The organism is Bradyrhizobium sp. Rc3b (genome assembly GCF_900114915.1).
Lineage (GTDB): Bacteria > Pseudomonadota > Alphaproteobacteria > Rhizobiales > Xanthobacteraceae > Bradyrhizobium.
Genome location: NZ_FOUS01000013.1, coordinates 56,186 through 171,528, shown reverse-complemented (window position 1 = coordinate 171,528; position 115,343 = coordinate 56,186). Strand labels below are relative to the sequence as shown.

Here is a 115,343-nt window from a genome sequence, read left to right as displayed (position 1 = left end):
ACGCGCAGCCCGCCGAACTGCTTTTCGAGATTTTGGGTTTCGAGCACGATGGTCATGCGTCGCTTTCCGGCACGGCGACGATGGCCTTGCGTCCCGCAATCTGCCTGATGACCAGATTGGGCAGGTACAGCACCCAGCGGTGCAGGCGCTGACGGCCGACCAGCACGATCACGACCAGCACCAGGCCGATCCAGAACTGCCAGTATTGCGGGGTGATGGTGGAGAACACTTCCTGGAGCATGCGGAAGATCACCGCGCCAACCAGTCCGCCATAGAGGTAACCGGTCCCACCGATGACGAGCACCAGCATCAGATCGGCGGAGCGTTCGAAGGCAAACACATCGAGCGAGGCGATCGCCGTTGTCTGGGTGAACAGCGCGCCCGCGACGCCGGCGTAGAACGCCGCGAGCGTATAGATCGCGATCAGGCGGCGGTTGACGGGAATGCCGATCGCGGCGGCGCGCAGCGGATTGTTCTTGATCGCGCGCAGCGACAGGCCGAACGGCGAATGCACGACGCGGCGGGCGAACAGGAAGAGGAGGAACAGGACAGCCAGCGAATAGAAGAAGCCGGCCTTGCCGAACATGTCGAACGGAATCGCGCCGAAGATCGGCTGCATCTCGATGCCCTGCAGGCCGTCGGTGCCGCCGGTGATGTTGGAGAAGCGTTCGGCGAGCGCTTCCAGCAGCAGCGCGATGCCGAGCGTCACCATCAAGCGCGTCAGGTCAACGCCGCGGATCACCAGGAAGCTGGTGGCAAAGCCGAGCACCATCGCGGCGAGGCCAGCGACGATCAGCGCCAGCACGGGCTCGCTCACGATACCATGGAGCGCGAGAAGCCCCGCGGCATAGGCGCCGACGCCGAAGAAGGCAGCATGCCCGAGCGAGACGATGCCGGCATAGCCGAGGATGAGATCGAGCGACATCGCAAACAGCGCCAGCCGCAGGATGTCGGTCATGATCAGATAGCGCGTGGGAAATGCAAAGCCGCAGGCCAGCACGATCAGCCAGAAGGCGACTTCGCCGTAGTGCCAGCGCGCCTGGCGCTGGGCGTGAAAACCGACGTCGGAGGAAGCGCTCATCGGCGAACTCAACGCGCGGCCGTGCGTCCGAACAGGCCGTTCGGACGCCAGATCAGGATTACGATCATCATGGTGTAGATCACGAACGGGCCCATCTTCGGCACGTAATATTTGCCGGCGACGTCGCCGATGCCGAGCAGGAGCGAGGCCAGGAACGGGCCGGTGATCGAGGACGAGCCGCCGACAGTGACCACGATCAGGAAGTAGATCATGAACTTCAGCGGGAAATACGGATCGAGGCCGAGGATCTCGGCACTCAGCGCGCCGCCGAGACCGGCGAGGCCGCAACCGAAGGCAAAGGTGAAGGCGAACACCTGCGGCACGTTGATGCCGAGGCCGCTCGCGGCGCGGGGGTCGTCGACGGCGGCGCGCAAGCGGCTGCCGAAGCGGGTCTTTGCCAGCACCATCTGGAGCGCGATGGTGAGCAGGCCGCAGATCACGATGATCATCAGCCGGTAGCGGCCGATGCCGACGCCGAACAGGTCGAACTGGCCCTGAAGCGCCGCCGGCAGGTTGATGAAGACGCGCGAGGACCCCTGGATGTAATCGACGGCGGCGACCGACATGAAGGTCAGGCCGATGGTGAACAGCACCTGATCGAGATGGCTGCGCGCATAGAGGTGGCGGTACAGCGTCCGTTCGAGCGCGATGCCGATCGCGGCAGAGGAGACGAAAGCGAGCGGGAGCGCTGCGAAGAACGGCCAGCCCATCCGGTTGACCAGCACCATGCAGATATAGCCGCCGGCCATGGCGAAGGCGCCATGGGCGAGATTGACGAAGTTCATCAATCCAAGCGTGACCGCGAGCCCGCACGCGAGCACGAACAGCAGCATGCCGTAGGCGACGCCATCGAACAGGTTGGTGAGGATAGAGGTCATCGTCTCAGCTTAGAGTTATCGTCATGGCCGGGCTTGTCCCCGGCCATCCACGTTCTTGTCCGGACTTTGTTTTCCTGGCTTCGCGTGGATGCCCGGAACAGCCCGGGCATGACGCGGAGCAAGGGGCATGAGATCCCGGGTTCGTGCTAATGCGCGCCCCGGGATGACGCACTTTCGCGCGTCACTTCTTGGTCTTGCCGAGATCCTTGACGGCTTCGAAGGTCGCGAACTCGACATTGTAGAGCTCGCCGTCGACCTTCTCGACCTTGCGGATGTAGATGTTCTGCACGATGTCGCGGGTCTCGGGGTCGATCGAGATCGGACCGCGCGGGCTCTCCCACTTCTGGCCCTTCATGGCCTCGACCAGCTTGGTGCCGTCGGTGTCGCCATTCGTCTTCTTGAGCGCCTCGTAAATCAGGTGGATGCCGTCATAGCCGCTCACCGCCATGAAGCCCGGACGATTGCCGAACGCCTTCTTGTAGGCTGCGACGAAATCCTTGTTCATCTGCGAGGGGTGCGCCGCGGAGTAGAGATGCGCGGTAACCGTGCCGAGCACCGCATCGCCCATGTTGTTGAGCAGGTCGTCGTCGGTGACGTCGCCCGGCCCGATCACCTTGATGCCGGCCTTGTCGAGGCCGCGCTCGGCATATTGCTTCATGAAGTTGCCGCCCTGGCCGGCCGGCACGAACACGAAGATCGCGTCCGGTTTGGCGTCCTTCATGCGCTGCAGGAACGGCGCGAAGTCGGGGTTTTGCAGCGGCGTCTTGACCTCTTCGACCACCTCGCCGCCGCCGGCTGTAAAGTTCTGCTTGAAGAAGTTCAGCGCGTCATTGCCCGGCGCGTAGTCCGAGGTCAGCGTCGCCACCTTCTTGATGCCGTTCTTCACCGCCCAGTCGCCGATGATGGTCGAGGACTGCGCCAGCGTGAAGCTGGTGCGCACGATATAGGGCGAGCGCTCGGTGATGATGGAGGTGCCGGCCGCCATCACGACTTCCGGGATCTTGGCCTGCGTAGCCAGCGGCGCGGCCGCGAGCGCAGCCGGCGTCACGCCGAAGCCGGCGATGAAATTGACCTTGTCGTTGACGATCAGCTCCTGCGCGGCAGTCTTGGTCTTATCCGGGATCGCCGCGTCGTCCTTGAGGATGATCTCGATCTTCTTGCCAGCGACGGCGTCGCCCTTCTGCTGCATATAGAGCTTGATCGCGTTCTCGATCTGCTTGCCGGTCGAGGCCTGGCCGCCGGTCATCGGCAGGATCAGGCCGACCTTGACGCTGTCCTCCGCCTTGGCAGGCGCAAGGCCTGCAACGCCCGCGATGGCGGCTGCTGCGACGGTGCGTGAAAAAATTCTGCGTTCGAACATCCGATGTCCCTCCCCTTCATTCCTGACCTGTTGTGCGCCAGACCGAGTACCCGGTCCTTGCCGCGCTCTAACCTACGGACAAGCCATGCCGCACGGCCACATGGCGTCCTCTGCAACCCCGTTGTCAATCGGACGTTGGGCGACCATTCGGCGCAAGCCGCGCGATCGGATCGACAGCGGGGGAGGCATTTGTACGATTGTACAAATAAAATGGCGATGTCAACAAGAAAGCCTTTCGCTGCGCTGGCTGGCCCTCCGGGCCGATGCTGCACTCTAAGAACGCCCGGCGGCGACGTGGTTGGAGAAATCCGCCTCTGCTTTGCAGAATTCGAACATTTGCCGGGCATCACCGGATCGAATTCCCAATCCCTCCCCTTAAACGTGAATACGGATTGTATACCGTATCACCTTGGCAAAGGCGATCAATGCCAAAAACAGCGTATTATCTTACCTTAATGTATACAAACAAATTCGCCGCCGAATAAGCCAATTTTACTTGTTGAGGACTAGAGTGCGCCGCTGGCGCCATCGGGCGTCCCGCCATCCGCGCCCGGTCCAGTTCGACCCAGAAGATGCTCATGCGTTTCCGTTTGCCTTCAATCGCTGCCGTCATTGCCTTGCTGGCTTCCAACCTTGCAGGCTGCGGCACCGTCAACGAAAGACTCTCCGCCGGCATGGGCGACTACGTCCCGCAATGGGCCGGCGGGCTGCCGGCCGACGCCCCGCCGCGAGCGGGCACGCCGCAATACGATGCCTACATGAAGGAGCGCGAACGCAAGCGGCTGTTGCCGGCGGCGGATCGCGAGAAGGAAGAGCAGGCGCAGAAGGGCGCGACGGGGACGACGTCGGGCAGCGCGGTGCGTTAAGGAAACAAATGGCGAATAGGGAGTAGCGAATAAGGCGCTCTCCCGCTTCCACTCGCTATTCGCCACTCCCTATTCGCTAATCCACGAACACCACGGTCTTGCGGCCGTTGAGGATGACGCGGTCGTCGAGATGGTAGCGGATCGCACGGGCCAGCACGCGGCGCTCGATATCGCGGCCCTTGCGGACCAGATCCTCCGGCGTGTCGCGATGGCTGATGCGCTCGACGTCCTGGTCGATGATCGGGCCCTCGTCGAGGTCGCGCGTGACGTAATGCGCGGTAGCCCCGATCAGCTTGACGCCGCGCTCATGGGCCTGGTGATAGGGCTTGGCGCCCTTGAAGCCCGGCAGGAACGAGTGGTGGATGTTGATGCAGCGCCCCGAAAGCTGCGCCGACAGATCATCCGACAGGATCTGCATGTACCGGGCGAGCACGACGAGATCGGTCTTGGTCTTGGCGACGAGGTCAAGGATCTGTGCCTCCTGCTCGCGCTTGGTCTCCTTGGTCACGGGCAGATGGTGGAACGGGATGCCGCCGAAATCGAGCCCACCATAGACCTCGCGCGGGTGGTTGGAGACGATGGCAGCAAGCGTCATCGGCAGTTCGCCGGTGCGCCAGCGATAGAGGATGTCGACCAGGCAGTGGTCCGACTTCGACACCAGCAGCATCACCTTGCGATGCGCAGCCCGGTCGCGCATCTGCCAGTCCATGCCGAAACGCTCGGCGATCGCGGCAAAGCCGGTCTGCAGCGCCGACAGTTCCACGGCGAGATCGGCCGCGGTGAACACCACGCGCATGAAGAACTTCTTGGTCTCGATGTCGTCGAACTGCTGAGCATCGAGAATGTTCTGTCCGTTGTGGGCGAGGAACGTCGACACGGCCGAGACGATGCCGGGACGATCCGGACAGGACAGGGTCAGGACATATTGATGATCGGGCATGTTGATGAACAGGCTTGGCTCTTGATGAAGGTTTGGGCAAATGATGCGGAACGACCCGCGATTTGCGCCCTGCTCTATCACCGACGTCCCCTTGCGCCAATCCCAAGACTTGCTTCGACCTGAAGCGCGGAGTCAGGATGAACGGACGATTGCTTTGAATAACCGGAGTACGCCCATGGCCGAGCGCTTGAACGGCTACCGCATCCTGATCCTGGAAACGCGCGAGGAGGCGCAGTTCTCGAAGCTTCTGGCCGAGCAAGGCGCCGAGGTCGTGCAATGCCCGATGTTTACCATCCAGGATGCACCGGACCCTGCTCCGGTCGAGGCCTGGATCCGCCGCGCCATCGACAGGCCCCTTGACGACCTTGTGCTGATGACCGGCGAAGGCCTTCGGCGGATCATGAAGCTCGCGCGGGCGCGTGGGCTCGACGGCGCGTTTGTCGCGGCGCTCGCCGGATCGCGAAAATTCACCCGCGGCCCGAAGCCCGGCAAGGCGCTGCGTGAGATCGGCCTCGAGGCTCAGCAGACCACGGAGAAACCGACCACCGAGGGCGTGATCGAGATGCTGGGCAAGCTCGACCTGAAGGGCCGGCGCCTTGGCCTTCAGCTCTATCCCGACAAGGACCATGGCGCGCTGATCGGTGCCCTTGCCGCGCAAGGCGCCGAGGTCGATGCCGTGCTGCCCTATGCCTACGATTCCAAGGCAGCGGATGCCAACATCGTCACCGCGATCGACGACATGGCCGCGGGGCGGATCGATGCCGTCGCGCTCACCAATCTCGGCCAGGTCCGCCGCCTGATCGAGGCCGCGAAGGCGCATGGCAGCGAGGCGAAGCTGCGCGCCGGCTTCGACCGGACGCTGATTGCGTCGGTGGGCCCGGCGGTTTCGGGCGAGCTTGCTGCGCATGGACTGCGGACGGACGTCTCGCCCGCGGAAGACGCCTATTTCATGCGACCGCTGATCTCGGCGATGGCAGTCGCGCTCGCGGAGAAGCTGCCCCGGCAAGGGACGTAAGGGTCCTACCCGGGCACGACACGATACACGCTGGCATTTCCTTCAACGCCGCGAAGAGGAGCTTCAAACACTGCGATTGCATGCCCGGAAAGGAGATCGCTCACTCCCGGCGCCGAATACAGCGCCTCCGAGATACAAATCTCGCCCGCGTCCGCCAGCGACTGGACACGCGCGGCAACGTTTACGGTCTGGCCGAAATAATCCAGATTGTCGTTCAGGGTCACGGCGATGGAGGGGCCGCAATGGGCTCCAATCTTCAGGATGATGCTCGGATCGCCATGGTCGGAATTGTAACGTTCGATTTCCCCCAGTATGTGGAGCGCCGCCGAAATCGCGTCCGTCGGGCGAGAGAAGACCGCCATGACCGCATCGCCGATCGTCTTGACGATGGCCCCGGAATGTTCCTGAACGGTCGCACCGAGCAAAGCAAAATGTTCGCGGACCAGCGCATAGGCATTGAGATCGCCGAGCCGTTCGTACATGGCGGTCGAACCTTTGAGATCCGTGAACAGCAGGGTCACCTGCCGAATACCCAGGCCCTCCTTTTCGTCCACGCGTTCTGACCGGAACAGGCGGCGAAACGTTTGTCTCGCAAGCAACATCCCGCCGGACATGTAGGGATCGAAATCAAGCGGCGGCTTGATCGCTTGAGCCAGAACCTCAGGCGGCCAGTTGATCAGGAGCAGGGAGCCTCGCGTAGATCCGCGGTTCTCCGCCTCGACAATGACGGGGCCGGGCGGCACGGCGGCCAGCGAGGGGGAAAAGCGCTGTCCGTCGTATCCAATTCGCAGGATTGTCGGCGAGGTTGTCGGCTCGCCGGCCACCGCGACGACGAACGCGGCCTGGCTTTGAATATTGACCCCCGCCAGCGCACCGAGACCGAGTTCGCAACGAATGGTCGTGGCGGAGCCTGGCGGCAAGAACGAAAGGCCGCGAACGAACGCATGCAAATAGTCGAGAAATCGGATTTGTTGGCCAGGTATCCGCGCGTCATTCAGAAATCGAAGCTTCCAATGGAAATCCTCGACCGAGAGGGAGGCAGGATCATGAAACGGAAGCCGCCGAAGCTGGGGCGATACCGTAAACGTGACCTCTATGAAGTCGTCGAGATCGGTTTCACCAGTGACGTCGCACAAACCACAAACATAGTGCGTCTTGAGCGTGCGCAAGGCGCCGAAGCTATCGAGCACCATGCCGGATTGGGGACAAACAACGTCCCAGCTCATCTCGAATAGCCCGCTTCTCGTCGCATAGAGAAACAGGTCAATACTTTCCGGCTCTGCAATGGCGCGGTCGCGCGCGAATGCCAGCGGATTGACGCGGTAGAGCGATAGATCGTCACCGCTCCTGATGAGCGTTTCGAACTTGGAGATCACGCGGGGGCTCCAGGATCGGGCCCGCTCGATCTCGGTCATCTTGCTTTCGAGGAGCCTTTCCTGAATGTCGGTCATTGTGCGCTCGGATTAAGTGCGCTCGGATTAATCGTTCGTCATGCGCAGGCGTGGTCGGGAAAATGGCGGCAGCACCTCGCGCGCACCGGCTCGTGCCTGCTGCGGTCAGGGGCACCACGCCAACCGCGCGACGATGCCTAGCCCGCCACCTGCGAGGCTGCCGACATCAACTCACCTGGGCTCGGCATCCCGAACATGCGCTGGCCGCCTTCCGGAACTTCTGTAAAGGCCCAGCGCACGACCCCTTCCCGATCGAGCAGGAACTGGCCGAATAGCTGACCCTGGCCGGTTGCCGCCATGCGCTGATCGGCCTCCATCATCTCGTAGCCATCCTTGTTGTTGAGCTGCTCGGCGGCCGCCAAACGATTCATCGGCCCGGGCAATTCTCCGGGAATGTCCACTTGCATGCTCATGACCACATCCATGCCCACCTTGCGCGGCCACTCGGTTTCCTTCTCGGTGAATTCCAGATTGGGCAGGCCGAACGCGCGGTGCGAGATCCGCTCGGGATCGGACGCGGCAAGCAGATTGGGCAACGGGTGATAACGGAAGTAGAGCCGAGCACGCTCGATCGGCGTATTGACGACCGTCAGACTTTCGACGCCCTTGTCGCGCAGTGCCGCGTCAAGCTGCGCCTGGGCCGCGATATGGCGGCGGCAGAACGGGCAGTGCAGGCCTCGAAACAGGCCGACCAATATCGGACTTTGCCCGCGAAAATCCTCGAGCGCGATCTTCCCTTCGCGGGTGATGGCGTCCAGCACGATGTTCGGTGCGCGATCACCCGGTTGCAGCGGTCCATCGACATGACGTTCTGACATGGTTGAACTCCTTCACATGACCTAGTCAAGAAATGGCAATACAATCAGTCCGGCGGGATCAAGCCCGTGCTTGGTGCAGACGTCATCGGCCAGCGCGAAATACCGCTCGGCCTCGGGCATGTCGCCGCGATCAAGGTTCAGCGTCGCAAGACCATCATAGCACGGAAAAAGCTGCTGCGGCTCGCCGGTTTCGCTCGCGACCTTGATGGCCTCATTGTAGCAGCGGGCGGCCTGATCGGGCCGGAAATGGCATTGATGGATTTGCCCGAGCACGATCAGGGGCACGGGGAGATGCTCGCGCTGATCGAGCGCACGGTCGATCTCGATTGCCTTTTCGGCAGCCGGCACACCTTCGTCGGTGCATTTGTCCGTGAAGGTGCAACAGGCAACGGCAAAATTGGCGAGAAGACGCGCCTGGAACCCGAGATCGCCAATACGATGCGCGACGTCCAGTCCGCGCCGGCAAACCTCCATGGCCTGCGCCGGGTCAACGATCGTGTAGAGCACGCTGAGATTGGTGTAGCCGCGGCAGGCCACATTGAGAAGGCCGGCGGCTTCGGCTGCCGCGACACTTTGCTCCACTTCGCGCACCGCATCCTGGTGTCGTCCAAGCCGTGCCAGCGCAACCGCCTTGGTATTGAGAGCCTCGGCAATGGCGCGCGCCGCCTCGAATCCGGCTTGCTCGTCCGCGTCCGCCGGGACGGATCGGGCGTAGCCAAGCGCCTCGTCCGCCCATGTCGCGGCGGCCACGTGATCGCCCATGCGAAACGCGAGACGACCGCGCTCCTGCAAGAGGTGCGCCCGTTCGATCGGCGCATCGGTCCCTCCAAGCAGGTCAGCCGCCTCGGCGTAATGCCTCTCTGCGTTGATGCGCTTGCCGGCGTCCCACAACAACCTGCCAAGCTTGCGAAGGATTCGCGCTTCGCCAATGCGGTCCTCTGCGGCGCGGTGCCCCTCCAGTGCGCTCTGGTAGTGCTCCTCGGCCGTGTTGCGGCGGCCCGCCGCGGCGCAGAGGTCCGCGATCCGCTCGTATAGAACCAGGCGCTCCGGCACGCATTCGCCGCCGGTCAACAACATGGCGAGGGCCTGCTGGTAGAGACGGATGGCATCGGCATTGGCATAGGTCGCGCGTGCACGATCGCCGGCCGCGCGCAGATAGCGCGCGCCTTTCGACTTGTGCGCGCTCAGGCTGAAATGATGGCCGAGCAGGATGAGGTCCTCGAGCCGTTCGGGCTCGCTGCCATAGAGCCGCTCCAGCGCGGCACCAATCCGTCCATGGAGCTCGATCCGCCGCTGCAACAGCAGGTTTTGATAGATCACGTCCTGCAGCATGGTCTGCGTGAAACGGTAGGATCGCAGCGAGATCGAGTTTGCGCCCGCAACCTCCTCGACAATCTCGGCGTCGCACAGAAGTTCGAGGCCCACTTCGACCTTCGCCGGCGCGGTTGCCGTCGCACCGAGCAGAGCCGCGTCGAAGCGCGGGCCGATCACCGCGGCCTCCTGGGCCAGCCGGCGCACCTCATGCGGCAGCCGGTCCAGCCGCGCCAGCAACAGCGCCTGAATGCTTGCCGGGATGTCGGCGGCGGCCTCATCCGACTTTATCCGCCACTGCGAGCCGTCACGCTCCAAGGCGCCGGCCTCGATGAGACCGCGGATGATTTCCTCGAGGAAAAGCGGATTGCCGCTCGCGCGCTCCAGGATTCGACTGAACAGATTTCCCGGCGGCTCGCGCCAACCGTGACTGAAATAAGCCGCCAGCAAGTTCTGTCCGTCGGCGTCACCGAGCGGAAGCAATCGAAGGGTCGTGTGGCTGATCCGACCCGAACCGAACTGATCCAGCTCCAGCATTGGCCGATGCGTAAACAACAGCATCAACCGCGTGCGCTCCAGCCGATCCATCAGGAACCGCAGCGCCTCAAGGGAGACGGCGTCGGCCCAATGCAGATCCTCGACGATGATCAGAAGCGGTGACAAGGCCAGGCGCCGTTCGAAAACGGTCCGGATCGCAAAAAAGATCTGCCGCCGAAGCTGTTCCGGCTCGATGTGCTGCAATGCGGCGTCGGGGCCGCCGAGGCCAAGAACATGCACATAGAGCGGCATCAGCCGCTCTGCCTCTCCGGCCGCAAGGCCAAGCTCCGACAGCGCCTCAGCCAGCCTGGCCTCAGCCGCCGCGGCGCTGGCCTTCTGCGCGATGCCATAGGCGCTGCGCAGGACCGCGGCGAGCGTGCCGTAGGATTGTTCGCCGAGTGGCGAGCAGGCGGCCTGCCGAATCGCCACACCTGCGAAGCGCTCCTCATCGCGGATGCGGGCGACGAATTCGTTCACTAGGCGCGTTTTGCCGATACCCGCTTCGCCGACCAGCCGCACCAGTTGCGCCGCACCGCCGCACGCGCGATCGAGGCTGCCGATCATGCGGGCAAGCTCGGCGTCGCGGCCGATCAGCGGCGCACTGAGGCCCAGCGTGTCGAGGCCTCGCGCCGCACGCGGCATGTCGAGCGGTCCCTTGAGACGATGGACCAGGACACTGCCCATCTTGCCCTTGAGCGAGACCTCTCCGAGCGATTCATACGAGAACGCATGCCGCGTCAGGCGGTGCGTCAACGGCCCGACCAGCACTTCGTCCGGCGGCGCCATCGACTGCAATCGCTGCGCGGTATTCACCGTGTCGCCGGTTACCGAATAGGACTTGGCAGCGCCGACACCCAGTCCGCCCGCAACCACGTGCCCGGTATTGATGCCGATGTGGAGCTGCAGCGGGGCGCCGGCATAGACCTTCGCACGCTCGCTGAGCTGCTCCGTCCGCTTGATCATGTCGAGTGCAGCGCGGACCGCCCGCTCCGGATCGTCCTCGTGCGCTGCTGGCGCGCCGAACAGCGCTAGCAGCGCATCGCCGATGAATTTGTCCACGAAGCCGCCAAAGCCTTGCACCGCTTCCGTCAGCTCCTCGAACAATTCGTTCTGAAGCATCTGCATGACCTCGGGGTCGAGGCGCTCGCTCATCGCGGTGAAGCCGCTGAGATCGGCAAACAGCACGGTAATGGTGCGGCGGTTGGCTTCGTTGTCCATCCTGCCCGGCTGCGGTCGAAAAGCCTGGTGAGCGTCGACCGCCGGCGCCAGCGGCGGTGACGACGCTCTGACCGGCGCTGTCGGCCGGCTCGGCTGCGCCTGTCCCCCGGCTTTGGGAGCCTCACTGACGAGGGCACCGCATTTCGGGCAATACGCGAAATCCGGTGCGCATGCATAGCCGCAGCCGGGGCACGCGTTCGGCTGCTTCGTGCCGCACTTCGGGCAGAAAGCAAAGCCGCTCTGAACTTCGGATCCGCAGCAAGAGCAGTTCATGGGTCAAGACCCCGCGGAAGCCGCGATGACGCGGTCTACTGGACCTGTCCGATGGGCCCAGCAACCTGGCAAGCATGGGCTCGTCGTACAGGAAGAGCAAGCGGTGGATGGTTAACGGCCGCGGGCGCGGCTTCGCTCATCCCGGTTCAGCACGCGCCGGCGCGCTGGTCGGCTACATGGCGCCGGCCCCCACCAGCACGAAGGGCGCCCAAGTTGCGGGCTGCGCGCTGTCGCCGCCCTTGGTGATCAGTGCCGAGAGCGAGCGACGCAGCGCCTCGGCGCGGCCAATATCGGGATGCGTCTTCATCGCGTCGATCGTACCGGTGGTGATGGCGACCGCGGCGTCCGAGTTCACCGCCCAGTGCGACACCAGCAGCGCGCGCGTGCCGGCATAGAAGAACGCCCGCGCAAGACCGGAGAAGGCCTCCGAATTGGCGGCCTGCCCTCCGGCGGTGTTGCAGGCCGACAGGATCACCCAATCGGCATCGAGCTTGAGGCCGGATATCTCCGACGACGAGAGATAGCCGTCATCGGTGGGCGTCGGCGCCGCTGGCGGGCTGAGGATGAGTCCTGGCTCGATCGATCCACGCACCTGCCCCGCAAGCGCGCCATGGGTCGCAAAATGCAGGATGCGGTATTTCGCGAGATCGCCGCTTTGGCCGAGCGCCTTCATCCTGGTCTCGGAGGCGTCGCCGGCTAGGATGACGTCGCCCTTGATGGGCGCGAAGGTGCTGGCCACCGCGCATAGTTCGAGCGCAGTTTCCGGCAGCGGCATCTGCCGCCTGAGCTGGACGATGTCCGCCGTGCCGCCCGACAGCGCGTCCACGGCGCGCAAGCTCCGTTGTGCGACCTGGGTCGTCTGTGTCGGAATAGCGGCGCAGGTCTGGATCTGGCGCGCCAGCTTGGCACGCGCCATCGCGACATCGCTGCGGCCATCGCCGTCGAGCACGGGATTGCCGACGCCGAGAAACGGTTTCGACGCGGCGCTCTTGCGTGCGACCTGCCGCAATGCCTTGAGGCTGGAGACGGAGGGCAGCACTGTGGTGGCAAATCGCTTGACCAGCCAGGGCGCCTTCGCGAGGTCCTGGCCGGCAGCCGGTTTCTCGGTCAGCAAGACCTGAAAGGGCAGCGTCGCAAGCGGGCCTGACGGCACCAGGATCAGCTCCTTGCCGTCGATGTCGCGCGCGACAGGCCCGAGCAGCGCCTGGTAGAGCGCAAAGGCTCGCTCCTGGTCGAACGGCAATGGCTCGTCCACCCCAAGCGGGGTCTTGCGGCCGAGCTTCTGCGGACATGTGGACGCCTTGTCCAGCCATGCATCCGTATCCAGACCGCAGCGCAAGGCGCCGACGGCCTCAGCGAGTTGCTTTTCGCCGAGATCTGCCGAATGCCAGCGCACGTCCGAGCGCGTCACGGTCCAGACGAAGGTGGCGCGCGATGTCGTCGTGAACAGCAACATCGCCTCGTTGGGACGAAGCTGCTTCTGGGCATCCTCGATTGCAATCGGCGCCTTGGTGACGAGCGCTGCATAGTCCGGAAACTGCGCAGCGATCGTGCGATCCAATTCCCGGATTTGACCTGCGATGGTTGAGGCTCGGGCACGAAGCGCCTGCTCCGCCGCCGGGTTGCGCGCAGCATCCGCCTGCGAGATCGCCGCCACGAGCATCTTGTCGGTCGCGACGGCTTGCGCGGCGAGATCCTGCCGCTCGCGGACGCGCGCGGCGAGATCCCCGCTGCCATCGGCGATGCGGGCCGACATGCCGGCGATTGCCCGCGCAGCCTGCTCGTCACCGATCCATTGCGCCGCCTCGAACGCCTGCGATCGCAATGCGCCGGCCTGCCCCGCATTGGCGCTCGCGAGATTATAGGCAGCAACGATCAGTCCGGGATAGGGATTGGTCTCTTCATGGACCTTCACATCGCCGCGGCTCTCCTGCTCGGCGGCGCGGCGGCCGTTCTGGATCGCGACCGCGCGCGCGAAGGCGTCGCGGGCCTGCTGCCAATCCTTCGAATCGATATGATGGGCGCCGAGATTGGCGAAGCTGTTGGCAACATCCGGATGCTGCTCGCCGAGAGCGCGCAGGCGGATATCCAGCGCGCGCTTCAGCAGCGGCTCGGCCTCCTGCGGCCGGCCGGTGCTGTCCAGAATGACGGCCAGATTGTTGAGACTGTTGGCGACCAGCGGGTGAGAATGCCCGACCGCAGCCTCGCGTATCGCAAGCGACCGGCGCGCGAACGGTTCGGCCTCGGCGTAACGATCGGCCTCGCTCATCAGCGTCACCAGATTGTCGAGCGCGATCGCGACATCCAGATGCGCCGGACCGAGCGCCTTCTCGCGGATCGCCAGCGACTTGCGGAACAGCTGCTCCGCCTCCTGCTTGCGATTGAGATGGGCCCAGGCCCCTGCAAGGTTGTTCAATGCCGTCGCCACGTTCGGATGCGCTATCCCGACGGTCTTCTCCTGAATCGCGAGCGCCCGGGTCAGCAGCCCCTCGGCCTCGGCGTCCCGGCCCTCGCGCGAGAACACCAGGGCCAGATTGTTGAGGCTCGCGGCGACATCGGGATGATCAGGTCCGAGCGCCTTCTCCCTGATGGCCAAAGTCCGCAGGGCCAATTGCTCGGCCTCCGGGAGCCGTCCCTGCGCCCGCCGGAGCTCGCCGAGATTGTTGAGCGTCGCAGTCAGATAGATGCTGTCCGGGCCATGCTGCTTCTCCTGAAGCACAAGCGCTTCGGCAAAACTCGCCTCGGCCTGCTGCAACCGCCCTTGCGCCCGATTGACCTCCGCGATGTTGTTCAAGGTCACCGGGATCATGATGTCAGCCTGTTCCGGAGATTTCCTGAACACCACGAGCGCACGGTTGAACAGATCGAGCGCCTCGGTCTCCTTCAACTGGCGGTGACGGAGATTGCCGAGCTGCATCCGCGCCAGCGCCGTGGTGAGATGGTCAGGGCCCAGCACGCTCTCGTCGATGGCGATCGCGCGCGACATGTCGCGTTCGGCATCGCCGAGCCGGTTCTGGCCGAGCTCGATCTGGCCCAGCGTAGCGAGCACGGCTGCGACATCGGGATGATTGGGACCAAGGCTCTTCTCGCGAATGACGAGGGCCCGCCTCAGCACGCTTTCGGCCTCAGCGGTCTCGCCTTTCGTCTGGAGCGCCTGACCCAGCACGACGAGCGTGGTCGCGGTCAGGGGCGATTGTCGCCCCGTGCTTTTCTCGGCCTCAACGACGAGCTTCCTGGCAAAGCCGACCGCCTCGCCATAGCGGCCCTCCTTCGCCAGCGCCGTAATGCGCTGCATCAGCGCCAACATGTCTTGCGACCCCGCCTGCCCCGGCGAGACCATGACGCTTACGAGAAGTACAAAACAAAAAGACTGCGCGGCAAACCTCGGCCACCCTATCCACATGCTGCGATCGCTCCGATCCCCCCGCGCCCGCGACCTGTTGGGCCACAGCAAGATGAAGACACTATGACCGCCTCCTGCGTCCATGGACGAACCGATCGCAGAAACCAGGGGACGACATTCGTACGGACGGTCACGCGCCCGCGGGCGGCCGTGCTGATGCAGCCATGCATGGCAGCATGCGGCGGGTCCGATTGACACGCGCGTCGCCAACGCTACGTTGCTGATCCGAAAGAAGAAACAACAAGGCAAGGGATTCGCCGTGACACGCGTCATCGCGTCTTGAGCGCAGCCACGCGGGCGTCGGCGCTCGCGCCATTCCGCATCCGCAACTATCGCTTCCAATGGCCGTCCGACCTGCTCACCTCCTGGGCTTTCGAGGTCGAGACGCTGGTGCTGGGCTGGTACATCCTGGTCGAGACCGGCTCGGTGCTGCTGCTGACCGTGCTTGCCTCGCTCCAGTTCGTCGGGACCTTGGTCGCGCCGGTGTTCGGCATGATCGGCGACCGCATGGGCCATCGCGATCTGCTGGTCGCGATGCGTCTTGCCTATACGGTGCTCTCGTCGACCATCATGGTTCTGGCGCTGACCGGTCATCTGTCGCCGCTGAGCGTCATGATCATCGTCGCGGTCATGGGCCTGATTCGTCCCTCGGATCTGGGCGTCCGCGGCGCGCTGCTCGCCGAGATCATGCCGGCCGAGCAGCTGGTGGGTGCCATCAGCGTTGCGCGCACGACCCAGGACAGCGCCCGCATCGCCGGAGCGTTGACGGGCGCCGGGCTGTTCGCCGTCCTCGGCATTGGCCTCGTTTACGTGGCGATTGCCTGTCTTTACTTCGTGGCAGCGCTTCTCATGCTGTGTCTGACCCGGCCCAAGAGGGCCGTCATCACGAGCGATCTTCCGGCGAATAGCCATGCCATCTCGCGGCTGCTCGGCGATCTGAAGGAAGGGATCGTCTACGCCTGGAGTGGCCCGGGAATGCGTGCGGCGCTGTGCGTCGCCTTCCTGGCCAATCTCACCGCATTCCCGTTCACCGGCGGATTGCTGCCCTACATCGCCCGGGAGATCTTTCATACCGACCAGACCGGCCTCGGCTACCTCTCGGCGAGCTTCGCGGTCGGCTCGCTGATCGGCTCCATCACGCTCAGCCTGGTCGGCGGACTGCGCATTGCCCGGCTTCTGATCGGCGCGACGCTGGCCTGGTACGCCATGCTGCTGGTATTCGTCGAGATCAGGACCATGCCGGTGGCGATGGCCTGCCTCGTGCTCGCCGGCATCGCCCAGAGCATGTCCATGATCTCGGCGGCCGTGATCCTTATGCGCACCGCAAGCGCACACCTTCGCGGCCGCGTGATGGGCGTGCGCATGATGGTGATCTACGGCCTGCCGATCGGATTGCTCGCGGCCGGCAGCCTGATCGACGTCATCGGTTATTCCGCGACGGGTTCGCTCTATGCCGCCGCCGGCTTCATCGCCATGCTGGCGATCGCGATCCGCTGGCGCGCCGACCTCTGGCCGGTGCACGCGCCTGCCAATGCGCGATGACCGCGCCTAATCGCCATACCCGCGCAGCCGCTCGATATCGAGGATGGTGACGCCGCCATATTCGAGCCGCAGCAGTCCCTCCTTCTCCAGCCGGTTCAGCGCGCGGTTGGCGTTCTGGCGGGACATGCCGGAGAGCGCACCGATCTCCTCCTGGGTGATCTCCAGATGAGCGGTCGATTCCGGATAGAGGATCGGATTGAACAGTGAGGCGATGCTGCGGGCGAGGCGTGCGGTGGCGTCCAGGGTGCGGTTGACCTCGAGCATGCCGATGAACTGGCCGAGCCGTTCGTTGAGCTGGCGCACCAGAAAGCGGTTGAAGCCGACGCTGTTCTCGAACAGCCACATGAAGGCGCTGCGTTCCATCAGCGCGACGCGGCTGTCGCGCAGCGCGACCACATCGTAGCGGCGCGGCTCGTTCTTGAGCACGCTGCCCTCGCCGAACCAGGCCCCTGCCGTCAGCCCGGCGAGGCTGGTCTCCTTGCCGTCCCTGGAGACCCCGCCCATGCGGGCCAGGCCGCCCACCATGCCGGCCCAGTAGCCAAAAATATCACCGCGCATGAACACGGTCTCGCCGGTGCCGTAGGACCGCTCCGTGATTCCGGCGCGCGCGACCTCGATCTCCGCTTGCGTGAGCTCGCGCGACCATGCGGCGACGCGCTTCAGTTGATCTTCTGAAATCATGATCTCGCGGCCAGCCGCACCGTTTCGTCACTCCATCTTCTGCTGCATTGCAGCATGATGCTTCCAACCGCCATCCGACGAAAGATGAAGGCCGCCGCCGCCCGGCAAACTTTGTCGCAGAATTGTCGGCCGCGAGACATTTCAAAATAGCGCTTTCCCCTATTGAGGACCACCTCGGACGATGCGGCTTTTGATCCCTGACGGGAACGAGAGTGGCGCGGATCCGGTCGAGACCATCTGCTGCATGGCCTCACCGGCACCACCGTACTAGGATCGCTGGGAAGGAACGGACGAAGAGCGCCGCTAAAAAGCGCCATCACCGGGAGGGTTTCGTTTGGTGGCTACCAGTCTTGAAGTGCGCGACGTGTCCTTGCGATTCGGCGGCGTCCGGGCGCTGACCGACGTCGGCTTTTCCATCAGGGAGGGCGAGCTGTTCTCGATCATCGGCCCTAACGGCGCCGGCAAGACCTCGATCGTGAACTGTATTTCCGGCCGCTACAAGCCGACCGAAGGCCAGCTGTTCTACCAGGGCCGCGACATCACCGCCCTGACGCCGAACGCCCGCGCCTCGCTCGGGATCGGCCGCACCTTCCAGAATCTCGCGCTGTTCCACCACCTGAGCGTGCTCGACAACATCATGGTCGGCCGCCACCACCTCCTGAAGAACAATTTCCTCACGGGCTCGCTGTACTGGCTCACCGGCGCGCGCAAGGAGGAGCTCGAGCACCGCCGCAAGGTCGAGGAGATCATCGACTTCCTCGACCTCCAATCGGTGCGGAAGGCCACCGCCGGCACCCTCTCCTACGGCCTGCGCAAGCGCGTGGAGCTCGCCCGCGCCATGGCGCTGGAGCCGCGTCTCATTCTCCTCGACGAGCCGATGGCCGGCATGAACTTCGAGGAGAAGGAGGACATGGCCCGCTACATCGTCGATCTCAACGAGGAATTCGGGATGACGGTGGTGATGATCGAGCACGACATGGGCGTGGTGATGGACATCTCCCACCGCGTCATGGTGCTGGATTTCGGCAAGAAGATCGCCGAAGGCGATCCGGCGACGGTGCTCGCCGATCCTCACGTCAGGCGCGCCTATCTTGGTGAAGAAGACGAGGTGCTGGTCGATCCGGATGACGCTGCACCCGCGCAGGAGAGCGCGGCATGATGGATTACGCAGGCCGCGTCGCACGGGCCGACACCTATCCGAAGATGCTCCGGCTCAACGCGAAGGAGCATGGCAACGAAATCGCGCTCCGCGAGAAGGATCTCGGGCTCTGGCGGCTGTTCACCTGGAGCGACTACCAGACCCGCGTGCGCGATTTTGCGCTCGGCCTTCTCGAATTGGGCCTTGGCCGCGGCGACGTCATCGGCATCATCGGCGATAACCGGCCGGATTGGGTGGCGGCGGAAGTGGCGACGCACGCCATCGGCGGCCTCAGCCTCGGACTTTATCGCGACGTGCTGGACGAGGAAGCCTCCTATCTGCTCAACTATGGCGAGGCGCAGCTCGTCTTCGCCGAGGACGAGGAGCAGGTCGACAAGCTGCTCACCCTCGCCGACCGCGCGCCGAAGCTGAAGCACATCATCTATTCCGATCCGCGCGGGATGCGGAAATATGACGACTCCAGGCTGATGTCGGCGGAGAGGTTTGCCGAGCTCGGCCGGGCACGTGCCGCGCGTGAGCCGGAGCTCTACGACAGACTGGTCGATGCCACCAAGGGCGAGGACGTCGCGATCCTCTGCACGACGTCGGGCACCACGTCCCATCCCAAGCTCGCGATGCTCGCCGCCGGCCGCGTGCTCGGCCACTGCGCGACCTATCTTGCCTTCGATCCCAAGGGCCCGGACGACGAATACGTCTCGGTGCTGCCGCTGCCCTGGATCATGGAGCAGGTCTACGTGCTCGGCAAAGGCCTGCTCTGCCGGATGAAGATCAACTTCGTCGAAGAGCCCGACACGATGATGAACGATCTGCGCGAGATCGCGCCGACATTCGTGCTCTTTGCCCCAAGGGTCTGGGAATCGATCGCCGCCGACGTCCGCGCCAAGGTGATGGACGCGACGCCTCTCAAGCGGCGCCTGTTCGACGTCGGCATGAAGAGCGGCCTCGCCGCGCTCGAACACGGCAAGCGCTCGAGCCTTGCCGACGCGATCCTGTTCCGGGCGCTGCGCGACCGCCTCGGTTTCACCCGGCTGCGTTCGGCCGCGACCGGCGGCGCGGCGCTCGGGCCCGAGACCTTCAAGTTCTTTCAGGCCATGGGCGTGCCGCTGCGCACGCTGTACGGCCAGACCGAGCTGCTGGGGGCCTATACGCTGCATCCCGAGGGCAAGGTCGATCCCGACACCACGGGCGTTCCTATGTCCGACCAGGTCGAGATCCGCATCGACAATGCCGACGTCCACGGCGTCGGCGAGATCGTGGTGCGGCATCCCAACATGTTCCTCGGCTACTACAAGAATCCCGAGGCAAGCGTCGCCGACATCAAGGACGGCTGGATGTTGTCGGGCGACGCCGGCTATTTCAACGCGAACCAGCAGCTCGTCGTCATCGACCGTATCAAGGATCTCGCCGAGACCTCGCGCGGCGAGCGCTTCTCGCCGCAGTTCATCGAGAACAAGCTGAAGTTTTCGCCCTATATCGCCGAAGCCGTGGTGCTCGGGGCCGGCCGCGATGCGCTCGCGGCGATGATCTGCATCCGCTACTCCATCATCTCGAAATGGGCGGAGAAGAATCGCCTCTCCTTCACGACCTACAGCGATCTCGCCTCGCGGCCGGAGGTCTATACGCTGCTTCAGAAGGAGGTCGAGACCGTCAACGCCACGCTGCCGCCGGCCCAGCGCATCTCGCGCTTCTTGCTGCTCTACAAGGAGCTCGACGCCGACGACGGCGAGCTCACCCGCACAAGAAAGGTGCGCCGCAGCGTCATCAACGAGAAATACGAAGGCATCATCGATGCCATCTACCGCGGCGATGCTGACATCCCCGTCGACACCGTGATCCGCTTCCAGGACGGCACCACCCAGCGCGTGCGGACGACACTGCGCGTGGTCGACCTCGGCGGGCACGGGCATATGGCGGAGGCTGCGGAGTGAAACAAATGGTCGTCATGCGCGGGCTTGACCCGCGCATCCATCCTCTTCCGAACAATCTTCCTTCCGCATCGATGGATTGCCGGGTCAAGCCCGGCAATGACGAGCTGGGTCAACCGACATGAACACCGCCTTCCTCATCCAGCTCCTGGTCAACGGTCTCGTGGTCGGCACGCTCTATGGCGTGGTCGCGATGTCGTTCGTGCTGATCTACAAGGCGACGCAGGTCGTCAACTTCGCGCAAGGTGAATTGCTGCTGGTCGGCGCCTGGGTGTGCTGGGCTCTGCTCGCCAAATATCAGGTGCCGTTCTGGATCGGCATGCCGATGACGCTTGTGTTCATGTTCGTGTTCGGCATCGCGGTCCAGGTGCTGATCCTGCGGCCGATGATCGGCGAGCCCATCATCTCCGTGATCATGGTGACGATCGGCCTCTCCACCGTGCTCCAGGCAACGCTGAAATGGATGTTCGGCGTCAATCCGCAGCCGTTCCCGCGCGTGTTCGAGAGCCAGTCGGTCAGCTTGCTGGGCTTACAGATCCAGACCGTCTATGTCATGAGCCTGGTGGTCTCCGTCGCCATGATGATCGGCATGGCCTGGTTCTTCCGCGCCTCCAAATACGGCCTTGCGATGCGCGCCACCGCGTTCAACCAGCAGGTCGCCCAATCGCTCGGCATTTCCGTGAAAAGCGTGTTCGCGATGGCCTGGGCGATCTCGGCGACGGTGTCGGCGGTCGCGGGCGTCGTCGTTGCGGTCGTGAACGGCGTGTCCTCGGGCCTTGCCGCCTATGGCATCAAGGTGTTTCCGGCGGCGATCCTCGGCGGGCTCGACTCCGTCGGCGGCGCCGTGCTCGGCGGCATTATCATCGGCCTGCTCGAAAATGTCGCGCAATATGTCGACAGCGAGTACCTGCACTGGGGCAATCTCTACGAGATCGCGCCGTTCTACGTCCTCATCATCGTGCTGATGATCAAGCCCTACGGGCTGTTCGGCACCCACGACATCGAGCGGATCTGACCCATGGCCGGCCCTGCCCTCATTCCTGCTGGTGATTTCCGCACCACTTATGCGGCCGACACCACGATCTTCCCGACCACGACCAGCCGCAACTTCGCCATCGCAGGCGTGCTGTTGCTATGCCTCGCGCCGCAATTCTTCAGCGGATACTGGCTCAGCGTCCTGATCCAGATCGGCATCTTCTCGATCGCGGCGCTCGGGCTCAACATCCTGGTCGGCTTCACCGGCCAGATCTCGATCGGGCATGCCGCCTTCTTCCTGCTCGGCGCTTTCACCTCGGCTTACATCTCCAACAACGCGCCGATCCCGGTGTTCTTCGCGATCCCGCTCGCCGGAATCGTCACCGCGCTGGTCGGCCTGATCTTCGGCATCCCGGCGGCGCGGCTGAAGGGGCTCTATCTCGTCATCGCGACGCTGGCCGCGCAGTATATCCTGCTCGACTTCTTCTCCCGCGCCGAATGGTTCACCGGCGGCTCGGTGCCGGCGAGCGCCAACCCGTTCTCGATCTTCGGTTACACGCTACGCGGCGACAAACAGTATTTCTACGTCGTTCTGGCCTATGTGCTGCTCAGCTACATCCTCGTCACCAACCTGATGCGCACCCGCGACGGCCGCGCGCTGGTGGCGATCCGCGACCATTATCTCTCGGCTGAGATCATGGGCATCAACCTCACCAAATACCGTACGCTGTCGTTCGGGCTCGCCGCCTTCTTCGCCGGCATCGCCGGCGCGCTCTATGCGCACTACCAGCTCGTGGTGTCGCAGGAAGGTTTCGGTATCGAGCGCTCGATCCTGTTCCTGGCCATGATCATCATCGGCGGTACCGGCTCGATCATGGGCACGCTGATGGGCACCGCCTTCGTGGTGCTGCTGCCCGAAGGGATGGAGTTCATCAGCCATTATTTGAAGGGCGGCGCGATCGACAAGGCGCTGTCGCTCAACACCAACATCACCTTCCTGCGCGAGATCGCGATCGGGGTGATCATCATCGCCTTCCTGATGTTCGAACCCGACGGGCTCGCGCATCGCTGGCGGCAGATCAAGGCGTATTGGAAACTCTACCCGTTCTCGCATTGAGCGCGGGCAACTTCACTTAAACAATAAACAGGAGGAACCGACCCATGACGATGAAATCCTTTTTGAGCACCGCATCGCTCGCCGTCGCGATCGCCGCATTCTCGGCCGGCGCACAGGCGCAGATCGCGATCGGGCACCTCGCCGACTATTCCGGCGGCACCTCCGACGTCGGCACGCCCTATGGCCAGGCCGTCGCCGACACCTTCGCCTGGGTCAACAAGAACGGCGGCGTCGGCGGCAAGCAGATCAACGTCGACACCAACGACTATGGCTACCAGGTGCCGCGCGCGATCGCGCTCTACAAGAAGTGGTCGGCGCCGGACAGCAAGGTCGCCGCGATCATGGGTTGGGGCACCGCCGACACCGAGGCGCTGACCGGCTTCCTCGCCCAGGACAAGATTCCCGACATGTCCGGCTCCTATGCCGCCGCCCTCACCGACCCCGAGGGCGTCAGCGGCAAGGCCAAGCCCGCGCCCTACAATTTCTTCTATGGCCCTAGCTATTCGGACTCGCTGCGCGCGATGCTGATGTGGGCGGCCGAGGACTGGAAGGCCAAGGGCAAGTCCGGCAAGCCGAAATTCGTGCACATGGGCGCCAACCATCCCTATCCGAACGCGCCGAAGGCCGCCGGTGAAGCGATGGCGCAGGAGCTCGGCTTCGAGGTGCTGCCGCCGCTGGTGTTCGCGCTCGCGCCGGGTGACTACAGCGCCCAGTGCCTGAGCCTGAAATCCTCGGGCGCCAACTACGCCTATCTCGGCAACACCGCCGCCTCCAACATCTCGGTGATGAAGGCCTGCAAGACTGCCGGCGTCGAGATCCAGTTCATGGGCAATGTCTGGGGCATGGACGAGAACGCCGCCAAGACGGCCGGAGACGCCGCCAACGGCGTGATCTTCCCCTTGCGCACCGCGGTGAGCTGGGGCGGCGACGCGCCCGGCATGAAGACGCTGATGGAGATCTCGAAGATGTCCGACGCCAGCGGCAAGGTCTACCGTCCCGTGCACTACGTGGCGGCGGTCTGCTCTGCGCTGTACATGAAGGAGGCGATCGACTGGGCTGCCAAGAACGGCGGCGCCACCGGAGACAACGTCGCCAAGGGCTTCTACCAGAAGAAGGATTGGGTGCCGGCCGGCATGGAAGGCGTCTGCAATCCCTCGACCTGGACCGACAAGGACCATCGCGGCACGCTGAAGGTCGATCTCTATCGCACCAAGGTCTCGGGCGCGACCGACGGCGACCTCAACGACCTCATGGCCAAGGGCACGATCAAGCTCGAGAAGGTCAAGACCGTCGAGCTGCCGCGCAAGCCGGAATTGCTGGGCTGGTGAGGCACGCTGTTTCCCTACACACAACTGTCATCCCCCGCGAAGGCGGGGGATCCAGTACGCCGCGGCCTCTCGGGGAACGTCAGGCGTCTCTGGAATACTGGGTCGCCCGGTCAAGCCGGGCGACAGCAGCGGAGTTTTGAAGCATGAGTCAGATCGCAGAAGCCACTCGCACCACTCCCACAGCAGTGCCCGCCGCCGCCCTCCTCGCCGTGCGCAACATCGAGGTCGTCTATGACGACGTCATCCTGGTGCTGCGCGGCCTCAGCCTCGACGTACCCAAGGGCGCGATCGTGGCGCTGCTGGGCGCCAACGGCGCCGGCAAATCGACGACGCTGAAGGCGATCTCGGGGCTGCTCAAGACCGAGGACGGCGAGGTCACACGCGGCGAAATCGTGTTCGAGAACGAGCGGATCAACGGCATCGACCCCGACAAGATCGTCCGCCGCGGCATCTTCCAGGTGATGGAGGGCCGGCGCATCGTCGCCGACATGACCTCGCTGGAGAACCTCAAGCTCGGCGCCTTCACCCGCAGGGACCGCGAGGTCGATGCCGATCTCGACATGGTGTTCAACTATTTCCCGCGCCTGAAGGAACGCACCGGCCTTGCCGGCTATCTCTCCGGCGGCGAGCAGCAGATGCTCGCGATCGGCCGCGCGCTGATGGCGCGCCCGAAGATGATCCTGATGGACGAGCCGTCGATGGGCCTGTCGCCGCTGCTGGTGAAAGAGGTGTTCTCCATCATCCAGAAGATCAACCGCGATCTCGGCGTCACCATCCTCCTGGTCGAGCAGAACGCACGCGCCGCGCTGTCGGTGGCGAGCCACGGCTACATCATGGAGCAGGGCAAGGTCGTGCTCGACGGCACCGCGGACGAATTGCGCGACAACGAGGACGTCAAGGAATTCTACCTCGGCGGGGCCGGCGACCAGCGCAAGAGCTTCAAGAACCTCAAGAGCTTCAAGCGGCGCAAGCGCTGGCTCTGAACTCTTAGGGTTCGAGCACCTGCTCCGCTTCCGTGACCGCGCAGAGAACATGATAGAACGACGACGCAGGAATGGTGTCGATCAGCGATTTGCCGTCGCGATCGAACTGGTCGTACCAGCCGCCCCTCACGGGATGGCTGAGATAATGCCGTTCGAGCCGCACCAGCGCCGCGCGCGCCTCGTCCGCCGCACCCGCCTCGCCGGATTCGGCCTGCGCGATCCACGCCTTCGCGATCTCGGTCTGCGGCCACAGCCGGCGCGTGCTGCGGCGGATATTGCCGATGTCGTCGCCTTCGTCGATCAAGCAGCCCGTGACCTCGTCGCGATAGCGCATCGAGGTCGCAAGCAACTCGGCACGGCGCTGACCGGTCGGGCATCCCGTGATGCGCTCGAACCCCTTCAGCAGCCATACCCATTCCGCCTGGTGGCCCGGCTCGACGCTGACCGGCTCGATCTTCGACCAGTCTTCCTCAAAATACTCGGTCAGGATGCGCTTCTGCTTGTCGTAGAGATTGGCCAGGAACAGCGCGAAAAACTCGCCGGCACGGTTCTGGAACGACAGGTCGTGGGTCGCCTCGAAACACGCGATCATAGCCTCGAACAGATGCATGTGCGGGTTCTGCCGGCGCGGCAGCGACACCGGAAGGCTTTCGTGCACGCCTCCATGCGGCGAGCGGAGATGGCCGTCGAGGAAAGCCAGCAGCGCGTCGATCTCGGCACGAACCTGCGCATCCTGGTCGAGCGCGTAGACGGTCGCGAGCGCAAACAGGATGAAAGCGTGGTCGTAGGCATCGCGCCGGCCGTCCAGCACCGCACCTTCCGGCGTCAACCGGTGCACATAGCCGGGCCGGCCATCGGGCGCTTTGGCCTTGCCGAGCAAATGCTCCAACCCCTTCAGCGCGATGGCGCGGCCCTCAGTGTACCAGCCCATCTGTGCGGCCTTGGCGTAGCAATAGATCTGGCGGGCCTGCACGAACACGCGCCGCGGCGCGGCCGCATCCGCCGTGCCGTCGCGGTGCAGCCGGTCGATGAAACCGCCTGCGGCAGGATCCCAGCCGACGGTCGACCACAGCGGCAGCGCCTTCTCGATCATGCGGCGCTTAAGGCGCGCGACGACGTCCGTCGCTTCCTCCGCCGCAATGATTCCTTCGTCCGCCATCGCGTCCTCTCCAGGCCTCGCCAATGGCCGTCTGATACCCACGCCAGCGGCGGCGCGCAACGGATGCCAACACGGAAAGAACAGCCATGACCGCCCACTACGATGCCCGCGAGACGCGCGAACAAGCCGCCCGCGAGGCCGATCTGTTCTCCCGCCTGCCAGAGGTGCTGCGAGCCGCGATGGCCGCTCCGGCCTATGCCGAGCGGCTGAGAGGCCTCGATCCCGCCGCAGTGACCTCCCGGGAGGCACTGGCGGGCCTGCCGGTACTGCACAAGTCGGAACTGCCCGCCCTGCACAAGGCCTCTGCGCCCTTCGGAGGCTTCGTGGCAGCGGCGCCGGGGTCATTCGCCCGCCTTTTCACCTCCCCAGGCCCTATTTTCGAACCGGAGGGGCGGCAGGCCGATCCCTGGCGCGGCGCAAGGGCGTTGTTCGCGGCCGGGTTCCGACCCGATGACATCGTCCTCAACACCTTCAGCTACCATCTCACCCCCGGTGGCTTCATCTTCGATGCCTCGGCGCGTGCGCTCGGCTGCGCCGTAATCCCGGCAGGGCCCGGCAACACCGAACAGCAATTCGAGCTGATCGAGGCCTACCGCCCGGTCGGCTACAGCGGCACGCCGGACTTCCTGAAGATGTTGCTCGATGCCGCAGCGAGTTCGGGACGGGACGTCTCCTCGATCAAGCGCGCACTGGTTTCTGGCGCGGCGTTCCCGCCCTCGCTGCAGGCTGAGATCAAGGCGCGCGGCATCGATGCCTACCAAGCCTTCGGCACCGCCGACCTCGGCCTGATCGCGTTCGAGACCGAGGCGCGCGAGGGCATGGTCGTGAACGAGGATCTGATCATGGAGATCGTCAAGCCCGGCACCGGCGATCCCGTTGCGCCGGGCGACGTCGGCGAGATCGTGGTGACGTCGCTCGATCAACACCATCCCTGGATCCGGCTCGCCCTCGGCGACCTCACCGCAGCGCTGCCGGGGCCAAGCAAGTGCGGCCGCACCAACATGCGCATCAAGGGCTGGATGGGCCGCGCCGACCAGACCACCAAGGTCAAGGGCATGTTCATCCGTCCCGAACAGATCGCCGAGATCGGCAAGCGTCATTCTGCGCTCGGAAGACTACGCCTCGTCGTCACACGGCAGGGCGAGACCGACACAATGACGCTGAAAGCGGAAACGGCGGCGGCGAGCGAGGCGTTGCGCGAGGAGATCGCGACAAGCTTGCGCGCCGTGACGAAACTTGGCGGAAGCGTCGAGTTCGTCAGTCCTGGCGCGCTACCGAACGACGGCAAGGTGATCGCGGACGAACGATAACGCTGAATTTCGTTCCTTAGCAGCGAATATTTCGCAAGCTGAGCTCTATTCAGGCGTGGATCCGCGCAAAAACCACGGAATATCCTGACTGCGCGTCTCTGGCGAGCATGGGTGGAAAATAACAGGGAATTCCAAACCTGATATTCGAAAACTTCTTGGTCCGAAACTGTGATTGCCTGGGAGCTCAACCAGAAGGACTCGTCTCGAGCACAGAAGAGCGCCATGGACCGCGCTGCGGTTGGTATTGTGCTCAGAGAGCTATATCGGAAACCTGATCTTCAGCCGGAAGTCCGGAAGCTACGGCAGAACACCGTGAAAAACCCTCCTGAGCAATGAGTCGAAAGCGAGAGCTGCATCGAACCCATCATCGATCGCGAGGTCGTTTTCAGCGTCGGGAGGATTATCGAGGACCGGCGCCCCGATCTTTCCGAGGCAGAGATGCTCGTTCGGCTGCGGAAGACTCTCCTCAAAAAGGGGTTTGACGCCAACATGGATCGGACTGCGGGACTTCCCAGCTCCTGTGACGTGTCAAACGCATTTCGGCAATTTTCGAAAATCTCTATCGATTGCTCGGTTACACACCGAAGCGGAGTTACGAATTTCTCGACGCTCGTCCTGTCTGGTCCGAGTTGAGGTCAAAGCTTGTCGAACAGACCGCCGCCGCGATTAAGGCGGCAGGCGGGCGCATCAGTTCGGGCGGCTGGAGCGATTGCCTGCGGGTGAACGGGATGGCCTGTCTCTCCGTTAGGGCGGCCCGCTGGACCCCTGGTCGAAAGCCAAGCCATGCCCCCACTGGAGCATCCAGCGCGAGGCGTGCCTCCCTGACGGCTGGATTGCCGCTATCCGGCTAGCCGAGCACAACAAAACCGTACTCGATTACGTATTGTTGCCGACCAACGGCAAAGTAAGACGCACGATCCGCTTTTCCTAATCAGCGCGAGCGCGGCGGGGAATTGCGCGCTTCAAGACGATCAATGGCCTCGTCCAAGCCATCGCCCGACGACTAACAAAACCGGATTTTACGTCCCACGCCCAGAAGCCGAGGAGCGGGCGGCCGAAAGCGCCGCAACTCAAAGCCAGCAACATCCACCGACGACGTCGACGTCAGGCAGACCGCATTTGAGAACTTGTGCCGACGCTCAGGGTCAGCTTTGATGCTCGCATTTAGGATATGCCTCTATGAGTGCCAAGTATGAGTGTTAGGTCAATTGTCGCGAAAATCCTAAGGGACGAACTCACCTCTTTGGGTATCCGGTCGCTGACTGTCCAGGAGTCGGAGAGGATCGCTGCTCGCATCTTCGAGCGGATCACCGAGCTCGAATTGGAGCTTGCCGCTCGTGATTTCGCCGCCCTAGGCCCAGGTCGCGACTAGCCTCCTCTCGAGGTGCTGCTTCGACGACCGGCCAAGCAAGTATTGGGGCGCCACCGAGCCGGCCCGACCTCCGTCGGCAAGTTGCAGAGCGCGGATCGCGTCAGGCTCGAAAGGGCGGGTGGTACCGACCGGGCTGCTGCCGGGTCAGCAATCTCAGCTTCGGCTGCTGTAAACCACAACGCCGTCGTCGCCGGCCGCAGACCGTGCATGGATGAGCAAAAAACGGGCAAGCCCCCCGTTTAACACTGGCAAGCCGCCGTGCTATGGACAGCAGGCGACCACTAACGCGGTCGCATTCTCAGTTAACTCCCGCCGGCTCCCAAGTCGGCGGGTTTTTCCATGAACCTTAAGAACGATGAGGCGCCGGTCCGGACTGGCGGGATATTAACTTGGCTTTAACACCTGTTGTGCAGCGGCGCCGGCTCATATAGATAAGGCCTTCAGCGTCAGTTGCGTTTGAGAGTCATGATTACGTACAAGCAGTACCACATCGAGCGAGTTGAGCACGGTCCGCGGGGCTGGGTTGCCCGCATCACGCGGGCGGATGGCCAAAACATCCGCACCATCCTGCCGGCTTCTGAACATCCCTACCTTGACACGAAGCCCACTGCTTCCGCAGAGGAAGCCGAGAAGCTCGCCAAGGAAGGCATCGACTTCGGCGGGGTGGTTTAACGGGCCCCTCGTCAGCATGTCTGCACCTTGCAGCGATCTCGCCGCAGCGCTTGGAGAAATCGCTCGCCTGGTCATGAGGTGCGTCGCCCTTTGATTGAGAGAGCGCGGGCGTAAATCATGCACCGCCGACGGCCAATTGTGTTCCAGCCGATCACCGGCTCATAGCGAGACCCCCCGCTTCCCCAGCCACGCCAGCGCGGCGGAGCAAACGGCTGAAAGCAAAGCGGTCCAAAACCAGGACCGTCCGCGGGCGGCACTGATAGAACGCAGATATAAGAAAGCTCCAAGAAGCTTCCCGTAGTTCCTTCGGAATTCTCCGTTAAGCTTAGCTACTTCCGGCAGATCGGACAAAGCCTTGCATTCGTCGGCCATTGGCTGGGCTCCATTAGCGGCTGGACCAGCATCTCATGAACCACTGTTTTGCCCGACGGAGCAAGCGAAATTTCGGTTTTTTCGATGTGTCCTTTTTGGCGACCGCTGGATCTTGGGCCGAAGCCTACCGAATGGCTGGTGTAAGTCGCTGAGACGCCTTATCTCAGGCTGGAGTCAGGCCAATAAGGAATCTCATCGGTGGGACCGGATCGACCAAAGTTCTGCCGCACCATCGCGTAGAGCACAAAAAGGCTCATGGTGATGGCGACGGCCAGCAGTGGGAAAATGTAGTTCATGCACCCTCCAAGGCTATGAAAATACTAGCAGCGGATTGCGAGCTGTCCAATCGGACGAAGTTCCCCGGCTTGCGCACGCGCTTTGAGTCCCGCCTCTACGGTCCCAACCCGCTTGTGATCCTCATACGTTGTGCCGCTATAAGCATCTGAGCGAAAGCCGCAGCCTTGTCATACCGCTCCAAGTTCGACAGCAATCTCATTCCTTTGTTCAGCGCCCTCAACCACGACTGGGATCAGACCTAGCCTGAGGAGCTCGCAGGCGATCCAGCCGACTCCTGGGTTGAGTCAGATCTTGAAGTGCGGCTTCCATATCCGCGCCAGATTCTCGGCAAGAACTGCATCGAACCGATCGAACCATAAAGATCCGCTTCGGCCTAATGAGATAATCCATGCCGACGAGTGTTGCGGCCCGATATTGCTTTCCCAGCAGCGCTTGTTCGCGGACCGGTACGCTTCGCTGCGTTTGCGCGATTGGCTTCGATCATCGCTTTGACCCCAACTTCCCCTCGGATTTCACTAGCTAGCGATATGATTCGTCAGGTCGCGAAATCGACGGCATCAATCCTCATTCCTCGCAGCTCCGCTACGCGAATGTATTTGAGGCAGGGGATCCAGGGGCCGGTCTGTTAACAGCTGGGCGATGAACGAATGGAGGTTTGCCCCATCAAATAGGTAGGCCGCGATGCCGGCCGCTTGCGCCGCATCAAGATCACTCTGCTTGTCGCCGATCATGAAACTAGCATCGATATCAACCGGGTACCGCTCAAGCAGGGCTCTGATCATCCCCGGCTGCGGCTTACGACAATTGCAGAGGACACGGTAACGCTCAATCAGGCCATCTGGGTGATGTGGGCAAAACTCGAACGCATCGATATGCGCGCCAAAGCTTCCAAGCTCACGCGACATCCATTCGTGCAAATTGCGAACATGACGTTCCTCGTAAAACCCCCTCGCAATTCCTGATTGGTTCGTCACCACAAATGCAAAATACCCGGCGTCATTGACCGCTTTGACGGCCTGTTGGGCTCCCTCAACCCACCGGATCTTGTTCGGATCAAAAGCGTAGCCATCGTCCTCGTTGAGGACGCCGTCACGATCAAAGAAGACTGCCGGACGCATAAAGCTCTCTTGCCCACGCTGGAAGGGATACTACCGATCTTCCGACAATGACTGCTTTATTTCAACATGTCGCGCGTAGACAGGATCCTTGTCTGCGCGGTGCCTTTTGCGTCCATCTATTTGCCTTTAAGGCGTAAATTGGCTTCGTTTTGTCGCATTATGCTGGTCGGCCTCCGGTCGTCCCTGCCTTCAGCGCGCGAGAACAAGAGCTATTCCGCGGCTAAAACGAGCAATGATATTGCTGCAGAAAGGACTGGCATCCAACGGCGATTGGAGCGTTACCGATTCGACCGGGCGCCAGCGACCATCATAGCGCCGGTATCTCGCCTCGCGGACGCGGGGCTTCAGACAGTGCGGCAAGTAAGCCGCTTGGCCTTGCGTAGGAGGTCGAACAGACCGGTGCAATCTTCGAGGCCAAATTCATGCTGCCCTGGGCCTCTACCGAGGAAGCCGCTGCCGAGAAGCACATGGAGCAGCTGCAACACAAAATGTGGGTGCATCATCGCCGACGGCGGAAAGTGGGTCGAGATCAAAGTCCGCCGATCCGCTCTACCGGCATCTATTGCTACCAGCCGAGAAAAAATTCTAGCGCTGCGTCCAGGGTCGGCGAGCCGCTGCACTCTTCAGTATCGGGACACCGCGCCCGCGTTTGGAAGCGGTTAAAGACATCGACATGTCGATGTCCATTCAATGGGCCGCGCATGCTGCGATATACCTTCGAACCCGAGAGGCGCATGGCAAGCATGAAACCGCCAAGGTGCATCTGAAGAAGCTGACGCAACGGGCCACGGCATCAAAGGCAAGCGCTCCAAATCCGGCGCGGTGAGCTTCGAGGCCCAGTTGACGGTGGGCTTCGATGCACCAGTCCAGTGAGAGGATCGGGACCATCGCGGCTGCCCTCGCTCAGGTCCGGGGAGATCCATTCTCCGGAGGTATGGGCAAGCAGGGTGGTGAGATGGATCCGGCCCGTGATCTGCTCGATCAGGGTGGTCTGGATGGTAGCGATTTCCTGCTGGCTCAGCGTCTTGCTAACAATGTCCAGGCCGGACGCGAGGAAGCGTAACGAAAGGTTCGATCGTCCTCCCGCGGGAATGACGACCGGATCACGGCGGTCAGCGTCTTTCAGGGTTCGCTAGTTCTAGCGTCGCCATTTCATCGGCTGGTTGGCCTCTTTCATTACGGGCCCTTGCCAGAGGAGACCCCAAGTCTTGAGCAATAGAAATGAGCTGACGTCCTCTGCGTCAAAATCGTCCCAGCTCGCCGGGAATACCGTGGGGGCACGGAGCTGGGGCCATCAGGGTTAACCAAACTCACTTAGGCAATGAAGCCGCCATCGACACCTGCAGATTCCCAGGGCCAACAAGTTTTAGCGAGTATTTGATGGGGATCGGTCCGCGGTCAGTGTCTAGCGCAGCCGCGCAATCCAAAGCGCCATCGCGCTGCTCACTGGTAACGTCAATCAATCCGCTGACGACTAAATTCTGCGTTTCCTGGTTGACGTTTTCGTTGATAATTTTCTTCACGAGAGCGGAATCGCAGGTGGGCAATCCATGACGCTCCTCGTTCAAGGTAAATGCCGTAACCGTCAATGCAACCGCAGCGATGGTGGTGACGCCATACGCAAGCAACCCCATAGTGGTCTCCCATAACCTTGGCAATGGACGCTGCCGAACAGAATCAATGCAGAAACGATCAACTGCTGATGGTTAACAGACTCTTAATTAGGGGGCTACACGTTGCTGGTCGCTCTAAACCTTGAACGTTAGCAGACGTAGGCACCGTACGGGCCGCGATAGCAATTGGGATCAGTGCTTCGTCCATATTGGTCGAGATCGTAGCCCGGCGCTCTCCGATAATAGCGGCGCTCATAGTGATCGCGCCGAAGGGTGGCGCCCGGAGGGCCGCAAACGTACACCTGATTTGGTCCCCGATAACAATCTGGATCCAAACTCCGACCGTATCGGTCGTAGCCGTAGGGGTACCCCATTTGGGCGGCTGCTGGCATAATCGACATCGTAATCGCCGATGCTGTAATCAACGTCGCCAATAAAAACCTCACTGTCCCGTCTCCTCTTTTGACCAAGGGCCATTATGACGAATGAATCCTGAACGACAAATGAGCGGCCAAACGACGCTGCTGAACGACTACACCATTCAACCCCGGCTTGAGCATCTGTGGAATACCGACAAATGCCCGCCGCTGAGCCGAGACCAGCAGGCGGAGAGGAGTAGGAGGGTGGCAGCTCTTTGTGCTTAAGGCATGCGCGTTCGGGCTTAGCTCCCACGGTCGCACGGTCACGAAGCTGCGGCGCCAGGAAAGTCCTCTACTAGCGATGCGGCTTTTAGAGACTGGTTTTCCTTCTGGATACGCTTGGACATTGAATGAGACGGACGCTCAACAAATCGGAAAAATAGATCGGCTGAAATCAAGGAGCCAGAGACCGCGACGATCCAGAGTGTCCAGCCATTCAACCGCCCGTGTCCGTAGATCTCGACAATGTGCATCACGGGATAGTGGATCAAGAACAAGCTGAAAGATATGCGGCCTAGTCTTCGCAGTGGTGCTGGGACTGCAATTGGCGAGGCAACGGCTAGCGAGATGAATCCGGCAGCAGCAGCGGCAGTAAACAACTCGCCGATGTATCGAGGCCATTGGGGCCAGGAGTAGCCAAAAGAATAGAAATAAACGCCAACCGCCGTCGCCCCAAAAGCCCAGAGCACGCCTCTCGATCTGTGAATTGCCCAACGTACGATCTGTGTTCGATACTTTGCGACGTAAGCCCCAATGAAGAACATCCCGGCAAAGTGGATGGTGCGTAGAGAATCCAGCAGTTTGCCGTCATCGACGATCGTTTTGTTGAGGGCTGGGAAGTAAAGGGCCGCCGATAAAGCGCAAGAAAACAGTATCGGGCCAACGAGGATCGCAGCGGAGGTTCGCGCGACGATCCAGAATATGAATGGAAATATTATCGACAGGCGCATTTCATAGACGAGGGACCAAATGGGCGGATTTATGAGCTTTGGACTGAAATGGCCGATCAGAAAAACGTGGTTTACGAATGCACTCAGAGAAAAGCTGCCACGCGGTACCAAGCCCGTTTCCAGTCGCGGCCATTCGACGCCAGACCAGAACGGGATCTTGAGCGTGGCGGCTGCGATGATGAGGGCGGCAAGGTATGGAAGGTAAATTCGGACGAATCTGGCCTTCAGGAAAGTTCCGGCTGTAAGCGAAGCTCTCTCGCACATGAGATACAGCGCAAAGCCGCTCAAAACAAAGAACACGATCACGGCCTGATGGCCGGAAAATAGGAGGCCGAATGGCGGGAGTTGGGCGGTCGCCCAAAGATCCTTGTTGTCAAACATTACGAATGCTGCGGTGTGGCTCAGAACCACGATGAACGCCGCGAGGCCTCGTACTGCATCCAGCCAAGGATAGCGTTGATCTCCAGCGTCCCCGAAGCGTTGCAAAGCATTTCTCTCCAGAAGTATTGAGGAATACTTCGCACGGCTCATGCCGAACGTAAAGCCGCCACCCGTCGCGCCATGCGCTCGATGAGATATTGAACGATCAATCGATTGACTAGGCGTTCGACATCGAGTGTCCTAGACAAAAAGAAAACAGGCAGGTCCGAGCGCTAGTTTCTATCCTTCGGCATCGCGTTTTCGTACTCTTTGACCTGGTCGATATTGAGTTTCAGCACCAACCCACAGCACATCGCGAACGCGATCCAGCCAATTGCAAGAAGTTTCACCGGTGTCTCCATTTATGGCCTCAGTAGAGCTTGAGGAGCTGGGGCCAATTAGATCGAAACCGGGACCAATGGCAATCACCGTTGCGGCCCTCGACAGGGTTAACGCGGATTTATCTTCGGTGCAACTTGATCAATCCCCGGTGCAGTAATGTGGGCGGTTTCGATACCCCTCGGGACCCACCCCTAGCGTTCGGCGGATCGCCAGTTTAAGGGCTGGAACAGAGGAGAGATCCGCGTGCGCTTCTTTCAGATGCTGCTAATTTTCCTAGCCAGCGCTGAACCCGGCGCGTTCGCCAAGAGCGCGCCGCACGATCCGAGACCCAACTCAGAGTGCCTCGTGAGCGCGGCCGAACTGCCGCCGGGAGCGCCAAGGGTCATGTGCCCTACCCGCAGCTCGCCGGGTAGCTTTTGCGTCTGTCCCAGATTCTCAAAGAACGGCAATAAAGAAGGATACTATACTGGGACGGCCAAATAACCAGCTTCAGTGCTGAGGAGCAAGGATCAGCTGCTTGGCTTCGACTTCCAGCCGTAGGACTGATGCGGGATTCGGCCCGTAATGTCATCGTCTCTCTCGTCGGAGAGGCGCCATGCAGCCACACCGAAACAGACCGTCAACACCACTGCGGCGGACAATCAGCAGCATCGATAGAAACTGGCTCAATCCAACTTCCTCAACATACGCACTGGGCAGGGCGAGCAGGGGAAGCCGATTCGGAAAATGCAGGCCCGGAGATGCGCGAGCTCGGCGAGGCCCTCGACCATCTGCACGGCCAGGAGATCCCGGAAGAGCCGACCCAGCACCAACGAACTCCGCCGCGCCGGTACCGCACTATCTCCCGATCTGCCCACGCGTTCGAGTTCTGCCTGCCAAAGGCCGCCAAAGCCGTTCCCATCGGCCACGACTGGCTCCACGAAATCAGGTGCGACGGCTATCACCTGCACGTCGGGCGCAAGGGCGAGGCCGTGCGGCTGATCACCAAGAATGGCCACGAGGCCACACTCAAGAACCGCGAGCAGCAATTCATCATCGACGGCGAGGCTGTAGTGCTCGGGGTCGATGGCGCATCAGATTTTAACGCGCTGCACTCCAGCCAGCACGACGACGAGGTGCAGCTCTACGCCTTCCATATCCTCGCACTCGACGGCGAGGACCTGCGCCGCTTCCCCTGACGATCGCAAGGCCAACGCAGCACGCCTATTGAGAGGACGTTCTGACGGCATGTTCGTCGCCCCGTTTGAGATTGGCAAGATCGGACAGATTTATTTCGCATGGCCTGCGAGATGGGGCTTGAAGGCCTCGTCTCGAAACGACGCGAACGGCGGTATGCGCCGGCCGGTCGAAGGATTGGATCAAGGTGAAGAACCGGACACATCCAGCACTCACCCGCGTGATTGATACTCACAAGTAGCGCGCCACGAGCCCTCGACGAGGCGCCAGGACATTTTCATTTCTCCATAGAAAAGCCGCCCCAAGGCGGCTCGTTGCCCCATTTCCGCAGCGCAATTTCGCTGGCTGGACTGCTTTACGTAGTTGGCCTGCTCTGGCAGAGTGCTCTACATGAAACCAGACGAGCGAAAATTCTACCACTCCGATGAGGTCGGAACCATGGCTTTCCTTGCCGCGGTCCTTTTCGCGCTATTCTGTCTTTGGCTCACCGCCGACAAGTTCCCGCATTGATGACCCATAATCTTACCCTTTCTGAGGCGGCAGAATCTGCTGCGAAGCTCATACTCGATGGCGGCCACGTTGAACGATGGGTTGAAGGCTCGATTTTCCCTAGCGAAATGGCGTTCTTTCTAGCCGTTTGCGACTCCCAAAAGATAAAAAAAGTCATCGAAAGCGGCAGACAGGATGGTTACTCGACCGCCATCCTTGGCGACTGGGGTGATCGCACCGGAGCCAAGATAATCTCCATAGACCTGGAGAGCGATCAAGACCGCGCAGTTGCATGCCGTCTTCGCCTTGTGAATTATAAATCTCTCCGTTTAGTCCGCGGTAACGCGTACGCGGAATTCGGGCGCTACGCTCTAGATTCCCGAGAGCGAACGGCCTTCCTCACAGACGGCCCAAAAGGCGCCCCTGCCATCTCCATGATGGCCGCCGCGCTGACTGATCATGTTTCCGTTGTTGCCAGCCATAATCTGCACCAGGGCAGTATGGAGTACGATTATTTTACCAGCATTGGCGATGGGAGCATTTTTTACGAGAACGCTATCCCAAACCCTGGTCCCAATTGGGTTGAACTCCGCCGCCGAGATGTCGATCATGCGAGGCGGGTCGGAGCAGTTCGTCCACTCGAAGCATCTTCGATCGGTGTTCTTGTCCTCGATGAGCGCAATCGCATAGCAATGAAGGCTACGTGGGGCAAATCCTTCGGCTTGCACCAACCCGCAGCCGTCCGCCTTCTCTGGAGTCTTGGAGCGTACAAATTAGCTCCCCTACTCTATGGGGCGTCTTATCGCCTACTAGGGCGCTGAGGGAACGATCGCCCTGATGCTAGCACTTGCTTTTTCTCTGTTCTGCCTGTGGCTCACGAAGGCGCGACAGTCGGAGAGCTCATATTTGCTCATATCGATGCATCGCCAGTCATCATCGATGTTGGAGCCAGGAATGGCATGAGCATGTTTTCGGCCTCCTTTTCTCAAAGGGCCACAATCGTCGCCGCTTTGATGCGCAGCATGGAGAACGTTCGCCGCGATTACGGTGTTGTCGTAGATGAACTCAGCGCGCAACATATCGTTGGCGAAAATTCCTCCGGCTTTGGCGGCGGCGAGGAATACGACCTGCGGATGCATCTGTGCGAACCAGTCGAACACGGCGGCCTGGTTGCAGAGATCGACCTCGCGCCAAGCGACCGTCACGAGTCTGATGTCCTCTCGGGCGAGCCGGCGCACGAGTGCACCACCGACCATGCCCGATGGCCGGCAACATAAACCCTCTTACCTTGAGCTCAAACGGTATGCTTGCCACTTCCGGCGTCCCGCTTTGCTTCCGCTAGATCGCTCGCTACCATTTCCTCGACGAGCTGGGCAAAGGTCCGCTTCGGCTTCCAGCCGAGCACCTGCCGCGCCTTGCTGGCGTCGCCGACGAGCAGATCGACCTCAGTGGGTCGGAAATAGGTGCGATCGATCTTAACCATACTTTTGCCGCTCTTGGCATCGACTCCAATCTCATCAACGCCCTTGCCGCGCCATTCGATGCGGCGGCCGACATGTGCGAAGGCGAGTTCGACCATCTCCCGCACTGAGCGCATTTCGCCGGTGGCGAGCACAAAGTCGTCCGGCTTGTCGGCTTGGAGGATCATATGCATGCCCTCGACGTAGTCCCGCGCATGCCCCCAGTCGCGCTTGGCCTCCAGATTACCAAGGTAGAGTATATCCTCCAGCCCGACCTCTATGCGGGCGACGCCACGGGTGATCTTGCGCGTTACAAAGGTCTCGCCGCGGATCGGGCTCTCATGGTTGAACAGGATGCCATTGGATGCGAACATGCCGTAAGCTTCGCGGTAGTTCACCGTGATCCAGTAGCCATAGAGTTTTGCAACACCGTAAGGCGAGCGCGGATAAAACGGCGTGGTCTCCTTCTGCGGGATTTCCTGCACGAGGCCGTAGAGTTCGGAGGTCGAGGCCTGGTAGAACCGCGTCTCTTTCTCCATACCGAGAATGCGGATCGCCTCCAGAAGCCGCAGCACGCCAACCGCATCCGCGTTAGCAGTATATTCAGGAGTCTCGAAACTGACGGCAACGTGGCTTTGGGCGGCGAGATTGTAGATCTCGGTCGGCTGGATCTGCTGCACCAGGCGGATCAGATTGGTTGAATCCGTCATGTCGCCATAGTGCATCAGGAACGGCACATTGCCGGCATGCGGGTCCTGATAGAGGTGATCTACGCGCGCAGTATTGAATGAGGACGAACGCCGTTTGATGCCGTGCACGACATAACCGAGCGACAGCAGATGCTCGGCGAGATAGGCCCCATCCTGGCCAGTTACGCCGGTGATCAAAGCAATACGCCTGTTCATATAGCGGTGCCCTCTTGAAATACAAACAATTTGCCCTCGCGCTCGTAAGCAGTAGGTGGCGGCAAGGACTGGTTCTTTTGAGCAAGCCAAGCTCAATTGGAAATGGATACTGGGATCGACGTATCCTTGCCACACAATATTGACGGCGCTAGCAATAAAATTAGTACCGCTGGACCTGCAGTCGCTTCGAACGCCTCTCGCCGGCAACTGCGGCTGCGCAAGTTCGCTTCCGCAGCTTCCGCAACGATCTACTTGATCAGGACGGTAGAAAGGATACAGCCTGGGAGGAGCGGCTCAGATCATTGCAGATCGGGCACCGAGCCACAGCGCTGCGCTCATTAAGACTGCCAAGATGACCAGCTTGGGCGGAAGCCACGATCCAGACTCGGAATAGCCACTGCGAAGACGCAACACGATACTGCCGATCCCCACAACTACAGCGAGTGCCATGATCCAGAACGCGCCTCGATCCTGTCCACCGACGAATAGGAAGGTGGCAACGAGTGCAATCAACCATTCCATCGTTGGCTTACCTCGTTACGCAAGAAGGCTACCTTTGCAGGGGACCGGACGGTCAAGCTTGGGCTCAGGACTGTAGTACAGCCAAGTGTTGTGTTGAAGGGAGCCAATTTTGGCTATTCTCCTGTGCGCCAACGATTTCCGATGACGTCTTGACTCCTCACCGCAAGGATGCTCCTCGGCTTTAGTGAGACTACGAAACCTCTTGCGTTCTGTCCGTGTGATGAGCTCAACATTTTGCCTATCATGCGGCAGATCCAACTCATTTTGCCGGGAAAGCCCTCCTTAGGACGTGATTGGTAGTCAGAAGGGAGATCACCGCGGCTACCGCTTCAACTAGACTTTGTAATATCCTCGATACCATTTGACAAACTTGTGGATCCCCTCCTCGGCGCTGGTCGACGGCCGGAAACCGACATCGCGCATCAGATCATCGACATCGGCGTATGTGGCCGGAACGTCGCCGGGCTGCATCGGAAGCATTTCCTTCGCTGCAACACGGCCCAGCTCCTTCTCAAGCAGGGAAACGACATGCATGAGCTGCTCTGGTCTGTTGTTCCCGATGTTGTAGATCTTCCAAGGCGCAGCGCTACGTGAGGGATCCGGAGCATCAGTCGGAGCCTGCTGCCCGGGAGCGGGCGGCCGATCAATCAGCCGCACGATGGCCTCCACGACATCGTCGACATAGGTGAAGTCGCGCGACATCTGCCCGTGATTGAAAAGCTTTATGGGCCTTCCTTCCACGATCGCTTTTGCAAATATGAACATCGCCATGTCGGGCCGGCCCCACGGTCCATACACCGTGAAAAACCGCAGACCCGTGGTCGGCACGGAGAAGAGATGGCTGTACGCATGCGCCATCAACTCGTTCGCCTTCTTGGAAGCCGCGTAGAGGCTTATTGGATGATCCACGTTGTCGTGGACAGAGAATGGCAGCTTCTCGTTCGAGCCATACACTGAGGATGACGAAGCATAAAGAAGGTGCCGACACTGCGTATGCCGACAGCCCTCAAGCACGTTCATGAAGCCTAGAACGTTCGCGTCGACATAAGCACGCGGGTTCTCGAGAGAATATCGCACGCCGGCTTGAGCCGCCAAATGCACGACATGGGAAAAATGGAATTCGGAAAAAAGTGAAATGATTGCATCGCGATTGGCAAGATCCATTCTAACAAAACGGAAGGATGGAAATTCCTGCAGCAAACAAAGGCGCGCTTCCTTCAGCGTGGGATCATAATAGTCATTGATGATATCGAGACCAATGACTTCCCGACCAGCCGACGCAAGCCGATGCGCGACGTGAAAACCTATGAATCCGGCGGCGCCGGTCACCAGTATTTTTTGATCAGTCATTGCGCCCGTTACCTGCTTAAGAGCTAGAGTCGCCAGAGTTCTATCTCGGCCGGCTTGCTCGCCCGGTCCAGCCGGGACTTGACGTCCAAGACTAGACCGTGCCCCTCTTTCAGGAGCGACTGCAAGAATGGCCAGCCCAGATGGACGAAAGTGTCGTGCGCGACGGCGAGTACGACCGCGTCGGCCGGTTGCTGCTGTTTGTGATCGGAGAGCTCAATTCCATACTCGTGAAGGGCCTCGGCGCGATTCGCCCAAGGATCGCTAACCTGAACCTTGATGCCGAAAGATTCCAGTTCCCGAACAATATCGACGACCTTGGAATTGCGGAGGTCCGGCACGTTCTCCTTGAACGTCACGCCCAGTACCGTGACAACCCCGTCGCGCAATCCCCTCTTCAGGAGACGCCGAATGCACTCTCGCGCAATCCATGCACCCATGTCGTCATTGATGCGCCGGCCCGCAAGGATGACTTGAGGATGGTACTTCGCCCTCTCGGCGCGATGGGTCAGATAATAGGGATCGACCCCAATGCAGTGTCCGCCGACCAGCCCGGGCTGAAACGGGAGAAAATTCCATTTGGTGCGGGCAGCCGCCAGCACATCACCGGTATCGAGATCGAGCGTGTGAAATATCTGCGAGAGCTCATTCATGAAGGCGATATTGAGATCTCGTTGCGTGTTCTCGATCACCTTGGCCGCTTCAGCGACCTTGATCGAAGGCGCCTGATAGATGCCGGCCCTGACGACAGCGCCATAGACATCAGCAACGATCCTGAGCGAATCGGCGTCCTGCGCGGACACCACCTTTTGGATGGTCTCGAACCGATGTTCCTTGTCTCCGGGATTGATCCGCTCAGGAGAATATCCGACGTGGAAATCAACGCCAGCCTTGAGTCCGGAGGCTCGCTCGAGAACTGGCACGCACTCCTCTTCCGTCGCACCGGGATAGACGGTCGACTCGTAGACGACGATGTCTCCCTTCTTCAAGGCGCCGCCGACGGACTTGGATGCGCTCAACAGCGCGCGGAGATCGGGCTTGTTTGCGCCGTCAATCGGAGTTGGAACCGTTACGATGAAGAAGTCGGCCGCGGCCAAACCTGACGGCTGGTTCGTGTATTCGATCCGTGCCACCTGGAGATCGGCCATCTCGATTTCGCGCGTACGGTCTTGACCTCGGCGGAGCTCGGCGATCCGCTCCGCGCTGATGTCGAAGCCGATGACTCGATATCCGGCCCGACCAAACGCCACCGCCACTGGAAGGCCGACGTAACCAAGGCCTATAACGCCAATGTTTCGGATAGTTCGCAAACCGGTCAGCTCCTCGCCAGAACTACGCTGCAACGTCTCGTTAGCTAGGAAGCACCTCTGTTGCAATCCCTTATCTTTCGGCGACGGGCCTCGCCCAAGCTACTAGCGCTTGAGGCGACCTGCATTTAAAGCTAGCTATGGTGTCGCAAACCCCGCTCGGAAGTCAGTTCGCCATGTCCAAAAAAGCACTTATTTTCGGAATCTCCGGACAGGACGGCTCGCTATTGGCCGCGCATCTGCTCGAGCGCGGCTATGCGATCCATGGAACGTCCCGCGACAAGGAGCTCGGCATCTTCGCGAACCTGCAGCGGCTGGGTATCCGCGATCGGGTGACGCTCCATTCCGTGGATCCTGCCGATTTCGGCAGCGTCTTGCGCGTCATTTCCGACACGACTCCAGACGAGATCTACAATCTGGCAAGTCAATCTTCCGTCGGCCTGTCATTTGACCAACCGATCCAGACTCTAGAATCCACCATTTTCAGCGCTCACAACATTGTCGATTCCGTCCATCGATTAAAACTGAGCTCTCGCGTCTACAATGCGTGTTCGAGCGAGTGCTTCGGCAATACCGATTTGCCTGCCGACGAATCCACCCCGTTCGGTCCACGAAGCCCATATGGCGTCGGAAAGGCCGCGGCATTTTGGACCGTAGCGAATTACAGAGACGCACACGGGCTCTTTGCGTGCTCGGGACTTTTGTTCAATCACGACTCGCCGTTGCGTCCGCAGCGCTTTGTCACACGAAAGATCGTGTCGGGCGCCGCCGATATTGCCGAGAAGAAGACTGACAGCCTGCGCATTGGGAACCTGCACGTCTCCCGGGACTTCGGCTGGGCGCCGGAATATGTTGAAGCCATGGCGATGATGCTCCAGGCCGAAACGCCCGAGGACTTCGTGATCGCAACAGGACAAACTAATACGCTCGAGAGCTTCGTTCGCGAGGCATTCAGCTATTTCGGACTCGATTGGCAAGAGCACATCGACTTCGACGAAAGCCTGCTTCGTCCGATCGACCTGAAGTGCAATTCGGCCGACCCTGCCAAAGCGAAACGGATACTCGGCTGGGAGGCAAAGGTCTTCATGAAGGACGTCGTCAGGCTGCTGGCAGACGGCGAACTCGAATACCGCCGCGCACGGAAGGCGTAACCATGGCGCTTCTCTTGTGCTGATCCGCCTGTCTTAGCGAGATACTAGAAACGCTCGTGCGGTGCGCTGCAATTCCTCGTCGACGCTGAAAGGCGGGCTCCAACCGAGCATCTTGCGGGCTTTCTGACTGTCGACACAGAGTGAGAGACAGAGCCGCTGCGCCAGCGCTCGCTGGCCGGCCAATGCGGCCGCGCCCTCCAACAGACTAACGGGAACGGGAAGCAGGCGGGCCTTAGTGTCGAGAGCCACCGCCATCCTTTCCAGAAGATCTGGTGTCGACAGGTCTTCACCATCGCTAGCCATGAAGACTTCACCGGCCGCCGCAGGGTGCCGCAAGCAGGCGCGGATCAGGTCGACCATATTGCCGACGCCGATCAGGCTCCGGCGGTTTTCGATGCGGCCAAGCGGCAGCGGAACTCCGCGTCGCAACCAACGCATCATCGATAGAAAATTCGCGCGTACACCTGGCCCGTAGATCAAGGGCGGACGCAGTACGACGACCTGCATGCCGCTCGCGCGGCTGAGTTCGAGCAAGCCACATTCGGCTTCGAGCTTGGACAGTCCGTACGGGTCCTGCGGGTGCGGCGTTGCTGTTTCGACGAAAGGCGCGTCGGGAGCTGTGGATTCGCCGCACACCTTGACCGAGCTGAGAAACACGAAGCGGCGAACGCCGGCATCGGCAGCCTGACGTGCGAGACACAAAGTTCCGTCCACATTGACGCGACGATATGCATCCAGTGCATTTGCACTGCTTTCGCGCATCACATGCACACGCGCCCCCAGATGCACGACGGTATCACATCCCGCAACCGCAGATGTCCAATCGGAAGGGCCTTCGAGATCGACGTTCTCGGCAACGTCGATTCCGGCCGGCAGATCTCCACGATTGCGATGGACACCGGCGCGTAGAGGAATTCCGTCGGCAGCGAGACGACGGACCAGATGCCCGCCGACAAACCCCGAAGCGCCGACGACCAGAACCTTCATGGCGCCAAAAGCTCGGAATAGATCGCAAGTGTCTGCGCAACGACGATCTCCTTGGAGAACTCCGCCTGGACGAGCTTTCGACCTTGCGCTCCCATACGACGACGCTGCCCCGGGTCTGCCAGCAATTGCGCGATGGCCTCGACGAGCCGGCCGACGTCGCCGGCCGGGACGAGCATACCGTTGACACCGTCGGTCACGATCTCCCGGCAGCCCGGCACATCATAAGTCACGATGGGGCACTCGCCCGCGGCGGCTTCGATCAGTGTCTTGGGAACCCCCTCCCCGTACGTGGTCGGTAAACAGACGATCGCCGCCGCGCGGATGATCTCGGGGATGTTGTCGCGATGTCCCCACCACTCGACGAGTCCATCGTCGTGGTATTGCCTGAGAACGGCTTCAGGAATGGAGTGCGGGTTTTCGGAGTCGGGCGCGCCCGCAAGGACGAACCTCGCAGCCGCGTTCTTTTTCCGCAGCTGAGCTGCGGCTCGCACGAAATCCTCGACCCCCTTCTCCTTGATCATCCGGGACGCGAGGAGCACTATGGGGGGGAAACTCTCCCGGCGTATTTGGGAGAACTGTGCAAGATCGACACCCGATCCCTTGACGAGGCGAATCTTCTCCGGTGCGACGCCGATGTCATCGGTCAATACTTGCGCGTCATCCCGGTTCTGAACAATCGTCAACGCCCGCCGCTGCCTCAATGCATACCTCAATAGCGGAGCGATTAGGCAGCGAAGGGTCTGCGCATAGATCGCCTTGGACGAGAAAACGAAGCCCAATCCCGCGACGTTATTGACAATTGCAGCCACGCCCGCGAGCCGTGCCGCGATCGAACCGTATAGGACGGGCTTCATCGCCACGTGATGAACGATGCTCGGACGATAGCTTCGGTAGAGCGTCACCAGTTCAGCGATGCTCGCCACTTCGCGGAACGGATTTCGGCCGGAGCGCCGCATGCGCTTCAGGGCGATGGGCACGAATCCTTCGCGCACGATGGCATCGGCCTTCTCGCCAAGCCGCGTTGCCACCAATACCTCGTAGCCGGCGGCCAACGCCGCCCTGGCGATCGGCAGGCGGTGGGAGATAAAGTACCAATCCTCTGTCACCACGAACAGCAACCGCTTCCGATCGAGAACGGAGGCCTTCCTCACACCGGCCTCATGATCACGCGGATTTCGCAGGTTATGAAGTCCTCATCGGCAAACGGCCGAAACTGCGGTGCCATCCGATCACGAGCCAGCGGCAGCTCCGGCCATCGCTGCTCCGAGATAACATCGACGCTGAAGCTGGCCGCCTTCATCAGGCCGATCATTTCCCGCGGACGGATGCGATTTGTGTAAAAGCCCGAGGTCCGGAAAGCCGGGGTCTCCCAGACGTCATCTCCAAAGCGCAGATTGTTCAAGCCGCCTCCAAGGTGATCGCGGAAATCGATGCTATGAACACCGATCCCGCCGGGCGCCACGATCCGGCGGAGCTCCTTCATCAGGGCCGGAAATTCGTCGCGATAGATGTGCTCGAGCACGACCTGGGACCAGAAGAAATCGATCGACTGGTCAGGGATTGTCTTGAGCGAGCTCGTGCCTTCCGTCAGATAGACGACGTCGTACTCCTTCATCGCATCCGGCAGGGTCGCCGACTTTAGTGGCGCAACTTCCCGCCCGCGCGAGGCAAGCAGCTCCAGAAGTGCACGGCACCCGGCGATGTCGGTTTCGGCGAACCGTCCTGCATCTGCAAGCCATGCCTTTTCGGCACCGAACGCGCGGGCGGCGAAGCCCGACAGGACCGAGTCTCCCGGTCCAAGCTCGAGGGAACGAAACTTCGCAGGGAGTTGCCCATGCTGAACGGCGGACTGGAAATGGCTTTCAAACGCGGAGATTGCACGCTCCGGAACCATCATCTCGCCATGGCGGAACAACCCGATGCGTTTCCAGAGGGCGTAAGGAACAGGCAGACGCGCGAGACCAAGCTTAATGCCCAGCTTGGCCCACCATGGCACGCAGGAACTCAGACCCATTGCCTAGCCCGCTCAAGCCACAGGTCGAACATCAGCACGGTCCAAAGCTGGCCACCACGGTTCACCCGACCGATCTGATGTTGCTGCCAGTTGTCGCTGATAGCTTTGCGATCAAAAAATTCGTCATTGCTGGAGGACAGCCAATCCGAGGCCCAGCCCTTCAGCGGGCCACGCAACCAGCCATCGATCGGAATGCCGAAGCCCATCTTCGGGCGTTCGAACAGCTCACGCGGCACGTAACGCTCCAGCAAACGCCGAAGGATATATTTTCCCGAACGGTTCCTGAATTTCTGGGCGATGGGAATCTCCCAGGCGAATTCGACCATACGGTGATCAAGGAGCGGCACGCGCGCCTCGAGCCCGACACGCATACTTGCCCGATCAACCTTGGTCAGTATGTCGTCCACGAGATAGGTCGACATGTCCCAGGCCATTTGCTCCACTGTCGCAGGAACGTCGGGCGCCAGCACCAGGGGCGCAGGTCTTGCAAGAGCGACACCGTCCGACGAGACCAATACGGTTTCGGGATTGGCCCATTGCGACACCAACCTGCTTTGCAGTTCGTACAAGTTCGAGGATGCGAGCACGGACGCGACCTTGTGGATCTTCTGCCCTGGCAGGGCGGGCTGCAGGTGCGGCGGAAGGACGTAGCTCAGTGCGCGAAAAGCAGCATCCCAGCTCGCTGGCGAGGCCGAGGTCAGACCGGACGCCGCCACGCGACGCAACGCATGGGGAATTCTGGTCAGACGTTTCCAATAGTCGGAGACAAACAAATAACGATTGTAGCCTCCAAACAGTTCGTCGCCACCGTCACCGGACAACGCAACCGTCACCTGGTGTCGCGCGAGTTTCGAGACAAGAAAGGTCGGTATCTGCGAGATATCCGCAAAGGGCTCGTCATAGATGTCAGGCAGCGAGGGAATGACGGCCATCGCATCGGAATCGGAAACGTAGAGCTCGGTGTGCTCGGTCTGAAGATGCTTTGCGACGTCGGCGGCATATCGGGCTTCGTTGTAACTTGGATCGTGAAAACCGATCGAGAAAGTCTTGGTGGCCCCACCACCCACGGCCTGCATGATGGCCGTGACCGAACTAGAATCGATGCCGCCGGACAGGAACGCTCCCAATGGTACATCTGAGATCATGTGCTCGGCCACGATGCCGCGCAGGCGCTGGTCCAGCTCTTCCAGCACCTCCTCCTCGTTCGGACGCTGCCTCGACATACCACGCGCGACGACCTCTGGAATCGACCAGTAGGCCATCGGCTCGCTCGCATGACCGTCGCGAAACCTGAGTGTAGTCGCGGCGGGCAACTTATACACACCCTCGAAAATGCTGAAGGGCGCAGGAACGTAGCCGAGGCGCAAGTATTCGGACAAAGCCGGCAGCGAAACAGGAGGAAGCTCTCCGCGCTGCACCACGATTGGACGCAACTCTGAGGCGAAGATGAGCGTTCCGTTCACAACGCTATAGTACAGCGGCTTGATGCCGAGCCGATCGCGCACGAGCACAAGCGTTCGTTCGCGCTCGTCCCAGATCGCGAGCGCAAACATGCCGGCACACCGCGAGATCGTCTCATTGATGCCCCAATGCTCAAAGCCCGCAACGACGACCTCGGTATCCGAGTGACCATTGAATTGATGGCCCTTGGTCTCCAGCTCGCGGCGCAGGTCGCGGTAGTTGTAGATTTCGCCGTTGTACGTCAGCGCATAACGGCCGGACGCCGAAATCATCGGCTGCGCTCCGGCGGACGACAGATCGATGATCGACAGCCTTCGATGGCCAAATCCCGCGCGGCCGTCCTCGCTGATCCAGTGGCCGTCACCATCCGGGCCGCGATGCGCAAGCGCATCGGTCATCCGGGCCAGAATCTGGCGATCGATCCTGCCTGCCTTGCTGCCCGCAATTCCGATGATGCCACACATTATTGCGTTTCGGATTTCTGGCGTGGAGTGATTGACATGAGGATCGACGCGAACTTCGCAGCAATGGAGGACCACGATAACTCGTTCATGGCGTGGGCTTTCGCCGCCGCCCCGCAACGCAGCCGCAAGGCCTCGTCATCGACGAGTCGGCTGAGTGCGGCTGCAAGTGCGGCCGGGGTCGAATTTACCGCGACCAGACCGGTTTGCTCGTGCAGGACCTGCTCGGCAAGCCCTCCGACGGGAGTCACGACGGCAGGAATTCCCGCCGCGCCTGACGTCGCAAGGACGGCGGACTGGCTCGCGCCGCGATATGGCGCAACGACGATATCGATCCCCTCGAAGACCGCGCCAACATCCTCTTCGGGGATCCATCGGTTATCAACGAAGACGTCGTCAAGCCCGGCGATCCGCGTCCGATACGGCTCGATATCTCCTGGACCGATGATGCGAAGCCCGACATCCTTGCCCTCGCGCTTAATGATTTTGTAGGCGTCAAGAAGGATATCTAACCCCTTGTACGGCAACAGCCGTCCGAAAAAGAGCAATTGGATCTTGCGTCCGGCTGGCGTGGGGGCCGGGCTTCTGGTTTCGGCATAGGGGAAGACACCGAGCGGGGCGATCCACACCCGTTCGGTAGGAAAACTGTTGTTCGTCGTAACCGACTTCTGCGTGTACTCGGTCAGCGCAACGATGCCGTCGCTTGCGGCGATTTCGGTGTCGAGCATCCATTTGCGAATGGCGATATCGTCCCCGGCGTGCGGCTTTGGATCATGCAGGACGAACACGTAAGCGACTTCCCGGGGTCGGCGCCACAGGATCGGAACATTCCACAGATGGCTCATGGTGCAGACAACCACGGAGATGTCGTGTTCGTGCACATAGCGCCAAAATCGACGTCGAACGATCGGCACGCGCAGCAATGCAAGGATGGCTGAGGAGACGTTCGTGTAGGTATCGACGTGATAACCCGGCAATCCAAGTGCGTCGAAATCGGCAACGATCTCCCCTTGCCGCGATAGCGACAAATGCAGCTCGAGCTCCGGATTCTTCCTGAGCTCGCGCACCAGCTCGTAAGTATACCTTACGCCGCCGCCACGTCGTCCCCAATGCCAAATCAGCACTTTTCGAAGGTCCGAAGGGGTTGGCTTTTGTTCAAGCAAGCCGGTTTGCATCGACAACGCCTCAATCATAGTAATATTGTACCACCAGACTTCGAAAGATTGTCATTGGCAATACCGCAGCCACGCCGAGCCTCAATATTCGACAACAGGCTTCATGTCGATTGGGAGGTTGAACCAAGCTGAAAAACCAGGAAATGAGCCGAAACCCTGAAAAGTAATCAGTGGCTTATTGTCCTTCGCCTCAAAAGGGAGGCAGAAGAGGGTAGGAAAGCGGCACAGGATTCACCTTTTGGTTCCGGAATAGACACAGTGGATGCAGGCTGGCACTAGGAGTGCTTCGATCCGAAGCTTTTCGAGCAGATTGGCTGTGTTGACGAAGAACGAATTCGATGCCAACGCAGTGGGCACTAGTCTAAACAAGTGTGAAGCACCCTTGACGCCGTAGCGCGCAAAGGCGCGCGTAATAGCTGCTCCGGTGACGAGGCGCTCATTCCCATAAATGAAGCGCTCTCCTGTCGCCTTATCGGTCTTATCGATAATCGTGTTGAAGCCGCGGATACGAAACATCTTGTACTGAATCGCAGGATTCCACGCGTTGGGTTCGACGATTACAATTCTGCCACCGGGAGCCAGCAACGACACGATCTTGGCAACGATTTGATCGCGCGGCTCTAGATGATGGAAGGTATCCTTCATGTAGATGAGGTCGTATTGGGCGTCAGGAAGATCGAGCAGGTTGATACGTTCGATCCTGACCGTCACCGGCCCGATCTTGTCGCGGACGTGCTTCGTCAGTTCCCGCGCAGCGTCCGTCCATTCAGACTTCACATCGATCCCCGTGACATCCGCGCCGCGCAACGCCAGCCAGTGGAGGTCCGAACCGATGCCACAGCCGATTTCAAGGACGCGCAAGCCGGGACGAACGAGTGCAACCACGTCGGACAGGCGCCGGTCATAGGCCCGCCAGAGATAGGGCGCCGAACTGCTGAAATATTGGGGATAATTGGCCCGAAAGGGTATCTTGTCCTGATCCACCGAATGCAGGCACCACTCGAAAAATGCTGCCGGGGAAGCCGGCGCCGAATTTCCGGCATAGTTCATTTTGGTTCCCATTCCTCAGAAAGGAGCCTCGACCCGGGAGACGGAATACCTCGCCATTTAGCCGTTCCTGTAATGCCATAGCGGCATCCGAACAAGCGAACAGGGCTCCAAGCCCCAAGCGGCCCCGCAGAGATGGACCCAGGCATCTGTCGCATCGGCCCAGCTGGCTCCGGGGAAATTCCCTTAGGGCTTGGCTATCGTACGGCAATCGAACATCGCCGTTGTACCGAACAGCTTTCCCTGACCGTACAGGAAATCGATCGAGACGACTTCGAAGCCGGCAAGGCGAAGGAAGTATCGCACCAGATGGTGGTTAGGTATGAAAATATGCTGGTCGTACAGCGGGTGGTTGTTGTTCCAGTTCGGCCCAAAGAAACCGCTGAAGCGACCGCTCACTGCATAGCCGACGATGCTTCGCCAATTGTGTACGTTCGGGAAGGTTAGGATCAGGCGTCCGGCCGGTGCGGCGAGCCGCCGCAGCTGGGCCAGAAACTCATAGGGGTTGACTAGGTGTTCCAGCACTTCGGTGGCAACAAGAACATCAAAAGTCCGCCCACCGATTCGATCCGCCCAGCCGGGCTGACTGAGATCGACTTCCTCCACCTTGGCAACGCCGGCAGGAACATCAATCTTCCAGCCGACCCCCATCAACTCGCCAAAACCGAGTTCCACAAGGCCCCCCAGCAATTCTCCCTCGCCGCAACCAATATCGGCGACGCTCGCCGCACGGTCAGGCGATATCAGTGATATTCGCTCGGTGACGCCGGCACGAATCGCAAGACTATTTGGGTCGTTCATCTTATCCGTATCCTCCACCATATGCGGCGAATGGCCATGATGACGCTCGCGACCGCCACAGGGGTATTATGTTTTTGAAGCACCATCCCGAACTCCCGCATGCTCCAATCAAGATTGGTAGCCGAAACGCCCGATTGCCGCATGACAGTCATTTCGACCGGTATGTGATTTGCCGGATATCGTTTGACCAGCCGCAGGATCATGTCGTGGTCCGCGGCAACCCGGAACGTCGTATCATAGGGGCCAAGCTCTGCGTATTGCCTAGCCGATACGATGAGAGACGGATGGGGCAAATAAGCGGAGAAATAAAGCGGCCACTTCTTGAAGTTGTAACGCTGAAGAACCCGGCTGCCATCCGGTTCGGCCCTGACCAGATCGCAGTAGTTCACTGAACCTTCGACCAGACGCGGCACAATTCGCGCCAGGACGTCATTGGCATTGTAATAGTCGTCTGAATTCAAGAGGTGAATCCAGTTGCCCCGCGCAAGCCGGATTCCCTTGTTCATCGCATCATAGATGCCGCGGTCGGGCTCCGATATCCATCGGATAGTCTCGCCTGCTTCCGTAAGGATGTCGATAGTGCCGTCTGTCGACCCGCCATCGACAATCAGGTGCTCATAGTCACGGAAACTTTGATCGCGCACGCTCCGCAACGTATCCCGCAGGGTCGCGGCACTATTGTAAGTGACCGTGACAATCGTTAGCACCGGCCGCACGGGACGATCAGTCATCCCAACCCAACTCCGCCCAGTGACTGTCAAAACAACAAATCCGCGAGTGCCCACGATCTCGCATCACAATCGCTGCGCATGCTAACGGAGGAAAGACACCCCCGAAATCTGTCCGGCTCGACAGGTCAACGTTCATTGGCACCCGCCGCTGCTTCGAGCATAAAGCTGTCCGTGGGCTAGAGTGAGGGGATATCCTAAAAGGTAAATAGCCGTAGACGGCGCCCGCCTCAATGAAATGCTCCACTCTCTACCATAACATTTGCGAGACACCCAGATCATTGCCTGCCATCACGCGGTGACTTAAACTCAAAAGTAGTGCGCCACGGCTGGCATAGGCTGGCGGCGATTTTCACCAGGCACAGCGTTGTCAGTGACACGCGACTCGTGCGATCTCCGGCCGCTTCAGTGGCTTCTTAGTTGCTCTGCTATCCTTGCCGCAACCGTCTCCGCCCTGAACTTCGTCAGATAAGTTTCCCAGCCCGCGCTTCCAATTTGGTTGCGCAGCGCGTGATCCTGCCCTGCCCGCGCAATCAGATCTGCGATATCGCTGGCGTCACACCCGAGCAAGGCATTCTCTCCGTGCCTGATCTCGGGCATCGACAAGCTCACGTCCTGATGGGCTATCACGCAGGAACCAAGCGTCCAGGCGTGAAGATATCGGGTGTGGCCGACCTTGAATGGCGTCGCATTGTTCGTGCACAGGAACACGTGCGCCGCCAGCATAGCTTCGTCGATATCCGGTACGAAGCCGCGAAACACTACGTCGGGCCCTTCGAGAGGAGCGCGAATACCTGGCTCAAGCTCCCCGGATCCGAGAATCTCGATCCTGAATGTCCCCGGCGCCATGCGCTTGCGCAACTCGGGAAGAACCTCGCGGCCGAGATAATCCAGCCCGTAGCGGTTGGCGGTCCCGCCGAGCTTTCCGATATTGCCAATGATGACAAGGGGACTCGGCTGCTCCAGCGCGCGTCGACGCTCGCGCCACCCCTCGCCGAAGCGGTCGATCCAGACATTCTGGATATAGAACGCGTTCGGATGCCCGCGCTGGGCGTAATACGCGGCATCGTTAGCGGCTACATCCCCGAGTATTTCGTAGCGGAGCATAATCTGGTTATGCACCTGCTCGAGACGGGACAGGCCAAGTCGCAAGCGCAGATAGCCCGGATTCCAGCCATTCAGCTTGCGATCATGCATTGCGCGCATGTAGCCGGTCTTGTGATCCGGGTTTCCATAGTAGGCGAATTTGAGAACAGGCACCGTGGAACAGGCGGCTGTCAGCCATTCGCTCCAGGGCACCATCAGCGCATCCGCATTCCAGGATGCTAGAGCCCGCGCGATAGCGCCTCCCTGATCGACATAGGGATAGAAATGTTCCGGCTTCGGATCGAGCAATTTGATGAATGGCGAGCCCTGCGTCTTCCGCACCGGTAAAATGATTTCGGGCAGGATCTCGACGCCAACTTCGGCCAAAGCGGCAAGACCCGCGATTTCGTCGGCATCTGGCCGAGGCTCCCCTTCCAGCCCCACCCTGAGAAACCCGATCGTCATCGCTGTCTGGGCAGCGAGCGCACGCGTCAGTTCGAATACGACCACATTGGCGGCGCGAACCGTATGTCCTGGAAAAGGCCAGTTCGATGCGACGATGACGAGCCTCACAGGGGCCTCTGAATTTCGATGGTTCGGTTGTCCAGCGCAGCCTGCCTGATGGCATCGACCAGAAGCTGCACGCGCGCCCCCTCGCCAAAACCAGGATGGCAAGTCGTGCCTGCCCTCACGGCTGTAACGAACCGTTCCGCCAGACGCTTGAAAGGAGGCAGACGACCATCCCCGTTAGCTGCAGGTTCGGACACGTCCAGCAGCGGCTCACCACGGGCGCTCGTCGCGACCAGCCTGAAACCGCCCATATAGTCGCGCGTGGAATTATCGATCACGGCCGATCCGGCGCTGCCCACAACCGTCCACCGATGCGCCGTCAAACCCGGATTGGCGTTGCCGATCGTGATCGATGTCACCGCACCCGATGCGTGATCAAACGTGGCATGGACGAGATCTTCCGCTGCGCGCGCATCGCCATTCGGCTTCAGCTGGGCCGTCACCCGCGAATCCATACGTGCAGACAAAGCGACAACAGGGCCCGCAAGCCACTCCATGAGATAAAGAACATGGGTCCCGAAAAGGTTCAGCACGCCACCGTCGCGGTCGGCATCGGTCTTCCACGACCAGGTCCCGCTCCGATGCACCCAGGATTCGTTGAGCCAGGTGACCTGGACATGCCTGAGGTCCCCCAGCTTTCGCGCGTGGATCGCTTCGTGTAGAGCCAAAAATGTTTCGAGTTCTGCGAATTCAAAATCGAGCGCCGTTGTCAGATCTCCATATTGCTGCGCCATTCGCTCCGCAGCGGGCGTATTGGAGCCGAGCGGCTTCTCACATAGCACGGGAAGCCGATGCGCATGGCAATGTTCTACGATGGCTTCGACCTGTCCCGGAGGCACCGCCACGCTCACCGCATCGAGGCGCGAGGCGAAAAAACTCTTGGGATCCGTGAACACCGGAATTCTCAGGCGGCTTTCCGCGCTTGCAGCCTTTTCGGCATTTCTCCCCAACAGGGCAACGACCTCGACATCGGGCAGCAGATCAAATGCGGGGACATGCACGTCGGCACCAAACCCCAGACCCACGACCCCAAGCCTGAGCGCTCGTTTCCCTACCATCAGATCACTCGATAATTCGCGGCTCGGGCAAAGGCACAATGAACTTGCCCTTGTACCCACGCTTTCGGAGATTGGCGGCAAGCTCATCCGCGATGTGCCAGGACAGCAGCAGCGCGTAGTCCGGCTGGTCCCTGTACAGCGCCGCCTCGTCGATCACGGGGATCCGTGTGCCGGGAATATACTTGTCGAGCTTATGCGAGCCCGAAACTTCCATGACGGAATCCATGATTCCGTCGTCGAGGCCGACATAGTTGATCAGCGTAGATGCGCGCGACGGAGCGCCAATGCCGACGATGCTGGTGCAATCCTTCTTCAACCCAGCGAGCAGCTTGTACAATGTCAACTTGGAATGAACTACGCGCGCGGCAAAGGTCTTCAGCGCGCTGCCGTCGGTGAGACCAAAGCGCTCCTCGTCGGCGCGACGCTCGGCAACCGACGCTTGAATCGGATAGTGCCCCGAACGCGCGGCATAGACCCGAATGGAGCCGCCATGAGTCGGAATGCGTTTGACATGAAACACTTCAAGTCCGTGACGCGCGAGCAGCGCTTCGAGCGCGCCCAGCGCGTAGTAACGAAGATGCTCGTGATAGACGGTATCGTATTGGAGCGTCTTGACCAGATCGAGCAGATAGTGCGACTCCGAGATGAAGACGCCGTCCTCGGCTAGCCATTCGACAACGCCATTAGTAACGTTGTGAACATCGCCAATATGCGCGAACACGTTTGCCGCAGTTATGACCTTGGCAGCGCCGCGCTCGGCGCGCAGCCGGGTCGCGAGCTTCACGCCAAAATAATCCGTCAGCGTCTCGATGCCACGGCCGCGCGCGACTTCGCCAGCGCGCGACGGCTCGACGCCGAGAACACGATGGCCGCCTTCCTTGAAATTGATCAGCAACGATCCGTCATTCGAGCCGACGTCCACTACGAGATCGTCGACCGAGATCTTGATGAGCGATGACGCCTCTCGATACAGCTCCGCGAAGTTCTCGCGCAGAATCTTGGTCGTGCCGCTCAGATACGGATAGGAATATGGGAAGAGAACTTCCGCATCGACCTCGAGCCCGATCTGTACAAGGCTACATTCCTCGCATCGGAACAGCTCGAGCGGAAACGCAGGCTGCTCGAGCGCACGTTCCCCGACCGGCGGCATGGTGTTCACCGGCGGGACATAGCCAAGAAACAGCACCGGTTTGAGTTTATCGCTCGCACAGATTTGGCACTCGAGGATCGGCCTGGATTGCACCGTCGCGGTCATTTGCTATCTCCTGAATTTCGTGGGCGCAGCTCTGGATGGTCTCGGTACCAGCGGACGACGGGCGGAAGACCGTCCTGCAGTGAAATGCTGGGGGACCAACCTAGCGCTCTGATCTTGGTGATATCCGGACAACGACGCTGAGTTTCGCCGAGCGGTGCAGGGCCGGTTTCGATGATCGCCTCCCGCCCGAAGCTTGCAACGATCAGTTCCGCAACGCGCCGGATCGTCACCTCTTCAGCGTTTCCGATGTGGTAGACGCTGAGATGCTCCCCGCGTTCAACGACCGTCGCAAGACCATCCGTGAAATCGTCCACATGGATGAAGGCGCGCGTTTGAGCGCCGTCCCCCTTTAAGGGAAAAGTCAAAGGCAATCCTGGCGTCGTCGCCAGGTCGGCCTCTGCCGCACGGACTGAAAATTCGGGCACAACATGCTCGAAACCCATATCGGCGCCATAGACGTTGTGCGGGCGGAACACGACCACGCGGTCGAAATCCGTCCGGCCATAGTTCAGCGCGATCAATTCGGATGCGAGCTTCGACCCGCCGTAAGAATAGCGCGGATTTCGTACGTCGGGCACGACCAGTGGAACGTTCTCCGGGGTCGGAACTTGAGCTGGCGACTGATAGGCTTCCGAGCTGGACGCAACGACGAGCTCGCGCACCCTTGCATCCCGGCATGCATCGATCACCGTCAGCATGCCGCGAATCGCAACATCGACCACGAGCTCGGGCTGTTCGTAGAAATATCGAGTGCCGTTGATGGCGCTCATATGGATCACGCAGTCCATATCATCGACAGCCCGGCGCACCACCTGCGGATCGCGGATATCGCCGATATACAGCTCTACGTGATCTTGGATTCCAGCGAGCCGCCTTGGATTGCCGCGCCAATTGTTGTCCAGCACGCGCACACTGTGCCCGTCCCGTACCAGCTTCTGAACCAGAGCGGCTCCCAGAAAACCTGTGCCCCCCGTGACGAGATATCGACGGATCATAGACCCTCTACCTTCGGAAGTTTCGCTCTGCCATGGCTGCCAATTGCCATGTAGCCGACATGCGGCGCCAAAAGCAGATAATCGGCATTGAAGTTATTCCAGAAGTCATAAAATATTGCAGGCGCCGCCATTCGATGGGACAGTGTCTCGATCGCCATAGAGCGGAAGCCGCTGTGATTGTTGGTAATGACAGCGACATTAGCGCCATCGAGCGCTTCCTCAAGGGACGAGACGGGATCGAGTCCGAAATCTCGAATCGCCTGCAGCGAGACCACCGGATCGAAAGCCCTAAAACGCGCTTTGGGAAAATGGCGCTGTAACGCCGCGAGAATGGGACGCGCCATTGTGCCACGCAGGTCATCCGTTTCCGGCGCGCCCTTGAAGGCAAGGCCGAGCACCGTCACGACCGGCGCATCGGGGAAACCGCTGATGCGGCCGGTCACCTGTTGCAATGCTGCGATCGCCTGCTCCGGCTGAGCTTCATTGAGTTTCCGCGCCGTGAGAACAATCGCCGGCGACATGCCGCGATGCTCGAGCCCCTCGGCTAGGATATAGGAATCCTTTTCGAGACAGGGACCTCCGACCGGCCCCGGCATCGCGAGATTGGTCCGTGGATATCCAAGCTTTCCGGCAGAAATGACGTCCGCGGCGCTCACCCCGATCGCATCGCACATCGATGCCACCTCGTTGGAGAAGGCGAAATGAACATCGCGCTGGGAATTGTCCACCAGCTTGATCATCTCGGCGGTCTCGAGATCGCGTACACGGACCGTCGTTGGCGTCACGAACTGAAACAGCTGCCCCGCCCGCACCGTCGCGTCTTCCGAACCGCCGCCGATGATTTGTGGAAGAATGCGCAGTTCCTGAATGGCGACGCCTTCGAGCGTTCGCTCGGGACAGAAGGCCAGGTCATAGGACTTGCCAGCGGCATCGAGGATCGGGGCAACGATCGAGCGCGTGGTCCCCAGCCGCACGGTGGATCGCATGATCACAAGCGCGCCTGCGGGCATCGCCGCAGCAACCTCGCCTGCCACGTGCTCGATCATATCCGTGCGTACGCGCTTGTCCGGACCCAGCGGCGTGCCAACCGTGATGATGAAAGCCGTAGCATCGCAATCCTGCGGCACGCTCGAGTGAACCGATAATGCGCCGCTTACCAAAACGCGGCTCAGTTGGTCTGCCAATCCGGGTTCGTGGAAATGCGGCTGCCCCTGCCGCAGCCCCTCCACCACATCCTCCCGGACCTCGACGCCCCAGACCCGGAATCCGACTGCAGCCATCGTCGACGCAAGGGTGAGCCCAACATATCCAAGGCCCAGAATGCAGACGGATCGGTCGGCGAAAGAGCGGGGAACAAGCATGGTCGAGATCTTTTAACCCAAAAAAAGAGTCGATTTCTCGCCTCCCAATAGACGATACTGCCCGTTGTGTCTTGCTGTTTGTTAATGGCTGAGTTGGCTGCAATGGCTTTCGCGAATGAGCCGCCAGACCTTTCAAAACGCTCGACTATCGTACTCTACTAGCGCGTGTCAGCTTTGTCAGGATGATGGTTGCTCCCCGAGACCGTGCTTGCACAGAGGCCACGCGATTGATCCTGGTCAGCTGACCGGATCCCGCCATACGGCACCGAAACGGTCAGATCAGACCCCGCAAGCGGGCGACGGCGAACATTGCCAGATGGGGGGCATGATTGAAGGTGCCATGACGAATATAATCCTCCAGCGTCGCCAGACTGACCCAGCTGATCTCCAGATCCGGCTCAGGGGTCCAACTTGCCTGTTTTTCCGCCAATGGCGCCACGAAGCCCCACAACCTATTACCCAGCCTTCCAGAGTCCGGGAGGAGTTCTCCCAAGCTGATAACGTGCGGGGCCTGCAGACCTACCTCCTCCGAAAGCTCGCGTAACGCACAGTGCTCCGGCTCTTCCCCTTTATCGAGCAGCCCGCCGGGGAACTCCAGCGTCAAACGTTCGATGGCAGGACGGAACTGCCGGACCAGGGGCAGCATCCCGTCGGCCGTGACCGCAATCACAGAAACATAATCTGCTAGCAAAAGCCCGTGGAAACTACCTATCGACGCTCCCTGCCCGTCCACGACCGCTCGTTCGACCAAAGTAAGCCAAGGGGAGACAACAGTGGTCTTTCGGTCCATGATGCGCGACGCAGCATCGCCCTTCGACATATCGCGCAGATCCATATCAAACATCCTTAGCTTTGCCAGTTAGGCCCAGTCGAAATGGGAAAGGTCGTCGATGCTCGGCACGCGAAGAACTAGCCCGGCTGGCGGAAGTCGGATTGGCGTCACCAACGTCGTATAGGCGGATGCCGCAGACCACCAACAGAATCAAGATCAGCGCATAGCCCCAGTAGCTCGTCTGATACGCCGCATTCGCAAGAGCAAATGAAATCAACCCAATCGCCAGCAGCCGAGCGGAAACAGGGTCAGTTTGCAGCGCTGTCACATGGCGAAATACGGCCCAGAACAAAGTGACGAGAAAACCGAAAAAACTCGCAGTACCTAGTACTCCAGTCTCAACCCAGAGATTCATCAGCATATTGTGCGGGATAGGATATCCGCTTGCGCTGTAGCCGCCCACACCCGGGCCAAAACCAAAAAGCCTCGTCGCAAGAGAAGCATGCAACATTTGAAGAGTTGCCTCTCGGACCAGCTCAACGCGATCGTTCGTCACAAAAAAGCGCTCGGACATATTTAGACTTGGATCAATTGCACCGCCGAACAACACTGTCAAAGCAGCTGGCAGAGACACATATGAAAAGCATATCCAGTATGCCAGAATGGCTGACGGCAGCATAAAAACCATGGTCCGCCGTGTAGCCTTCAAAATCAGCAGCATCAAGAATGGTGCGATTGCAGCAATGCGGACAGTCCGGCTCGCCGTCGCCATCATCAGCCAAGGAACAATCTGAAAATATATCGAGGCCATCGAAGATGTGCTCCCCCGGCGGTGTAACCAGAGCAACGTCAGCGGAACGGAAGTCAGAAAGAAAAAGCCGAGAGATACTGGGCCAGGAAAGGTCGCCTTATATCTGTAGTAGTATCCTAGTCCTAGAATTGTATCATTACCTTCATATTGAGTCGAATAGATCAGCGCCGGTATCGCAAAGAACGCGATGACAACCTGCGCAAATACACCCCACACGAATCCGTCAAGCAGCCGGTCGAAATCCGCCACGCATCCATCGCGCTTGACGGCTAACGCATAGATCAGGAAGCAGACAGGGCCAAAGAGAAGAAAGAATGCGACCCCGACCTTCAACTGCCATAGGTTACCGAAAATAACGTAGTTGATAATGGCTGATAGGATCGCAGTCAAAAAATACAGTGCGAACAATTTTGCATGGAGCGGTGCCTTCCCCCTTTCCGCGCCACGCACATATTCCGTGAACAGTACAAGCGACCACAATAAAACAGTCATATGCGCGTAGTCGTATAGGAATGGCAGCAACGGCACGCGCGGCAAAGCACCAAGCGCAGCGGACAGTCCTGCTAGCCAGGCTAGATGAGATCGGCTCAGAACAAATAGGAAAGCCGGCAGGGATACCGCAATCAAGAAACCGATTCTTATACCTACCGGGACGACGTCCTCGGCTAAGCCAGTTTTCCCGCTATCCACGTAAGTAGATCTGACGAAGCACCAGATCACTGCAACAGAGAACATGAATAGCGCAGTAAAAGCTTTCCCCTTTGTTCCATCTAGAAGGCCAACTTTCATCCCTAGAAACCAGGCGCCTGGTAAATTCGCTGGCATTCTCCCCCCCGATGTGCGCTCTCGCCCAAGATGCTCTCGGGACTTTGTGATGCCGTCATTCGCGCCCCATGCTTCAAATCCCACTTTAGGAGAACATAGCTTGCCCAGAGTAATGGCGAATGATCGACAATTCCGGAGCGATGCTCATCCGCAAAACTCTGGATCGATCGCCAATCTAGCACCGTCTGCCTCCTAGCCATCTCCAACAGCTCCTCCCGCATTTTGCCCGACTTCATCCATTTGCGTATCGGAAGCAGAAAGCCTTTCTTACCACGTGTCAGAATATCGGTAGGCAAATCATCTTTGAACGCCTCTCGCAGAATGTACTTACGCACACCTCGCTTAATCAGGAATTCCGAAGGCAAGCTTAGGGCAAACTCTACCAGGCCCGAATCGAGAAACGGGAGCCTCACTTCCAGACTATGTTGCATGCTCGCGAGGTCGACTTTCTTGAGCATATCACCCGGCAAATTGAATTCGATATCCGTTCGAAGAATATCGTGGAGGTCACGCAAGTCGGCAGCGAGCCAATCCGCTTGCGACTCCTCAGCGAGACCAACATCAAACCCCAAACTCTCGATTTGCTGCGGGGACGCATAAGAACGCCACGATAGGTACTCCTCTGCCCCTGTCGGCCGCAAATGCATTCGAAAGAATGCAGCCGCTCGAAGAATCGGATTTTCGAGACTTGCCGGGTTCCGATGTATCGGAAGTATCTGAGCCAGACGCTTGGCCCAACGGGGAATGCGGGCACTCATCATCATCGCGGAATAGACGCCGTACCCCCCAAACAATTCATCTGCGCCGTCGCCGCCGAGGATCACCTTTTCTTTCACGTGCGAACAGAGAAATGCTGTCGGAATGATGGATGCATCCGCGTAAGGTTCACCTAGCAACGCCAGTGTCTTATTGGTGAAATCCATCAGGCCATCTTCCGTGACATCGATGACGTGATGATCGATGCGGGGATACCGGGAAGCAAGCATCCTCGCATATGGCGATTCATCGAAAGGGGGGTCATTCGGAAAGCCGATGGAATATGCGGCAATCCCCCGGCCGGATACTTTTGCTGCGATGCTCGAAACAATCGAGGAATCCAAGCCACCGCTCAAGAATGTGGCAATTGGCACATCCGATGCGGCCAGGCGTTGCTCGACAGACGTGACGAGCCTCTGTCGCAGCTCTTGTTTCGCATCATCAAACGAGACGCTGCCAGCCTTCTGCGCCCGACCAGGAAGTCGATAATATCGCCCCTCACGAATGGCCCAATCGTCAACATCGAGCTGCAGCCAGTGGCCCGGGCGCAACTGTTTCATGTCCCGATACGGGGTCATCGGAATCGGCAGATACGAGAATCGAAAGAACGACGGCAGATTGCTCCGGTCGACTTCGAGGCTATTTTCCGCGAGGATGTCGACCGCAGGAATCTCGGAGCCGAACAGAAGCCGTTGCCTGTCCTCGAGATACACCAGCGGCTTCTCGCCGTAACGATCGCGCGCAAGCGTTAGCCGCCGGGCCTCTCTGTCCCAGATGGCAAATGAAAACATGCCCTCGAACGTCTGCAGCGCGTTCAGTCCGTCCAAGGCAAAGGCCGCAAGCAACACTTCCGTGTCTGACTGCGTACGAAAAACACAGCCACGGACCTGGAGAGCCGCGCGCAATTCGCGATAGTTATAAATCTCGCCATTAAACACGATGCTTAGCGCCCCGGTGTGCATCGGCTGCGTGGAGCGCGCATCGAGGTCGATGATGCTCAGGCGCCGGTGACCAAGAAACACGCCGGCGTCGAGGTAATCGCCGGCGGCGTCAGGCCCCCGATGAGCCAATGAACATAATGCAGCGGCTACGGCATCGGCCGTCAGCAATCGGCCATCACGCCAGATTCCGCCGACCAGACCGCACATCAGCTTTGCTCCAATAGCTGATCATAGAGCGTGTGATAGCGCCTGACATTGGCAGAGATCGAATACTGCTCTTGCACACGACGTCTGGCTTCCTTGCCCATTTGACGTCTCAGTGATGCATTATCAACCAATATGGCAAGCTTCTCGGCCATCGCTGCCGCACGGCGCTCGACGATGTATCCGGTTATGCCATTGAGATGGCACTCGGAAACTCCCGGCGCGTCAACGACAACACTCGGAATGGCAAGCGTCATAGCTTCGAGCACCGCGTTGCTCATGCCCTCGACCTCCGAGGCGTGAACGAAAATATCGCTGTTCACGATTCGACAGCTGATGTCGGAAACATGACCGACAAATTGCACCTTGTCTGCAATACCAAGGCTAGCAGCCAGGGCAACGAGATTGTCAAGCTCGGGTCCGTCACCGGCGACGGTCAATTCAACATCGGGCTTTATCTTCACGAGAAGGGCAAAGGCTTGCAGCAGGAACGCCTGAGCCTTGTGTGGCAATAAACGCGCCGAAGAGATAAGTGTCGTAACGCCCGCTTGCTTCCTAGGCTCACAATTTTCCGCCACCTTGGCAAATGCTTGCCAATCGATCCCATTCTCGAGCGTCAACACTTTTCCGGAGCGCACCAAAGCCTTCAACGAATCGGCTGTTGCAACAGACACGCCGGCAACAACGTCGAATGGCCGGTACAGAAGCTTGAAGACAGGGTGCGAGCCTGCCTCGGACTTCGTCCCGCGGTGAACATAGACGAAGCGAATTCGCGGCACCGTCCACGCGGCGATCCAGCAAGCTGCCGCAGCCTGAATGCCATGAGCGACGCAAATTCGGCAATCACTCCTCGCCAATTCATACAGCACGCGGATTTGCAGAATTGGCAACAACAGAAGCAACAGCACCATTTCGCGACGAAGTGAAGGGAATACCGGTGCCTCAAGATTCAAAATGGTCTTTTGCTCCAGCCCCGGTATCGCCGAATAATAGTGGTCGCAGGCCTTGTTGCGATATATTGAATAAAAGACATTCCTATAACGCGTCGCATCTTCGGCCGAGAAAAGGCGTCCCAGCTGGCGCTCGCCTCCGTGCAGACCATAAGTCCTCAGCACGTGCACGACGGAAATCGGCTGGCTGCAATCGATCTGTTGTCCCTGCATCATCTCGTCCTTGCATCACTCATTTGACTTTCTGTGCACGCCTGTCAGATCCCGAAACAAGGCTCCATATGCCCGCGAACAGCTTGTAATATCAAATTTTTCGACTGCGGTCTTGCGAGCCGACGCGCGCAATTCATCGTCAAGATGGTCCAGCGCCATCAGAAGGGCGTTCGCCAGATCCGCGTCGCTGCCGATCGGCGCAAGATATCCGTTTACCCCGTGCTCGATAGCATCCGGGATTCCACCGGCTTCAAACGCAACAACGGGCGTGCCGCAAGCAATCGCTTCAATAACGACGTTCGGAAGATTATCTTCAAGAAATGGAGCCATCAGCACGTCTGCCGCGGAATATACAAAAGATAGCAGCTCTTCGGAGTTCACCTGGCCTAGATGATATATCGGGAATCCACCGATTGAATTTGCCGCAGCGGCCACCACTCCGCCGAAGACCACGAGCGTCAAGTCCTTACGTCCGGACGACGTAACAAGTTCGATTGCCTTCAAGAAATGTGCATACCCCTTCCGGGGATCCTCCGTCGCGCCGAGTGCGCCAAACAGGACAATCTGACCATTTTCCGGCCATCCAAATCGTCGCCTCGCTTCCATTCTGTCTCGGGGGCGGAACACGTTCAGGTCAACCCCGGTGGGGATATGCTCGATACGTCGGTCGCCGAAAAGGCTGGAACGCCGCGCCAGGCCGGCGATCCAGCGGCTAGGGGCCGCAATTGTCAGGTCCAGGCGCGCAAATGCGCTTCTTCTCGCTTCAATGCCTGCGCGAGAGAGATCCTCATCTGTGTCACTACCAAGCTGCGGACAAGACCCGCAGCCATGCTCGAAGCGCTCGCAACTTCCGGGATAATGGCAGCCCCCGCTGAACGGCCAGATATCCGAGAGACGCCATACGATCGGCTTCCTTATCGCCACAAGCTGCCTGAAATTGAGGAACGCGCCGGCGATCCAATGCGCACAAATCACGTCCGCTTCCGAGATCAGCCTGGCGCTCAATTGACCGTATCGCAGTCCAACAGGCGAGAACGGAGTCGCCAGCTTGCGTGGATAGCTCCTTAGTTTGCGCGCGTTCAGGTAAGCGATGACGTCGCTCACCGGCAGGCCTGCGCCCGGCAGGTGCGCGGCGACCACGGAACTGTCGTCGAGATGCTTTCGTCCGACATGAAACGTGGAATGTAATCCGATCGATTGAAGGTTCTTGTGAATCCGATACGCAGCCCTGTTTGCGCCGCCCTCGTTATCGGATTGAGTCAAATGGACGACGGACAAATCGCTCATCTTAGTGCCCCCCGTATCGCTCTGAGCCATGACGCAGAATTCACCGAGGGAAGACCCACCGACCCGTCAGCGCGACGGAGCAAGGTAGTCGAGATCGTCAGCAGCCGTGGCCCAATCCGCGAATCGATCCAGATCTCCGATTTTGCCGATGTCAGCATTTGATCCGGCCTTCAGTGTCAGGTTCTGATACAGCGGATCTGCGACATCCCCACCGATGCGGGTCTCGAAACTGCTGAAAATCCAAGGACGGCGCACGAATAAAGCGTGTGCATGCACGCGAGCACGATGCGTACGTACCTCATCGATACCTCCCAAGTCTTCCAGGTGGCACAACGTAGCCAAATAGCTTTCCCGACTGTCGTGGTCTTCGGTAAAACCAAACCCGGAGTAACGTCCGGTCCCCGCAGTCACGACGGGGACGCCAAAACAGGGCAGCTCATAACCGATACTGCCACGCACCGTGATGCCGACGTTAATCGCTTTGAACAGGGAGAGCGTACTGATCCTGGTTTCGGCCTCTAACACCCTGACATGGGCCGGCAATTCGCCGATTTGCTCCCTGATCAAACGCATCTCGCCATACTCAGCGGTGACGCCGGACAGCTTGCGCTTCCATATATTGGCGGGATGAAGCTTGATGATCCAGTTCAGGCGCGGATTCGCGACAGCTGCCTTGACTGTCTCGATAAACCAGTGGCCATAATTTTCAAATATATCGCGGCCGTAGAACAAATTTGCGTCCCACAGCACGTGCGAGAACAACACCGCGATAGGCTTCGACGGGTCCAGCTTCAGTTCATCGAGGATCTGACCTTTTGACATGTCGATCGTACCCGGCTGGTTGCGCGCTTGGATTTTCCATACTCCGCCATACCGCCGTTGGAACTCGTCGTCGAGCTCGGCTTCCTGCGTCTCCCCCCAGGGGGAACTCACCAGACTCTCGAGCGTCTGTTTCGTAATCGAATTGGGGTGAATGCGGCGTGTTTCCCTCGTCAGCTTTTTCAGCACCAGGCCATCGTCGCGGGACGGCTGGATGAAATGGATCGTGGGAATGCGCTGCGCAATCGCGACATCCACGAAAGGGCCCAGAACGTGGTAGTTCGGCTCATTGACGATTATTAGATCCGGTTTGCGCTGGGCGAATGTTTGCTCTGCGGCGCACACAAACTTAACCGACTGAAGAAGCTGGCTGAAAAGCTGTTCTCTGACCGCAGGATCGCGTGGGTCTGGCGCACCATCGAATTGCCGACGGGAGATCGACGACAAAAGTTGGGGGCCGATCCACGCATCTCTGTACATCCATTCGAGGACCGACTGAAAATCCGTGGGATCGTTCTTCCGTCGATTAAGCTCGGCTACGCCGGCGCTGACGACATCAGTTTCAGAAATCAATTTCTCGAAGTCGATGAAATCTGTGACCCCGTACGCACGGAAAATTCGTTTCGCATTCGTGTAAAGCGACGAGGTAACGACCTGAACCTGCCATCCGCGTCGTCGCATGGCCAATGCGAGCATTCCCTCCACCTTTGCATTGTAGGAGGAGTTCGTCATGCTGAGGATTAGAAGCCGAGGTGCATTCGACGTAGGCTTTGGAAACCTGCGAACGAATTCGGCATCAGCGGCTGTTGCTCTGACGTCACCTAGTAACCGAAGCGCACGGCGTGGCGCCGCTCCAAATGCCACGACATCAGTGAGGGGCCCGGCAAGCGGCGTGCGGCGAATACGTTCGATCAGCTGTCGCATCATGCGTAGCCGGTCTTCATCAAATGATCGGCCAAGCGGAGATCTTCCGGCGTGTCGATATCAATCGATGCAATCTCATCCATCTCATAGGCGACAGTGGGGCTGCCATATAGCATCCCTGAATCCAGCACATCGCCTCGAACGATCAGGACGACAGGACCATTGCGGCCGTAAGAGACCTCCTTGTCCTGCCGCCGGGTGCGACCAACCTGGCCGCCGAGATAAGGAACGAGCTTTCCATCCTCTTCGCGCATCTGCGCTTCCGGAACGAATCGGTGCGGAACGCGAACCACGCTCACGAGCGTCGCCGCAGAGCGCGCACGAAATTTCTGAACCGCCTCCCGAACATGGTGAGCGCGTCGAAAGGGAGACGTCGGCTGCAGGAGCACGAGCGCTTCGACATCCGTGCCTTCATTACGGAGAGCAGCCAGGCAGTGCTGCATGACATCGAGCATCAGCGCCTGATCACCGGCAAGGTCGGCCGGCCGCCTAAATGGAACCTCCAGCCCGAGGCCATTGCCAGCCTCGGCGATTGCATCGTCATCGGTCGAGAGAATGGTCCGGTCGATAACGCCCGACTGGAGCGCCGCTTCCGTCGTCCAATCCAGCAACGAGCGCCCACCGCAAAGAGCCAGGTTCTTGCCAACGATCCCCTTCGAACCACCACGTGCAGGAATGAGCGCTACCATCGTCATGGGCGCGAACCGGGGATACGAGCCTCGTCGATCAGTAGGTGATGCACTTCTGGACATCCACCTGTTCGGTCGCAAGAATATCGGCAATCTTGATGCCGGCGGTGCCATCACCATAGATCGGATTCATCGTGTAGCGCCCGTGCGCGACCTGTTTTGCGATCGCCTTGGAAATCGCGCCCTTATTATACGGAACCTCGATCACGTTCTCGCCGCGATCGCGCATGTTCTGACGCGATCCGATATTGACCACGGGCGTTCCGACATAGGCGCCTTCTCTAATACCGCTGCTAGAATTGCCGATCAGGCAAGCCGTCGCACGCATGAGATTGACATAGACTTCGATCGGCAAATTCTTGAAAAAATGCATCCGGTCGTCGAGCTTCCGCTCGCGCCACTTTCTGATGCCGCGCGAAATATCGTCGGATCCGGCGTCCGAATTGGGCCACAGAACGATCGCGGCAAGCCCCTGCTCCCGAACTGCCTCCAATGTCATTGTGATCTGCTCTTCACCCGCCCCATATTCCGTCGTGACAGGATGCTGCGAAATCAGAACGAATGGCTCATCGATGGAGAAGCGCTCGCCGACGCCGAGATCGAAGAGGTGGTCGTTGAGCTTGCCGTTCGAATTCGCGAGGATGTCAGCGACGAGATCGATGCGCGGGCATCCCACCATATGCACATGCTTCGGCAGTTCGCCAAGCCTGATGATACGCTCCTTCGCACCTTCGCTCGCAGGAAAATGGATGTGAGCAAACTTGGTGACGGCGTGTCGGATGCTTTCGTCGATCGTGCCGCTGACTTCGCCGCCCATCGTATGAGCGACAGGAATGTTCATATAAGCCGCCGCAAGCGTCGTCGCCATAGTCTCGAACCGGTCGCCAACGGTCATAACGACGTCGGGAGCGAGCTGCTCGAATAGTGTGGGCAGTTCGATCAATCCCAGACCGGTCGATTTTGCCATCGTCGCGGGGGTTTCGCCCTCGATCAGCATTGTCACGCGCGCATGAGGCTTGAAGCCATCCTGCTCGATCAGATTGACCACGGATCCGTAGCGATCGAGAACAGCCGACGCGGCGACGATAAGCTGCAGCTCCAGCGCGGGATGGTTCTGGATGGCGCGCATCGCGGACTTGATCGAGCTGTAGTTCGCGCGCGAGCCGATGACAACACAGATCTTCTTCTGACTCACGCGAAATCCTCTTTCACGAATTTGTGGTCTGCCCGAACTGCCTTCACGACGCGTCGCCCGACAAAGTCCTGATACTTGGCCGCAGGAATACCATCGCCCGGCTTTTTGAACGCCAGGTGATGCATCTCGATGATCGTGTTGGCGGCAAGATCCGCGGCGGCGACGATGCTCTTTTCGAAGATCAGCTTCATGTGCGACACGGACGAAAGATCATCCTTGTCGACCGGATTCGCCATCATACGGCCGGTGTCCTTCAGCTCGCTGCAAAGCTGACGAAATTGATCCGGCTCCATGCTATGCTTGGCATCACTGCCATACATCAAGCGAGAAAACGTGAAGTGCTTCTCGATCACCGTTGCACCCAAGGCAACTGCAGCGATCGGCGCGCTGAAACCCATCGTATGGTCTGAGTAACCAATCGGCAGCCGATAGCGTTGCTGCATCGCCAACATGACATTGAGCCCGACCTGCTCGGGCATGCATGGATAGACCGACGTGCATTGCAGCAGTGTGAGTTCGCGACTCGGACGCAGCGCGGCGACTGCCGCGTCCAGCTCGTCCCAGCTGCTCATTCCCGATGATAGAAAAACAGGCTTGCCCGTCTTGCCCACATATTCAAGCAATGGAACATTACTGACCTCGCCGGACGCAATCTTGTAGGCGCCGACACCAACATCTTCCAGTAGATCGACGGCTTCCAGTGAAAACGGAGAAGACAAGAAATCGACATTTCGCGCCCTGGCGACCTTCGCAAGGCTTATCCATTGCTCGCGCGAAAAACCCGTCCGCCGAAAATATGCTGCGCGCGGCTCCGCCGAAAAGTAAGACGGCGACGGCGCATCGAGAAGCGTCTCGGCTTCGGCAATATGCGTCTGGAATTTGACCGCGTCGGCCCCGCAGTCGGCCGCGACCTCAAGAAGCCGGCAGGCATTGCCAAACGAGCCATCGTGAACCGACCCGATTTCAGCGATAACATAGGGACTTTGACGGCCAGCGGACATGGGCACTGCGGCTTTCAGGGCAATTCTGATGAAAACTTGTCGCACATAACCTAACTGAGACGCGTCAATCAAGCGCCATTCTGGCGGCAAGATGTCTAGTTCCACGAGCCGACAACGCGCAGAATCACTGCCCGGGCAACCGCGGGAAACCGTCTCATATGTTTGAACTTTTCAGATCAGATGCCGAAGCGATGCGATACGGCGACGCTCGACAACGACGGCCGACGCGACTGCCACGCCAAATACGACACAACGTGTCGCCAAGGACCACTCATAGAGCCGATTTACTGCATACAGAGCCGATATGGCCAACAAACCTGCAATCACCCACCAGTCACGAAAAGCGACGGATTTGGCGAATTTCCGGGCTTTCCACCGCAGATACAACCGAAACAGCGCCGCCTCCATCAAAAGCACCCCGATCAACCCCGCAAAGTCGCCCCCCATTCCGAAACTGGCATTCATCACGAAAACTAAAGATGCCAAAGCAGCCAGCGAAAGGACTGCCCGCACCCGGTTTGCTGCTTTTGCCCCCCCCTGCGCATAGACCACGGCATTCTGGATTCGACCCGACAGACCGATCAACAACAGATTGACCAGCCAGGGGATCATAGCGGCAGCCGGCGTTAGCCGTCCATTGGTAAGCAACTGGACGATGTCGCCGCCGAAGCATACGGCACCAATTCCGAACAGAGTGAGTCCGATATGCACCAATGTCCAAACATAGACGGTTTTCACAAACTGCCCGCCCTTCTCACGCGCCTCGGCAAGGGACGTTGACCATATGTTATGCGAAACTGCATTCGTCGTTGTCAAAAGCATCCCATAGTAAAGCCGTGCATGGCTGTAGAAGCCCAAGGATGCCACGCCGAGGCTGCCAACAATCACGCTGTTTTCGCCGACGCCGCGCACACCATCGCTCAAACCAGAAAGCGCCGACGTCGGAGCGTGATCACGTGCGACCGCGAGCCATCGCCTACTCGGCCGGGTCCACGGCTGCCGTCCCAGAGCCACTGCCGCAACTGCTAGGGACGCAACTTGGCCGGCCACGGCACCCGCGAATAGCGCAGAAACACCCCAATGCAAAATAAACAACCCAAATGACGTCGCCGCAAAAGCTCCGAGAGCTTGGCTGGCGATCTGGGCCGCGATCGCGTTGGCCCGACCGGCGACGGACAGAATTGAGGTTGCCATCACGGAAAGCGACCGTAACGGAATCAAAGCTGCCGTCAGAACGACAATCGTCCAAGAAAACTCTTCTCCGTCGGCTCCAATGATGAATGGCACCAACAAGGGCCACACCACAACAAAACTGATAGAAAGGATCGAACTCAACGAGAAAGCGACCAACAGAAAGCTTGCCACCATTGGTCGGCGCTCATCCGGCGTGGCAACTCCGTAATGGGCGTGCAGGGCCAGCGAGCCGCCCCCGTCGGTGACCGCATTCACAAAAGCTGCAAGCGACATCATTAGCGCGAAGTAACCGAAATCGGTCGCAGTCAGAACGATCGTCGTGAGAGGCAGAATCGCGATGGCCAGAGCGATCTGGAGCCCGGTAGCTGCCAAGAAAAAGAGAATCCGCCCAGCAAGCTGTCCTCTGATAAAGACGATGAGCTTACGCATCACGACGAAGCCTTGATGACTGCATCATAGCGATGGCGTCTCACAACGAGAACAATTCACATCGCTTGTGGCGTGCATGTGATGTGAGGCCACCGAGTCTCGACATACATGACAATGCTTTTCTGCATGAGATCGACGCAAGCTTATGCGGCATCAACTGCTGCACGAGTGTTCACCTCGATTAAAACCTGCGAGCCGTCCGCGCTGGTGGCCAGCACGCGCCAGTCCGTCAGCTTGTAGAGCGCCAGGAATTCGTACCATGCTTTGAACTCATGGTTCACCGAATAAAATTCATCGAACAGGATGAGATAACGATGTTTGAGGCGACCGCATATTGTGTCCAGCACCGGGCGCGTCGACGTGTAAAGATCAGCGTCGAAATGAACCAGACGCAAGTCGTCAAGACGCTCATCTTTCAGAAAGCGAGGTAATGCGTCGCTGAACAGACCGGACTCGATTGTGACATTCGGCTGCGGCGGCTTTGGAAACGCTACGCCGCGGGCAGCATCGTCAATGATTTTCTGGCGCATTTCGGGCTGATTGTCCCAAAGCGCCACCGGAGCCCCGAACCCCTTGATCGACCCTGCCGGAAGACCGTCCCAGGCTTCCGGCAACCCCTCGAAGCAGTCGAAACCGCTTAGACGGATCGTAGAAGGCAAGCGGTCGACGAAATACTTCAGCCAACCGCCATTGTTTGTTCCGAATTCGATCACCGATCCCGAGGGCGCGTTGTCGTTGATCCAGTTGATCGCGACATTCCAGATCGGATGTTTGCCGATCTTCTTGTTGAAGGTCGGCACCACGACTACGCGAGGATCGTTCGCCACCTTCTCAGTCCAGAAGCGCTCAAAGCGCAGGACGTTTGCAACTTTCTGAAGCGCAATACCGAAACGATCGATTCCATCGACGATGACGGTCGGCAGCCAGCTTGCCCGAACGATGAGGCGACGCGCTCTTCCGACATGGGTTGGCTTGTCCAGCTTGGTAACGGACATGACTTGGAGCGGCTGGCGCTTGTTCGGCTCTTCGAGATTCATCTGGTACAGCGCCCTTTCGATCGAGACGCAGGTCCAATCACGACGCCGCAGCCTGTCGGCATTGCTCATATCGCATTGCAAGTCCGTCCGCCAGCGCCGTACCCCGAGTGAGTACGAGGAATGCAGAACATTTTTAGGGACTTCGGCCCAATCCCGGCCACGAACCAGCGGGCCAGTCCAACCAAGCGGCTGAAGCGAGGCAAATTTCACAGAAACGCATCTTGGCTGAGTCTTGGGTCCCGTTCGGCCCGAGCGCGAGGCGGCGAACGGCTGACATCACTTGCGCGGTCAGGCATGCAAATCGAAGCTGAATGCGCTTCACTATCGGTCGCATTGTGGGTTGCATTTTTGTAGAGGTAGTGGCGCGGCGATCCAGCAGCAGGAGAGCTTTACTCTAGCATAAGGGGAACGCGGATCGAGAGCACGCTCTTCCGCGGCGCGGTTTCCTGCACGAGCGAGGTGGCGGAGGTCGAAGGGCTGATTGAAGCGGGCATCTTGCTCCATCCCGGATAAACTTCGTGAGCGGCGAGAGCAACACATCATCAGCCGGGTCTCAGCCTTAGCGTGGAAGGGTTTGCCGCTGCAATGATCTAGGCTAAGGATCAGCCCGTGTGCCTCTCTAGTTGAAGCTGGACATTAGTGGCTGCTCGCGGGATTGTTAGAACAGCATGAAATCGTGTAAGTGAGCCGCAGGATTGAGTGCGTCATGATCCTGCAGCGAAAGTGGGCTGTCTGCAGGATGCTGAGACGCGCTGCTGGTGCTGGCGCCGGCCGAGACCGACTGATTGCTCGCAGACGCCGACTGAACCGCGCCAGATGAAGCGGAAGGCGAAGCCAACGAACTTACGGACCCTGCAAGCGCACTTGAGATTTCGGTTGTGACGCCTGTCTCTACATTCTGCATCAAGATCGACGGCCCGCCAGCGGCATGTAGGTCTAACAGTCCTGCGACCTTCCAATTGTGGTCGGGGGTTCCGAGATCTTTCCAGTTGAACGCATATCCCTGATCGTTCACAAACCACTCGACCAGCCGGCCGCTGGTTTGGTCCTGCCACAGCAGGTCGACACGGCTATCGCCGTTAAAATCGGCCGTTGCGACGACATCCCAACCTGCTCCTATGGTCCCGAACTTTTGCCAGCCTACCGCGAAACCATTTTCACAAAACCATTCGAGCCCCTCACCGGTATTGGTATTCTGCCAGAGAATATCCGTCGTGCCGTCCTGATTGAGGTCGATCGTTGAGGCCACGCGCCAATCGGGACTCATGACGCCGAACTTCATCCAGGAGGTTGCCAAGCCGTTCTGAAGAAACCACTCGATTCCCTCGCCTGTAGCCTTGTTTCGCCAGAGCATGTCATCCGTTCGATCGCCATTGAAATCGCCCGAGGATATCAGCTGCCAGTCGGAGCCCATGACGCCAAAGTCGATCGTCGCGGTGATTTGACCCGCCGAAAGTAGGCTCTCGCGGGCATAGCCGGTTGATTGATTCTGCCAGAGAATATCGATATTCTCGTCGTGGTTGTAGTCGCCATGACCTATGGCAACCCACCCCTGACCGGGCGTTGCAAACTGGCCCCAGTTAGTCACAGTGCCGTTGGCGAGGTATGCGATTTTCCCGTCTCCGGTTGATGGCTGAAGCCAAAGGATGTCGTCATAGCCATCGCTGTTAAAGTCCTGCTCGATCGTGGCAACCCAACCCGCTCCTGCAGGCTGCAGATTCCCTATCATCGTTGCGCTGGCAATCGTTCCATCACCGAAGTGAAAATTCTCCACACCCGCCACCGTATCGGTCCCGTCGGGTGAACCGGAACGCTGGTCCACGATGTTGAAGGTCTGCGTCGTTGAATTGTAGGAGATGGCGTAATTGGCTTCGTTGCCCGAATAAACCGCCGTATCCGTCCCCGCTCCGCCGATGATGGTGTCGTTGCCAGCCCCGCCGGTGATCGTGTCGTTGCCGCCGCCGCCATTCAGCGTGTTGGCGATGGCGTTGCCGACGATGGCGTCGTTGCCGGATCCGCCGATGGCGTTGTCGATGTAGGAGCGAGCGTCGCCGTTATAGAGATAGGCGTTGTAGACGTTGCCGGATGCGTAATGGCCGTTGCCGAGATAGGCCAGTTGCACGGAGGAGAACACCGACGAGGCGCCCGGGTTGAGATTAATGCTCAGGTTGGTCGCGTAGTTCGACAGGTCGTAGGTATCGACGCCGCCGCCATCCCAGACCGTCTCGTAGATGCGGTCGGCCGAGCCGCCGATGCCGCCGCCCGGCGCGAGCTGCCCGACACCGTTGATGAACTCCTGCCCCGTGGTCGGATTCCAAGTGTAGACGGTGCTGCCGCTCTGGGTCGTGTAGTCCGCGCCGTACATCGTCTGCAGCGCGAGGATATCGTTGGCCATGTAGGTCTGCGAATATCCGTACGCTTCGTTGGTGTAGCCGGACGTGGTCGAAGCGCCGACATAGCTGCGATAGCTCATGACGGTGTATTCGCTGTCGTCATGCGCGCTCGGCACCGCGACGTTGCCGGGGCCGCCGGCCTCCTGGCTGTGCTTGAGGCCGAAGGCATGGCCTAGCTCGTGCAGCGCGGTGGTGAAGTAATAATTGCCGAGCTTGGCCAGCGAAAAATTATATTGAGTGCCGAACCAGACGTCGCCGCCGGACGCGTAATTGCCGGGATAGTAGGCGTAGGCGGTCGGATTGGCCGCCGGCGACTGCGCGATCATGATGTCCGCGCCGTTCGTGCCCGCGTACCGGATGTCGGCGTTGGTGTAACTGAGGATCAGCCCAATCGCGTAGTTGATGGCCGCCTGGACCTGGGTGGGCGCCGAGGCAAAGCCCGAAGTGGTCGGCTCGCTGCTGCCGCCGTAATAGGGATTGGGGTAGTCGCTGGATGCGTCAGGAAAACTGTAGGTGATCGTGCCGGTCCATTTGTAGCCGGACAGCAGGCCGTCGATCTCGGCGTTGTTGGTGGCACTGACATTAACAGCGGTAGCCAATGGACTCTCCAAAGCAACGCGTCGCGTGCGATTCGGGACGAAAGCACATGATTTTAGCTTGAGAGTTAAACGTTTGGTTTAAATTGGGCAGCTCCGCCTGCCCCTGTTCCATAAGACTGTGTTAGCCATCAGATCCCGTAGTCATACGGAGCGCAACAAGAGTCTCGGTTCCCACGGCACCAAAGTTTGCAGGGTTTCATGAAGCGACGTTCACTCATAGCCGGTCTGTTTGGCGCCTTGATGGCGCTTGCCGGACTGGGTCATCAACCCTTCGGAGGACTGCCTGTCATGGTGGAGAAGGCCAAGGCGGACGACAGCGGCAAGGCGGCGCGTGCGCCCACCATGCCGATGGCCCGCGATCCCGCCGTTGCGGTGGCAGAGGAATACGAAGCCGCGCGCCGCCAGGGAACGCGGGAGGCGCTCGAGCTCTTCATTGCGCGCCACGGCGATGATCCCCTGGCCGAACAGGCACGCGCCGAGTTGAAGCGCCTGCCGCGCTGAATCGCTCGGACACCGCGTCAGGCATGGCATTTCGGCAGGCGGCACCGGCGCCGGGCCGGCTTGTCGCATCGTCTTTCGGCACTATGGTAGACCCGCAATCTGTCCCGGAGCCATTCAAGATGCCTTTTCCGCATGCCTCGGAAGCCCTGTCGCGCTTCACCGTGCTCGATCTGACCCGCGTCCGCTCCGGCCCCACCTGCGTGCGGCAGCTCGCGGACTGGGGCGCTAACGTGATCAAGATCGACGCGCTGACCAAGGATGCCGGTGGCGAGCAGCCGGGCGGGCCGCGGCAGGGCTCCGACTTCCAGAATTTGCACCGCAACAAGCGAGCGATGACGCTGAACCTGAAGGACGAGCGCGGGCTTGCCGTGTTCAAGCGCCTCGCCGTCAAGGCCGACGTCGTGGTCGAGAATTTCCGGCCTGACGTTAAGAAGAAGCTCGGCATCGACTATGACAGCCTGTGCCAAGTCAATCCGCGTATCGTCTACGGCAGCATCTCCGGCTTCGGCCAGGACGGTCCCTACCACAAGCGGCCGGGCTTCGATCAGATCGCGCAAGGCATGGGTGGGCTGATGTCGATCACCGGCGCGCCGGGCGAAGGACCGATGCGGGTCGGCATTCCGGTCGCCGACCTCAGCGCCGGACTGTTCTGCGCCATGGGCATCCTCACCGCGCTGCTCGAGCGCGAGGTGTCGGGCAAAGGCCAGTGGGTGCAGACCTCGCTGCTGCAGGCTCAGATCTTCATGCTCGACTTCCAGGCCGCGCGCTGGCTGATGGAGAAAGAGGTCGCCAAGCAGGCTGGCAACAACCATCCGACCAGCATCCCGACCGGCGTGTTCAAGACCTCGGACGGCTACATCAACATCGCCACCACGGGCGGGCGGATCTGGGAGCGCTGTGTGCAGGCGATCGGCGCGCCGGAGCTCTATGCTCATCCCGACTATGCGACCGCCCCTGCCCGCTCCAAGAACCGCGACGCGCTCAACGCCGAGATCGAGAAGCGCACCGTGACGAAGCCGACCGAGACCTGGGTCCGCGAGCTCAACGAGGCCGGCGTGCCCTGCGGGCCTATCTACGCCATCGACCAGATGTTCGAGGACGCGCAGGTCAAGCATCTTGGCATTGCGCAGGACGTGCCGAACGACGAGGACCGCCACATCCGCCTGGTCGGCCAGCCCGTGACGCTGTCGCGCACGCCGAGCAGGATGGTGGCGCGGCCGCCGGAATTCGGCGAGCAGACCGACGAGGTGCTGAAGGAGTTCGGCTTCGGGCCCGACGAGATCGCAAGCTTAAGAAGAGCTTTTATCGTCTGAGGCGCTCTCTTGCTTGAGCTGCGATCTTGAGCGCGCTTGGAAGCGCGTTGCCATGCAAACCAATCGAGGGACTATGGACAGCGAGCTTAGCTCATTTACGGTAGACAAGAAGTGGTACAGTTGGGTCCGAGATTTCCGGCGCTTTCCGACGCTCTTGAGCTCAACAACAACTAGCGATGTTCTCGCCGTGATCGCGGTCGCATCGCTACCGTGGTCTACAACCGTCACCTCAATCTTCAGCGCTCTCTGGGTACTTAGCGTGTTCCCAAGGATCCGCCTCGAAGAACTTGCTTATTTAGTAGGCCGTTCCAGAGCGGGTTTTGCGGTGGCCCTATTTGCGATAGCCGTGATAGGCACTCTGTGGGCGACTGACGTCTCTTGGACCGCTCGACTACGAGGCGTAAATCCCACGCTAAAGTTTCTTATGATGCCGTTCCTAATATACTACTTTCGAGAGTCATCGCGCTCATTTTGGATACTCTTGGCATTCCTTGGATCTTGCACTGTTCTCCTTGCCTTGTCGTGGGTCACAGCGTTTGTGCCGAATCTCACCCCGACGGCAAGTTTGCAGCCCGGTGTCCCTGTAAAGAATTACATCGATCAAAGCCAATCGTTTGCGTTGTGCGCTGTGGTTTTAGCTTGGCCAATTTCTGAGTTAATCAAAGACGGAAGGACCCATTTGGCGTTGCCTCTGCTCGCGCTATCAATTGTATTTCTTGCCAATCTGACTTTCGTGGTCCTCGCTCGGACAGCTCTAATATATGTGCCAATCATGCTGTTTGTTTTCGGAGCGTTTTATTTGCCGCGCTCACTTTTTTATGGAGCGATTGCATTTAGCTTATTGCTTGCGGGGTCCGCGTGGTTTGCCTCACCCAATCTACAAAATCGAACGAATAGTATCCTGCTCGAATATTCAAAGTACGGCGCCGGCAATGATATAACCTCTGCTGGATTGCGACTCGAGTATTGGCGCAAGTCTGTGGGGTTCGTTCGAGAAGCTCCTGTCGTCGGGCACGGCACAGGATCTACCCAAATGTTATTCGATCGCGCCGCACTGGGGCAAACTGGGCTTGGCGCGGAGACGATCAGCAATCCACACAATCAATCTCTCAGCGTAGCAGTGCAGTGGGGACTAATCGGGTGTGTCGCCTTGTACTCAATGTGGATTGGTCATCTTAGCCTTTTTCGGGGTGCCGGCTTTTATCCATGGCTTGGCTTCATTGTCGTGGTACAGAACGTAGTCAGCTCGCTATTCAACTCGCACCTGTTCGATTTTGTGCCGGGCTGGATCTATGTGATTGGCGTTAGTCTTGCCGCAGGGAGGATCATCCAGCAGAATGACGAATCTGCCGGACGATCGCTATCGAGAAGAACAGAAGACCAGAATGGAATGCGCGCTTTCTATTCCGAGAACGCGGGTCACGGAATCGTTCCTAGTTAACCGGCCGCCGGAACTTGGATTCCAGACAGATCAGGAAAACTCGCTTCAAGCGCATTTGCAAACGCGAGAGCCTGTTCGCAGGACAGCGACGAAGCTTGTTTCTCCATGGGACAAGGCAAATGGTATAAGCGCTCTTCTTGACGCAGCCTTGGGTGGGCGGGTGGCATGCCGCTGTTTGGATGACGTCGACCATCGGGGCGAGCAAGTCGACTACGTACCAGATCGACGTTGCTTGCCTAAAGGATCTCTCAGCAGAATGGCCAGTGCTCGGCATCATCACCAGCCCTGCGAACGCTGTATTTTTCCGCTGAATTTAGAACGAACCAATTGATCGCGGCGGAAAACTCGCACTGTCTGGAGTAACAAGTCTTCAATTTCTAGCCAGAAACGGGACGCTATCGCGGCTCTTCTGATAGTCCGCTGCTAGTCGCCATCCTGCGATGTCGTGGGCTATACCGCACGCGTCGCAATGCAGCTTCTTTTCACCTAGTAACCGTTGCCGCCGCGCGAGAGCCGCTCTGAGGCCGGCTCGAGACAGCGTGGACACACAAGCGGCAGACGCCTAGCTTTCCAACGATCTATGAGGTTAAACAAACCTCCGAAAACCAAAAGCTGAAAACGCTTATTGTTTGCTCGGTTTGCTCGGTTCCACGCCTACCTATCGTCTCGGACAAAAGCTCATAGGTTGTAAAGCCTGCAAGGCTGGGTCCACACAAAACCGCCAAACGCTCCCATACTTCGCCATTCATTTTTGCATACCTCGAAACGGGAGGTTCCGCGACAGAGAAAAGGGCCGATTGGAGCGATGTACAGACGATCAGACTCCCGCATCCTGGCGCGAAGCATTCTGGTCGATTTCATTTTGGACGGCGACCTAACCTACCGCATAAGTCAGATCGATATATGGTGTTCTTGCGTTGCGAGACCTAGTCAGGCCTACGTGCTGGCGGTCGGCTAGGCGGCGGCTCGTTGAGATCTCGGGCCCAAGGAGCACCAGTCGCAACTCTTGGTCTCGAAGAAATTTCGTCAGAACTCACACAGGATGAACTAAGAAGGCTTGCGGCGAGGGCAGCCATGCCACCTACAAATCTCGTTCCGTAGGTCAGCAGCAATCCCTTCGCTTGAAATGGAGCTTCCTTCATCACTAAGCACCACGCATGAGTCGGAGGACCAAATTATCATGAGGGTGCATGTGCGTCGAGCTTGGCGACACCTTCCCGGGGTTCGCTCGGAGACTTGCGTCGAGCTGAAGAAACCTGGTTTCAAGCGACCACGCCGCCTAGCTGTGGTGGCGCGACCGCCGGAATGCCGCGATTAGGCGAGGTGCTGAAGGACTTCGGCTTCGGCGCGGACGCGAATACGAAAGTTCAGGAAAGCGGAAGCAAGACAGAAATGACAATGCCCGCCAAGATTGGCGGGCATTGAGGCGGTTTCGCGCCTGCGCAGCTCAGTATTTCGCAACAACGGGCGTTGGAGTGAAGGCATAGTTGAAGCCGGCGCGCAGCACGTGATCGCGGAAGCTTACGTCCGCCTGGTTGGCGGTTCCCACAAAGTAAGTCTTACTCCCGAAATCCATATAGAGATATTCGAGCTTGGCCGACCAGTTCCGGGTGAACTTGCGCTCGACGCCCGCACCCACCGTCCAGCCAATTCGGGTGTCGGTGCTAGTCACCCCGGCCCCGATCGGGAAGTTGAACGCGCCGAGCGGAGTGGTGCCGCCGAGGCCCGGTCCGAAGACCTGGATTCCAAGGGCGGTCGCCGACGAATACTTGAACTCGCCGACAGCGAGACCACCGGTCGCGTACCACAGGGTCTGTGGATCCGAGAGAACGCCGACGCGCCCGCGAAACGTCGCGAACCATTGCAGGTCATAGGAAAGATTACCAGTCAATGTGGCAATGGAGTTAAAATCTGCACCGCCCGGGATGCCGATGATGTTCGAACCGTAACGCGCGCTCGTCGTCGTCACCGTCCGCGACGACCGCTCGCCTGTTGCTTGAATGTCGCCCTCGAGGCCGACGACCCATTTCGGATCCACCTGCCAGTTGTAGCCCAGCTGTCCGCCGGCTAGCCAGCCGTCGACATTCTGACCGAACAAACCGAACTGTGGAGCCGGGAACGGCAGTGCGATCGGCGCTACGGTCGTCTCCGCCCTTCCCCAGCTATATCCGGCGTTCAATCCGGCATAGAAGCCGGTCCAGCTCCAGACCGGATCAACGACGGCCGGGGCCTTCACATAGGGTTTCGCTGCCAGATCAGCGGCCACTGCGCTAGTCGCGACCAACGATGCCGCCACAATTCCCATCACAATCTGCTTCATCGCAATGCCCCGTGAGAAATTAAGAAAGCCACGGGGAGCATAATGGTCAACGCTGGCCTAAGCTGTCGCACAACAGCAACATTTGGGAACAACCACTAGGCCTCAGCGACTGGACTACGGCGACGCAATGAAGCTAAAATACTGATTAAGATGACTTTTCATGGTGCAACCGCTTTGCCTCGCCGGCCCCCAGCCGACCCGGCCGAGCAAGGCCGTCGACCACCGGCCAGAACAGCAGCACGATCTCGAGCGCCGTGCTCGAGCCGACTAGGCCGTTCGACCAGAACACCCCAAGGTTCCCGTTCAAGACCCCTGACGGCTACATCAGCTAGCCACGACCGGGGTAGCGATTGCGCCCAGGTGATCGGCGAACCGGAGCTCTATGCCCCATCCCGACTACGCGATAGCCCCTGCCCGCTCAACGCGGCGTGCCCTGCGGGCCGATCTAAGCCAGCGACCAGATGTTCGAGGACGCCCAGGTCAGGCATCTCAGCATCGACCAGGTTGGCGAACGACGAAGATCGCCACATCCGCCTGGTCGGCCAACCTTTGACGTTGTCACGCACACCGAGGAGGATGGTGTGGCCGCCGGAATCCGGCAAGCAGACCAACCCGGTTTTAAAGGAGTTCGGGGACGAGATCGCAGGGCTCAGGGACGCTAAGGCGGTATGAGTTCAGAGAGAACATTTCCCAGCGCCTGTCAGACTTGACGGCCCAAGCTCTCGCTGCTCTTAAAGGCGAGCGTCAAACGAGGACATGGTCGAAGATGATCCAAAATTGGCTCCTGGCCGTCTTTACCGGCTTGATGGTTGTGGGGTGCTTCTTCACTGCCATTTTCGTCGATAGTATCTCCTTTAGGATAAGGGAACGACGATCCCGCCTCGCAGCTTCCCGTCGCTGCACTTTCGGGACTCCAACAGCCGTTCGTTGAAACAAAGATCGGTGTCGATCCGAAGGCCTATCGTCGGCCAATCACCTCTAACGTCCTCTTTGCCATGGTGGGTCCGAGGATGCTTTCTCGGGCCAAACCACTGCACCTCAGAGGACAACGACGTGATCAAGCCAATCATGCCATCGTTCCCAATGCCACGCGTCCCGGAAGTATATAGATAATCAGATGATTTTGAGCACCCATGCAATCGTCGGTGGCGCGATCGCCAGCCTGGTTCCATCACATCCGGCAGCCGCGGCGATCGCGGGGTTCGCAAGCCATTTTGCAATTGATGCAATTCCGCACTGGGATTATCCACTTCGCTCAATAAGTCTAGGCAAAGGTGCTAACAATCGCGGCCTGTCCTTCAGCAGCGCGACGCTGACGGATTTTGCAATTATCGGAATTGATGCGTGCGCCGGACTCGGCCTAGCGCTTTGGATGTTTGCAACGGCAGGATCAATTTGGACGATTGCGATCGGCGCCTTCACCGCGATGCTGCCGGACGCCTTGCAATTCGTTCACACCCTTTACCCTCGTGGCTTACTTCGCGCGCTCCAACGCTTTCATTGGTGGATACACTCTAAGCGCGCGTTGACGGGATTATTTGGCGTGGGTTCGCAACTCGCATTTGCCGGAATGATTGCTGCACTTGCGAAAAGCTTCCATTAAATCCGGCAGTGACTGTCAGCCGCGCTACCCAACTAAGAATGCGGGTTCTCTTAGATCTAAGCGGACAGGCGCTTCATCAACCTTTCGGTTTCCGTCAAAGTAGACCCGTCGGTTCGATCCCTGTAGGACCGCGAACTCATCAGGGAGAAGCGCGCAGGCTTTTTAGCAGCGATGCGCGTTGGGAGTCCCGGGCACGTCGTTGAGGGGAAGGCCACGTACGACCACCTCAGTCCGCCGACCCATTGGGGCAACTCTTGGGGAATGGCCGAGCCGGCGGACTTTCGGGCGGAACTGAGAGTTGCGCCCTCCAATGCTATTTAAACAGGGCCGCATGTCAAACAGCGATATTCGGGAGAAAAAGCGAGAATTAGGTCGGGATAGTTTCTGTTGATTGTTATTTTCATTGGATTGAGCTTGTCAAAGTCAGGCAAGGACCGAGCGTGCCTTGAACGTGATCGCCCCTCGTTGCTCGAGCGCAGAACAGAGGAAACGGGAACATGACCAGTCGAAATGTCTCTCACACGGTCTGCCCGGCATGCCAATCCGCTTACCTGCGTTGCCAGGTCTGAGACGGGGCAGTTCTCATGTACCGCTTGTGGCGAGATCATCGCCCGGTGGCATACGCCATACGTGCCCATTTACATCATAAGCGACCGGGCCCCCTTACTGCCGACAAAGACCGTCGAGCCTCCGCGTAACACAAAGTTCGTTTTTGCGGAGGCTATAGTGAACGAGATTTGCGAACCGAAAACTGAACCACCGATTTTCTACTAGCTCGGTCCGTCAAAATTTTAGCGCCCCTCATAACCCGGAGCATTCATCGAAGGCCGACCGCGGTCTCGCGCTCAACACCGTTAGCAAACCAACTTCAAGGCCAAGCCCTGAGACCACCGCGAAGATTATCTGCCTAAAGCTTCCGTGGCCTTAGCTCCGCTGCCTTCGTCCCAAGCGCGTGAGAAGCCCGTCGATCATCGGCCAGAACAACAGCATGATCGCCAGCGTGGTGATCGAGCCGACCAGGCCGTTCGACCAGAACACCTTGAGGTCGCCGCCGGAGCCGATCATCGACAGGCGGAAGGCATCCTCGGCACGGTTGCCGAGCACGAGCGCGAGGGTGAACGGGGCCAACGGAATGCCGATCTTCTTGAAGACGTAGCCGACGATGCCGAAGCCCAGCATCAGCCAGATGTCGAACATCGCGTTCTGGATCGCGTAGGCGCCGATCGCGCAGGACACCACGATCATTGGCGCCACCGCGGCAAACGGCACGCGCAGGATCGAGGCGAAGATCGGCACCGTCGTCAGCACCAGCACGAGGCCGACGACATTGCCGAGATACATCGAGGCGATCAGGCCCCAGACGAAGTCCTTGTGCTCGACGAACAGCAGCGGCCCCGGATTGAGCCCCCACACCATCAGGCCGCCGAGCAGGATCGCCGCGGTGCCGGAGCCGGGAATGCCGAGTGCCAGCATCGGCAGCAGCGCGGAGGTACCTGACGCATGCGCCGCCGTCTCAGGGGCGAACACGCCCTCGATGCGGCCCTTGCCGAAACTTTCGGGATCCTTGGCGAAGCGCTTGGCGAGGTTGTAGCCCATGAAGGAGGCCGCGATCGCGCCGCCAGGGGTGATGCCGAGCCAGCAGCCGATGAAGGAGGAGCGCAGCAGCGTGGCCCAGTATTTCGGCAGATCCTTCCAGACGCCGAGCACGACGCGGAGCGAAATGCTGGCGGCGTGCCCGCGCAGCGCCAGTCGCTCCTCCATCGTCAGCAAGATCTCGCTGATGCCGAACAGGCCGATCACGGCGACCAGGAAGTTGATGCCGCGGAGCAGCTCCGGCGAGCCGAAGGTCATGCGGAGATTGCCCGACACGGTATCCATGCCGATGCCGGCGAGCAGCAGCCCCAGCGACATCGAGATGACCGTCTTGTGCTTGGCCTCGCGCCCCAATCCGACGAACGAGCAGAATGTTAGCAGATAAACCGCGAAAAACTCAGGCGGGCCGAACTTCAGCGCAAAGGACGAGATCATCGGCGCGAGGAACGTGATCAGCAGCACCGCCACCAGCGAGCCGATGAAGGAGGAGGTGAACGCCGCGGTCAGCGCCTCCGCGGCCCTGCCCTGCTGCGCCATCGGATAGCCGTCGAAAGTGGTCGCGACCGACCAGGCTTCGCCGGGGATGTTGAACAGGATCGAGGTGATCGCGCCGCCGAACAGCGCGCCCCAATAGATGCAGGACAGCATCACGATCGCCGAAGTCGGATCCATCGTGAAGGTGAGCGGCAGCAGGATCGCAACGCCGTTGGGGCCACCGAGGCCCGGCAGCACGCCGACGAAGATGCCGAGCACCAGCCCGACCATCATCAGCACGAGCGTCTTCCACGTCAGCAGGACGGCAAAGCCGTGAAGCAGGAGACCGAAAGCTTCCATCGCGGGACCGCCTAGCGGCCGAAGGCCGCTTCGAGCGGCCCTTTCGGCATGATGACGTCGAAGGCGACATCGAATGTGACGAACATGATCGCCGTGAACACAAGAGCGGTGAGCAGCGACTTCCACAGCGCGATCTTGCCGACGAAGCGCATGAAGCCCGAGATCAGGAGGAAGCTCGCGACATAGAGGCCGAGGAACTGCATCACGAGGCAGAACAGCAGCGTCGGCACGAACACCGCCATGACGCGGCGGGCCTGCGCGCGCGTGACGAAGGTTCCGGACGCCGCATGCCGCGCCAGCAGCGCCACGATCAGGCCGTAGAGGCTGCCGCCGCCGAGGATGACCGAGAGATAGAAAGGAAAATAACCGGGTTCGGGCCCGGTCGAATCCCAGGACGCGCCGGTGCGCCAATTGTCGTAGCCGAGCGTGACGGCCAGCGCGAGCAGCAGGAGACAGACGACGATCTCGATCGTGCCGGACGAGACGACGGAAGGCGAGTCGTCTTCAGGCGCGGTCGGATCGTCAACGACGATTTCAAGTTCGGTTTGGGACATGCTCTGTTTGGGCCAGAGTGCGTTCAATTCCCCCGCTCCCGGCGTGCGGGGAGAGGGTTGGGGTGAGGGGGAGTCTCCACAGGGACCGTGAGAGTCGGACTCGCGGAGAGAGCCCCTCACCCCAGCCCTCTCCCCGTAAGGACGGGGAGAGGGAGAAGAGGGAGAGAGAGACGACTACTTCGCGACGAATCCGGCTTCGGTCATCAGCGACTTGTTGATGGCATCGTCCTCCTCGAGGAACTGCACCATGTCCTTGCCGGTGAGGAAGATCGGCTTCAGCGCCTGCTTCTCCATGTAGTCCTTGTACTCGGCAGTCTGCGTCACCTTGTGGAACAGCTCGACATAGAACGCCTGCTGCTCGGCCGTCACCTTGCCGGGCAGGAACATCGCGCGCAGCATCAGATATTGCACGTCGACCCCCTCCTCCTTGCAGGTGGGGATATCGGCCCAGGACTGGGTGTCCGTCACCTTGCTGGTGTAGGAGATGCGCTCCTTGTCGAACACGCAGAGCGGACGCACCTGGCCGGCGCGCCAGACTTCGAGATTTTCGGATGGATTGTTGACGTTGGCTTCGGTGTGGTTGCCGACCAGCTGGGTCGCGGCCTCTCCGCCGGACTTGTACGGCAGATAGGAGAATTTTGCGCCGGTCTTCTGCTCGAGGAAGACCGTCAACACATGATCCTCGCGCTTGGAGCCGGTGCCACCCATCTTGAACGGCGCGCTCGCCGCCTTCGCGGCCGCGACGAACTCCTTCACCGTCTTGGGGCCGGCGCTGTTGTCCCAGAGCACGAACTGGTCGAGCGCGACCACCGAAACCGGGGTCAGCTCACGCCAGTTGAAGGGGATCTTAGCCGACAGCGGCAGCATGTAGATCAGCGAATAGGCGATCAGCACCTTGTTCGGATCGCCCTCGCTGGACTTCATGTACATCAGCGCTTCCGCACCCGAGGCGCCCCCCTTGAGCGAGACGACGATCGGCTGCTTCATCAGATTGTTCTTCTGGATCGCGGCCTGCATCATCCGCGCCATCTGGTCGGAGGCGCCGCCCGCACCCGCCGCCACCACGATCTCGACCGGCTTTGCCGGCTCCCAGCCGGCGAATGCCGGGGTGCCGCACAGCGCGACTGTCAGCGCAATCGCGGCCTTCATTCCATGTCCCACGGGCGTCTTCCCTATGTTCTTGTTCGGATTGGAAATTCGGAGATGAATTCAAAGACCATTGTGCTGGCGAATCCGGCCAAGTTCAAGCCATCCGACGCCATCCCCGTTATGACTTTGGAATGAGATCTGAAATGAGACAAGCCTCGCCCTCCTAAGCTACAAGCGATCCGCGGGGCTCATAGACTCGGAGCAAGCAATCAGTGGCCCTGATCAGGGCCTAAAGTTATAAGGAACGGGCCCCTTCGATTAAGTGAAATTTCCGAAAATGCAAAAAAGCTAAAAGTAGGAAAGCTAAGAGTGACGAGTGATGCCGCGCCTGCTCTACATCAACGAAAAATTTGGCCACGATGCGACCATCATACTGGAGAGCGGAGACGCCTGCTGGATCTCGGTGGGCAAGAAGGGCGTATTGGTGCGTTCGCACAAGCATAACTTTTGGGGCGGATTGCTGGGAGGCCTCTGTGGTCCGAAGCTCTACCAGGAACGAAATATCTACCAGGCACTAAGTGTCGCCCAAGCTCTCGCGTCAACGTTTCCGCCGGTTCCACAAATTCGGTGCAGAGACATGATGCTGAGGGCATTTTGTACAGCAGTCTGGCAGTGCTCGTCACCAGAACGTGTCAAGGCCATACTAAATGATCCGGAGTTGCTCGCCGCGTAATTGCTTCGCTTCACCGAGCCCATTTTGCGGCCACGCCGCGCTTGCAATTTTCTGATCTGACCATATTGCTGAAGTATGAATACGCGTAGAAAAGTAAGTTTGGACCTCGACCACGCGCGGCGGAGAACGCGGTGGAAAGTCCAGTGGGGAGTTCCCGCCCGAGCCGCTGGCGGCGCTGCAAGGGCAGCCGCCCTATCACATGACGAGCGCAGGGAAATAGCTCGGAAGGCCGCTAAAGCCCGCTGGGCGAGACACTTGCCGCAAGCGACGCATGAAGGAGTCCTTCAATTCGGAACCATCGAGATCGAGGTTGCGGTCCTCGACAACGGGCAGCGCGTGATCACTCAGAGTGGCTTCATGGTGGGCCTAGGCCGCATTCGCCCGCCCAAAGGACGTCAGTATTACAGGAGCGGCCCCAATCTCCCTGCTTTTTTGACAGTGCAGAGTCTCAAGCCTTTTATCGGCGAAGACCTTTTCGCGATGGCCGACCAGATCGAATTCCGCACCAAGCAGGGCGTTAAGGCGTTCGGGTACGCGCCGAACTTCCTCCCAAAGGTCTGCGATGTCTTTGCGCGCGCACAACATGCTGGAGTCCTAAAAGCCACTCAGCACGACATCGCCAACCGCGCCCAAATTATCGCTAAGCAGCTCGCACGCTCATGCACGAAGCGTCTCATAGATGAAGCGACGAGTTACCAAGAAATTCGCGAGACACAGACGCAGCAGAATACTTATCGGCGCGAGGAATGAAGCAAAGCTCCCCCACAGGTTCCGCGGCATCAATCTAGGATAGGACTTATTTAGTTTAGCGCTGAGCCATAGCCTGATTAGCGAACTGGAAGAGCGAGGCAGTTGGCGGTAAATTTGCCGTAGCGCGTCGCTATCCGATGATGTTGCTCGATCCGTTGAAGAACCGCTCAATTGATTGCCACCGCTATAAGGACCACGCATGAGCTTCCTTCAAGGCGTCCTTATTGATTTAATGCTGGCCGGCGCTGATACAGCCGTGTTCGCTAAGGGTGCGTCGCAGGATCCAAAACCTAAATCGCAATGCCTCGTGAATGCTTCCGAACTGCCGTCGGGAGCACCAAAGGTCATGTGTCCAACCCGCAGCTCACCGGGAGGCTTTTGCGTCTGTCCAAGATTCACTAAGGACGGCGAGGCGGACGGACACTTTGTTGGGACGGCAAGATAGCCAACCGCCTCCAAGGCAATGAACGCGCTCGGCGTTAAATTGGTGGCCGAGCCTATCGACGACCAGCAGAAGGTGGCTTGATTGCGCCGCACTACTCTCCCGCCTGCCACCGGCCGGAGACATCGAGGATTATCCTAACGCCCGCGCCTTGTCCGGCAAAAGCGGCTTGATCAAACGGTAGTGCCACTTTTGGTTTCCAATACAGCAGCGGCGGCGGCGCGGACCAATGCTGAATCCCACGCCGCCGCGCAATCGGCTCTGCCGAAAATGCCTCCTTCAACGCGAAGTGACATCGAAAAAATAACCACTCTTCAGGAACTCGAAGTCGTCATCCTTTGTCGAATAAAGCGCATACCGGTGCTCAATTAGCGCCCGCGACCGGCAGTCATTATCCTCTAGGCTGCAAGTTACAGCAAAGCCGCCGACCAACAGTTCTTTTGCTACGTCACGACGAACATACATTCGTATGTTGTCAATGATGAGGGGTTCATATGACCGAGTAAACGACGCTAGCTTGTAGAGCATTGGAATCTCTGCCCACATCTCATGCGCCTCGATTACCTCGGGGGGCTCGGTAGATATGACGTCGTCTAGTGCGCCGTACCCTTGATGGGCAAGGATTCGGTTCGCGAGAAGGCCTAAATCCACGATCCTCACGCGTGAGCAACAAAGGCCGACACCACCCACGTCGGGCGTCAGAAAGCTAATACTCGCCCTGCCTGTCAATTCCCGGATCCGATCCACGGCAAGTCCGGTGAGCCGGTAGGATGCGGGCGTTACACCGAATGGAGCAGACTGTGCCTGCGATCTGATTGTCAGATAAGCTTGCGAGAGCGGCGGCTTGGCGCTTGACCACCAGCTGACTACAACCGTTACTATTGCGGCAATCAAAACATATGAGCGTTGCAGTTCACTGCGAAACAACTCGAGTTTCTTAGACCAAAACCCGAGTAAAAGAAGTGCAAACGGGAAAGCGAGCGTTTGCATTCGCCCCACGTAACCCCAATTAGTCCCTATTGCAGAGTTGAATGCAATTACTCCGAACATGGGGGCAAAGAGATATAGCGACTTGGTGAATAGCTCCGTTCGCTGATTAAACGCGTCTAAAAAGCAAGCAAAGTGCAAATACGCTATGATAGCTATAGACGAGAACAACAGTGGCATCGCCCTTACGACCTCGAATGCCGCAGAGACCTTTTTGACTAACTCCCTTAGGTTGTCTTCGTGGTAGGGAGGCTGCATTTTGGCGTAGATGGTGTTAGGAACCCAATCCGAGAAAAGCCAGAGCCGCAGGGCCTCTGTCCCACCCAGCACTGCCGTGCCCGTAAGCGCCAGGATCACGAAGTCTTTGGTCCGGCGCTCGTATAAAAGCGGTGCAAGGATGAATGCGTAGTAGACCAATGCCTCAAAACGAGTAAGGAGGAACACACTCCCGAAGGCTGCAGCCTGCAACAGATTTGGACGAAAATATAAATTCCGCACGACCCCAACCCCCGTGAAACACAAGAGCGGCATTTCCATTCCGTTCGCGATTTCGCTCAAAGACATTCCGAGAGCAGCGTAGGTCGAGAGCAACAGGGTCGAGGCGAACTTATCGAGTTTAAGATCCTTGGTTAGCAACCAGATCTGAAGGATTGAAAGGCAGAAGAAGAGCCCCGTCATGCCCTGAGCAACGGCGATGGCAGTAGCAAAGCTCGGCTGGAACAGGGCGACGAACGAATTAATTAGGAACCACGCGATAGTGGAAAACCCCTCCACCTGTTCCGAAAGCGGCGTCAGTGCGATGCGGCCGGTCGCAGCGAAGGTCTTCGAGTAAGCGAGTGTGATCGCGCCGTCGTCCCATCCCCGTGTTCCGACTAAGAGGACTACAGCCATCGTGATCGCCACCTGCATTGCGATCGGCACTGCGATCGCAATTTTAGTGTTCAAGTTTCGAATCTCACGGTTCATCTCACGCCTGCCATGTCATCGAAAGAGGATCATTGAGGCAGTCCAGGACTAGCGCAGACGATCATGCTGGCGGGGCTCTTTATGGCACCGGCATAACAAGTTAGAGACTTTTTCACCATGAGACCTCAACGTCCATTTAAGTTGGCAGCGGGGGTGCGGATTGGCGATGAACCGAGATCTCAAGGAGTTTCATCGTCTCGAACGATTTTGCTTAGAGCTTGCGGCCGAGGCTTCCGATGATATTGAGCGGGCCGGACTATTGACAGTTGCTGGCGATCTTCGAATAGCGTCAGCAGGTTTGTCCCCCACGGCCCCGTCCCAAGAGCAACACTGACAGGTTCTCGCTAATGACGGACTAAGATCGTGGCGAGGCTGGCGCGCGATATGCTTAGGTTCAGCCGCCCCGCCGATCGTGCGGAACGACGCGGTATCGGCCGCAGGGGCCGTTCTTGTCCGACCTTTGCGGCCTTTCTGCTTGTCAGCAGACCTGTGTGAGTTTTGACACACATTCGGGAATATTCGGCAACAACGGAACGGTTGGCGTCGTGCTTTGGATTCGGTGAAGGCCTCAGTCCCATGAGGCAATAGCCTGTCCGGAGGCCCCAGCATCATGCCCCCCGGCCCGATGCTCGGGCCGCCACGGAGCGTGGGGGCTATTTGCAGGCTGGCGTATCTGGCCGCTGTTGAACATAGAATGCGAAAACTGATTTATTGCGGCCGTCGTGCTTCCATGTCCTTTTCAAATATCTGGCTTGGCTGGGGATAAGCAGACATACGCGGCGGCTCACCGGTAGCCCCTGAGATCAGGCGAAGGCCCTTGCGACCGGCGCGGCCTTCAATCCACACGAGGACGCGCAACTGATGCTCACGGGCGACCTGCATCAACGCATCTTCCACGGCCGCACGCGGGGGCGTGAGGACCATGAAGGCGGCCCAATGCGAACTGCGTCCCCGCTTCCGGCCAACTTAAACGATCATCAGTTCCACCAAAGCTTTGCTAACCAAACAATTCTTCTGAGAGAAATTGCACATGGCAGAACCGCTCCTTATGAAACTGGAAATGATTGCTCCTTTAGGTTGAAAGCAAAATGAAGTCGCAACGCCCTTCAAAGACTTCAAAAGCAAAAGCGATCGCGTGAAAAAAGAGACTATTGGCACGTCGGCCGATCCCGGCCTCTGCATCAGGCCTAACGAGACGTTGCACACGTACTCGCCGCTTGCCATCGGCCTAGTGATGGGGGCCGGGTTTGCAGGCCTTGGGCTCCGTTACTTCGCCCGGGAGCACGCCACCGACGACGCCATTCAGTTCCTGATCCCGTGGTATGCCTTTGCTCGAGATCACGGTAATGCTGCACTGGCCGAACCTTTCACCAACTACACCCCGGTTTATAGCTATCTCCTGCTGATCGCCGCCCATTTTGATTGGCTGGGACAGCCACTGTCGCTCGTGAAAGCGATCTCGGGAGTATTCGAGCTGGGCTGTGCGCTCGTCGTCGCCCAGATGGTCTGGCGAGCGACAAAGGTACCGTTGCGCGCGTGCGTGGCCTTCTGCGCGGTTTGGCTTGCACCTACGGTGATCTTCAATGGCGCATTGTGGGGGCAGGCCGATTCGATCTGGACCTTCTTCACCCTGGTTTCCGTGGCGCTTTTCATGCGGGACCGAAATGGCGTTGCGCCATTTGCGATGGCGTTTTCTGTGAAGGCTCAGGGCGTGTTCCTGGGACCCTTCGTGCTCGGCATGATGTTGCGCCGCCGGATCCACCTGGCGTGGCTAGCTACCGTTCCCGGGATCTACGTGGTTCTCGCGATACCGGTTCTCGTCGCCGGCAGATCGTTAGTCTCCGTGTTTGCGGTCTATTTGGACCAAGCTCACACATTCAATCGCCTCACCATGAACGCAGCGAACATCTGGGTGTTGGCTGGAGGAATGCCGTACGCGATCGGGGTCGCCGTCGGCATGGTGCTCGCGGCGGCGAGCGGACTCGCCTTATCGATTTTCATCGCGCGCTCTCAACGGGCGGGGCCGGAGTTTATTCTGCTGGCCGCATGTGTATCGCTTATGCTCATGCCGTATTTGCTCCCGAAGATGCACGAGCGGTACTTCTACGCGTTTGAGCTTGCGTCGATCGCACTGGCCTGCCTCAATCCGCGCTATTTGCCCTTCGCGGTGATTGCTCAGGTCGACGGCGTGTTATCCTATCTCGCGTTTGAAACCGGAATCGTCCTGGGGGTGCTGCCGGCGGCACTCTGCAACAGCCTTCTCGCGTACTACCTCGCGCTTGATCTTTGGCGGAGCGAACGTCGATTTCGCCTACCGAAGCTAGCCTGGGTCGGCTTCATCGTGTCGGCCGCGGGATTGTTCTCCTATCTGGTCTTCGAAGGACCCGGCTGGGACATATCCCCCGTGTACCTGCTCGCCACGGGTCTCGTCACGGCTGCGGCGCTGCGGCTCCTCAAAGACTCGCAACAGGCGCCCACCAGCGGTCAAGAAGCAGCAACGCTCTGATTGAGCAGAAAATTTCTGCTTAGATCTCAAAGCCGACGTCTGCGCCTTTACGAGTACACGCCCTAATATGGCGCAGCCGGCCAACAACGCGGGCTACTTGCCCTTCCAGTTCGGCGTACGCTTGTTGAGGAAGGCGTCCATGCCCTCGCGAAAATCTTCGCTCATATAGGCCTTCAGGATCAAGTCCTCGCCCTCTTCGCGCGACAGCGTGCGGCGGATGCGGCGCACCGCTTCCTTGGTCGCTTCCAGCGTGAGCGGCGCGTGGCTGGCGACGAGCTTTGCGGTCTCGTCGGCGCGGCGCTGCAGCGTCTCGACGTCGGGCACGACCTCATTGAGGAGGCCAAGCGCCAGCGCCTCCGGCGCCTCGACGAGCCGCGCCTTGAAGATCAGATCCTTGGTGCGGGCGGGACCCACCAGCGCCACGACGCGGCTGATGTTGGACATCGACAGGCAGTTGCCGAGCGTGCGCGCGATCGGAAAGCCCATCCGCGTCGTCTCGGTGCCGATGCGCAGGTCGCAGCAGGCCGCGATGCCGGCGCCGCCGCCGGTGCAGGCGCCGGCGATGGCCGCGATCACGGGGACGCGGCACTGCTCGAGCGTGCCGAGCACGCGGTCGATGCGGACCTCGTAGTCGAGTGCGTCCTGCGCGGTCTTGAACGCACGGAACTGGGAAATGTCGGTGCCGGAGGCAAACGCCTTGTCGCCGGCGCCGGTCAGGATCAGCGCCTTGATCGAACGGTCCGCGTTGATCTCCTGGCAGATCTCCGCCATGCGATCATACATGGCGAAGGTCATTGCGTTGCGCGCCTGCGGGCGGTTGAAGGTGATCCGCGCGATGCCGTCCGTGACGGAGTAGAGCAGGTCTTCGTTGGCAGTCGTCGGTGCGTTCATCGCGCGCTCTCTTCTCTTAAGTTCGTCGAGGCCTGCCGAGGCGTTAAGCCACCTGAGCCTTGGTCATCGGCACCGCGTCGCGTCCCTTCAGGACGTCCATGGCCGCCAACACGCCGCCGCTCCGGTGCGGAATTTTTGCCAGATCCAGGCCCATCTCGACGCCGGCGAGCGTACCCATCAGCATCAGATCGTTGAAGTGGCCGATATGACCGATGCGGAAGACCTTGCCCTTGACCTTGTTCAGGCCGGTGCCGAGCGACATGTCGAAGTTCTCCAGCACAACCTTGCGGAAGGCGTCGGCGTCGTGGCTATCAGGCACGCGCACGCCGGTCAGCGCCGGCGAGTGTGCAGCCGGGTCGGCGCACTGCGTCTCCAGGCCCCAGACCTTGATCGCGGCGCGTGTCGCCGCGCTGTGGCGCTTGTGGCGGGTCCAGACGTTCTCCAGCCCCTCCTCTTCCAGCATCTTGACCGCTTCGCGCAGGCCGTAGAGCAGGTTGGTGGCGGGCGTATAGGGGAAGGTGCCGAGCTTGTTGAAGTTGATGACCTCCTGCCAATCCCAGTAGGAGCGCATGCCGGGGTTGGCCTTGGCCACGGCCAGCGCTTTCTCCGAGACGGCGTTGAAGCCGAGGCCGGGCGGCAGCATCAGGCCCTTCTGGGAGCCGGCGACCGAGACGTCGATGCCCCAGGCGTCGTGCTCATATTCCATCGAGCCGAGGCCGGAGATGGTATCGACCATCAGCAGCGCCGGATGCTTGACGCGGTCGAGCAGCTTGCGCACCTCCAGTGGCGGCGTCACGCAGCCGGTCGAGGTCTCGTTGTGCACGACGCAGACGGCCTTGATCGCGTGCTGCTTGTCGGCGACGAGGCGCTTCTCGATCTCGGCGAGGTCGGCGCCGTGACGCCAGTCGCTCGGAATGAAGTCGACGTCGAACTTGAACTTGTCGGCGATGCCGCGCCACAGCACGGCGAACTGGCCGGTCTCGCACATCAGGAGCTTGTCGCCGGGCGCGAACACGTTGACCATCGCCGCTTCCCAGGCGCCGGTGCCGGACGAGGGGAAAATGATCACGGGCTGCTTGGTGCGGAACACCCGCTGCATCGAGGCAAGAACCGCAAAACCGAGCTCGGCGAACTCCGGACCGCGATGGTCCAGCGTCGGCATGTCCATCGCCCGCAGCACCCGGTCGGGCACGTTCGTCGGTCCTGGAATCTGTAAGAAATGCCTTCCAGTGTGCACGGTCATCGGCGTCCTTCCCGGTCTTTGAGGCTTGTCTCGACGTGAGCGTCGGGGGCCCGAATTCGGGGCTCCCGCGAGCCGCTCGCATATCACTATTCGCCGGGCTTGTCCCTCGCCCGGCGAGGTCCGTCAATGCCCAAGAAGCAAGGCTCGCTTGCCAAGGGCCGTGACGGGAGGCAAGACGGTGCCGGCGAACAGGCGAAAGCGGACCATGGCGGCGGAAGTGGCTGGAAAATCACTGGAATCGGCTCAAAAGGGCGGCCTGGCGGCACGCCTGGCCCGGGAAATCACCGGCGATGTCCTGTTCGACCGCTTCAGCCGTGGCCGCTACGCCACCGACGCCTCGTTCTACCAGATCGTGCCGGCCGGCGTGGTCGTACCCAAGACCATGGACGAGGCCTTGCTGGCGCTGGCGATCGCCCGCGACGAGGGCCGCAAGGTCACCCCGCGCGGCGGCGGCACCTCGCAATGCGGCCAGACCGTCAATGACGGGATCGTGGTCGATCTATCGAAACACCTGAACCGCATCCTCTCGCTCGACGTCGAAGGCCGCACCTGCGTGGTCGAGCCCGGCATCGTGCTCGACGATCTCAACCGCCAGCTCAAAAAACATGGCCTGTGGTTCCCGGTCGACGTCTCCACGGCCTCGCGCGCCACCATCGGCGGCATGGCCGGCAACAATTCCTGCGGCGGACGCAGCTTGCGCTACGGCACCATGCGCGACAACACACTGTCGATGGAGGCCGCCCTCGCCGACGGCACGCTGAGCCGTTACGGCGAGGTCTCGCGCGATCTCTCCGATCTCGACGCCGGCAACAGCGCACGCGCCCTATTCCGCGACATGCTCGATCTCGGCACGCGCGAGGCCGATGAGATCGCCGCGCGCTTTCCCAAAGTGCAGCGCCGCGTCGGCGGCTACAATCTCGATGCGCTGGTGCCGCGCAATGCGCGCAACAACATGGCGCACCTCCTGGTCGGCTCCGAGGGCACGTTGGCCTTCACCACCAAAGTCGAGCTGAAGCTGTGGCCCGTGATCCGCAACAAGGCGCTGGGCGTCTGCCATTTCGGCAGCTTCTACGAGGCGATGGATGCGGCCCAGCATCTCGTCAAGCTGAAGCCGATCGCGGTCGAGCTGGTCGACCGCACCATGCTCGCGCTCGGCCGCGAGATCGCGATGTTCCGCCCCATTATCTCCACCGCGATCAAGGGCGATCCGGACGCCGTGCTGGTGGTCGAGTTCGCCGAGGAGGACCAGGCCGATAATCTTGTGCGCCTGAAACAGCTCGGTGAGCTCATGGGCGATCTCGGCTTCGGCTGGACCAACGACAAACGCAAATGGGGCGGCGTGGTCGAAATCACCGAGCCTGGATTGCAGAGCGGCATCGCCGATTTCCGCGCCGCCGGCCTCAACGTCATGATGTCGATGAAGCAGGAGGGCAAGCCGGTCTCTTTCGTCGAGGATTGCGCGGTGCCGCTGCCGCACCTCGCCGACTACACCGCACGACTGAACGAGGTGTTTGCGAAGCACGGCACCAGCGGCACGATGTATGCGCACGCCTCCGAGGGCTGCCTGCACGTGCGCCCGGTGCTGAATTTGAAGCTGGAGAAGGACGTCAAGGCGATGCGCGCCATCGCCGAAGAGGCCTTCGCGCTGGTGCGCGAGTACAAGGGCTCGCATTCCGGCGAGCATGGCGACGGCTTGGTGCGCTCCGAGTTTCACGAGACGATGTTCGGCGAACGCCTCGTTGCCGACTTCCGCGAGGTGAAGCAGCGCTTCGATGCCGATGGCACGCTCAATCCAGGCAAGATCGTCGACGCACCGAAGATGGACGACCGCTCGCTGTTCCGCTTCAAGCCCGACTATCGCGTCGGCGAGCTGAAGACGAAGCTCGACTGGTCGGCTTATCCCGGCGCGGGCGGCGGCTTCCAGGGCGCGGTCGAGATGTGCAACAACAACGGCGCCTGCCGAAAGCTCGAGGGCGGCGTGATGTGCCCGTCCTACCGCGCCACGCGCAACGAGAAGGATGTCACGCGCGGGCGTGCCAACACGCTGCGGCTCGCGATCTCCGGCCAGCTCGGCCCCGGCGCGCTGTCTTCCGACGAGATGATGGATACGCTGAAACTCTGCGTCTCCTGCAAGGCCTGCCGCCACGAATGCCCGACCGGCGTCGACATGGCCAAGATGAAGATCGAGGTGCTGGCCGCGCGTGCCGCCTCGCACGGCCTGAGATTGCGCGACCGCCTGGTCGGTTATCTCCCGCGCTATGCCGGCTTTGCATCGCGACTGGCGCCGCTGGCCAATTTGCGCAACCGCAGCCCGCTGCTCCGAAAGCTGTTCGAACGCTTTGCCGGCATCAGCGCGCGCCGCGCCCTGCCCGCCTTCCGCAGCGACGTTTTTGCGCCAGCGGCTGACGTGGTCGGGCCCGTTGATGGCCGTGAGGTCGTGCTGTTCGCCGACACCTTCAATCGCATCTATGAGCGCGAGAACCTCGATGCCGCCTTGCGCGTGCTCACGGCCGGCGGTTATCGCGTGCATCTGCCGAAGGCGCTGAGCGGCAGCCGCCCGCTGTGCTGCGGCCGCACCTTCCTCTCCGCCGGCCTCGTCGATGAAGCCAGGGTCGAGCTCGATCGGCTGGTCGCTGCCTTTGCGCCCTTTGCCGCGCGCGGCGTGCCGATCGTCGGCCTCGAGCCGAGCTGCCTGTTGACGCTGCGCGACGAGCTCGCCTCGCTGCGCAAGGACAACGACGCCAAGGCGGTCGGCGCGCACGCGCTGACCTTCGAGGAATTTCTGGTGCGCGAGGCCGAGGCTGGCCGGCTGCAATTGCCCCTCGGCACCGTCGCTGAGAAGGCCGTCGTGCACGGCCATTGCCATCAAAAATCCTTCGGCGCCTTCAAGCCGGTCGAGCAGGTGCTGCGCCTCGTCCCGGGCCTTGCGGTCGAGACCATCGAATCGAGCTGCTGCGGCATGGCCGGCGCGTTCGGCTATGGCGCCGACACCTATGATGCCTCGATCGAGATGGCCGAGCTGTCGCTGCTGCCCGCCGTGCGGCGCGCAGACCCGACGACGCTGGTCGTTGCCGACGGCACCTCCTGCCGCCACCAGATCCACGACGGCGCCCAGCGCGAGGCGCTTCACGTCGCGCGCGTGCTGGCGATGAGCCTCGATCGTACTGAGACCAATTCCACCTCAACTGCTGCAAAGGAAACCAGCCATGGCTGACCTCACCCTCGACACCGCCCGCAAGATCCTCGACGCCGTCTTCGCGAAGGCCAGCGAACTCAAGCTGAAGCCGCTGGTCGTCACCATCCTCGACGCGCGCGGCGTGCTCAAGCTCGCCGCGGCGCAGGACGGCACCAGCCTCATGCGCGGCGAGATCGCGCATGGCAAGGCCTATGGCGCACTCGCCATGGGCATGGGCTCGCGGGCGCTGTTCCAGCGCGCCCAGGAGCAGGCCTTTTTCATCGACGCCGTGAACACCATCGCCAAGGGCGCGCTGGTGCCCGTGCCCGGCGGCGTCCTGATCATGGATGGTGCAACGCTGCTCGGCGCCGTCGGCGTGTCCGGCGATACGTCCGATAATGACGAGGCCTGCGCGGTGGCCGGCATCGAAGCCGCCCGGTTGAAGGCCAACGCGGGCTGAGCGATGCGGCCACGACCGCCCGTCGCCATCGGCGGGCGGCTCCCGATCAATTTTTGGAGAACAATACCATGCAAAGGACCGACGGGCACGACTTCGCGCGCTGCGGATTTAGCGAAATAATTTACGCGTCGGGCAAAACACCTGTAAGAATCTATGATCCGGCAATTAGACCCGATGCGTAGCGCGGCCATCAAAGGACGCCGCGCTGCAAACCGGATCACGCCGAAGATCAGGAGCCCACGTCCTCGCTCTCGATGGTGATACGGGGCTGAGTGGTGTGGATCTGCGGGTGCCAGCTCATCTTTGTCAGCGAGTAATAGGCCTTCAGCACCACGAACGCGTATCTGCATCGTCACCACTTTCTTGCGCTTGTCCGGATGCGGCTTGATCGGATAGCCGTCGGTATCCGGTAGACCACCGGCTTGGCGACCAGCCTCACGTCGTCGGGGCCGGCGAGCTTGTTGCCGCCGGCACGAATTTCCAGCCCGTCACGCAGCTTGTTCCGGATCGCATCTTCGACCGCCTTTGAGGTCAGCATGGTCGAAAGCGCGGCCGATCCGTGCCGGAGCGGCTGCTCGATTTTTCGGACATTATCGCCATAGAGGGGCAGAGCCGTGCGCGTTCCCGTGCCTGTGATCGGATCGTACCCCTCGGTCGGGGGCGTGCCGCACCCGGTACTGGTAGGAATCGGCCGGGAAGAAGTCGCGGAACACGATATGCGGGAACGGAAGGGCGAAATGATCCGCCGCCTCAATGCTCGCAACCGCATGCGCGGTGAGCTCATCGGCCAGATTGGCCTCCGCATGCGCCGTCATGACATCCCCCGAAACACGTTGAAGGCAAGACTCGTTTGTATTCATCCTTGGATGAAAAAGACCAGGTGCACTGCGACATTGCGGGCGAGAACGCGATCACAATCTCATCGCACTACCTAGTTGGAGAGATTCGAGTGCGGCCCAGCCTTCCCGCAATGCTCAGTCTTATTGCTTTCAGCAATCTGTACTGGTTTGGCAGCTGCCGGATCTCGCAGTTCGGCTGGCAGCTTCTGGCGAAGTCGCACCGGGCCTGCGCCACGAACACGCTTCACGGCCGATGTCAACCCGGCCTGTGCCTCTGCCATCTGCGAGCGCGCCGATGTTTAGGTAAGTGCTCCTTGTCGAGTAATGGCATCCCGAGCCCGCCGGATTCTTAGGGCGAACAGAAGCTGGTGTTTGATGACGAGAAATCGACCTTAGAGCCTCAATAAATCAGCGAGCAATTTTATTAGTCTGAAGAATTTCTATCGCGCGGGCATTATGCCGGCGTTATGAGGGTGCGATCGGATTTTCGCGAGTTCACTCAGACACTTGCGAGGCAGGAATTAGGTCATCAAATGCGCAAGAAAATTACTCGAAATCCTGATTTCACGTGAATGAGGCGCAGGGCTGAGCTTCCATCTCGGCGCTATCGACCTGCGCTCGGGTCGGCGAAGCGCCGGCCGGCGATTGCGTCGCTGCTGCCGCCGGTCGCGAGTTCAAAGGCTTGCGATCGCGCACGATCCCTAAGAGGCGGATATATCGATGATCCTAGCGGCTGTCCGCTCTCATCCGAGAGAGGATTTGCGGTGATCCGCGGAGCGGTACGGCGCTTTCGACGCTTGTCCCGCCGATTTTGCAGCAAGCGATCTGATCGCGGAGCCTGGCTGGCTGCGAAGGCGCTCGAACCCGGCGGCCGTGAGCTGTTTGTCCGTGGAGGAGACCCGATGCAGCCGCGAGGTCGTTTTATCCGAAAGGTCGATCTGTACCTGCAAGCTCTCCCTCTCCGAGCCGAACGCCTTAACGTGCCATTCTGGCCCCACGTGCAGTTAGGTCTGGTCGCTCTATGGGGACAAACGATCTTTTCAGCTCCGACTCATCAATGGCGCATCGCGCTCGAGCAGACGGCAGGCCTGCTGCAGGGCCATTTTGATCTCGTCCGGTGAGAGTTGGGGATAGCCAAGGCACACAATCTCGCCGGCTAATCTGTCGGCCAGCGTGGCGAAAACCGGCCCCGGCGGCACGCGCGTGCCCCGGAACACCGGGGACCCGCTCAGCACGTCGGGGTGCCGCACGATGACCAGCTCGTCCGCCGAAAGGCTGCCAGCGACGGCCTCGACGAGAGCGATCCGGGCAAGGAAATCGAGGGTGGATTCCCCCACGTTCCTCTGGCCGCCCCTGATCCGGCGCAGCATTCCCGCCGTGACGAGATGAACCCTGGTTCCGAGAATATCGGCGAGCATCGCCCTGGCTGTGAACATCTCGGCGCGATCTCCGTGGAGGACGAGGAGCAACTCCCCATCGCATACTTGGGCATCCAGTAATCTCATGAGGCGACCTCGCATAAACGATTTGTCCGAATCGCGCGGGCTCGCCGACGCTGGACGGGGCGCTCCAGATGGCCACCGCTGACGTCGGAGGTGATATGATGGGCCCGCGGTGAGCACTCTGCAGGCACGTTGAGGAGGCCGCTATGCACAGGGCTCACCATGTTCAATTTCTCGCCGCCCGCAGATCACGCTCGCGCAGGATCGCATCGGCCATGCGGCGCAGCTGCCGCAACGAGCCACCCTTCCAATGCTGCGCAATCGCAGCGCGCTCGGTGCCATCGAGCGGCGGGACCCAAACCGCATCTAGGCCGCGCTCCCGCGCGAGGTCGACCAGCACGGCGGGCAGCAGGGCGTCGAGGTCGTCGGGACCGGGGCTCGGAAACGTCACCACGCGAAACCTGTCGCGGATCGGCGAGGGCAGCGGATCGAGGCTGTTAGCGGTCGCGAGGTAGGAGACGTGGGAGACATCGACAGTTGTCTGAAGTGCGGGATCGGGATAGCGGGCACTGGTCTCAGGTTCGAGGAAGCCCAGCAACGCGTCCCAGAAGCGGCCATAGTCGGAGCGCGTGCCGGCCTTCTCCAATTCGTCGATCAGCACGAGCGCGTTAGCGATTCTGCCCTGTGCGATCGCCAGAAATGCGTGGCAGGGTTCGGCCGAATTCCACCGCCGGTCCGTGCCACCGAACACCGCGCTGTCGGCGCGCGCGGCATCCTCCCGCCAAATGCTGACGCCGAGGGTCTCGCCCAGTCGTCTGGCGAATCGGCTCTTGGCAACGCCGGGCGGGCCGACCAACAGCAGGGGGCGCAGGTAGACCGTCGTACGGCCGACGAGATCGGCGAGCGCGAAGTCGATCACATTCATGGCCCAGGGAAACTCGAATGCCAGCGCACTGCGGACCTTGTGCAGCGGCGGCGCCTCGACCAGCGGCAGGGACGTGTTGATGGCGTGCTTGAGGGGCGCCAGGATGTCCTTGAGCTTGGAGCTCTTCATCTCGAGCTCAGACAGGCGCGCGACCATGACGTGGCGCGCGGGAATGACGTCCGCTTCGGCGCTCGCGGGCACTTGACCAGCGGCGGACTGCTCCTCTTCCTTCTTGGCTTTCTGCCGGTACTCGTCCTGGAACTGCTGCCAGATCTTTGCCTTCGCAGCAGCAAATCGGCGTTCGGCCATGCGGCTTCCGATGTAGACCGCGTTCGCTGTTGCCGAAACGCTGGCGGACAGCATCCCTGTGCAAGCCGGCAGCGCTGCCCAGCCGAAGGTGAACTGCTCGATGTCGCAGCCGAGCTCCTTCTCCACAGGCCCAAGGCTCTCAAAAAACGCGTGAACCAGCGCTTTGCCGACCCTTTGGTGTTCCTCGAGGTGACGAGAATTGCGCGGCGCCGGCAGCGACAGCAGCCGGACGCAGTCGGCCAGGCTCCGCAAGTTCGGTTCGTCTTGCATGACGGCACGCTGATCGAGCTCGGCTGCGAGCTCCACCCCGGTATCAAACGTGCGCTCCAAGGCCCAGGCGGCGCTCTGCGGCAGGTGCGGACACAGCTCATGGATCTCGGCGATCAGTCGCTCCGCGACATGCTGGGCTCCGTTGGTGCTCAGCATGGCATAGCGCAGGAGGCGCGGCAGTCCCTTCAGGCGATCCTCGCCGTCACCCGCATCGGCGGCCGCTCCTGTCGAGACGATATCTTCGAGGGCTGCCGGCAGGTCACCTGTCTCATCATCGGAGCTCATGCGCGCTCCGCCAGATCGCAGCATCGAACGAGCGTGGTCGGGTCCAACGGGCGCGTGAGCAGATCGAGCCAGAGGAGGTTGGCGCAGGCGAGCGCCATCACCGCCGCCGCGGGATCGCTTTCGCCGGCCACAGCCTTGAGCAGCTGGCCGAGCGGCATCGCTCGCTCGTCGAGCAGGAGCTGCTGGATGCGCAGCCGGAGCCCGATCGGAACAGCGAGGTCGTGGTAGGACCAAACCAGGTTCGCATTGCTGCACCGCGGCTCGCGCGCAATCTCTTCGGCAGTCAAAACAAGCGGCTCCAGCTCAAGCTCATCCGACGCGATCAGCACTGGACCCTCGTCCTCGGCATCGCCCAGGCGTCGCGCCGGCACGACGTCGAGGACATAGCGGCCGTCTTCGCGTTCCACGATGACAGCATCAAGCGAGGACACCTCGGACGCGACCCAGGCTGACGCCACGTAGCCGATGGAGCGCACCTGCGGATCGAGCGAGGCCTGGATCAGCGCATGGCGCATTGCCAAGTGTCGCACCGGGATCGCCGTCCTGGTCTTGACCGAGACAAAAAAATCATCGTGAGGCCTCTGGGCCTCTGTCACGTCGTACATAATACTACTCTCTTCTCCTACAGGGATGGACGAAAGGCGGGCTGCCACCGTCCGGTTGTCGTCGAGATCAGCCATGGGTTGCTCCAGGCCTGAGATCTCGACGTTGCAGTGCGGAGCGGGCCCCGGCACTCGAATCGGGTTGTCGCTGTCGCTCCGGTCCGCGCGAGGCCGACGGACTGTCGCGGGCGAGCCGCGCACGCCGTGATTGAAGGCGGACATGGAACGGTCCTGATGCCTGCGTGGCGGCCTCCCGCCGGTTGTGGCCTCTCGGGCCGGCTCCATGTCGACCAACCGTCATGCCTCGCCCTCCCCGCAGGCGCGCGGCACATCGAATGCGCGCAGCGCGTTCAGCACCACCCTCTCGCCTTGGGCAAAGCCGCCGCGGAGAGCGGCGTGGCCGCAGCGGGATTCGAACCATGATGCTCACAGCAAATCGGCGCCGTGGGGATCTGGCTCGGCGCGATCGATGACATAGGCGAGCACGAGCGCGCATCTGGACCCGCCCTCGAGCGCGAGACGGAGCACGGCCGTCATCCCGATATCGGTCCTGATGCCGCCGAGCCGCCTGATCGGCATCAAGGTCAACACCAGCGCGATCGCGGCATCCACATCGCCTCGCAGGGCCGGCTCGACCTCGGCGCCCTCGATCAGCGTTGCGACCTCGTCGAGCGCGCAGCGGATGGCGAGGTACTCCGCCGCCCGATACGTATCCGCCGGCATCGATCGCCACCAGCGCAGCGGTGCGATCTGAAGCAGGGCGCGGACGACCGGCGACGAGGTCTCAAGGAGCTTGGCATCCCCGCCCTCGCGCGGAGGCTTCAGGGTCTCACAGCAGGCGATGCTGATCCCGACGGGCGCGCCGCCCTCACCAGCGTGATCGGAAGGACTGGCCGCACCACCTTGCCGGGGCTCCGGCCCCGGCCTGACCATATTTGACATTTGCCGAGCCCCTATGCAGCGCGCCCGATCGGGCGCGCTGCGGGGCGCACCCACTTGGTGCCGGCCACGTGGGCCGCGGCCACGAACTTTGCTGCAACCGCTGCGCTGAAGAATCGCCAATCGACCTGGAGGCGCAGGCGATCCGTCACGCCAGCAATAGGAACCACGACACCCCGGCCGCGCAGATCAGCGCGCAGCCGTCTGATGTTCTGCCGCAAGCTCGGGTTCTCCCTCGCCCGCAGCTCCGATCCCGCTTTGACCACGAAAAAACCTTCATGATCGGCGGAGCCACGTGCCCAGATGCCGCAATAATCGAATTCGAGTTCTAGGGGCACCCGTCCGATCGGCGAGGCGATCTCGACGGCTTCCTCAGCATCCTGGTTGTCATCGCCCTTCGCTTCCGCGGTCGGCTGGCTCGGGAAATTGCCGTTCAGAACTCGGCAGCCGGCGTCGAAAAGGAGCCGTCGGGCCTCTTCCACGAGCCGCTCGGCCTGTTCGAGACGCCAGGGCAGAACACGCGGCTCCGCGGCGTTGGCGAGGCGAACCAGCCCCGCCTCTTTGACGAGCACGCTCAGACGGTGTTCCAGGTAGAGCCGGGTCGACCAATCCATCGTGCGCGGCTCTTCCTGCTCATGGATCAGGAAGACCTCGGTGGCGAAAGCTTTGGCGGGATCCACCGCGTGCTCGGCGATGCACTTCATCGCGCACTGGCTCTGCGCGATGTAGGCCTGGCCGTTACCCGCGAGCACATAGCACGCTGACCACTGATCAAAGCCCGCCGCAAGCCGCCTCGCCATCTCCGTTGAGAACGTCGTGACGGCGAGCCGGCCAGCCGGATCGCTGATCAGGCGGTAGCCTTCGATGCCGCCGAACGGGCGATAGATGGTGTGGGTGCAGGGCTGGAGCTGCAGGGTCTCGGAAGAAATCTTCATTGATCGATCTCTCTGTCTTCGAGAGATCGCGTAGGCACGACATCGGACCGGCTGACCGCCGAACGCCCTGCTGGATTTGGCAGGGTCCGGCTGTCATCGCAGCTTGCCTGGCCTGTCCCGCAGAAATCGCGGACGGCCAGGATGGCGTCGCTCCCAGCGGGATCGCCAACGCCTGCAGCGGATCGGGACCGATTCATGCGACGTCATCGCGCCGCATGTCGTCGCGCTTCGCGATCCCTGCCTTAGCTGATGGTGATGGTGATGGTGATGAGGGCGATAGCGCCCGCCATGCACCCGACATCGGGCATGAGCCCGCACCCGGTCACATCGGACCGGAGATCGGGCAACGGAGAGGACGAGAGAAGGACTGCCGAATCGGCGTTATAATGGCGCTTAGCCATGGTGACTCCTGCTTAGTCGTCGTGGTTAGGCCGTCGACGGTGTTGGAAGCACCGGCGGCGGCCGCTTCGCGAGGGACGCGAAGTAGCCTCCAATATGTCGCTTGTGATCGGAATTTCCAGCAGGCACGACAATTCATGGTTAACGACGGCCAGCGCTAAAGTCCTCACCATCGAAATCGTCGGGATCGACACCACGCTTGGCGGCCTCTTTGGTGGCACGGTCGATCTTCCGGAGATCAAAGAGCTCGAGCCGTTTCTTGATCTGGGCGACCTGCTCCTCGACCGGCATCGGCACCTCCGTGATGAGGCGGGAATCCCAGGCCAGGCGCCGCTTGCCATAGTGCTCGACCTGGGTTTCCAGCGAGATGTGGCCAACCATGGCCGCAACCTCTTCCCGGGTATAGATCGTCTTCATATTGGCAATGAACTGATGGCGCAGGCTGTAGAGCGTGTATTGCTTCTTCATCCGCGGGAACAGCGTCTTGCAGAGCTTGCGCAGCAACTTCGAGACGTCGTACTGCCGCTGCGACCAGGTTCCGGCCAGCACCCACTCCCTGGACTGGTTGACCATCCGCTCCACCGCCTCCAAGGCCTCGGTCGAGAAATTCGACAGATCCAGCGTCCGGTGCGTAGCTCGGCCATCGGTGGCCTTCGCGCTGACCACATGCAGCCAAACCCGGCCGTTCGGGAAACGTCTGTCAGGACGACGTTCAAACGTGGTGAGAGACCATTCCACCGGACGTAAGCCGGTGTGGATCCCCGCGCGCAGCCAATCCCGGAGCCACGCCTGCGCCGGACTGCGGGAGGTTACGAGGAGAATCTTCCGGAGCTGCTGGAAATGCTGGTGATCAATTCGCTTGGCGCGCCTCGCTGCTCGAACCTCCTCCTCCTCACCGTTTCTCTTTCCTGACTGCCCCTCGTCGTTGCCGATCTTGAGATCCGCGTTCAGCATAGCGATGGCAGAGTCCCTGTAAATCGAGGGGATGGCCTGGACGATCGCGATCGCCGAGGCGCGGTACAGCCGCCAGGTGCTCCGGGAGAGGAAAGGTTTCAAGCCCAGCAGCCAGCTGGCGAACTGCTGCGGATCGGTGTCCTCAAGACTGAGTTGGAGGTCCGACTCGCGCATGTACCGCTTGAGCAGCCCCAGGCCGCGGGAAAGGTATTCCCGCTGCGTCTCCGCGGTCGCGATCTTCACCTTCGGAGCGGCGTCATCGCCCTCGCGGTCCTGAGCCGCACGCCGCTTCTCACGCGACTTCTCTGTGAGAGCGTGGTTGGCATCGATCAGACTACGCAGCTCGCCGTAGTCTGGACCATTGGGCTTGTCCGGATTGATGGCGAGCATTTGCTCGGGGCTCGGTAGGAAGTCCTCCGGCTCAGGGGCCTCGAGCAGTGCGTCGGCCGCCGGAATGGTAGAACGATAGCTCTCCATCACATCGTCCTCGATCTCGAGATGCTCCCGGTCCTCGTCCGGGATCCAGGATCGCCCGGATTCCAAGGATTCGACGGCTCCATCTCCTTCTTCCCGCGAGCGCGCCGGCTCGGGCCGACGTCCGAGCTCGCGAGCTGGCCGCGTCGATGGGAAGTGTTTGCCGGTTCGCGAAGCATCAGGTCGCGGGTGCGCCTCGCTAGGCAGATGGTCGACCGGCGGGGTGCGCCGGACGGCAAAGCCGGCCTCGAGCGTGAGCTCCCGAGGCCACTGAGGTTGCGCCTGGCGGCGCGCCTGTTCGCCGTCTTCGGCCATATTACTTCTCCGTTCGGGAGCCCCGCTTCGGCGGGATGTCTGATCCTTGGCTCCGCACTGGTCACGCCCGCTCAGGACAGGCCCCCCCCTTTGAGGTGGATGTCTGGGCGGACGTTGGCGGAAGGTAGGGCGGCAAACTTTTTTGTCGGCCCCCCGTTACATGGTAACAAAAGAAACACTTTCCGGGTGCCGTGAAACACTAGTTAGGCGCCGCTTTCCACTATAGTGCGCAGGCCTGAAAGCCACCAACTCCTGTTTCAAGAGAACCAACAACTGTTTCACCGAATCCCTGACCGTGTCGGATCTGAATCTCCGACTGTCGCCGCGGGACTTGAGCCTCGGGGCAGCCGCCTGCCGTTCTGAGATCGGGACCATCAACGATCGAATCTCTAACTGAAAGAAGGGGCGGTCTGAACCCGAACAAGTCCGTTGCACGAACGCAACGGCAGAAAAGATGGTGGCCTGCCGGCTCCATTTGCAGCGGCCAAAATCGTCGAAATCTCGGATGGGACTGGCGGCGCTCGTCGGACGCGCTTTCGACTGGAAGTCAAACAGTCGAACTATGGCGACTCCCCCCTGGTCTGCCACCCTGATGAAACACCTGTTAGCCAATGCAAGGTACTGGGCAGTTGTGAAAACAGCTCATTTTCAAGCAATTGGAACCTGCCAAAGAAAAAAGCATCAGAATCTTGAAACACATGTTGAGAGCTTTGAAACACCTTGTGGTCGGGATGAAACGGGGATTGGCTCAAAAGAAACAGACGTCGAAAATCATGAAACAGATGACGTGAGATATGAAACGTCCGAGAGTACGATTATCGCGCAGGCATAATACAACTATTATGCCGTCGTTATGCGGGCATTATGCCATGCACCGGCCGCGAAGGCCCCTGGCAGCCTGCTGGAGGCGAAAGTGCCCCTGGGATCATTCCTTAGTCCCCACCAGGAATTTGACGCTCCTGCGCCCTTCGCCCCAAATGCCGCCGCCCGACAGGGCACGTGAAGGGCGTGCTTGCAAGGTCCGAACACAGACCGAGCATTTCGCGCGGGATCGGAATGAGCCAGTCCCGAATATGGTCTAGCTTCGATGGAGGCACTCGCCGGGATAATACGAGGCGGCGCCTGACTTCATGAATCAAGACAAACACTTACCGGCTACCGACGAGCATATCATAGGAATGCCTGACGATACGCCACTGGGATCTGATCTTGGTAACTGTCCTTGTTAGCGCCACCACCGCAATTTTTCTTTGGCTGTGTCGCATGGTCCGCAAAGGGCAGCGAATCGTGAAACGCTGCCCATCAGATCGGAGCCTCCTACAGTACCGGCTCGAGCCTTGGAACGTAGCCCCGCCTCTCACATCGGAAGTGTTCTCCCGTTCGCGAGTCTCGCAGATTTTCCGGCGTTGTTAACCATTGGCATTGAGATGTTGTTGTTCGAGCTAATCTCGTGTGCTGCCCGGGCCCTCGACTGTAGAAACCCTTATGCCACGTGAGGCCTGGGGCGGTTGAAAGTGCGATAGCGTAGTGCTTTCTGTGCAATCGGATGTCTTGCCCCCTCAATGGGGTGGCAAAAGAGCGTCTCTCCGGAGGCGCTCTTTTTTTCTTTCATGTATCCGTCAAGGCGCGCGAGCGCCTCTCTCGCGTTCTGCTGCCTGAGCAAATCGCATCAGGCGCGCATCGACTACCATCTGGCATCGGCGTGGACACTGACGCTGGTTTGACCACTTCGCCTGATCGTCCGAGGTCGCATCTTGCTGGCTTTAGGCATCAGTCCCTCCCGCGGGCTGATGGATTCCCTTGGAAGTCGATCCGAATTTCTGAGCCTTCAGAGACTACTTCAGCTTCATCGCCAGCTCGCCAGTTTGTTGACGAGCCGCTTTTTATTCTCGACTGGAAAGCCCCATCTTCGGCTAGCGCCAATAGACAGAATGCGCGGTCCGGACACCCGCCAGGCGAGACGGAAGTTGAAGGGTACGCATTTATCTTCCCGACCAGGACGGTTTGCGCTTCTCGCTGAAAGCTTTCAAGCCTTCCTTGGCGTCCTCGGTCATGGCCAGCAGCGCGATCTGGCTTTCGGTGTAGGCGATGCTCTCGTCGAACGACATCGAGGCTATGGCGCGCATGGCGTATTTGCCGCGGCGGATCGCGGTTGGGGATTTGTCGACGATGCGGCCGATCAGCCAGTCGACCTTAGCGTCTAATTCGGCCGCTGGCACCATGTAGTTGAGAAGGCCCGCAGCGTGCGCGGCCTTGGCGCCGAACGGCTCGCCGGTGAGCGCCCATTCGTTGACGAGCCGCGGCGGCGCGATGGTCTGCAAAAGGCTCAACACCTGCATCGGGAACACGCCGACTTTCACCTCAGGCAGGCCGAAGATGACGTGATCGGCTGCGACCGCCATGTCGGTCATGCAGAGCAGGCCCATGCCGCCCGCCATGCAGACGCCGCCGACCCGCGCAATCGCCGGCTTCGTCGCATTCTGCGACAAGCGCAGCAGATCGGCATAGTCGACATTTGGTTTGGAATGGTCCATCGCGAAAGCGGCGCCGGAATTCTGCAAGTCAGCGCCCGCGCAGAACGCCTTGTCGCCCGCGCCCGTCAGCACGATGACGCGGACGTCCTTGTCTTCATGCGCGTCGCGATAGCTTTTGCCGATGCCGGCGATCACCTCGCCGTTCAGAGCGTTGCGCTTGTCCGGCCGGTTGATGGTGATCCAGAGCGCCTGCCCGCGCTTCTCGGTGACGACGGCTGTGGTGTCGGTCATGGCACGCTCGCTTCCTTGCTCCCGTTTGCCGCCATTTGCGGCAGCTTGGGCGATAGGTGCAAGCGCAAACTGTGGCGCGGCGCCGCTTTAGCGCCTCGACGCAATTTGCGGGGCGACCGAAGCGCGAGCCGCGCCTCAGCTCGCAGCCTTCCTGATCCAGACCTTGTTGTCATGGAACGCCGCGCCGCCGATCGGCGCGACGGTTTCGGCTCCGGTCAGCATGTTGATGCCGCGGCCGCCGATGTGGTTCTTATTTGGATGAACGGATTCCGCGATCAGGACACCGCGCCGCACCCCGTCGAACAGCGTCGCCACCAGCGTGGTCTCTCCGCGAGTGTTGCCGAGCGTCACCGTATCGCCGTCGGCAATGTCGAGGGCGGCAGCATCCAGCGGATGGATCATCACGCTCGCCTTGCCCTCGCGCGCCTGCGAGGACGGCGTCTCGTTGAAGGTGGTGTTGAGGAAGCTGCGCGAAGGGCTGGTGGCGAGCCGGAACGGATGGGCCTGATCGCTGTGCTCGATCACCGCCCAATGATCCGGCAGCGACGGCATCTTGTCGAAATCGCCCATGGTCACGCCGAACGGCGGATGCGCCCAATCGGCTTTGAAGTGGAATTTCCCGTCGGCATGGGCAAAGCCGTCGAGATAATGAGAGGTGCGGAAGTCCGGTTGCAGGTCGCGCCAGATGTCGGCTTCGAGGCCGCCGATGTCGCCGTGGTTGCTCAGCCTCAAGGTCGCGTCGATCAATTCGCGCGGCGTCATCTCGAAACCTTGATGCCTGGCATCGAGCCGCGGCGCCAGGGCCTGCAGGACCTCGTGGTTGGAGCGGCATTCGCCGGGCGGGTCGATCAGCTTCGGCCCGACCGAGATGTGCTGGTGGCCGCCGCCGTAATAGAGATCGTCATGCTCCATGAACATGGTGGCCGGCAGCACGATGTCGGCCATTTGCGCGGTCTCGGTCATGAACTGCTCGTGCACCGCGACGAACAGATCCTCACGCGCAAAGCCCTGCCGCACCAGCGCCTGCTCCGGCGCCACCGTCATCGGATTGGTGTTCTGGATCAGCATCGCCTTGACTGGCCCCTTGCCGCGCAGGGCCTCGGCATCGCCGGTGAGGATACGGCCGATCTTGGACTGGTCGAGCGCGCGAATGCTCGGGTCGATGGCGTCGTGGCCCTCGATGATGGATTCGTTGAAATGCCACAGCGCGTAATTGTTGAAGAAGGCGCCGCCGCCCTCATACTGCCAGGCGCCGGTCACCGCGGGAATGCTATTTGCCGCATGCATCTGGGTCGCACCATTACGGCTGCGCGTAAAGCCGTAGCCAAAGCGGAAGAAGGTGCGCTTGGTCTCGCCAACCGCTTTCGCGAAGGCTTCGATTTCGGCCACCGGCACGCCGCAAATCGCGGACGCCCATTCCGGCGTGCGCGTCTTCAGATGCGCCTCGAGCTCGGCCGGGCAGTCGGTGTATTTGTCCATGTAGGCGCGGTCGGCGTAGCCGTCGCGGAACAGGACATGCATGACGCCGCAGGCGAAGGCGCCGTCGGTGCCGGGGCGCAGGATGATCTTGATGTCAGCCTGCTTCATAGTCTCGTTGTCGTAGATGTCGACCGCCGCAATCTTCGCGCCGCGCTCCTTGCGGGCGCGGGAGGCGTGCGTCATCACATTGACCTGCGTGTTGACGGGGTTGGTGCCCCAGATCACGACGAGGTCGGACAGCGCCATCTCGCGCGGGTCGACGCCGGCGATCTTGCCGGTGCCGATCGCGAATCCGATGCGCGCGACATTGGCGCAGATGGTTTGATAGAAGCGCGAATATTTCTTCACATGCGTGAGACGGTTGAGACCGTCGCGCATCACCAGGCCCATCGTGCCGGCGTAATAATAGGGCCAGATCGATTCCGCGCCGAACTCGCGTTCGGCTTGATTGAAGCGATGCCCAATCTCGTCCAGCGCCTCGTCCCAGGAGATGCGCGCGAATTGCCCCGAGCCCTTCGGCCCAATGCGGCGCATCGGAAACGTGACCCGCTCGGGGTGATGTATGCGCTCGGCGTAGCGGGCAACCTTGGCGCAGACGACACCGGCCGTGTAGGTCTGCTTTTTCGAACCGCGGACACGGCCGATGCTGCGGCCTTCGACCACCTCGACATCGAGGGCGCAGGCCGAGGGGCAATCATGCGGACAGGTCGAATGGCGGATTTCGATTTTGGCGTGCTGGTTCATGCCCCAGTTCGTAACACCAAAATACCAGCCAGCCGAGCGCATTTATCCGGCACGGCCCATGCGATTTGCTCAAAGCGCGCGCCGCGGGTTCCTGCTGCAAGCGCGAAGGCGGCGCAGTCACACCGAAAACCGCGCGATATTCCCTGATACAATCGACTTTGTGAGCCGTCGACAGTCCGCATTCCCTGCCGCTACAGTGCCGGCCAACAAGAACGATATCAGGGAGGTGGGCATGATCGCCCGAAGATCCGTGCTGGCATTGGCGGCCGGCCTGCTTGCTGCATTCTCCGCAGCCCCCTCATTCGCGCAGGATTATCCCAGCCATTCGGTCCGTATCGTCGTGCCGTTCGGCGCGGGCGGGCCGGCCGACGTCGCGGCCCGGCTGATCGCCAACGTGCTCCAGGAGAGTTTTGGTCAGCCCTTCGTGGTCGAAAACCGCACCGGCGCCGGCGGCGTCATCGGCACCATTGAGGCCGCGAAATCACCGGCCGACGGCTACACGCTGCTGATGATGTCCAACACCCAGACCGCGAATGAATCGCTGCTGACGGCGGACAAGCGCAAATACGAGCTGATGCGCGACCTCGCGCCGATCGCGCCGGTGAATTATTCCGATCTCGTCATCGTGGTGAACCCGCAGGTCCCGGCGAAGACGCTGGCCGAGTTCATCGCGCTCGCCAAGGCGCAGCCGGGCAAGCTGAATTACGCTTCCTCGGGCCAAGGCACGCCCTACCACATGGCCGGCGAGCTGTTCAAAGCCATGGCCGGCATCGATGTCGTGCACGTGCCCTATCGCAACAGCGGCGAGGCGCGCAGCGGCGTGATCGGCGGACAGGTGCAGATGATGATCGACGCGGTGCCGGCGATGGCGCCGAACATCGCCGAGAATCAGGTGCGCGCGCTCGCCACGACAGGCAAGCAGCGTTCGACCGTGCTGCCGAACGTGCCGACATCAGGTGAAGCCGGTGTAGCAGGCTACGAGGCCACGATCTGGCTCGGCCTGATGGCGCCCGCGGGAACACCCAAGCCCGTGATCGACAAGCTCAATGCAGCCGTAAACGCAATGGTGAAGCGGCCCGACATCGTCAAGCTCTGGACGGAACAGGGCGCCGTGCCCATGTCGATGACGCCGGAGCAGTTCGATAAATTCCTGCGCGGCGACATCGAAAAATGGGCCGACGTCGTCAAGAAGTTCGACAAGTCCTGAGGCCGTACTGCTCATGCCCTCCGTTCAATTCCGGCTCAACGGCGCGGCGATCGCCGTGGATGTAGATCCCGACCAGATGCTGCTTGATGTGCTACGCAGCCAACTCGGCATCACTGGGCCGCATTTCGGCTGCGGCGCCGGGGAGTGCGGCGCCTGCCATGTCATGGTCGGTGACCGCGCAATGTCCTCATGCGACATGCCGATGTGGTCGGTCGCGGACAAGGACGTCGTCACGGTGGAAGGCCTCGGGACAGTGGAGCAGTCGCATCCGCTGCAGCGCTCCTTCATCGCCGAACAGGCGATGCAGTGCGGCTATTGTGTCGCGGGGATCCTGATCAGCGCGGCGGCGCTGCTGAAGCGCAATCCGTCCCCGACGGAGGCCGAGGTCAGGGCCGCGCTGGATCGCAATCTGTGCCGCTGCGGGTCGCACAACCGCATGGTCCGCGCCGTGTTGCGTGCGGCAGCAGAGGTGGCGACGTCATGAGCGCGCCCTCTCCTGCCCCGAAGCTGCCGGTCAGCCTCGCGGCCAATCCCAAGCTGTCGTCATGGGTGCGATTCACCGATGACGGCCGTGTGGCGATCTCGCCCGGCAAGGTCGAGATCGGCCAGGGCATCGTCACGGCACTGGCGCAGATCGCGGCGGACGAACTCGACGTCGAGATCGTCAGGATCGCGATGATCCGCGCCTCGACGGCGACCAGCCCGAATGAAGGCGTCACCTCGGGCAGTCTCTCGATCCAGCAGTCCGGCCGCGCGCTGCGCCAGGTCTGTGCCGAAGTCCGCCAGCGCTTCCTTCGCGCGGCATCGGAACGTCTCGGCGTCGATGCATCGCGGCTCGATATCGATGACGGCACCATCTCGGGTCCCGGCAATGTCAGGACCAGCTATTGGGAGTTGATGGACGAGGTCTCGCTCGACCACGACGCCACCGCAGGCCCGACAGCGAAGAGTGCCGCCGGGCGCACCGTCGCCGGACGCTCGGTCCAGCGTGTCGACATTCCCGACAAGGTGCTCGCGCGGCCGCGCTTCATTCACGACTTTGCGCTGCCGGGACTGGTGCATGGGCGCGTGCTGCGGCCGGATATCTCGGGCGCCAAATTGATCGCACTGAATGAGGAGGCTGCACGCGCCGTCCCCGGCCTCGTTGCGATCGTCCGCGACGGCGGCTTTGCCGGCGTGGTTGCCGACAACGAGGCGGCGGCGGACGCGGCCCTCAAGGCTCTGCGCAAGGGCGCGACGTGGTCGGCCGGTGAGCCGTTGCCGGATGAAGATGATCTGGCGGGCTTTTTGAAGAGCCAACCGCTCGAGACCACCGTCATCGACACCAAGGCGGCGGGGCCAGCGCACAAACCCGCCCAAACCCTCCGCCGGCAATACACCCGCCCCTACATCGCCCACGCCTCGATCGCGCCGTCCTGCGCCGTCGCACAATGGGACGGCGATCGTGTCCATGTCTGGACGCATAGCCAGGGCGTCTACCTGCTGCGCGCCGATCTCGCAATCGTCCTCAAGCTGCCGGCCGAGAACATCGTCGTCGAGCACATCGAGGGCGCCGGATGCTATGGGCACAACGCGGCCGACGACGTCGCGCTCGACGCCGTGCTCCTGGCCAAGGCCGCTGGCGGCCGTCCGGTGCGGGTGCAGTGGTCACGCCACGACGAGATGTCCCACGCGCCCTTTGGGGCGGCGATGGCCATCGAGATCGAGGCCGATCTCGACGCAGGCAACGAGATCACCGGCTGGCGCCATGCGATCTGGA

At 60.5% G+C, this 115,343-nt stretch carries 88 protein-coding genes and 3 pseudogenes (2 of these 91 running past the window's edge); 30 read left to right on the top strand and 61 right to left on the bottom strand.

The annotated features are described in order from the left end of the window. The 4 genes from BM190_RS28650 to BM190_RS28635 form a co-directional block, all read right to left on the bottom strand. A protein-coding gene (locus BM190_RS28650; protein ID WP_018317413.1) for an ABC transporter ATP-binding protein crosses the window boundary here: on the bottom strand, positions 1-56 show its 5' portion. The gene continues 700 nt to the left of window position 1, outside the view; the window shows 56 of its 756 coding nt (coding positions 1-56); it begins with the start codon at positions 54-56; the stop codon falls past the left edge of the window. Further along, positions 53-1,081: a branched-chain amino acid ABC transporter permease gene (locus BM190_RS28645; RefSeq protein ID WP_092261062.1), complete on the bottom strand. Its 1,029-nt coding sequence runs from the start codon at positions 1,079-1,081 to the stop codon at positions 53-55. Before BM190_RS28645 ends, BM190_RS28650 begins: the two co-directional genes overlap by 4 nt. Positions 1,082-1,089: 8 nt before the next feature. After that, positions 1,090-1,959, bottom strand: coding sequence for a branched-chain amino acid ABC transporter permease (locus BM190_RS28640; protein ID WP_018317415.1), 870 nt, complete (start codon positions 1,957-1,959; stop codon positions 1,090-1,092). A gap of 181 nt (positions 1,960-2,140) precedes the next feature. Next, positions 2,141-3,319, bottom strand: a complete 1,179-nt coding sequence (locus tag BM190_RS28635; protein WP_092261060.1) for an ABC transporter substrate-binding protein — start codon at positions 3,317-3,319, stop codon at positions 2,141-2,143. Positions 3,320-3,891: 572 nt separating this feature from the next. On the opposite strand from BM190_RS28635, the gene BM190_RS28630 reads away from it, so the two are divergent. After that, positions 3,892-4,185 carry a hypothetical protein gene (locus tag BM190_RS28630; protein WP_092261058.1) on the top strand — a complete coding sequence of 98 codons (294 nt, stop codon included), beginning with the start codon at positions 3,892-3,894 and terminating at the stop codon, positions 4,183-4,185. A gap of 76 nt (positions 4,186-4,261) precedes the next feature. Here the strand turns inward: BM190_RS28630 and purU are convergent, their stop codons facing one another. Next, positions 4,262-5,125, bottom strand: a complete 864-nt coding sequence (gene purU / locus BM190_RS28625) for a formyltetrahydrofolate deformylase (RefSeq protein WP_092261213.1) — start codon at positions 5,123-5,125, stop codon at positions 4,262-4,264. Positions 5,126-5,300: 175 nt separating this feature from the next. On the opposite strand from purU, the gene BM190_RS28620 reads away from it, so the two are divergent. Continuing rightward, a complete protein-coding gene (locus BM190_RS28620) occupies positions 5,301-6,140 on the top strand; it encodes a uroporphyrinogen-III synthase (protein WP_092261056.1) in 840 nt (279 codons plus the stop codon). 5 nt (positions 6,141-6,145) lie between these two features. Here BM190_RS28620 and BM190_RS28615 read toward each other — a convergent pair whose 3' ends face one another. From BM190_RS28615 to BM190_RS28600, 4 genes are all read right to left on the bottom strand, one after another. Beyond that, positions 6,146-7,591, bottom strand: a complete 1,446-nt coding sequence (locus BM190_RS28615; RefSeq protein ID WP_092261053.1) for an adenylate/guanylate cyclase domain-containing protein — start codon at positions 7,589-7,591, stop codon at positions 6,146-6,148. Between the two features lie 137 nt (positions 7,592-7,728). Continuing rightward, positions 7,729-8,409 (bottom strand): redoxin domain-containing protein, encoded by a 681-nt coding sequence (locus BM190_RS28610; RefSeq protein WP_018317421.1) that lies wholly within the window; start codon positions 8,407-8,409, stop codon positions 7,729-7,731. Between the two features lie 21 nt (positions 8,410-8,430). Further along, complete coding sequence (locus BM190_RS28605) at positions 8,431-11,748, bottom strand: adenylate/guanylate cyclase domain-containing protein (protein WP_092261051.1); 3,318 nt, start codon at positions 11,746-11,748, stop codon at positions 8,431-8,433. Between the two features lie 172 nt (positions 11,749-11,920). After that, entirely contained in the window at positions 11,921-15,055 is a 3,135-nt protein-coding gene (locus BM190_RS28600; protein WP_177237347.1) for a CHAT domain-containing tetratricopeptide repeat protein, read from the bottom strand. A gap of 375 nt (positions 15,056-15,430) precedes the next feature. Here BM190_RS28600 and BM190_RS28595 point away from each other — a divergent pair, with 375 nt between their 5' ends. Beyond that, complete coding sequence (locus BM190_RS28595; RefSeq protein WP_092261047.1) at positions 15,431-16,693, top strand: MFS transporter; 1,263 nt, start codon at positions 15,431-15,433, stop codon at positions 16,691-16,693. A 6-nt stretch (positions 16,694-16,699) separates the two neighbouring features. On the opposite strand, the gene BM190_RS28590 is transcribed toward BM190_RS28595, so the two are convergent. Then, positions 16,700-17,374, bottom strand: coding sequence for a Crp/Fnr family transcriptional regulator (locus BM190_RS28590; protein ID WP_018317425.1), 675 nt, complete (start codon positions 17,372-17,374; stop codon positions 16,700-16,702). A 337-nt stretch (positions 17,375-17,711) separates the two neighbouring features. Here BM190_RS28590 and BM190_RS28585 point away from each other — a divergent pair, with 337 nt between their 5' ends. The 6 genes from BM190_RS28585 (at position 17,712) to BM190_RS28560 (ending at position 24,861) form a co-directional block, all read left to right on the top strand. Then, the gene (locus BM190_RS28585) at positions 17,712-18,533 is read left to right on the top strand and encodes an ABC transporter ATP-binding protein (RefSeq protein WP_092261212.1); all 822 of its coding nucleotides are present in this window, start codon (positions 17,712-17,714) and stop codon (positions 18,531-18,533) included. Continuing rightward, positions 18,530-20,461 (top strand): long-chain fatty acid--CoA ligase, encoded by a 1,932-nt coding sequence (locus BM190_RS28580; RefSeq protein WP_092261045.1) that lies wholly within the window; start codon positions 18,530-18,532, stop codon positions 20,459-20,461. The genes BM190_RS28585 and BM190_RS28580 overlap by 4 nt, the downstream gene beginning before the upstream one ends. Before the next feature lie 118 nt (positions 20,462-20,579). Continuing rightward, on the top strand, positions 20,580-21,473 hold the full coding sequence (locus tag BM190_RS28575) for a branched-chain amino acid ABC transporter permease (protein WP_018317428.1): 894 nt from the start codon (positions 20,580-20,582) through the stop codon (positions 21,471-21,473). A 3-nt stretch (positions 21,474-21,476) separates the two neighbouring features. Beyond that, positions 21,477-22,550 carry a branched-chain amino acid ABC transporter permease gene (locus BM190_RS28570; protein ID WP_092261043.1) on the top strand — a complete coding sequence of 358 codons (1,074 nt, stop codon included), beginning with the start codon at positions 21,477-21,479 and terminating at the stop codon, positions 22,548-22,550. A 44-nt stretch (positions 22,551-22,594) separates the two neighbouring features. Further along, positions 22,595-23,878, top strand: coding sequence for an ABC transporter substrate-binding protein (locus tag BM190_RS28565; RefSeq protein ID WP_018317430.1), 1,284 nt, complete (start codon positions 22,595-22,597; stop codon positions 23,876-23,878). 143 nt (positions 23,879-24,021) lie between these two features. Further along, positions 24,022-24,861, top strand: coding sequence for an ABC transporter ATP-binding protein (locus BM190_RS28560; protein ID WP_018317431.1), 840 nt, complete (start codon positions 24,022-24,024; stop codon positions 24,859-24,861). Between the two features lie 4 nt (positions 24,862-24,865). Here the strand turns inward: BM190_RS28560 and BM190_RS28555 are convergent, their stop codons facing one another. Then, positions 24,866-26,020 (bottom strand): AGE family epimerase/isomerase, encoded by a 1,155-nt coding sequence (locus BM190_RS28555; protein WP_177237346.1) that lies wholly within the window; start codon positions 26,018-26,020, stop codon positions 24,866-24,868. Positions 26,021-26,106: 86 nt separating this feature from the next. On the opposite strand from BM190_RS28555, the gene BM190_RS28550 reads away from it, so the two are divergent. Together BM190_RS28550 and BM190_RS28540 are read left to right on the top strand one after the other, a co-directional pair. After that, the gene (locus tag BM190_RS28550; protein WP_143109101.1) at positions 26,107-27,330 is read left to right on the top strand and encodes a phenylacetate--CoA ligase family protein; all 1,224 of its coding nucleotides are present in this window, start codon (positions 26,107-26,109) and stop codon (positions 27,328-27,330) included. A 1,837-nt stretch (positions 27,331-29,167) separates the two neighbouring features. After that, positions 29,168-29,374 (top strand): hypothetical protein, encoded by a 207-nt coding sequence (locus tag BM190_RS28540; protein WP_092261039.1) that lies wholly within the window; start codon positions 29,168-29,170, stop codon positions 29,372-29,374. A gap of 530 nt (positions 29,375-29,904) precedes the next feature. Here the strand turns inward: BM190_RS28540 and BM190_RS40715 are convergent. Then, a complete protein-coding gene (locus tag BM190_RS40715) occupies positions 29,905-30,042 on the bottom strand; it encodes a hypothetical protein (RefSeq protein ID WP_177237345.1) in 138 nt (45 codons plus the stop codon). A 558-nt stretch (positions 30,043-30,600) separates the two neighbouring features. Beyond that, positions 30,601-31,161, bottom strand: a complete 561-nt coding sequence (locus tag BM190_RS28530; protein WP_092261037.1) for a D-glycero-alpha-D-manno-heptose-1,7-bisphosphate 7-phosphatase — start codon at positions 31,159-31,161, stop codon at positions 30,601-30,603. Positions 31,162-31,547: 386 nt separating this feature from the next. Here BM190_RS28530 and BM190_RS41265 point away from each other — a divergent pair. Further along, positions 31,548-32,034, top strand: a pseudogene (locus tag BM190_RS41265) (YqaJ viral recombinase family protein); the annotation flags it as partial. Further along, positions 32,018-32,224, top strand: coding sequence for a hypothetical protein (locus BM190_RS40710; protein ID WP_177237344.1), 207 nt, complete (start codon positions 32,018-32,020; stop codon positions 32,222-32,224). The pseudogene BM190_RS41265 and the gene BM190_RS40710, both read left to right, overlap by 17 nt. A gap of 247 nt (positions 32,225-32,471) precedes the next feature. On the opposite strand, the gene BM190_RS28515 is transcribed toward BM190_RS40710, so the two are convergent. Further along, a complete protein-coding gene (locus tag BM190_RS28515; RefSeq protein WP_092261035.1) occupies positions 32,472-32,795 on the bottom strand; it encodes a hypothetical protein in 324 nt (107 codons plus the stop codon). Positions 32,796-33,456: 661 nt separating this feature from the next. After that, on the bottom strand, positions 33,457-34,674 hold the full coding sequence (locus tag BM190_RS28510) for an acyltransferase family protein (RefSeq protein WP_092261033.1): 1,218 nt from the start codon (positions 34,672-34,674) through the stop codon (positions 33,457-33,459). Between the two features lie 971 nt (positions 34,675-35,645). Here BM190_RS28510 and BM190_RS41260 point away from each other — a divergent pair. Together BM190_RS41260 and BM190_RS28500 are read left to right on the top strand one after the other, a co-directional pair. Continuing rightward, a complete protein-coding gene (locus tag BM190_RS41260) occupies positions 35,646-36,083 on the top strand; it encodes a DNA ligase-like domain-containing protein (protein ID WP_244550757.1) in 438 nt (145 codons plus the stop codon). A gap of 507 nt (positions 36,084-36,590) precedes the next feature. Continuing rightward, positions 36,591-37,391 (top strand): hypothetical protein, encoded by an 801-nt coding sequence (locus tag BM190_RS28500; RefSeq protein WP_092261031.1) that lies wholly within the window; start codon positions 36,591-36,593, stop codon positions 37,389-37,391. Between the two features lie 183 nt (positions 37,392-37,574). Here BM190_RS28500 and BM190_RS28495 read toward each other — a convergent pair. The 5 genes and pseudogenes from BM190_RS28495 to BM190_RS28475 form a co-directional block, all read right to left on the bottom strand. Then, a pseudogene (locus BM190_RS28495) lies at positions 37,575-37,884 on the bottom strand (NAD-dependent epimerase/dehydratase family protein); the annotation flags it as partial. Further along, positions 37,865-38,935, bottom strand: coding sequence for a GDP-mannose 4,6-dehydratase (gmd, locus tag BM190_RS28490; RefSeq protein WP_092261029.1), 1,071 nt, complete (start codon positions 38,933-38,935; stop codon positions 37,865-37,867). The gene gmd and the pseudogene BM190_RS28495, both read right to left, overlap by 20 nt. 294 nt (positions 38,936-39,229) lie before the next feature. Then, positions 39,230-39,457, bottom strand: coding sequence for a hypothetical protein (locus BM190_RS28485; protein ID WP_092261027.1), 228 nt, complete (start codon positions 39,455-39,457; stop codon positions 39,230-39,232). Between the two features lie 333 nt (positions 39,458-39,790). Continuing rightward, complete coding sequence (locus BM190_RS28480; protein WP_092261014.1) at positions 39,791-40,807, bottom strand: NAD-dependent epimerase; 1,017 nt, start codon at positions 40,805-40,807, stop codon at positions 39,791-39,793. Positions 40,808-40,830: 23 nt separating this feature from the next. Continuing rightward, entirely contained in the window at positions 40,831-42,105 is a 1,275-nt protein-coding gene (locus tag BM190_RS28475) for a nucleotide sugar dehydrogenase (protein ID WP_409362449.1), read from the bottom strand. Positions 42,106-42,287: 182 nt separating this feature from the next. Between BM190_RS28475 and BM190_RS28470 the strand changes: the two genes are divergently transcribed. Then, positions 42,288-43,262: a GDP-mannose 4,6-dehydratase gene (locus BM190_RS28470; protein ID WP_092261209.1), complete on the top strand. Its 975-nt coding sequence runs from the start codon at positions 42,288-42,290 to the stop codon at positions 43,260-43,262. A 33-nt stretch (positions 43,263-43,295) separates the two neighbouring features. On the opposite strand, the gene BM190_RS28465 is transcribed toward BM190_RS28470, so the two are convergent. The 25 genes from BM190_RS28465 to BM190_RS41255 all read right to left on the bottom strand — a co-directional run bounded on the left by BM190_RS28465 (position 43,296) and on the right by BM190_RS41255 (position 75,300). After that, entirely contained in the window at positions 43,296-44,249 is a 954-nt protein-coding gene (locus tag BM190_RS28465) for a UDP-glucose 4-epimerase family protein (RefSeq protein ID WP_092261012.1), read from the bottom strand. Next, positions 44,246-45,400: a glycosyltransferase family 4 protein gene (locus BM190_RS28460; protein WP_092261010.1), complete on the bottom strand. Its 1,155-nt coding sequence runs from the start codon at positions 45,398-45,400 to the stop codon at positions 44,246-44,248. Before BM190_RS28460 ends, BM190_RS28465 begins: the two co-directional genes overlap by 4 nt. Then, positions 45,397-46,263 (bottom strand): methyltransferase domain-containing protein, encoded by an 867-nt coding sequence (locus BM190_RS28455; protein WP_092261008.1) that lies wholly within the window; start codon positions 46,261-46,263, stop codon positions 45,397-45,399. Before BM190_RS28455 ends, BM190_RS28460 begins: the two co-directional genes overlap by 4 nt. Further along, the gene (gene asnB, locus BM190_RS28450) at positions 46,254-48,188 is read right to left on the bottom strand and encodes an asparagine synthase (glutamine-hydrolyzing) (protein ID WP_092261006.1); all 1,935 of its coding nucleotides are present in this window, start codon (positions 48,186-48,188) and stop codon (positions 46,254-46,256) included. Before asnB (BM190_RS28450) ends, BM190_RS28455 begins: the two co-directional genes overlap by 10 nt. Then, positions 48,188-49,378, bottom strand: a complete 1,191-nt coding sequence (locus tag BM190_RS28445) for a glycosyltransferase family 4 protein (protein WP_092261004.1) — start codon at positions 49,376-49,378, stop codon at positions 48,188-48,190. Before BM190_RS28445 ends, asnB (BM190_RS28450) begins: the two co-directional genes overlap by 1 nt. A gap of 213 nt (positions 49,379-49,591) precedes the next feature. After that, the gene (locus BM190_RS28440) at positions 49,592-50,410 is read right to left on the bottom strand and encodes a class I SAM-dependent methyltransferase (RefSeq protein ID WP_177237342.1); all 819 of its coding nucleotides are present in this window, start codon (positions 50,408-50,410) and stop codon (positions 49,592-49,594) included. A 183-nt stretch (positions 50,411-50,593) separates the two neighbouring features. Then, the gene (locus tag BM190_RS28435) at positions 50,594-51,208 is read right to left on the bottom strand and encodes a class I SAM-dependent methyltransferase (RefSeq protein WP_157158392.1); all 615 of its coding nucleotides are present in this window, start codon (positions 51,206-51,208) and stop codon (positions 50,594-50,596) included. Continuing rightward, positions 51,205-51,939, bottom strand: a complete 735-nt coding sequence (locus tag BM190_RS28430) for a glycosyltransferase family 2 protein (protein WP_092261000.1) — start codon at positions 51,937-51,939, stop codon at positions 51,205-51,207. The genes BM190_RS28435 and BM190_RS28430 overlap by 4 nt, the downstream gene beginning before the upstream one ends. A 402-nt stretch (positions 51,940-52,341) precedes the next feature. Continuing rightward, positions 52,342-53,595 (bottom strand): glycosyltransferase family 4 protein, encoded by a 1,254-nt coding sequence (locus BM190_RS28425; protein WP_092260998.1) that lies wholly within the window; start codon positions 53,593-53,595, stop codon positions 52,342-52,344. Further along, positions 53,592-54,650, bottom strand: a complete 1,059-nt coding sequence (locus tag BM190_RS28420) for a Gfo/Idh/MocA family protein (RefSeq protein WP_177237341.1) — start codon at positions 54,648-54,650, stop codon at positions 53,592-53,594. The genes BM190_RS28425 and BM190_RS28420 overlap by 4 nt, the downstream gene beginning before the upstream one ends. A 4-nt stretch (positions 54,651-54,654) precedes the next feature. Continuing rightward, positions 54,655-55,905 carry a class I SAM-dependent methyltransferase gene (locus tag BM190_RS28415; RefSeq protein WP_092260994.1) on the bottom strand — a complete coding sequence of 417 codons (1,251 nt, stop codon included), beginning with the start codon at positions 55,903-55,905 and terminating at the stop codon, positions 54,655-54,657. Beyond that, positions 55,902-56,900, bottom strand: coding sequence for an NAD-dependent epimerase/dehydratase family protein (locus BM190_RS28410; RefSeq protein ID WP_177237340.1), 999 nt, complete (start codon positions 56,898-56,900; stop codon positions 55,902-55,904). Before BM190_RS28410 ends, BM190_RS28415 begins: the two co-directional genes overlap by 4 nt. Then, positions 56,897-58,261 carry a nucleotide sugar dehydrogenase gene (locus BM190_RS28405; protein WP_092260992.1) on the bottom strand — a complete coding sequence of 455 codons (1,365 nt, stop codon included), beginning with the start codon at positions 58,259-58,261 and terminating at the stop codon, positions 56,897-56,899. The genes BM190_RS28410 and BM190_RS28405 overlap by 4 nt, the downstream gene beginning before the upstream one ends. 274 nt (positions 58,262-58,535) lie before the next feature. Further along, positions 58,536-59,096 (bottom strand): NUDIX hydrolase, encoded by a 561-nt coding sequence (locus tag BM190_RS28400; protein ID WP_177237339.1) that lies wholly within the window; start codon positions 59,094-59,096, stop codon positions 58,536-58,538. 1 nt (position 59,097) lies between these two features. Further along, positions 59,098-60,669, bottom strand: coding sequence for an O-antigen ligase family protein (locus BM190_RS28395; protein WP_143109100.1), 1,572 nt, complete (start codon positions 60,667-60,669; stop codon positions 59,098-59,100). Next, on the bottom strand, positions 60,636-62,573 hold the full coding sequence (asnB, locus tag BM190_RS28390; protein ID WP_092260986.1) for an asparagine synthase (glutamine-hydrolyzing): 1,938 nt from the start codon (positions 62,571-62,573) through the stop codon (positions 60,636-60,638). The genes BM190_RS28395 and asnB (BM190_RS28390) overlap by 34 nt, the downstream gene beginning before the upstream one ends. Beyond that, positions 62,573-63,733 (bottom strand): glycosyltransferase, encoded by a 1,161-nt coding sequence (locus BM190_RS28385; protein ID WP_177237338.1) that lies wholly within the window; start codon positions 63,731-63,733, stop codon positions 62,573-62,575. The genes asnB (BM190_RS28390) and BM190_RS28385 overlap by 1 nt, the downstream gene beginning before the upstream one ends. 15 nt (positions 63,734-63,748) lie before the next feature. Beyond that, positions 63,749-65,020, bottom strand: a complete 1,272-nt coding sequence (locus BM190_RS28380) for a glycosyltransferase (RefSeq protein ID WP_177237337.1) — start codon at positions 65,018-65,020, stop codon at positions 63,749-63,751. A 66-nt stretch (positions 65,021-65,086) separates the two neighbouring features. Further along, a complete protein-coding gene (locus tag BM190_RS28375) occupies positions 65,087-66,535 on the bottom strand; it encodes a hypothetical protein (RefSeq protein ID WP_143109099.1) in 1,449 nt (482 codons plus the stop codon). A 227-nt stretch (positions 66,536-66,762) separates the two neighbouring features. Further along, complete coding sequence (locus BM190_RS28370; RefSeq protein WP_177237336.1) at positions 66,763-67,458, bottom strand: acylneuraminate cytidylyltransferase family protein; 696 nt, start codon at positions 67,456-67,458, stop codon at positions 66,763-66,765. 31 nt (positions 67,459-67,489) lie between these two features. Then, positions 67,490-68,647 (bottom strand): UDP-N-acetylglucosamine 2-epimerase, encoded by a 1,158-nt coding sequence (gene neuC, locus BM190_RS28365; protein WP_038974461.1) that lies wholly within the window; start codon positions 68,645-68,647, stop codon positions 67,490-67,492. Further along, entirely contained in the window at positions 68,644-69,753 is a 1,110-nt protein-coding gene (locus BM190_RS28360; protein WP_244550756.1) for an N-acetylneuraminate synthase family protein, read from the bottom strand. Before BM190_RS28360 ends, neuC begins: the two co-directional genes overlap by 4 nt. 66 nt (positions 69,754-69,819) lie before the next feature. Beyond that, the gene (locus BM190_RS28355) at positions 69,820-71,271 is read right to left on the bottom strand and encodes a lipopolysaccharide biosynthesis protein (RefSeq protein WP_092260973.1); all 1,452 of its coding nucleotides are present in this window, start codon (positions 71,269-71,271) and stop codon (positions 69,820-69,822) included. A 143-nt stretch (positions 71,272-71,414) separates the two neighbouring features. Next, entirely contained in the window at positions 71,415-72,377 is a 963-nt protein-coding gene (locus BM190_RS28350; protein ID WP_244550755.1) for a TylF/MycF/NovP-related O-methyltransferase, read from the bottom strand. Between the two features lie 589 nt (positions 72,378-72,966). After that, complete coding sequence (locus tag BM190_RS41255) at positions 72,967-75,300, bottom strand: FG-GAP-like repeat-containing protein (RefSeq protein ID WP_244550754.1); 2,334 nt, start codon at positions 75,298-75,300, stop codon at positions 72,967-72,969. Positions 75,301-75,498: 198 nt separating this feature from the next. Between BM190_RS41255 and BM190_RS28340 the strand changes: the two genes are divergently transcribed. From BM190_RS28340 to BM190_RS28330, 3 genes are all read left to right on the top strand, one after another. Continuing rightward, entirely contained in the window at positions 75,499-75,801 is a 303-nt protein-coding gene (locus tag BM190_RS28340) for a hypothetical protein (protein WP_092260971.1), read from the top strand. A gap of 119 nt (positions 75,802-75,920) precedes the next feature. After that, entirely contained in the window at positions 75,921-77,114 is a 1,194-nt protein-coding gene (locus tag BM190_RS28335; protein WP_177237335.1) for a CaiB/BaiF CoA transferase family protein, read from the top strand. A gap of 538 nt (positions 77,115-77,652) precedes the next feature. Continuing rightward, positions 77,653-78,555, top strand: coding sequence for an O-antigen ligase family protein (locus BM190_RS28330; protein WP_177237334.1), 903 nt, complete (start codon positions 77,653-77,655; stop codon positions 78,553-78,555). A 1,447-nt stretch (positions 78,556-80,002) separates the two neighbouring features. Here BM190_RS28330 and BM190_RS28325 read toward each other — a convergent pair. After that, complete coding sequence (locus BM190_RS28325) at positions 80,003-80,875, bottom strand: outer membrane protein (protein ID WP_092260965.1); 873 nt, start codon at positions 80,873-80,875, stop codon at positions 80,003-80,005. A gap of 290 nt (positions 80,876-81,165) precedes the next feature. Here BM190_RS28325 and BM190_RS41250 point away from each other — a divergent pair. Together BM190_RS41250 and BM190_RS28310 are read left to right on the top strand one after the other, a co-directional pair. Beyond that, positions 81,166-81,547: pseudogene (locus tag BM190_RS41250) on the top strand (CoA transferase); the annotation flags it as partial. A 445-nt stretch (positions 81,548-81,992) separates the two neighbouring features. Continuing rightward, positions 81,993-82,478 (top strand): hypothetical protein, encoded by a 486-nt coding sequence (locus BM190_RS28310; RefSeq protein ID WP_081494182.1) that lies wholly within the window; start codon positions 81,993-81,995, stop codon positions 82,476-82,478. 924 nt (positions 82,479-83,402) lie between these two features. Here the strand turns inward: BM190_RS28310 and BM190_RS28305 are convergent. The 3 genes from BM190_RS28305 to BM190_RS28295 form a co-directional block, all read right to left on the bottom strand. Then, positions 83,403-84,905, bottom strand: a complete 1,503-nt coding sequence (locus tag BM190_RS28305; protein WP_018322846.1) for a tripartite tricarboxylate transporter permease — start codon at positions 84,903-84,905, stop codon at positions 83,403-83,405. An 11-nt stretch (positions 84,906-84,916) separates the two neighbouring features. Then, positions 84,917-85,459, bottom strand: a complete 543-nt coding sequence (locus BM190_RS28300; protein ID WP_092260961.1) for a tripartite tricarboxylate transporter TctB family protein — start codon at positions 85,457-85,459, stop codon at positions 84,917-84,919. Between the two features lie 174 nt (positions 85,460-85,633). Next, positions 85,634-86,608 (bottom strand): Bug family tripartite tricarboxylate transporter substrate binding protein, encoded by a 975-nt coding sequence (locus BM190_RS28295; RefSeq protein WP_177237333.1) that lies wholly within the window; start codon positions 86,606-86,608, stop codon positions 85,634-85,636. 319 nt (positions 86,609-86,927) lie between these two features. Between BM190_RS28295 and BM190_RS39810 the strand changes: the two genes are divergently transcribed. Together BM190_RS39810 and BM190_RS28290 are read left to right on the top strand one after the other, a co-directional pair. Continuing rightward, entirely contained in the window at positions 86,928-87,281 is a 354-nt protein-coding gene (locus BM190_RS39810; RefSeq protein WP_143109098.1) for a hypothetical protein, read from the top strand. Between the two features lie 255 nt (positions 87,282-87,536). After that, on the top strand, positions 87,537-88,031 hold the full coding sequence (locus tag BM190_RS28290) for a hypothetical protein (protein ID WP_143109097.1): 495 nt from the start codon (positions 87,537-87,539) through the stop codon (positions 88,029-88,031). Between the two features lie 721 nt (positions 88,032-88,752). Here BM190_RS28290 and BM190_RS28285 read toward each other — a convergent pair. Then, positions 88,753-90,426 (bottom strand): hypothetical protein, encoded by a 1,674-nt coding sequence (locus BM190_RS28285; protein WP_143109096.1) that lies wholly within the window; start codon positions 90,424-90,426, stop codon positions 88,753-88,755. Between the two features lie 1,135 nt (positions 90,427-91,561). On the opposite strand from BM190_RS28285, the gene BM190_RS28275 reads away from it, so the two are divergent. Then, the gene (locus BM190_RS28275; RefSeq protein WP_092260950.1) at positions 91,562-92,932 is read left to right on the top strand and encodes a putative hexosyltransferase; all 1,371 of its coding nucleotides are present in this window, start codon (positions 91,562-91,564) and stop codon (positions 92,930-92,932) included. Positions 92,933-93,025: 93 nt separating this feature from the next. Here BM190_RS28275 and BM190_RS28270 read toward each other — a convergent pair whose 3' ends face one another. Continuing rightward, positions 93,026-93,823 (bottom strand): enoyl-CoA hydratase/isomerase family protein, encoded by a 798-nt coding sequence (locus BM190_RS28270; RefSeq protein WP_092260948.1) that lies wholly within the window; start codon positions 93,821-93,823, stop codon positions 93,026-93,028. 43 nt (positions 93,824-93,866) lie between these two features. After that, positions 93,867-95,066, bottom strand: coding sequence for a pyridoxal-phosphate-dependent aminotransferase family protein (locus BM190_RS28265; RefSeq protein ID WP_092260946.1), 1,200 nt, complete (start codon positions 95,064-95,066; stop codon positions 93,867-93,869). Positions 95,067-95,271: 205 nt separating this feature from the next. On the opposite strand from BM190_RS28265, the gene BM190_RS28260 reads away from it, so the two are divergent. Together BM190_RS28260 and BM190_RS28255 are read left to right on the top strand one after the other, a co-directional pair. Next, entirely contained in the window at positions 95,272-98,280 is a 3,009-nt protein-coding gene (locus BM190_RS28260; protein WP_177237358.1) for an FAD-binding and (Fe-S)-binding domain-containing protein, read from the top strand. Next, complete coding sequence (locus tag BM190_RS28255; protein WP_092260944.1) at positions 98,273-98,701, top strand: GlcG/HbpS family heme-binding protein; 429 nt, start codon at positions 98,273-98,275, stop codon at positions 98,699-98,701. The genes BM190_RS28260 and BM190_RS28255 overlap by 8 nt, the downstream gene beginning before the upstream one ends. A gap of 352 nt (positions 98,702-99,053) precedes the next feature. Here BM190_RS28255 and BM190_RS28250 read toward each other — a convergent pair whose 3' ends face one another. The 7 genes from BM190_RS28250 to BM190_RS28220 form a co-directional block, all read right to left on the bottom strand. Further along, the gene (locus tag BM190_RS28250; protein ID WP_244550753.1) at positions 99,054-99,485 is read right to left on the bottom strand and encodes a hypothetical protein; all 432 of its coding nucleotides are present in this window, start codon (positions 99,483-99,485) and stop codon (positions 99,054-99,056) included. Between the two features lie 1,095 nt (positions 99,486-100,580). After that, positions 100,581-101,045: a DUF433 domain-containing protein gene (locus BM190_RS28245; protein WP_177237332.1), complete on the bottom strand. Its 465-nt coding sequence runs from the start codon at positions 101,043-101,045 to the stop codon at positions 100,581-100,583. A 163-nt stretch (positions 101,046-101,208) separates the two neighbouring features. Next, entirely contained in the window at positions 101,209-102,771 is a 1,563-nt protein-coding gene (locus BM190_RS28240; RefSeq protein ID WP_177237331.1) for an AAA family ATPase, read from the bottom strand. Beyond that, positions 102,768-103,451, bottom strand: a complete 684-nt coding sequence (locus BM190_RS28235) for a hypothetical protein (protein ID WP_244550752.1) — start codon at positions 103,449-103,451, stop codon at positions 102,768-102,770. The genes BM190_RS28240 and BM190_RS28235 overlap by 4 nt, the downstream gene beginning before the upstream one ends. Positions 103,452-103,799: 348 nt before the next feature. Beyond that, positions 103,800-104,315, bottom strand: a complete 516-nt coding sequence (locus BM190_RS28230; protein WP_143109095.1) for a hypothetical protein — start codon at positions 104,313-104,315, stop codon at positions 103,800-103,802. Between the two features lie 11 nt (positions 104,316-104,326). Further along, positions 104,327-105,247, bottom strand: coding sequence for a DUF4357 domain-containing protein (locus tag BM190_RS28225; protein WP_092260935.1), 921 nt, complete (start codon positions 105,245-105,247; stop codon positions 104,327-104,329). Positions 105,248-105,787: 540 nt separating this feature from the next. Next, a complete protein-coding gene (locus BM190_RS28220) occupies positions 105,788-107,389 on the bottom strand; it encodes a site-specific integrase (protein WP_092260932.1) in 1,602 nt (533 codons plus the stop codon). Positions 107,390-107,894: 505 nt separating this feature from the next. Here BM190_RS28220 and BM190_RS39805 point away from each other — a divergent pair. Continuing rightward, a complete protein-coding gene (locus BM190_RS39805; protein WP_143109094.1) occupies positions 107,895-108,221 on the top strand; it encodes a hypothetical protein in 327 nt (108 codons plus the stop codon). Positions 108,222-109,371: 1,150 nt separating this feature from the next. Here the strand turns inward: BM190_RS39805 and BM190_RS28210 are convergent. Together BM190_RS28210 and BM190_RS28205 are read right to left on the bottom strand one after the other, a co-directional pair. After that, on the bottom strand, positions 109,372-110,154 hold the full coding sequence (locus BM190_RS28210) for an enoyl-CoA hydratase/isomerase family protein (protein WP_092260928.1): 783 nt from the start codon (positions 110,152-110,154) through the stop codon (positions 109,372-109,374). 135 nt (positions 110,155-110,289) lie between these two features. Next, a complete protein-coding gene (locus tag BM190_RS28205; RefSeq protein ID WP_092260926.1) occupies positions 110,290-112,377 on the bottom strand; it encodes a molybdopterin oxidoreductase family protein in 2,088 nt (695 codons plus the stop codon). 232 nt (positions 112,378-112,609) lie between these two features. Between BM190_RS28205 and BM190_RS28200 the strand changes: the two genes are divergently transcribed. The 3 genes in view from BM190_RS28200 to BM190_RS28190 are tightly spaced (at most 13 nt apart) and all read left to right on the top strand, a layout consistent with a single transcriptional unit that may run on beyond the window. Then, positions 112,610-113,584 carry a tripartite tricarboxylate transporter substrate binding protein gene (locus BM190_RS28200; protein ID WP_177237330.1) on the top strand — a complete coding sequence of 325 codons (975 nt, stop codon included), beginning with the start codon at positions 112,610-112,612 and terminating at the stop codon, positions 113,582-113,584. Positions 113,585-113,597: 13 nt separating this feature from the next. After that, positions 113,598-114,068: a (2Fe-2S)-binding protein gene (locus BM190_RS28195; protein WP_092260924.1), complete on the top strand. Its 471-nt coding sequence runs from the start codon at positions 113,598-113,600 to the stop codon at positions 114,066-114,068. Continuing rightward, positions 114,065-115,343: the 5' portion of a xanthine dehydrogenase family protein molybdopterin-binding subunit gene (locus BM190_RS28190; RefSeq protein ID WP_092260922.1), read on the top strand. Its footprint extends 854 nt past the window's final position; the window shows 1,279 of its 2,133 coding nt (coding positions 1-1,279); the start codon lies at positions 114,065-114,067; its stop codon lies beyond the right edge, outside the window. Before BM190_RS28195 ends, BM190_RS28190 begins: the two co-directional genes overlap by 4 nt.

Bases quoted from the DNA above. Each gene is read 5' to 3' on its own strand.
- BM190_RS28645 (WP_092261062.1), bottom strand. From the start codon at position 1,081: ATGAGCGCTTCCTCCGACGTCGGTTTTCACGCCCAGCGCCAGGCGCGC.
- BM190_RS28640 (WP_018317415.1), bottom strand. From the start codon at position 1,959: ATGACCTCTATCCTCACCAACCTGTTCGATGGCGTCGCCTACGGCATG.
- BM190_RS28635 (WP_092261060.1), bottom strand. From the start codon at position 3,319: ATGTTCGAACGCAGAATTTTTTCACGCACCGTCGCAGCAGCCGCCATC.
- BM190_RS28630 (WP_092261058.1), top strand. From the start codon at position 3,892: ATGCTCATGCGTTTCCGTTTGCCTTCAATCGCTGCCGTCATTGCCTTG.
- purU (WP_092261213.1), bottom strand. From the start codon at position 5,125: ATGCCCGATCATCAATATGTCCTGACCCTGTCCTGTCCGGATCGTCCC.
- BM190_RS28620 (WP_092261056.1), top strand. From the start codon at position 5,301: ATGGCCGAGCGCTTGAACGGCTACCGCATCCTGATCCTGGAAACGCGC.
- BM190_RS28615 (WP_092261053.1), bottom strand. From the start codon at position 7,591: ATGACCGACATTCAGGAAAGGCTCCTCGAAAGCAAGATGACCGAGATC.
- BM190_RS28610 (WP_018317421.1), bottom strand. From the start codon at position 8,409: ATGTCAGAACGTCATGTCGATGGACCGCTGCAACCGGGTGATCGCGCA.
- BM190_RS28605 (WP_092261051.1), bottom strand. From the start codon at position 11,748: ATGAACTGCTCTTGCTGCGGATCCGAAGTTCAGAGCGGCTTTGCTTTC.
- BM190_RS28600 (WP_177237347.1), bottom strand. From the start codon at position 15,055: ATGTTGGCGCTGATGCAGCGCATTACGGCGCTGGCGAAGGAGGGCCGC.
- BM190_RS28590 (WP_018317425.1), bottom strand. From the start codon at position 17,374: ATGATTTCAGAAGATCAACTGAAGCGCGTCGCCGCATGGTCGCGCGAG.
- BM190_RS28580 (WP_092261045.1), top strand. From the start codon at position 18,530: ATGATGGATTACGCAGGCCGCGTCGCACGGGCCGACACCTATCCGAAG.
- BM190_RS28575 (WP_018317428.1), top strand. From the start codon at position 20,580: ATGAACACCGCCTTCCTCATCCAGCTCCTGGTCAACGGTCTCGTGGTC.
- BM190_RS28570 (WP_092261043.1), top strand. From the start codon at position 21,477: ATGGCCGGCCCTGCCCTCATTCCTGCTGGTGATTTCCGCACCACTTAT.
- BM190_RS28565 (WP_018317430.1), top strand. From the start codon at position 22,595: ATGACGATGAAATCCTTTTTGAGCACCGCATCGCTCGCCGTCGCGATC.
- BM190_RS28560 (WP_018317431.1), top strand. From the start codon at position 24,022: ATGAGTCAGATCGCAGAAGCCACTCGCACCACTCCCACAGCAGTGCCC.
- BM190_RS28555 (WP_177237346.1), bottom strand. From the start codon at position 26,020: ATGGCGGACGAAGGAATCATTGCGGCGGAGGAAGCGACGGACGTCGTC.
- BM190_RS28550 (WP_143109101.1), top strand. From the start codon at position 26,107: ATGACCGCCCACTACGATGCCCGCGAGACGCGCGAACAAGCCGCCCGC.
- BM190_RS28540 (WP_092261039.1), top strand. From the start codon at position 29,168: ATGATTACGTACAAGCAGTACCACATCGAGCGAGTTGAGCACGGTCCG.
- BM190_RS40715 (WP_177237345.1), bottom strand. From the start codon at position 30,042: ATGAACTACATTTTCCCACTGCTGGCCGTCGCCATCACCATGAGCCTT.
- BM190_RS28530 (WP_092261037.1), bottom strand. From the start codon at position 31,161: ATGCGTCCGGCAGTCTTCTTTGATCGTGACGGCGTCCTCAACGAGGAC.
- BM190_RS40710 (WP_177237344.1), top strand. From the start codon at position 32,018: ATGCACCAGTCCAGTGAGAGGATCGGGACCATCGCGGCTGCCCTCGCT.
- BM190_RS28515 (WP_092261035.1), bottom strand. From the start codon at position 32,795: ATGGGGTTGCTTGCGTATGGCGTCACCACCATCGCTGCGGTTGCATTG.
- BM190_RS28510 (WP_092261033.1), bottom strand. From the start codon at position 34,674: ATGAGCCGTGCGAAGTATTCCTCAATACTTCTGGAGAGAAATGCTTTG.
- BM190_RS41260 (WP_244550757.1), top strand. From the start codon at position 35,646: ATGCGCGAGCTCGGCGAGGCCCTCGACCATCTGCACGGCCAGGAGATC.
- BM190_RS28500 (WP_092261031.1), top strand. From the start codon at position 36,591: ATGACCCATAATCTTACCCTTTCTGAGGCGGCAGAATCTGCTGCGAAG.
- gmd (WP_092261029.1), bottom strand. From the start codon at position 38,935: ATGAACAGGCGTATTGCTTTGATCACCGGCGTAACTGGCCAGGATGGG.
- BM190_RS28485 (WP_092261027.1), bottom strand. From the start codon at position 39,457: ATGGAATGGTTGATTGCACTCGTTGCCACCTTCCTATTCGTCGGTGGA.
- BM190_RS28480 (WP_092261014.1), bottom strand. From the start codon at position 40,807: ATGACTGATCAAAAAATACTGGTGACCGGCGCCGCCGGATTCATAGGT.
- BM190_RS28470 (WP_092261209.1), top strand. From the start codon at position 42,288: ATGTCCAAAAAAGCACTTATTTTCGGAATCTCCGGACAGGACGGCTCG.
- BM190_RS28465 (WP_092261012.1), bottom strand. From the start codon at position 44,249: ATGAAGGTTCTGGTCGTCGGCGCTTCGGGGTTTGTCGGCGGGCATCTG.
- BM190_RS28455 (WP_092261008.1), bottom strand. From the start codon at position 46,263: ATGGGTCTGAGTTCCTGCGTGCCATGGTGGGCCAAGCTGGGCATTAAG.
- asnB (WP_092261006.1), bottom strand. From the start codon at position 48,188: ATGTGTGGCATCATCGGAATTGCGGGCAGCAAGGCAGGCAGGATCGAT.
- BM190_RS28445 (WP_092261004.1), bottom strand. From the start codon at position 49,378: ATGATTGAGGCGTTGTCGATGCAAACCGGCTTGCTTGAACAAAAGCCA.
- BM190_RS28440 (WP_177237342.1), bottom strand. From the start codon at position 50,410: ATGAACTATGCCGGAAATTCGGCGCCGGCTTCCCCGGCAGCATTTTTC.
- BM190_RS28435 (WP_157158392.1), bottom strand. From the start codon at position 51,208: ATGAACGACCCAAATAGTCTTGCGATTCGTGCCGGCGTCACCGAGCGA.
- BM190_RS28430 (WP_092261000.1), bottom strand. From the start codon at position 51,939: ATGACTGATCGTCCCGTGCGGCCGGTGCTAACGATTGTCACGGTCACT.
- BM190_RS28420 (WP_177237341.1), bottom strand. From the start codon at position 54,650: ATGGTAGGGAAACGAGCGCTCAGGCTTGGGGTCGTGGGTCTGGGGTTT.
- BM190_RS28415 (WP_092260994.1), bottom strand. From the start codon at position 55,905: ATGACCGCGACGGTGCAATCCAGGCCGATCCTCGAGTGCCAAATCTGT.
- BM190_RS28410 (WP_177237340.1), bottom strand. From the start codon at position 56,900: ATGATCCGTCGATATCTCGTCACGGGGGGCACAGGTTTTCTGGGAGCC.
- BM190_RS28405 (WP_092260992.1), bottom strand. From the start codon at position 58,261: ATGCTTGTTCCCCGCTCTTTCGCCGACCGATCCGTCTGCATTCTGGGC.
- BM190_RS28400 (WP_177237339.1), bottom strand. From the start codon at position 59,096: ATGGATCTGCGCGATATGTCGAAGGGCGATGCTGCGTCGCGCATCATG.
- BM190_RS28395 (WP_143109100.1), bottom strand. From the start codon at position 60,669: ATGCCAGCGAATTTACCAGGCGCCTGGTTTCTAGGGATGAAAGTTGGC.
- asnB (WP_092260986.1), bottom strand. From the start codon at position 62,573: ATGTGCGGTCTGGTCGGCGGAATCTGGCGTGATGGCCGATTGCTGACG.
- BM190_RS28385 (WP_177237338.1), bottom strand. From the start codon at position 63,733: ATGCAGGGACAACAGATCGATTGCAGCCAGCCGATTTCCGTCGTGCAC.
- BM190_RS28380 (WP_177237337.1), bottom strand. From the start codon at position 65,020: ATGAGCGATTTGTCCGTCGTCCATTTGACTCAATCCGATAACGAGGGC.
- BM190_RS28375 (WP_143109099.1), bottom strand. From the start codon at position 66,535: ATGCTCGCATTGGCCATGCGACGACGCGGATGGCAGGTTCAGGTCGTT.
- BM190_RS28370 (WP_177237336.1), bottom strand. From the start codon at position 67,458: ATGACGATGGTAGCGCTCATTCCTGCACGTGGTGGTTCGAAGGGGATC.
- BM190_RS28355 (WP_092260973.1), bottom strand. From the start codon at position 71,271: ATGCGTAAGCTCATCGTCTTTATCAGAGGACAGCTTGCTGGGCGGATT.
- BM190_RS28350 (WP_244550755.1), bottom strand. From the start codon at position 72,377: ATGAGCAATGCCGACAGGCTGCGGCGTCGTGATTGGACCTGCGTCTCG.
- BM190_RS28340 (WP_092260971.1), top strand. From the start codon at position 75,499: ATGAAGCGACGTTCACTCATAGCCGGTCTGTTTGGCGCCTTGATGGCG.
- BM190_RS28335 (WP_177237335.1), top strand. From the start codon at position 75,921: ATGCCTTTTCCGCATGCCTCGGAAGCCCTGTCGCGCTTCACCGTGCTC.
- BM190_RS28325 (WP_092260965.1), bottom strand. From the start codon at position 80,875: ATGAAGCAGATTGTGATGGGAATTGTGGCGGCATCGTTGGTCGCGACT.
- BM190_RS28310 (WP_081494182.1), top strand. From the start codon at position 81,993: ATGATTTTGAGCACCCATGCAATCGTCGGTGGCGCGATCGCCAGCCTG.
- BM190_RS28305 (WP_018322846.1), bottom strand. From the start codon at position 84,905: ATGGAAGCTTTCGGTCTCCTGCTTCACGGCTTTGCCGTCCTGCTGACG.
- BM190_RS28300 (WP_092260961.1), bottom strand. From the start codon at position 85,459: ATGTCCCAAACCGAACTTGAAATCGTCGTTGACGATCCGACCGCGCCT.
- BM190_RS28295 (WP_177237333.1), bottom strand. From the start codon at position 86,608: ATGAAGGCCGCGATTGCGCTGACAGTCGCGCTGTGCGGCACCCCGGCA.
- BM190_RS39810 (WP_143109098.1), top strand. From the start codon at position 86,928: ATGCCGCGCCTGCTCTACATCAACGAAAAATTTGGCCACGATGCGACC.
- BM190_RS28285 (WP_143109096.1), bottom strand. From the start codon at position 90,426: ATGAACCGTGAGATTCGAAACTTGAACACTAAAATTGCGATCGCAGTG.
- BM190_RS28270 (WP_092260948.1), bottom strand. From the start codon at position 93,823: ATGAACGCACCGACGACTGCCAACGAAGACCTGCTCTACTCCGTCACG.
- BM190_RS28265 (WP_092260946.1), bottom strand. From the start codon at position 95,066: ATGACCGTGCACACTGGAAGGCATTTCTTACAGATTCCAGGACCGACG.
- BM190_RS28260 (WP_177237358.1), top strand. From the start codon at position 95,272: ATGGCGGCGGAAGTGGCTGGAAAATCACTGGAATCGGCTCAAAAGGGC.
- BM190_RS28255 (WP_092260944.1), top strand. From the start codon at position 98,273: ATGGCTGACCTCACCCTCGACACCGCCCGCAAGATCCTCGACGCCGTC.
- BM190_RS28250 (WP_244550753.1), bottom strand. From the start codon at position 99,485: ATGAGCTCACCGCGCATGCGGTTGCGAGCATTGAGGCGGCGGATCATT.
- BM190_RS28245 (WP_177237332.1), bottom strand. From the start codon at position 101,045: ATGAGATTACTGGATGCCCAAGTATGCGATGGGGAGTTGCTCCTCGTC.
- BM190_RS28240 (WP_177237331.1), bottom strand. From the start codon at position 102,771: ATGAGCTCCGATGATGAGACAGGTGACCTGCCGGCAGCCCTCGAAGAT.
- BM190_RS28235 (WP_244550752.1), bottom strand. From the start codon at position 103,451: ATGGCTGATCTCGACGACAACCGGACGGTGGCAGCCCGCCTTTCGTCC.
- BM190_RS28230 (WP_143109095.1), bottom strand. From the start codon at position 104,315: ATGTCAAATATGGTCAGGCCGGGGCCGGAGCCCCGGCAAGGTGGTGCG.
- BM190_RS28225 (WP_092260935.1), bottom strand. From the start codon at position 105,247: ATGAAGATTTCTTCCGAGACCCTGCAGCTCCAGCCCTGCACCCACACC.
- BM190_RS28220 (WP_092260932.1), bottom strand. From the start codon at position 107,389: ATGGCCGAAGACGGCGAACAGGCGCGCCGCCAGGCGCAACCTCAGTGG.
- BM190_RS39805 (WP_143109094.1), top strand. From the start codon at position 107,895: ATGGGACTGGCGGCGCTCGTCGGACGCGCTTTCGACTGGAAGTCAAAC.
- BM190_RS28210 (WP_092260928.1), bottom strand. From the start codon at position 110,154: ATGACCGACACCACAGCCGTCGTCACCGAGAAGCGCGGGCAGGCGCTC.
- BM190_RS28205 (WP_092260926.1), bottom strand. From the start codon at position 112,377: ATGAACCAGCACGCCAAAATCGAAATCCGCCATTCGACCTGTCCGCAT.
- BM190_RS28200 (WP_177237330.1), top strand. From the start codon at position 112,610: ATGATCGCCCGAAGATCCGTGCTGGCATTGGCGGCCGGCCTGCTTGCT.
- BM190_RS28195 (WP_092260924.1), top strand. From the start codon at position 113,598: ATGCCCTCCGTTCAATTCCGGCTCAACGGCGCGGCGATCGCCGTGGAT.